General features: G+C 49.0%; 108 protein-coding genes, 7 tRNA genes and 1 rRNA gene (2 of these 116 cut by a window edge). 96 read left to right on the top strand and 20 right to left on the bottom strand.

Features of this window, described 5'->3' with window-relative positions:
* The 8 genes from BBD42_RS14000 to BBD42_RS14035 all read left to right on the top strand — a co-directional run.
* A 23S ribosomal RNA gene (locus tag BBD42_RS14000) occupies window positions 1-1244 on the top strand (it extends 1690 nt beyond the left edge of the window).
* Between the two features lie 84 nt (window positions 1245-1328).
* Window positions 1329-1403 (top strand) — tRNA-Glu (locus BBD42_RS14005).
* 10 nt (window positions 1404-1413) lie between these two features.
* A tRNA-Val gene (locus tag BBD42_RS14010) sits at window positions 1414-1489 on the top strand.
* 16 nt (window positions 1490-1505) lie between these two features.
* A tRNA-Asp gene (locus tag BBD42_RS14015) sits at window positions 1506-1582 on the top strand.
* 14 nt (window positions 1583-1596) lie between these two features.
* Window positions 1597-1672 (top strand) — tRNA-Thr (locus BBD42_RS14020).
* 19 nt (window positions 1673-1691) lie between these two features.
* A tRNA-Leu gene (locus BBD42_RS14025) sits at window positions 1692-1778 on the top strand.
* Window positions 1779-1787: 9 nt separating this feature from the next.
* Window positions 1788-1862, top strand: a tRNA-Gly gene (locus BBD42_RS14030).
* 9 nt (window positions 1863-1871) lie between these two features.
* Window positions 1872-1948, top strand: a tRNA-Pro gene (locus tag BBD42_RS14035).
* 183 nt (window positions 1949-2131) lie between these two features.
* On the opposite strand, the gene isdG is transcribed toward BBD42_RS14035, so the two are convergent.
* The 3 genes from isdG to BBD42_RS14050 are packed head-to-tail and all read right to left on the bottom strand — an operon-like array spanning window position 2132 to window position 5210.
* Window positions 2132-3250 (bottom strand): heme oxygenase, encoded by a 1119-nt coding sequence (gene isdG / locus BBD42_RS32665; protein WP_099518642.1) that lies wholly within the window; start codon window positions 3248-3250, stop codon window positions 2132-2134.
* Window positions 3247-4245 (bottom strand): FecCD family ABC transporter permease, encoded by a 999-nt coding sequence (locus BBD42_RS14045; RefSeq protein ID WP_099518643.1) that lies wholly within the window; start codon window positions 4243-4245, stop codon window positions 3247-3249. The genes isdG and BBD42_RS14045 overlap by 4 nt, the downstream gene beginning before the upstream one ends.
* Window positions 4242-5210, bottom strand: a complete 969-nt coding sequence (locus BBD42_RS14050) for an ABC transporter substrate-binding protein (RefSeq protein WP_099521608.1) — start codon at window positions 5208-5210, stop codon at window positions 4242-4244. Before BBD42_RS14050 ends, BBD42_RS14045 begins: the two co-directional genes overlap by 4 nt.
* A 537-nt stretch (window positions 5211-5747) precedes the next feature.
* Between BBD42_RS14050 and isdC the strand changes: the two genes are divergently transcribed.
* The 9 genes from isdC (at window position 5748) to BBD42_RS14095 (ending at window position 16894) form a co-directional block, all read left to right on the top strand.
* Window positions 5748-6752, top strand: a complete 1005-nt coding sequence (isdC, locus tag BBD42_RS14055) for a heme uptake protein IsdC (RefSeq protein ID WP_481855949.1) — start codon at window positions 5748-5750, stop codon at window positions 6750-6752.
* Window positions 6753-6773: 21 nt separating this feature from the next.
* Window positions 6774-7178: an NEAT domain-containing protein gene (locus BBD42_RS14060; protein WP_099518645.1), complete on the top strand. Its 405-nt coding sequence runs from the start codon at window positions 6774-6776 to the stop codon at window positions 7176-7178.
* A gap of 68 nt (window positions 7179-7246) precedes the next feature.
* Window positions 7247-7717 carry an NEAT domain-containing protein gene (locus BBD42_RS14065; protein ID WP_099518646.1) on the top strand — a complete coding sequence of 157 codons (471 nt, stop codon included), beginning with the start codon at window positions 7247-7249 and terminating at the stop codon, window positions 7715-7717.
* Window positions 7718-7852: 135 nt separating this feature from the next.
* Window positions 7853-11527, top strand: coding sequence for an NEAT domain-containing protein (locus tag BBD42_RS14070; protein ID WP_099518647.1), 3675 nt, complete (start codon window positions 7853-7855; stop codon window positions 11525-11527).
* Between the two features lie 143 nt (window positions 11528-11670).
* Window positions 11671-12627: a heme ABC transporter substrate-binding protein IsdE gene (gene isdE, locus BBD42_RS14075; RefSeq protein WP_481855950.1), complete on the top strand. Its 957-nt coding sequence runs from the start codon at window positions 11671-11673 to the stop codon at window positions 12625-12627.
* Between the two features lie 65 nt (window positions 12628-12692).
* Window positions 12693-13676: a FecCD family ABC transporter permease gene (locus BBD42_RS14080; RefSeq protein ID WP_099518648.1), complete on the top strand. Its 984-nt coding sequence runs from the start codon at window positions 12693-12695 to the stop codon at window positions 13674-13676.
* A complete protein-coding gene (locus BBD42_RS14085; protein ID WP_099518649.1) occupies window positions 13666-14436 on the top strand; it encodes an ABC transporter ATP-binding protein in 771 nt (256 codons plus the stop codon). Before BBD42_RS14080 ends, BBD42_RS14085 begins: the two co-directional genes overlap by 11 nt.
* A gap of 170 nt (window positions 14437-14606) precedes the next feature.
* Window positions 14607-15593: a Gfo/Idh/MocA family protein gene (locus tag BBD42_RS14090; protein ID WP_099518650.1), complete on the top strand. Its 987-nt coding sequence runs from the start codon at window positions 14607-14609 to the stop codon at window positions 15591-15593.
* Window positions 15594-15658: 65 nt separating this feature from the next.
* Window positions 15659-16894: an aminopeptidase gene (locus BBD42_RS14095; protein WP_099518651.1), complete on the top strand. Its 1236-nt coding sequence runs from the start codon at window positions 15659-15661 to the stop codon at window positions 16892-16894.
* A 120-nt stretch (window positions 16895-17014) separates the two neighbouring features.
* Here the strand turns inward: BBD42_RS14095 and BBD42_RS14100 are convergent, their stop codons facing one another.
* Window positions 17015-18394, bottom strand: a complete 1380-nt coding sequence (locus BBD42_RS14100; RefSeq protein ID WP_099518652.1) for a Glu/Leu/Phe/Val family dehydrogenase — start codon at window positions 18392-18394, stop codon at window positions 17015-17017.
* Window positions 18395-18659: 265 nt separating this feature from the next.
* Between BBD42_RS14100 and BBD42_RS14105 the strand changes: the two genes are divergently transcribed.
* Window positions 18660-18953, top strand: a complete 294-nt coding sequence (locus BBD42_RS14105; RefSeq protein WP_099518653.1) for a hypothetical protein — start codon at window positions 18660-18662, stop codon at window positions 18951-18953.
* Between the two features lie 149 nt (window positions 18954-19102).
* Entirely contained in the window at window positions 19103-19381 is a 279-nt protein-coding gene (locus BBD42_RS14110) for a YqkE family protein (RefSeq protein ID WP_099518654.1), read from the top strand.
* 22 nt (window positions 19382-19403) lie between these two features.
* Here BBD42_RS14110 and BBD42_RS14115 read toward each other — a convergent pair whose 3' ends face one another.
* Entirely contained in the window at window positions 19404-19613 is a 210-nt protein-coding gene (locus BBD42_RS14115) for a hypothetical protein (RefSeq protein ID WP_056037222.1), read from the bottom strand.
* A gap of 322 nt (window positions 19614-19935) precedes the next feature.
* Here BBD42_RS14115 and BBD42_RS14120 point away from each other — a divergent pair, with 322 nt between their 5' ends.
* The gene (locus BBD42_RS14120; RefSeq protein ID WP_099518655.1) at window positions 19936-20763 is read left to right on the top strand and encodes a sugar phosphate isomerase/epimerase family protein; all 828 of its coding nucleotides are present in this window, start codon (window positions 19936-19938) and stop codon (window positions 20761-20763) included.
* Window positions 20764-20908: 145 nt separating this feature from the next.
* Here the strand turns inward: BBD42_RS14120 and BBD42_RS14125 are convergent, their stop codons facing one another.
* Window positions 20909-22597, bottom strand: a complete 1689-nt coding sequence (locus BBD42_RS14125) for a methyl-accepting chemotaxis protein (protein ID WP_099518656.1) — start codon at window positions 22595-22597, stop codon at window positions 20909-20911.
* Window positions 22598-22616: 19 nt separating this feature from the next.
* Complete coding sequence (locus BBD42_RS14130) at window positions 22617-23930, bottom strand: ABC transporter substrate-binding protein (protein ID WP_099518657.1); 1314 nt, start codon at window positions 23928-23930, stop codon at window positions 22617-22619.
* Window positions 23931-24114: 184 nt separating this feature from the next.
* Between BBD42_RS14130 and BBD42_RS14135 the strand changes: the two genes are divergently transcribed.
* The 10 genes from BBD42_RS14135 (at window position 24115) to BBD42_RS14180 (ending at window position 35694) form a co-directional block, all read left to right on the top strand.
* Window positions 24115-24786 carry a ribonuclease H-like YkuK family protein gene (locus BBD42_RS14135; RefSeq protein ID WP_099518658.1) on the top strand — a complete coding sequence of 224 codons (672 nt, stop codon included), beginning with the start codon at window positions 24115-24117 and terminating at the stop codon, window positions 24784-24786.
* Between the two features lie 103 nt (window positions 24787-24889).
* On the top strand, window positions 24890-25774 hold the full coding sequence (locus BBD42_RS14140) for an ROK family protein (RefSeq protein WP_099518659.1): 885 nt from the start codon (window positions 24890-24892) through the stop codon (window positions 25772-25774).
* 24 nt (window positions 25775-25798) lie between these two features.
* Entirely contained in the window at window positions 25799-27277 is a 1479-nt protein-coding gene (locus BBD42_RS14145) for a serine hydrolase domain-containing protein (RefSeq protein WP_099518660.1), read from the top strand.
* 387 nt (window positions 27278-27664) lie between these two features.
* Complete coding sequence (locus BBD42_RS14150) at window positions 27665-28948, top strand: AAA family ATPase (protein WP_099518661.1); 1284 nt, start codon at window positions 27665-27667, stop codon at window positions 28946-28948.
* Between the two features lie 91 nt (window positions 28949-29039).
* Entirely contained in the window at window positions 29040-29846 is an 807-nt protein-coding gene (locus tag BBD42_RS14155) for an alpha/beta fold hydrolase (protein WP_099518662.1), read from the top strand.
* Window positions 29847-29927: 81 nt separating this feature from the next.
* Complete coding sequence (locus BBD42_RS14160) at window positions 29928-30983, top strand: LacI family DNA-binding transcriptional regulator (RefSeq protein ID WP_099518663.1); 1056 nt, start codon at window positions 29928-29930, stop codon at window positions 30981-30983.
* Between the two features lie 288 nt (window positions 30984-31271).
* Window positions 31272-32693 carry an ABC transporter substrate-binding protein gene (locus tag BBD42_RS14165; RefSeq protein ID WP_481855951.1) on the top strand — a complete coding sequence of 474 codons (1422 nt, stop codon included), beginning with the start codon at window positions 31272-31274 and terminating at the stop codon, window positions 32691-32693.
* Window positions 32694-32719: 26 nt separating this feature from the next.
* Window positions 32720-33802 carry a carbohydrate ABC transporter permease gene (locus tag BBD42_RS14170; RefSeq protein WP_099518665.1) on the top strand — a complete coding sequence of 361 codons (1083 nt, stop codon included), beginning with the start codon at window positions 32720-32722 and terminating at the stop codon, window positions 33800-33802.
* A complete protein-coding gene (locus tag BBD42_RS14175; protein WP_099518666.1) occupies window positions 33802-34896 on the top strand; it encodes a carbohydrate ABC transporter permease in 1095 nt (364 codons plus the stop codon). Before BBD42_RS14170 ends, BBD42_RS14175 begins: the two co-directional genes overlap by 1 nt.
* An 84-nt stretch (window positions 34897-34980) precedes the next feature.
* Window positions 34981-35694 carry a Crp/Fnr family transcriptional regulator gene (locus BBD42_RS14180; RefSeq protein WP_099518667.1) on the top strand — a complete coding sequence of 238 codons (714 nt, stop codon included), beginning with the start codon at window positions 34981-34983 and terminating at the stop codon, window positions 35692-35694.
* A 239-nt stretch (window positions 35695-35933) separates the two neighbouring features.
* Here the strand turns inward: BBD42_RS14180 and BBD42_RS14185 are convergent, their stop codons facing one another.
* The gene (locus BBD42_RS14185) at window positions 35934-36821 is read right to left on the bottom strand and encodes an AraC family transcriptional regulator (protein ID WP_172455497.1); all 888 of its coding nucleotides are present in this window, start codon (window positions 36819-36821) and stop codon (window positions 35934-35936) included.
* Window positions 36822-36939: 118 nt separating this feature from the next.
* Between BBD42_RS14185 and BBD42_RS32240 the strand changes: the two genes are divergently transcribed.
* On the top strand, window positions 36940-38445 hold the full coding sequence (locus BBD42_RS32240) for an L-fucose/L-arabinose isomerase family protein (protein WP_099518669.1): 1506 nt from the start codon (window positions 36940-36942) through the stop codon (window positions 38443-38445).
* A gap of 206 nt (window positions 38446-38651) precedes the next feature.
* Here the strand turns inward: BBD42_RS32240 and BBD42_RS14195 are convergent, their stop codons facing one another.
* Complete coding sequence (locus BBD42_RS14195; protein WP_150131549.1) at window positions 38652-39029, bottom strand: YtxH domain-containing protein; 378 nt, start codon at window positions 39027-39029, stop codon at window positions 38652-38654.
* A gap of 224 nt (window positions 39030-39253) precedes the next feature.
* On the opposite strand from BBD42_RS14195, the gene BBD42_RS14200 reads away from it, so the two are divergent.
* The 9 genes from BBD42_RS14200 to BBD42_RS14240 all read left to right on the top strand — a co-directional run bounded on the left by BBD42_RS14200 (window position 39254) and on the right by BBD42_RS14240 (window position 49297).
* On the top strand, window positions 39254-40396 hold the full coding sequence (locus BBD42_RS14200) for a PP2C family protein-serine/threonine phosphatase (RefSeq protein WP_099518671.1): 1143 nt from the start codon (window positions 39254-39256) through the stop codon (window positions 40394-40396).
* Between the two features lie 348 nt (window positions 40397-40744).
* Window positions 40745-41071, top strand: coding sequence for an STAS domain-containing protein (locus BBD42_RS14205; protein ID WP_056037176.1), 327 nt, complete (start codon window positions 40745-40747; stop codon window positions 41069-41071).
* A gap of 2 nt (window positions 41072-41073) precedes the next feature.
* Complete coding sequence (locus BBD42_RS14210) at window positions 41074-41544, top strand: ATP-binding protein (RefSeq protein ID WP_099518672.1); 471 nt, start codon at window positions 41074-41076, stop codon at window positions 41542-41544.
* 146 nt (window positions 41545-41690) lie between these two features.
* Entirely contained in the window at window positions 41691-42236 is a 546-nt protein-coding gene (locus BBD42_RS14215; RefSeq protein WP_172455498.1) for a DUF948 domain-containing protein, read from the top strand.
* Window positions 42237-42293: 57 nt separating this feature from the next.
* A complete protein-coding gene (gene rsbW / locus BBD42_RS14220; RefSeq protein ID WP_056037167.1) occupies window positions 42294-42746 on the top strand; it encodes an anti-sigma B factor RsbW in 453 nt (150 codons plus the stop codon).
* Between the two features lie 44 nt (window positions 42747-42790).
* Window positions 42791-43495: a sigma-70 family RNA polymerase sigma factor gene (locus BBD42_RS14225; protein WP_237163518.1), complete on the top strand. Its 705-nt coding sequence runs from the start codon at window positions 42791-42793 to the stop codon at window positions 43493-43495.
* A gap of 195 nt (window positions 43496-43690) precedes the next feature.
* On the top strand, window positions 43691-46387 hold the full coding sequence (locus BBD42_RS14230) for a CHASE3 domain-containing protein (protein ID WP_099518675.1): 2697 nt from the start codon (window positions 43691-43693) through the stop codon (window positions 46385-46387).
* The gene (locus BBD42_RS14235; protein ID WP_150131550.1) at window positions 46384-47226 is read left to right on the top strand and encodes a CheR family methyltransferase; all 843 of its coding nucleotides are present in this window, start codon (window positions 46384-46386) and stop codon (window positions 47224-47226) included. The genes BBD42_RS14230 and BBD42_RS14235 overlap by 4 nt, the downstream gene beginning before the upstream one ends.
* A 313-nt stretch (window positions 47227-47539) precedes the next feature.
* On the top strand, window positions 47540-49297 hold the full coding sequence (locus BBD42_RS14240) for a sensor histidine kinase (RefSeq protein WP_172455499.1): 1758 nt from the start codon (window positions 47540-47542) through the stop codon (window positions 49295-49297).
* Between the two features lie 52 nt (window positions 49298-49349).
* Here BBD42_RS14240 and BBD42_RS14245 read toward each other — a convergent pair whose 3' ends face one another.
* Both BBD42_RS14245 and BBD42_RS14250 read right to left on the bottom strand, forming a co-directional pair.
* Entirely contained in the window at window positions 49350-49589 is a 240-nt protein-coding gene (locus tag BBD42_RS14245; RefSeq protein WP_099518677.1) for an NHLP leader peptide family RiPP precursor, read from the bottom strand.
* Window positions 49590-49714: 125 nt separating this feature from the next.
* A complete protein-coding gene (locus BBD42_RS14250) occupies window positions 49715-50632 on the bottom strand; it encodes a hypothetical protein (protein ID WP_099518678.1) in 918 nt (305 codons plus the stop codon).
* Between the two features lie 184 nt (window positions 50633-50816).
* Here BBD42_RS14250 and BBD42_RS14255 point away from each other — a divergent pair, with 184 nt between their 5' ends.
* Complete coding sequence (locus tag BBD42_RS14255; protein ID WP_099518679.1) at window positions 50817-51200, top strand: glyoxalase superfamily protein; 384 nt, start codon at window positions 50817-50819, stop codon at window positions 51198-51200.
* Between the two features lie 141 nt (window positions 51201-51341).
* Here BBD42_RS14255 and BBD42_RS14260 read toward each other — a convergent pair whose 3' ends face one another.
* Window positions 51342-53465 carry a sensor domain-containing protein gene (locus BBD42_RS14260; RefSeq protein WP_172455500.1) on the bottom strand — a complete coding sequence of 708 codons (2124 nt, stop codon included), beginning with the start codon at window positions 53463-53465 and terminating at the stop codon, window positions 51342-51344.
* Window positions 53466-53686: 221 nt separating this feature from the next.
* On the opposite strand from BBD42_RS14260, the gene efeO reads away from it, so the two are divergent.
* From efeO to trhA, 8 genes are all read left to right on the top strand, one after another.
* Entirely contained in the window at window positions 53687-54595 is a 909-nt protein-coding gene (gene efeO, locus BBD42_RS14265; RefSeq protein WP_099518681.1) for an iron uptake system protein EfeO, read from the top strand.
* A gap of 4 nt (window positions 54596-54599) precedes the next feature.
* Complete coding sequence (gene efeB / locus BBD42_RS14270) at window positions 54600-55928, top strand: iron uptake transporter deferrochelatase/peroxidase subunit (protein ID WP_099518682.1); 1329 nt, start codon at window positions 54600-54602, stop codon at window positions 55926-55928.
* Window positions 55929-55950: 22 nt separating this feature from the next.
* Complete coding sequence (locus BBD42_RS14275) at window positions 55951-57735, top strand: FTR1 family iron permease (protein ID WP_099518683.1); 1785 nt, start codon at window positions 55951-55953, stop codon at window positions 57733-57735.
* A gap of 145 nt (window positions 57736-57880) precedes the next feature.
* On the top strand, window positions 57881-58219 hold the full coding sequence (locus BBD42_RS14280; protein ID WP_063892588.1) for a LapA family protein: 339 nt from the start codon (window positions 57881-57883) through the stop codon (window positions 58217-58219).
* A complete protein-coding gene (locus tag BBD42_RS14285) occupies window positions 58219-59145 on the top strand; it encodes a TRM11 family SAM-dependent methyltransferase (protein WP_099518684.1) in 927 nt (308 codons plus the stop codon). Before BBD42_RS14280 ends, BBD42_RS14285 begins: the two co-directional genes overlap by 1 nt.
* 17 nt (window positions 59146-59162) lie before the next feature.
* Entirely contained in the window at window positions 59163-59363 is a 201-nt protein-coding gene (locus BBD42_RS14290; RefSeq protein ID WP_046229059.1) for a hypothetical protein, read from the top strand.
* 281 nt (window positions 59364-59644) lie between these two features.
* Window positions 59645-60346, top strand: coding sequence for a hypothetical protein (locus BBD42_RS14295; protein ID WP_099518685.1), 702 nt, complete (start codon window positions 59645-59647; stop codon window positions 60344-60346).
* A gap of 63 nt (window positions 60347-60409) precedes the next feature.
* Window positions 60410-61054, top strand: coding sequence for a PAQR family membrane homeostasis protein TrhA (gene trhA, locus BBD42_RS14300; RefSeq protein ID WP_099518686.1), 645 nt, complete (start codon window positions 60410-60412; stop codon window positions 61052-61054).
* 71 nt (window positions 61055-61125) lie between these two features.
* Here trhA and BBD42_RS14305 read toward each other — a convergent pair whose 3' ends face one another.
* Window positions 61126-61941 carry a lipase family protein gene (locus tag BBD42_RS14305; protein WP_099518687.1) on the bottom strand — a complete coding sequence of 272 codons (816 nt, stop codon included), beginning with the start codon at window positions 61939-61941 and terminating at the stop codon, window positions 61126-61128.
* Window positions 61942-62159: 218 nt separating this feature from the next.
* Here BBD42_RS14305 and BBD42_RS14310 point away from each other — a divergent pair, with 218 nt between their 5' ends.
* Window positions 62160-63140, top strand: a complete 981-nt coding sequence (locus BBD42_RS14310) for a Gfo/Idh/MocA family protein (protein WP_099518688.1) — start codon at window positions 62160-62162, stop codon at window positions 63138-63140.
* 111 nt (window positions 63141-63251) lie between these two features.
* Here BBD42_RS14310 and BBD42_RS14315 read toward each other — a convergent pair whose 3' ends face one another.
* On the bottom strand, window positions 63252-64496 hold the full coding sequence (locus BBD42_RS14315; protein WP_172455501.1) for a magnesium transporter CorA family protein: 1245 nt from the start codon (window positions 64494-64496) through the stop codon (window positions 63252-63254).
* 204 nt (window positions 64497-64700) lie between these two features.
* Here BBD42_RS14315 and BBD42_RS14320 point away from each other — a divergent pair, with 204 nt between their 5' ends.
* Entirely contained in the window at window positions 64701-65240 is a 540-nt protein-coding gene (locus BBD42_RS14320) for a general stress protein (protein ID WP_099518690.1), read from the top strand.
* Between the two features lie 121 nt (window positions 65241-65361).
* On the opposite strand, the gene BBD42_RS14325 is transcribed toward BBD42_RS14320, so the two are convergent.
* The gene (locus BBD42_RS14325; RefSeq protein ID WP_099518691.1) at window positions 65362-66600 is read right to left on the bottom strand and encodes an NAD(P)/FAD-dependent oxidoreductase; all 1239 of its coding nucleotides are present in this window, start codon (window positions 66598-66600) and stop codon (window positions 65362-65364) included.
* A 131-nt stretch (window positions 66601-66731) separates the two neighbouring features.
* Window positions 66732-67598: an AraC family transcriptional regulator gene (locus BBD42_RS14330; protein ID WP_099518692.1), complete on the bottom strand. Its 867-nt coding sequence runs from the start codon at window positions 67596-67598 to the stop codon at window positions 66732-66734.
* Window positions 67599-67811: 213 nt separating this feature from the next.
* On the opposite strand from BBD42_RS14330, the gene BBD42_RS14335 reads away from it, so the two are divergent.
* The 4 genes from BBD42_RS14335 to BBD42_RS14350 all read left to right on the top strand — a co-directional run bounded on the left by BBD42_RS14335 (window position 67812) and on the right by BBD42_RS14350 (window position 72421).
* The gene (locus tag BBD42_RS14335) at window positions 67812-68984 is read left to right on the top strand and encodes a galactokinase (protein WP_099521611.1); all 1173 of its coding nucleotides are present in this window, start codon (window positions 67812-67814) and stop codon (window positions 68982-68984) included.
* A gap of 163 nt (window positions 68985-69147) precedes the next feature.
* The gene (galE, locus tag BBD42_RS14340) at window positions 69148-70146 is read left to right on the top strand and encodes a UDP-glucose 4-epimerase GalE (protein WP_099518693.1); all 999 of its coding nucleotides are present in this window, start codon (window positions 69148-69150) and stop codon (window positions 70144-70146) included.
* A gap of 26 nt (window positions 70147-70172) precedes the next feature.
* Window positions 70173-71762 (top strand): UDP-glucose--hexose-1-phosphate uridylyltransferase, encoded by a 1590-nt coding sequence (locus tag BBD42_RS14345; protein WP_099518694.1) that lies wholly within the window; start codon window positions 70173-70175, stop codon window positions 71760-71762.
* A 185-nt stretch (window positions 71763-71947) separates the two neighbouring features.
* A complete protein-coding gene (locus BBD42_RS14350; RefSeq protein WP_046229069.1) occupies window positions 71948-72421 on the top strand; it encodes a hypothetical protein in 474 nt (157 codons plus the stop codon).
* Window positions 72422-72521: 100 nt separating this feature from the next.
* Here the strand turns inward: BBD42_RS14350 and BBD42_RS14355 are convergent, their stop codons facing one another.
* Window positions 72522-72749, bottom strand: coding sequence for a DUF1128 domain-containing protein (locus BBD42_RS14355; RefSeq protein WP_046229070.1), 228 nt, complete (start codon window positions 72747-72749; stop codon window positions 72522-72524).
* 213 nt (window positions 72750-72962) lie between these two features.
* On the opposite strand from BBD42_RS14355, the gene yyaC reads away from it, so the two are divergent.
* The 12 genes from yyaC (at window position 72963) to tsaD (ending at window position 83287) form a co-directional block, all read left to right on the top strand.
* Entirely contained in the window at window positions 72963-73511 is a 549-nt protein-coding gene (gene yyaC, locus BBD42_RS14360) for a spore protease YyaC (protein ID WP_099518695.1), read from the top strand.
* Window positions 73504-74370 carry an alpha/beta fold hydrolase gene (locus tag BBD42_RS14365; RefSeq protein ID WP_237163476.1) on the top strand — a complete coding sequence of 289 codons (867 nt, stop codon included), beginning with the start codon at window positions 73504-73506 and terminating at the stop codon, window positions 74368-74370. The genes yyaC and BBD42_RS14365 overlap by 8 nt, the downstream gene beginning before the upstream one ends.
* A gap of 88 nt (window positions 74371-74458) precedes the next feature.
* Entirely contained in the window at window positions 74459-75106 is a 648-nt protein-coding gene (locus tag BBD42_RS14370) for a DUF6483 family protein (RefSeq protein ID WP_099518696.1), read from the top strand.
* A gap of 2 nt (window positions 75107-75108) precedes the next feature.
* Window positions 75109-76284: a class I SAM-dependent methyltransferase gene (locus BBD42_RS14375; protein WP_099518697.1), complete on the top strand. Its 1176-nt coding sequence runs from the start codon at window positions 75109-75111 to the stop codon at window positions 76282-76284.
* A 108-nt stretch (window positions 76285-76392) separates the two neighbouring features.
* Window positions 76393-77472 carry an HD-GYP domain-containing protein gene (locus BBD42_RS14380; protein WP_099518698.1) on the top strand — a complete coding sequence of 360 codons (1080 nt, stop codon included), beginning with the start codon at window positions 76393-76395 and terminating at the stop codon, window positions 77470-77472.
* Between the two features lie 161 nt (window positions 77473-77633).
* Window positions 77634-77990, top strand: coding sequence for a hypothetical protein (locus tag BBD42_RS14385; RefSeq protein WP_099518699.1), 357 nt, complete (start codon window positions 77634-77636; stop codon window positions 77988-77990).
* Between the two features lie 128 nt (window positions 77991-78118).
* Window positions 78119-78985 carry a YitT family protein gene (locus BBD42_RS14390; RefSeq protein ID WP_056043488.1) on the top strand — a complete coding sequence of 289 codons (867 nt, stop codon included), beginning with the start codon at window positions 78119-78121 and terminating at the stop codon, window positions 78983-78985.
* A gap of 16 nt (window positions 78986-79001) precedes the next feature.
* Window positions 79002-80210 (top strand): thiamine-phosphate kinase, encoded by a 1209-nt coding sequence (locus BBD42_RS14395; RefSeq protein ID WP_099518700.1) that lies wholly within the window; start codon window positions 79002-79004, stop codon window positions 80208-80210.
* Between the two features lie 15 nt (window positions 80211-80225).
* Window positions 80226-80723 carry a tRNA (adenosine(37)-N6)-threonylcarbamoyltransferase complex ATPase subunit type 1 TsaE gene (tsaE, locus tag BBD42_RS14400; RefSeq protein ID WP_099518701.1) on the top strand — a complete coding sequence of 166 codons (498 nt, stop codon included), beginning with the start codon at window positions 80226-80228 and terminating at the stop codon, window positions 80721-80723.
* Window positions 80716-81705 (top strand): tRNA (adenosine(37)-N6)-threonylcarbamoyltransferase complex dimerization subunit type 1 TsaB, encoded by a 990-nt coding sequence (gene tsaB, locus BBD42_RS14405; RefSeq protein ID WP_099518702.1) that lies wholly within the window; start codon window positions 80716-80718, stop codon window positions 81703-81705. Before tsaE ends, tsaB begins: the two co-directional genes overlap by 8 nt.
* Window positions 81702-82208 (top strand): ribosomal protein S18-alanine N-acetyltransferase, encoded by a 507-nt coding sequence (rimI, locus tag BBD42_RS14410; protein WP_099518703.1) that lies wholly within the window; start codon window positions 81702-81704, stop codon window positions 82206-82208. Before tsaB ends, rimI begins: the two co-directional genes overlap by 4 nt.
* Before the next feature lie 2 nt (window positions 82209-82210).
* Window positions 82211-83287 (top strand): tRNA (adenosine(37)-N6)-threonylcarbamoyltransferase complex transferase subunit TsaD, encoded by a 1077-nt coding sequence (gene tsaD / locus BBD42_RS14415; protein ID WP_099518704.1) that lies wholly within the window; start codon window positions 82211-82213, stop codon window positions 83285-83287.
* 510 nt (window positions 83288-83797) lie between these two features.
* Here tsaD and BBD42_RS31550 read toward each other — a convergent pair.
* Window positions 83798-84037: a hypothetical protein gene (locus BBD42_RS31550; protein ID WP_150131551.1), complete on the bottom strand. Its 240-nt coding sequence runs from the start codon at window positions 84035-84037 to the stop codon at window positions 83798-83800.
* 555 nt (window positions 84038-84592) lie between these two features.
* Between BBD42_RS31550 and BBD42_RS14420 the strand changes: the two genes are divergently transcribed.
* The 21 genes from BBD42_RS14420 to BBD42_RS14515 all read left to right on the top strand — a co-directional run bounded on the left by BBD42_RS14420 (window position 84593) and on the right by BBD42_RS14515 (window position 104803).
* Window positions 84593-86164: a 2-isopropylmalate synthase gene (locus BBD42_RS14420; RefSeq protein ID WP_237163477.1), complete on the top strand. Its 1572-nt coding sequence runs from the start codon at window positions 84593-84595 to the stop codon at window positions 86162-86164.
* A gap of 481 nt (window positions 86165-86645) precedes the next feature.
* A complete protein-coding gene (locus BBD42_RS14425; protein ID WP_150131552.1) occupies window positions 86646-87275 on the top strand; it encodes a hypothetical protein in 630 nt (209 codons plus the stop codon).
* A complete protein-coding gene (locus tag BBD42_RS14430; RefSeq protein WP_099518706.1) occupies window positions 87275-88702 on the top strand; it encodes a phage baseplate assembly protein V in 1428 nt (475 codons plus the stop codon). The genes BBD42_RS14425 and BBD42_RS14430 overlap by 1 nt, the downstream gene beginning before the upstream one ends.
* Window positions 88703-88832: 130 nt before the next feature.
* Window positions 88833-89981 (top strand): pentapeptide repeat-containing protein, encoded by a 1149-nt coding sequence (locus BBD42_RS14435; RefSeq protein ID WP_172455502.1) that lies wholly within the window; start codon window positions 88833-88835, stop codon window positions 89979-89981.
* Window positions 89978-90547: a hypothetical protein gene (locus BBD42_RS14440; RefSeq protein ID WP_099518708.1), complete on the top strand. Its 570-nt coding sequence runs from the start codon at window positions 89978-89980 to the stop codon at window positions 90545-90547. Before BBD42_RS14435 ends, BBD42_RS14440 begins: the two co-directional genes overlap by 4 nt.
* Complete coding sequence (locus BBD42_RS14445; protein ID WP_099518709.1) at window positions 90544-90951, top strand: DUF4280 domain-containing protein; 408 nt, start codon at window positions 90544-90546, stop codon at window positions 90949-90951. The genes BBD42_RS14440 and BBD42_RS14445 overlap by 4 nt, the downstream gene beginning before the upstream one ends.
* A gap of 33 nt (window positions 90952-90984) precedes the next feature.
* A complete protein-coding gene (locus BBD42_RS14450) occupies window positions 90985-97113 on the top strand; it encodes an RHS repeat-associated core domain-containing protein (protein ID WP_099518710.1) in 6129 nt (2042 codons plus the stop codon).
* A gap of 5 nt (window positions 97114-97118) precedes the next feature.
* Window positions 97119-97649: a hypothetical protein gene (locus BBD42_RS14455; RefSeq protein ID WP_099518711.1), complete on the top strand. Its 531-nt coding sequence runs from the start codon at window positions 97119-97121 to the stop codon at window positions 97647-97649.
* Between the two features lie 78 nt (window positions 97650-97727).
* A complete protein-coding gene (locus tag BBD42_RS32565) occupies window positions 97728-97859 on the top strand; it encodes a hypothetical protein (RefSeq protein WP_257790769.1) in 132 nt (43 codons plus the stop codon).
* A 17-nt stretch (window positions 97860-97876) separates the two neighbouring features.
* Window positions 97877-98698, top strand: coding sequence for an RHS repeat-associated core domain-containing protein (locus tag BBD42_RS14460; protein WP_237163478.1), 822 nt, complete (start codon window positions 97877-97879; stop codon window positions 98696-98698).
* 7 nt (window positions 98699-98705) lie between these two features.
* Window positions 98706-99356, top strand: a complete 651-nt coding sequence (locus BBD42_RS14465; RefSeq protein WP_099518712.1) for a hypothetical protein — start codon at window positions 98706-98708, stop codon at window positions 99354-99356.
* A 186-nt stretch (window positions 99357-99542) separates the two neighbouring features.
* Window positions 99543-99764 carry a hypothetical protein gene (locus BBD42_RS31785; protein WP_099518713.1) on the top strand — a complete coding sequence of 74 codons (222 nt, stop codon included), beginning with the start codon at window positions 99543-99545 and terminating at the stop codon, window positions 99762-99764.
* Between the two features lie 20 nt (window positions 99765-99784).
* Window positions 99785-100153: an RHS repeat domain-containing protein gene (locus BBD42_RS14475; RefSeq protein WP_099518714.1), complete on the top strand. Its 369-nt coding sequence runs from the start codon at window positions 99785-99787 to the stop codon at window positions 100151-100153.
* A complete protein-coding gene (locus BBD42_RS14480) occupies window positions 100107-100445 on the top strand; it encodes an RHS repeat domain-containing protein (protein WP_099518715.1) in 339 nt (112 codons plus the stop codon). Before BBD42_RS14475 ends, BBD42_RS14480 begins: the two co-directional genes overlap by 47 nt.
* 5 nt (window positions 100446-100450) lie before the next feature.
* The gene (locus BBD42_RS14485) at window positions 100451-100927 is read left to right on the top strand and encodes a hypothetical protein (RefSeq protein WP_099518716.1); all 477 of its coding nucleotides are present in this window, start codon (window positions 100451-100453) and stop codon (window positions 100925-100927) included.
* 208 nt (window positions 100928-101135) lie between these two features.
* A complete protein-coding gene (locus BBD42_RS14490) occupies window positions 101136-101348 on the top strand; it encodes a bacteriocin immunity protein (protein ID WP_099518717.1) in 213 nt (70 codons plus the stop codon).
* Window positions 101349-101614: 266 nt separating this feature from the next.
* A complete protein-coding gene (locus BBD42_RS14495) occupies window positions 101615-102280 on the top strand; it encodes an RHS repeat-associated core domain-containing protein (RefSeq protein ID WP_099518718.1) in 666 nt (221 codons plus the stop codon).
* 2 nt (window positions 102281-102282) lie between these two features.
* The gene (locus BBD42_RS14500) at window positions 102283-102750 is read left to right on the top strand and encodes a hypothetical protein (RefSeq protein WP_099518719.1); all 468 of its coding nucleotides are present in this window, start codon (window positions 102283-102285) and stop codon (window positions 102748-102750) included.
* Window positions 102751-102876: 126 nt separating this feature from the next.
* A complete protein-coding gene (locus tag BBD42_RS14505) occupies window positions 102877-103224 on the top strand; it encodes a hypothetical protein (protein WP_099518720.1) in 348 nt (115 codons plus the stop codon).
* Window positions 103225-103375: 151 nt separating this feature from the next.
* Window positions 103376-103795 (top strand): Imm1 family immunity protein, encoded by a 420-nt coding sequence (locus BBD42_RS14510; RefSeq protein ID WP_099518721.1) that lies wholly within the window; start codon window positions 103376-103378, stop codon window positions 103793-103795.
* Window positions 103796-103816: 21 nt separating this feature from the next.
* Window positions 103817-104803, top strand: coding sequence for a MerR family transcriptional regulator (locus BBD42_RS14515; RefSeq protein ID WP_099518722.1), 987 nt, complete (start codon window positions 103817-103819; stop codon window positions 104801-104803).
* A 27-nt stretch (window positions 104804-104830) separates the two neighbouring features.
* On the opposite strand, the gene BBD42_RS14520 is transcribed toward BBD42_RS14515, so the two are convergent.
* A complete protein-coding gene (locus BBD42_RS14520) occupies window positions 104831-106342 on the bottom strand; it encodes an alpha/beta hydrolase family protein (RefSeq protein ID WP_099518723.1) in 1512 nt (503 codons plus the stop codon).
* A gap of 542 nt (window positions 106343-106884) precedes the next feature.
* Here BBD42_RS14520 and BBD42_RS14525 point away from each other — a divergent pair.
* The 6 genes from BBD42_RS14525 to BBD42_RS14545 all read left to right on the top strand — a co-directional run bounded on the left by BBD42_RS14525 (window position 106885) and on the right by BBD42_RS14545 (window position 112163).
* Complete coding sequence (locus tag BBD42_RS14525; RefSeq protein ID WP_237163479.1) at window positions 106885-107613, top strand: ABC transporter ATP-binding protein; 729 nt, start codon at window positions 106885-106887, stop codon at window positions 107611-107613.
* A gap of 31 nt (window positions 107614-107644) precedes the next feature.
* Window positions 107645-107848, top strand: coding sequence for a hypothetical protein (locus tag BBD42_RS14530; RefSeq protein WP_046229097.1), 204 nt, complete (start codon window positions 107645-107647; stop codon window positions 107846-107848).
* A gap of 29 nt (window positions 107849-107877) precedes the next feature.
* A complete protein-coding gene (locus tag BBD42_RS14535; RefSeq protein ID WP_099518725.1) occupies window positions 107878-108801 on the top strand; it encodes a polyprenyl synthetase family protein in 924 nt (307 codons plus the stop codon).
* Window positions 108802-108925: 124 nt separating this feature from the next.
* Entirely contained in the window at window positions 108926-109099 is a 174-nt protein-coding gene (gene comX, locus BBD42_RS31790) for a competence pheromone ComX (RefSeq protein WP_155973652.1), read from the top strand.
* Between the two features lie 33 nt (window positions 109100-109132).
* Window positions 109133-111529 (top strand): sensor histidine kinase, encoded by a 2397-nt coding sequence (locus tag BBD42_RS14540; protein WP_099518726.1) that lies wholly within the window; start codon window positions 109133-109135, stop codon window positions 111527-111529.
* A complete protein-coding gene (locus BBD42_RS14545; RefSeq protein WP_046229099.1) occupies window positions 111507-112163 on the top strand; it encodes a response regulator transcription factor in 657 nt (218 codons plus the stop codon). Before BBD42_RS14540 ends, BBD42_RS14545 begins: the two co-directional genes overlap by 23 nt.
* A gap of 288 nt (window positions 112164-112451) precedes the next feature.
* On the opposite strand, the gene BBD42_RS14550 is transcribed toward BBD42_RS14545, so the two are convergent.
* On the bottom strand, window positions 112452-114386 hold the full coding sequence (locus tag BBD42_RS14550; protein WP_099521614.1) for an ABC-F family ATP-binding cassette domain-containing protein: 1935 nt from the start codon (window positions 114384-114386) through the stop codon (window positions 112452-112454).
* A gap of 155 nt (window positions 114387-114541) precedes the next feature.
* Between BBD42_RS14550 and BBD42_RS14555 the strand changes: the two genes are divergently transcribed.
* Complete coding sequence (locus BBD42_RS14555; RefSeq protein ID WP_099518727.1) at window positions 114542-115153, top strand: 5-formyltetrahydrofolate cyclo-ligase; 612 nt, start codon at window positions 114542-114544, stop codon at window positions 115151-115153.
* Between the two features lie 24 nt (window positions 115154-115177).
* Window positions 115178-115343 carry the 5' end (the start) of a cyclic pyranopterin monophosphate synthase MoaC gene (gene moaC / locus BBD42_RS14560; RefSeq protein WP_056043561.1) on the top strand. Its footprint extends 329 nt past the window's final position, so only the first 166 of its 495 coding nucleotides appear in the window; it begins with the start codon at window positions 115178-115180; its stop codon lies off the right edge, out of view.

A 115343-nucleotide genomic window follows, 5' to 3' on the forward strand; every position in this document is an offset into this window, starting at 1 on the left:
TGCTAAGGCGCGCGGAAGAACTCTCGTTAAGGAACTCGGCAAAATGACCCCGTAACTTCGGGAGAAGGGGTACCTCGGTAGGGTGAATAGCCCGAGGGGGTCGCAGTGAAAAGGCCCAAGCGACTGTTTAGCAAAAACACAGGTCTGTGCGAAGCCGTAAGGCGAAGTATACGGGCTGACGCCTGCCCGGTGCTGGAAGGTTAAGGGGAGCGGTTAGGGGTAACCCGAAGCTGTGAACCGAAGCCCCAGTAAACGGCGGCCGTAACTATAACGGTCCTAAGGTAGCGAAATTCCTTGTCAGGTAAATTCTGACCCGCACGAATGGCGTAACGACTTGGGCGCTGTCTCAACGAGAGATCCGGTGAAATTTTAATACCTGTGAAGATGCAGGTTACCCGCGACAAGACGGAAAGACCCCATGGAGCTTTACTGTAACTTGATATTGAACTTTGGTACGATCTGTACAGGATAGGTGGGAGCCATTGAAGCATGAGCGCCAGCTTGTGTGGAGGCGACGTTGGGATACCACCCTGATCGTATCGGAGTTCTAACCTAGGACCATGAAACTGGTTCGGGGACCGTGTCAGGTGGACAGTTTGACTGGGGCGGTCGCCTCCTAAAATGTAACGGAGGCGCCCAAAGGTTCCCTCAGAATGGTTGGAAATCATTCGGAGAGTGCAAAGGCATAAGGGAGCTTGACTGCGAGACCTACAAGTCGAGCAGGGACGAAAGTCGGGCTTAGTGATCCGGTGGTACCGAATGGAAGGGCCATCGCTCAACGGATAAAAGCTACCCTGGGGATAACAGGCTTATCTCCCCCAAGAGTCCACATCGACGGGGAGGTTTGGCACCTCGATGTCGGCTCATCGCATCCTGGGGCTGAAGTAGGTCCCAAGGGTTGGGCTGTTCGCCCATTAAAGCGGTACGCGAGCTGGGTTCAGAACGTCGTGAGACAGTTCGGTCCCTATCTGTCGCGGGCGCAGGAAATTTGAGAGGAGCTGTCCTTAGTACGAGAGGACCGGGATGGACGTACCGCTGGTGTACCAGTTGTTCCGCCAGGAGCACCGCTGGGTAGCCAAGTACGGACGGGATAAGCGCTGAAAGCATCTAAGCGCGAAGCCCCCCTCAAGATGAGATTTCCCAATTAGTAAGACCCCTTGAAGACGACGAGGTTGATAGGTTCGGGGTGGAAGCGCAGCAATGCGTGCAGCTGACGAATACTAATCGGTCGAGGGCTTATCCTAAACAACACGCTAACGTTTCAGACTTGTCTTTCGCATCCAGTTTTCAGTGTGCAACACACATTGATTGGTTTTAAACGTGATCATGGCCCGTTGGTCAAGTGGTTAAGACACCTCCCTTTCACGGAGGTAACAGGGGTTCGAGTCCCCTACGGGTCACCATACTTTTTTCGGAGGCTTAGCTCAGCTGGGAGAGCATCTGCCTTACAAGCAGAGGGTCGGGGGTTCGATCCCCTCAGCCTCCACCATTATGATTTTGAATACGGAGCTGTGGTGTAGAGGCCTAACATGCCTGCCTGTCACGCAGGAGACCGCGAGTTCGAATCTCGTCAGCTCCGCCATTCTTTCATTCTGTGCCGTTGTAGCTCAATTGGTAGAGCAACTGACTTGTAATCAGTAGGTTGGGGGTTCAAGTCCTCTCGACGGCACCATCTTTTTCAAAAAAAATATGCGGTCGTGGCGGAATTGGCAGACGCGCTAGATTCAGGTTCTAGTGGTGTAACAGCCGTGGAGGTTCGAGTCCTCTCGACCGCACCATATTTTTTTGCGGACGTGGCTCAGTGGTAGAGCATCGCCTTGCCAAGGCGAGGGTCGCGAGTTCGAATCTCGTCGTCCGCTCCATTTTTGTTTCGGGACGTAGCTCAGCTTGGTAGAGCACCTGGTTTGGGACCAGGGGGTCGCATGTTCAAATCGTGTCGTCCCGACCATTATATGTTTTACAGCATGTCTGAACTTGCTCGGTAATCGGAGCGCAAGAGCAGGCTTTTTTATTTGCCCGATAATAGATCAGCGTAACAGCTGATACATATGAAAGAAGCTTGCAATTCCACTCTTGAAGTGGAATTGCAAGCTTCTTTTTTCATTGGATTAAATGTGCTTGAAGCAGTAGGCTAGTTAGCCGCAGCAATCGGGTTTCTGATGACTTTAACTTCGTAGAAGGTAATTGTATTGGAAATAATATAGTCCGGTGTTCCACCACGACGAGAATGAGCTTCACGGAAAGCGTCGCTGCGAGTCCAAGCTTGGAAATCATCCTTCGTATTCCAGCGTGTTACAATGGATACTTCCTCATAATCTTTCGTTTTCTCTGTCAGCAAAACCTCAAGGCCAAGGAAACCCTCCGCTTTCTCTACATCGCCAACGCGGTCGAAGCGCTCAATCAGCTTATGGGCATTGCCTTTTGTAATATGGGATGCATTCGTTACAATAATCATTTTGGTGTCCTCCTGATTTTTTCTTGGATTCGGGATAATAAGGGGATAACCTTCATCAAATTTGATACGGGCATCCATATTATACACATCTTTTAAAAACTCTGAAGTTAGTACGGTTTGGGGTTCCCCTGTCATGGCAATTAATCCGCGTTTCATAGCAATCATATGGTCACAGTATGCAGCTGCTTGTTGGAGGTCATGTAAAACCATAACAATTGTAATCTGATGATTCCGATTAATCTGCTGCAGCATCTCCATTACATCGAATTGATGGGCAATATCGAGGTAAGTAGTAGGCTCGTCGAGCAGAAGAATATTCGTTTTTTGCGCCAAAGCCATTGCGATTCGGGCTTTTTGCTGTTCACCTCCAGATAAAGTGTAAAACATTTGGTGCTGGTAACGCTTAGTACCGGTAATCTTTAAGGCCCAATCGATGATGTCATTGTCTTCGTGTGTCATTTTGTTTTTGAACATAGGCTTATGAGGCGAGCGCCCAAAGGAGACGAGTTCACGTACCGTTAGGTCGGGAATCATTTCTTTGGATTGCGTAAGCATTGCGATATCTTTGGCAAAATCTTTGGTTTTGTAGCTTTTAAGCGGCTTTTGATTAATAAATACTTCGCCTTTGTCTGGCGTAAGCAGCTTGGTAATGACCTTCAGCATTGTCGATTTGCCTGATCCATTCGGACCAACAATGGCCGTGATTTTTCCAGAAGGGATAATCATATTGGCATCTTCCATTTCGAAAGCGCCGACGGATAAGCCTACATTATCAATATGAATAGCAGCATTCATCGTATTGCCCCCTTTTTACGTAATAGATAAAGAAAGAATGGTGCTCCCAGACAGGCAAGAAGGATGCCTACAGGAAGCTCAATCGGATCAAACCAGGTACGTGCGAATGTATCTGCTAAAACGACTAAAGATGCTCCACCGACTATAGAAAGCGGAAGGAGAAAGCGATAGTCGTCTCCGATAATTAAACGAACGGCATGTGGGACGACGAGTCCAACAAAACCAATGAGTCCAGCGACGCTGACGGCAGCTCCGGCTAACAGTGCAGCCAAAATAATGAGCAGGAAGCGCTGAATTTGAACTTTTTGGCCAAGCAGTTGGGCGGAGTCATCGCCTAGCAGCAGCACATTGGCTGGCTTAATCGCCAGAAAGCAAAGCAGCAAACCGACAATGGCATAAGGCGCCATAAAGGAGAGATGGCTCCAGCTTCTTCCGTTCAGCCCACCAGCAAGCCAAGGGAGAACCGATTGTACGCGGTCGCTATAGACGACCATAAGTCCATTTGTTACAGCGCCGAGCAGCGCATTAATGGCTACGCCTGCGAGTACGATTTTGATAGGCGATGTCCCTTTGTCCCATGCGCTCAAATAGATTAGCAGGCAAGTAATGCTTGCGCCTAAAAAGGCTGCTATTGGCAGCATATAGCCAAGCTGCGGAAGAACGACCATCGTAATGACAGCTGCAAGTCCGCCACCAGCGGAAACCCCAATAATGCCGGGATCCGCAAGAGGATTGCGCATTACGCCTTGCAGCAGAGCGCCTGATGCAGCTAGGCAAGCGCCTACGAGCAGGCCAATAATGACGCGCGGCATTCTTAAATTCATAATGATAGTTTCGTAACGGGGATCGGCATCGGAGGTGAGAACCTGGCCAATCTCTTTTAAAGTAATAGGAACGGAGCCGTAAACGAGACCGAAATAAGTAACAAGTAGCAAAATAATAGGCGCAATTATGATAGACCATTTGCGCCGGCGGCTTCGCTGAGTTTTATTCATGGCTGCGTCTTCGCTCCATCCAGCAATTCAATCATAAGGGTGAGCGCATCGGTGATACGCGTACCCGGGTTCGTGCCGAACAGATCAGCAGGAAGCACTTCGATGGCATTATTTTTTACAGCATCAAGTCCATTCCAGGCAGCATTGCTTTGCATTTCCTTTAGGAAGGCATCCTTTACCTGTTCCGGATTGCCATGCGTCATAATCATGACAACTTGCGGATTTGACTGAACGATTCTTTCTGAATTGAGCTGAGCATATTGTGGATAGCTTTGAAGCGCTTCATAATCCGAGGCAATATTTTCTCCGCCAGCCATCTCCAAAATGTTGCCGCTGAGAGAATTGGGCAGTGCAGCCATAAAGGTGCCCGGAGCGCCGTATACTAATAAAGCCCGCGTCTTGTTCGTGCTGGCATTTGCTGCAATTTGGCTAAGCTTGCCATCGATTTCGGCAATAAGCTCTTCAGCCCGCGACTGTTTTTGCAGAAGCTGGCCTAACAGCGTAATTTGCTTTTTAATATCGTCTATTGAATTGGCAGAGGAGAGCACCATCTTGGCCCCAATGCTTTCAATAGTGGGGATATCCTTCGTATTCATAGGATTGTTGCCGAGAACGACATCCGCTTTCAAAAAGGCGATTTTCTCCAGATCGACCTCGTGGGTAGAGCCGATTTGTTCCACGGCCTCCGCTTCTTCGTTGGCTAATGGAACGGAGGAGGTAGGCCGGCCGACGAGTGTTCCCCCTAGGGCATAAATAATATCGGCTTCACCATTGCTTAACGCTACAATATGCGAAGGGACAGCAGCAAATGTTAGTTGCCTTCCGGCGAAATCGGTTATGGCTACCGCATTTTGTTTCTCGGCTTGACTTGCAACCCCTTGTGAGGCGGCTGAATTAACATTTTGTGAGCAACCTGGTGCGGCTAAGAGAAGCAGGGCCAGCATCACAGGGTATACAATTTTCATATAATCCTCCCAATCCGATCTGATAATGATTATTATTATTAAAATAATGATATTGTAAATGATAATCAATGTCAATAAGAAATAAACAATATATAGAAAAAATAATTTATGGTTATACGCAAAATAAATAGCGGTATTCATTCTTTTTTAAACATAAATATAATATTATATCAATAAATTTATATGAAAATTGTGCATTTAAAAATGTTTGTTTAGTCTTTGAAATCAATTAAAGAAAAATAAACAAAAAAATATGTAAATAAACGATTGACAAAATTAATATAGTTACGTTAATATCAAGTTGTCGGGCAGCTGAGAAACAGCTTGCTAGGCATCCTGAGAGCTGTGAAGAGCATGATGCGCAGGCTTAGGAGTGGGGAAGGAAAGGTATATTTTTTTTGACACTCAATTGATAATGATAATCATTAACTTGATTGTTGTCTACCTTTTCTAAACTATTTTTTCTATACGACAGGAGAGGAGGAGAAAGACTTCATTCGTAAACTCCCAATATCAACCTTCTTAATTATTTGTTTTTTGGTTCTTCTTGCAGCGCCGTCGGCTTATGCAGAAAGCATGGCAGATGGTACATATACGATCGATTATGTCATCAAGAAAGCTGAAGATGAATCAGCATCTATGGCAAATGATTATTGGGAAAAGCCTGCCAAGGTTATCGTTGAAAATGGAAAAATAACGGTGCAGCTGCAAATTAATCATAGTGCTTGGGTAACAGAGTTCAAAGTTCCTGGCGGTGGGGGGTTCGTGAATACGAAGGTGATCAGCAGCAGCAAAGCTAATGATACCCGAGTTGTACAGTTCAATGTAGACGACTTGTCTAAAACGATGCTGTCAAAAATTCATGTTACGGTCCCCGATATTGATTATGATCACGACTACACTATACGATTCGATTTTGATACGAATAGCCTGAAGCTAGTAAGCAAGGTAGAAACTCCTGCGAAGACGGAGACTACTCCCAAACCTGCAGAGTCTGCAGAAACAAAGCCGGTTGTCACACCGACTCCTAAGGCGACTGCTTCCCCGAAAGCTACTAAGGTGCCTGCTAAGGATGGAAATTCCGAGGCAACAGCAACGCCGAAAGCTTCGGCTCAAGCAACGCCAACTGCTGCTAATGAAAAGGGTGCAGCTGGCAGCGTAACCGAAAGCGCTATCCCATCATCGGCAACGCCTCAGGAGACCGTTGCAAGCGCAGCTCCTGAAGCCGCAGTTAACCCGGAAGCATCCGCTGATGCAGCAACTTCTGCCGCTGAGGCAACTGCTTCTCCAGAGGAAGCTGAGAAGGCTGTTTTGGAAGCGGGAACAGACGAGACTGTTGACGCTTCAAGTGCAACCGAAACTGAAATGGCAGCCGAGGATGCGGGCAAGGTGGATGGTGCTGTTTCTGTAGAAGCCGCAGCAGAGGTAGAACCGCTTCAAGAGCGTTCCAATAATTGGACAACGCCATTGACGGTTGTAGGTATCGTTATTTTAGCAGGAGCTGCTATGTATTTTTATCGTAAGAACAAAACCAAAAACTAAAAACTAGGGAGTGTTTTGATTATGATGAAATCGTTCAAAAAAATGATGCCTTTGATGCTGTTGGTTATGGCTGTTGCACTTATTGTTCAAGTAGGTTCCGCTTTTGCCGCAACTTCTAAAAACTACAATGTTTTGAAACCGGATGGAACGATTTCCACTTGGGCGAATTCCTATGCAGTTAAGCCTGCTTCCGTAGCTAGCGATGGCGAAACGGTCACTCTTGCATTCAATGATACAGTTTACATTCAAAGCCTGACAATTGTTGACGGTTCTACTTCCACTACTTACTATGGCACGATCGTTGGCAGCACACGCGTATTCACGTTCACAGTTGATGATTTCAGCGTTAACACACAAGCTAAGCTTCATGTTGTCGTACCAGGTGTATACGACACTGTACACGACATTCAATTTAAATGGCTGTAAGCCCTATAGCTAATCTGAACGTTATCATTCGGTAACCATTTATCTTGAATTCGAAAAGGAGACTTACTATGCTGAAATCTTTATCTTTGAAAAAATCTTCAACTATGTTTTTGCTAATGGCTATGCTGCTCATGGCCTTTGCTGTAGCTCCGGCCTTTGCTAATCCGACACTTGCTGATGGCGAGTATAAGATCAATTTCAAAGTGCTGAAAGATGGCACAAGCAGCACTTCTACGATGGATGGTTATGCAGTTAAACCTGCTAAGCTGATTGTAGAAAACGGACAATTTTATGTAGAGACGACTTGGAACAACGCTTCGTGGATTCCTGATATCCAAGTAGATCTAGATGGAGATGGCGTATACACAGACGCTGATCTAGTTGGCACTTCAGGCAATACGAAAACAGTAGGCTTCGAAGTTGCAGATTTGTCTGCGAAAGTGGAAACGAAAACGCATGTCGTTATTCCATTCCTTTTCTATGACAGCTGGTACAACGTTCAAATTCAATTTGATGAGAGCAGTATTGCCCCTTACTAATCCTAGAGAAAATGCTATAAACCTGATGAGCGGTCTGCCTAAGAAGCAGGCCGCTTTGAATGGCGAAGAGCTGAAAAGGGAAAACAAGCATTCGCTTCCGATTTGAAAGCGATAATTAGAAGGAGAGTATATAAATTGAAGAAGCAATTTAAACAGGCAATAGCTATGCTGCTTTCAGCAGTATTATTATTTTCATTGGTCTACATCGGGCCTAAAACAGCAGCGGCAGCAGCTGAAGTGACTGTACCGGATGGTACTTATGATGTAGGTTTTAAGTATCTTTATGATGGCAAAGAATCAACATCGGTTATGAATGATTATGCAAAAGCAGGAACAGGCAAGCTGATTGTAGAAAACGGGAAATTTTACTTCGAAAATCAATGGAATAATTATACATGGTTTATGCATTTCTCTGCTCGCAATGCGGGCAGCCCAAAAGCTGAAATCAATAACAATGTGCCTTCTAATATGGAAGGTTATACTGATGTAACTACAAGGATTGTAGACAATAATCCCGATACCGTTATAGCTCGTATGGAGTTGCCTAATATTCTGGATAAGCAGGATGTGCTTATTCATATTATTGCTACAGGCTTGCCATTCGTATATGACAATTGGTATAACGTACAGTTGAAAATCGATACAACAAATGTTCCGATTGTTCCAGTAGGCGGCGGGAATGAGAATCCTGCTCCAGTTGTTAATATTACGCAGTTCAATGAATTGATAACTGTAGCACAATCGGTTTATGAAAGCACTTATGAAGGAGCGGGAGATGGGTTTTACACTCCTGGGTCGAAGCTCTCCCTTTATAATGCGATTCAGGCTGCCAAGCAAACAGCGGGAAGCAATCCCACTGAGGATCAAGTAACAGCAGGGTACGTCCTATTGGAAACCGCACTGAGAAACTTTGAAGCGTTTAAAATTGTCGTTTCTAAAACAGCATTAGTTCAAGCGGTTGAGGAGGCTTCGGCCTTTATTGCAGCAGTCAAAGAATTTGGGGCAACAAGTGGAAGTGCAGATGTACGATCGATAGGAGAATATCCGAGTGATTTGAAGGCGGCTGTGGCTGCTTCCGTAACAGCGGCAAATACAACGATTAGCAATGCAAATGCAACACAGGTAGAGGTTAATGCAGCAGCAGCAGATTTGGCTTCAAAAATCGCTGATCTGAAGGCGAATGAATTGACACAAAGCACGGTAACCATGTCTGTGTTAACGGATTTGACTTCTACAGCTCAGCAATCCGAGTGGGCAGACTATTTCGGAAAAACAGCAACTGTCCTGAAATCCGGCAGCAAATTGTATGCCAATATTACAATCAATAAAAGCTCTGAGATCGATTTAAATGCGCTTCTTTACCTCCGTCCAGCTGTAGATGGATCGGCTACTTTTACGGGGAGCACACATAATAGAACTTTGGGCCAAGTTAGCCGCAACATTGAAAAAGATACGTATGTAGGCCAACTGGAGTTCAATCGCAGCAATACAGCAACGACAAGCGGCATCGTATCTTTCAAATTCACTCCGGTCGCGACAGGCGTAAGCCAGATTGTGTATTTAAGCTTTAATACGGATGAGCTTAATGCATTGAACGTTGCAATTGGGAAGGCTAATGGCTTGCATAAAGTTATTTCCGAAAGTCCGTTGAGCGGGCAAAATACCGATAAACTGGCTAGTTTGCAAGCAGCTATTGATTTGGCAAGTCCAGTAGCGGCTAATAAAGCAGCGATTAAAAAAGATATCGCAGCAGCAGCGGCAGCGCTTCAAACCGCACTAGATTTGTTTAAAGAAGGAACATTCGACGCGCTTCCTTTCCAAGTGATGCATGCAACGCAAAACAGTTTGTCGACGATGAAGGACTATTTTGTAAGCCCAGCTGAAAAAGTGACAATTGACGGCTCAACCTATGTTATTTTCACAGTGAAGAGCAGCAGTTTGGTTACAGCTTTCAAAGTGAAGGAAGACGGCGTACTTGTGGATACGGAAATTGTTAGCAGTGATGCAGCTTCCGACACGCGGGTTGTCAAATTTAAAGTTAATGATTTAACGGCTTTGCTGGATGCACAGGTACACATTTTTATCCCTTATGTAATTGATCCGCGTACAGGCACTCCTTATAATGCAGATCATAATATTCGTCTGAACTTCGATGCTGGAGATGCTTCGGTATTGAATGCGGATGCGGCGGCAGCACAAGCCCTTCATGATGCTGCAGCAGCAGGAACAGCTGTAGGCGAATATCCGGCAGCGGCAAAAGAGAAGCTGCAAACAGCTATTAACACGGCTAAAACGTTTGCTGCTGTTGCAGTAGTTTCTAAAACGCAAGTGACAGCAGCGAAAGCTGCGCTAGAGCAAGCAGTCATCGCTTTTAAAGCTGCAAAAGTGTTGGCAGATGGCACTTACAATCTAGTTGTAAAGACGTTTGATGGTGATCTATCCAGCCATTTGAATGAAGCGGGAAGCTTGGTTGTGTCGGGAGCGAATCATCTTGTAACCTTTACGCCAAAAGCAGGCGTTGCGGTGAAAAAACTCATAAACAATGCAACAAATGAAGAAATTTTGCCTGCTACAGTGACAACGGGATCAAATGCGGGAGCTGCTCTAGTTCATTCGTTGGTCATGGCAGCAGTTGCCACAGGAACTCCTGTTAAATTTTCTGTTCCTAATCTATCCGATACGTACACGCTAGTTCTAGGTGTAAACGGATTGGCAGCTGATCTTGAATATGCGGTACAGTTCGCTGATATTGCAGCATCGACAGATACGGGAACAACACCTGGCACTACGCCAGGAACGGAGCTGCCTCCTGTTGTTACTCCAGGACAACTGGCAGACGGCAACTACTTCTTGCAGTTTGAAATTAAAAAATACGGAACAGATAATAAGTCCGTTATGCAGGATTATGTAATTTCCCCAGGACTGCTGAAAGTTTCGGGCGGCACAAAAACATTTTATATGACGCTTAAGCAGGACAAGGAAATTACAGGACTCAAATTTAACAATAACAGTGTTAGTGTTGAAAGCAGAGACACAGTAAATAACACGCGGGTTGTCTACTTCAATGTTCCAAATATCAATAATCGCATCGACGGCTGGGTCAAAATTGATTGGGCTGCTATGAATTATTTCCATGAGTATGATATTCAAATCGAGTTCTATCCTAACACTCTAGTAGCGACCGCTGGTTCTGTAGCACCTGGTGTAGGCGATGTGGAAGTCATTGAAGAGAAAGATCCGAATGCAGGCAAAGATGACTTGAACGAGCCTGTTGTAACGGATTTCAAGGATATTCAAGGACACTGGGCACAAGCATCCATTGAAAAAGCGCTTGAGCTTGGTATCGTTAAAGGTTATTCCGATGGCAAATTCCGTCCGAATGGCGTCATTACTCGCGCTGAGTTCGCCGTTCTGATCAGCCGGGCTCTGAAGCTCACGGACGGATCGACAAGTGCGACCTTCAATGACAGCAAGCAAATCCCTGCATGGGCGAAGCCGCACATTGACCGTGCTGCGAAAGCGGGCTTGATCTCTGGCTATGCGAACGGAACATTCCTTCCGAGCAGAGAAATTAACCGTTCGGAGCTGGCCTCCATTATCGTTCGAGCAGCTAAGCTCGACATTGATGAGACGAACGAGCTAAGCTTCGCAGATGCTGCCTCGATTCCGGACTGGGCGAAAAATGACATTGCCGCTGCTGCAAAAGCTGGCTATATACAAGGCAAAGGCGGCAATAAATTTGAACCGCTTGCTAACGCAACAAGAGCAGAAGCATTGACGCTGATCATGAAGCTGCTGGAAACGAAATAAGCAGGAAACATGAGCACGCAGGGAGATAAGAGTACTTCCTGTATGCGAATCCTAAGGTCCATACACAAATGAAGCAAAGCTGACAAGGATGCCGGGAGACCGGTATCCTTGTCATGTTCTCATGAAGGGAGTTAGATAAACGGATGAATAACGCTTTTGGCAAAATGCTTGGACTGCTCGGATTGATGGCGCTGCTTCTGCTAGCTGCCTGCTCGGCAACTGGCGTTGATCCTGCTGCCAAGGAGCAGCAGGGAGCGGGCCCGTCCGTACAGGCTGAGCAAGCCGAGCCGGCGAAAAATACGGCCGAGCCGGCTTCTTCTCCTGCGGCAGAGCAGCGGGTCGTATCAACAACCGTCGCGATTACGCAAATGCTGGATGCGCTTGAAGTGGAGCTTGTAGGCGTGCCGACCAGCTCCAAGACGCTGCCTGCCCGCTATGACCAAGTGACTAGGGTAGGCAACCCGATGAGCCCAGATATGGAGCTCGTCAAATCGCTCAAGCCGACGGAAATATTGTCGGTGACGACGCTGGAGTATGACCTGAAGCCGGTTTTTGAAGCGGCGGGGATGCAGGCTGATTTTCTCAACCTTACGAGTGTGGAAAGCATGAATAATGCGCTTAAAAAGCTGGGCGAGACGTACAATAAGCAAGCACAAGCGCAAGCTATCGTCGATAAGTTCGAACAGAAGGTAGCGGAGATTCATACGGCTACGGCTGAGAAGAAAAAGCCAAGCGTATTGATTTTGCTAGGGGTACCTGGCAGTTATCTTGTTGCGACTGAGCATTCGTACATTGGCGATCTGGTCCGGCTCGCTGGCGGTGTCAACATTGTACAGGGTGAAAGTGTAGAGTATTTAGCGTCCAACACGGAATATTTGCAGCAGTCGAATCCGGATGTGATTTTGCGTGCCGCCCATGGCATGCCGGAGGAAGTTGTGAAAATGTTCGATAAGGAGTTCCAGAAAAACGATATTTGGAAGCACTTCAGCGCCGTACAAAACGGCCGAGTATATGATTTGGAAGAAGCTTTATTCGGAACGACAGGTAATTTATACGCTGTAGATGCTATCGATACTTTGATGGGAATGCTCTACCCATAAGCGAATACGGCGTGATGTGGCACGGCAAGGTTCGGCTCGGGAACTTTTCATAAAGGACGTTGGTCATGATTAAGAAGATTGGCAGTTTTATTGTCGTTATCGCTCTGCTGGTAGCCGCTATCATTTATTCCGCTATGACCGGGAGTATTAAGGTAGGCATTTTGGATTTGGTGCAGGGTTTATTTTCAGGAACGAATGATCAGGTAGAGGTAATAAAAGATTTGCGCTTTCCGCGTATTATCGTCTCTCTGCTGACAGGTGCGGCGCTTGCCGTTTCCGGCGTGCTGCTTCAGGCTGTAATGAAAAATCCGCTCGCGGATGCAGGAGTGATTGGAATATCATCAGGCGCAGGGCTAGTATCGTTGACCGTTGTGACGATTTTTCCAGGGCTATTTTTCTGGATGCCGCTGTTTTCCTTTTTCGGCGGTGCGCTGGCCTGCTATCTCGTTTATGCGCTGTCGTGGAAGTCGGGACTTAGCCCGCTGCGGCTCATTCTCGTGGGAATTGCGATTAATGCGACATTTACGGGGCTCGGGCAGTCGTTTAATTATCGCGGCAGCTACGCGGTTACGAGCGTCAATCAGGCGATTTCATCGATTTTCACCATGAAGACGTGGACGGATGTGCAAATTATTGGGGTATATGGCCTCATTGGCCTGCTGCTCTCCTTGCTGCTCAGTTCATGGTGCAATATGCTTAGCTTACAGGACAAAACGGCGAAAAATCTCGGGCTGCGGGTAACGCGGGCGCGGCTGCTGATCTCGGTCGTCGCGGTGCTGCTCGCATCCGTAGCAACGGCCATTGGCGGCTTGATTGCTTTCGTCGGCCTGCTCGTGCCGCATATTGCGCGTACTTTGGTTGGCTCCGATCATAAGGTGCTTATTCCATTTTCTGCACTGGGCGGCGCCTTGCTGATTTTAGCGGCGGATACGCTCGGACGGACGGTGCTCGCGCCGACGGAAATTCCGGCTTCGATCATAATGACGATTATCGGCGGGCCATTCCTCATCTTTATGCTTAGAAGGAGTGAGCGCGTTTATGGAAATTAAACAGGTGACGTTCTCCTATGACAAAAAGACAGACCAGCTTAAAAACATCAGCGATACAATTGAAACGGGAAAAATAACGACGATTATCGGCCCAAATGGCTGCGGCAAGTCGACGCTGCTCGGCATTTTATCGCAAAACTATGCGCCCGCTCATGGGGAGGTGCTGCTCGATGGCAAGTCGCTGGCCCAAATCAAGCCAAAGGAGCTGGCTAAAAAGCTTGCGGTCGTGCATCAGCAAAATGAGGCGCCTTACGATTTAACGGTGGAGCGGCTCGTGAGCTATGGCCGGCTGCCGCATCGCAGCTTCCTCGGACAGCCGAATGAGGAGGACGAGCGGGCGATTGAAGAGGCACTCGACTCGACCAACCTGCAGCAGAAGCGCAGCCAGCGGCTCAATCAGCTTTCTGGCGGCGAGAAGCAGCGGGTATGGATTGCGATGGCGCTGGCGCAAAAAACGCCGATCTTGTTTCTGGATGAGCCGACAACCTTCCTCGATATGTATTACCAGATTGAAATATTGGAGCTGGTAAAGGCATTAAATCGGGAGCATGGCATGACTATCGTCATGGTACTCCATGACATTAATCAAGCAATCCGTTACAGCGACCGCATTGTCGTGATGAAGGCGGGCGAGATTGTGGCGAGCGGTACGCCTGAGGCTGTTATTACGAAGGAAATCGTAAAAGAAACGTATCAGGTTGATGTGCTGCTTAAGCAAGAAAGCGATACGGGGCTGTATGTCGTACCAGTCGGCATTTGAGCTCGTAATGGATTGCAGCTTATAGCTGAGGTGCAGGCGGGATGCCACACTCTAGAAAGTCGACAGTTCGAGCAGATGGATGCGCGGGCAGTCGGCTTTTATTTTTTTTCGCCGGCTGTAGTGGTAGAATAAGAGGAACAAATCAAGATGAGATAGTGAGGAATAAGCTTATGATACGTTTTGGCCTAATTGGCACCAATAAAATTACAGATTCTTTTATTGAAGCGGCACGCGGGCTGGAGGATTTTGCTTTAGCGGCCGTATATTCGCGAACGTCGGAGCGGGCGGCTGAATTTGCGAGCAAATATAATATCCCGCATACGTTCACAGATTTGGAGGAGATGGCAAAGAGCGATCAGGTGGACGCTGTATATATCGCAAGCCCTACCTCGCATCATGCTCAGCATGCCATCACCTGCATGAAGCATGGCAAGCATGTGCTTGTCGAGAAGCCCATTGCTTCAAATGCCCGGGAAATGCGGGAAATGATCGCAGCGGCCAAAGAAAATAAGGTGCTGCTTATGGAGGCGATGAAATCGACGTTCGTGCCGAACTTCGCAGTTATTCGCGAGAACCTGCCTAAGCTGGGAACCATTCGGGGTTACTTTGCAGCCTACTGTCAATATTCTTCGCGTTATGATGCGTACAAGGAAGGCAATGTCATGAACGCATTCAAACCGGAGTTTTCGAATGGCTCGCTGATGGACATTGGCATTTACAGCGTTTACCCGCTGGTCTCATTGTTCGGCAAGCCGAATAAAATAAAAGCAAGTGCCGTTATGCTGGAGTCCGGTGTGGACGGCAAGGGCAGCCTGCTGCTGCAATATGATGGAATGGATGCGGCTGTGCTGCACTCCAAAATTTCCAATTCCCAGCTTCCAGCGGAAATCCAAGGCGAAGCGGGCAATATGATCATTGAAAATATCAGCTACCCGAATCAGGTGCGCATCGAATACCGCGATGGCAAAGTGGAGGAGCTGACGGTGCCGCAGGCGGAAAATGTGATGGTGTATGAGGCTGAGGCATTTATTCGGCTCATTCAGAGCGGCCAGCATGAATCGGATATTAATTCGCCTGCGAACTCGCTTGCTGTACTTGAGGTGCTGGATGAGGCGCGCAGCCAGATCGGGCTTGTTTTCCCTGCAGATCGGCTATAATATGGATGTAAGGAAGTAACTGGAATGTGGATGGATCTATTTTATAGAGATAAAGGAGACTTGGAATGAGCGATGCATTTGTAGTTCAATTGGAGAAATATGCTGAGATTATTGTGAAAATAGGTGTAAATGTCCAGCAGGGACAGGCGGTATTCGTGACAGGAGCGATTGAGGCGGCGCCTCTAGTGCGTCTCGTCGCAGAGAAGGCATATGCAGCTGGAGCAAGCAATGTACATATTGATTGGACGGATGACCAGTTATCCCGATTAAAATATGAAAAAGCGGGCGCTGAAATTTTTGAGCATTTCCCGCAATGGGAAACAGCGAAGCGCCAGGAGTTTGTTGATAAAGGCGCTGCCTTTATTTCGATCGTTTCCTCCAGCCCGGATCTGCTGAAAGGGATCGACACGCAGCGTATTTCCAACTACCAGAAGGCAGCGGGAGCAGGGCTGAAGGAATTCCGCAGAGCGATTCAAGCGGACAAGGTGAGCTGGACAGTCGTTGCGGCAGCAGCCAAGGACTGGGCGAAGAAGGTATTCCCGCAGGCGGAGGGCGAGCAAGCTGTCGAGCTGCTGTGGGAAGCGATTTTCAAGGCGGTGCGTCTGCATGCGGAAGATCCGGTTGCGGCTTGGCAGGAGCATAACAGAGCGCTTGGAAGCAAGGGCGAGGCGCTGAACAACTACCATTTTAATAAGCTGCATTACACCGCTCCGGGCACGGATTTGACAATTGAGCTGCATGACAAGCATCTATGGGTTGCGGCGGGCAGCGAAAACGAGCAAGACGTTCCGTTTATGGCGAATATGCCGACGGAAGAAGTGTTTACCGTGCCGCTAAAAACCGGCGTTAATGGTTATGTGTCGAGCACAAAACCGCTCAGCTACGGCGGCAATATCATTGACCGCTTTAAGCTGACCTTCGAGAACGGCCGCATTGTGAAGGCCGAGGCGGAGGAAGGCGAAGCGATTTTGCAAAAGCTCATTGATACGGATGAGGGGGCGCGTTATTTGGGCGAGGTTGCACTGGTACCGCATCATTCCCCGATTTCGGAGTCGAACATTTTGTTCTACAATACGCTGTTTGATGAAAATGCTTCGAATCACTTGGCGATCGGCAGCGGCTATGCCTTCAATATCGAAGGCGGCAAAAAAATGTCGCCAGAAGAGCTGGAAGCAAACGGCGTTAATGCGAGCTTGACGCATAATGATTTCATGATTGGCTCTGCCGACATGGATATTGATGGCATTCAAGCCGACGGCACAGTCGTTCCTGTGTTCCGTAAAGGCAACTGGGCGTTTTAAGACGTGAAAATAAGCATGAAACAAAGACAGGCTCGGAGCTGCATGTTGCAGCTTCGGGCCTGTTTTTTCGTTTTGTTACCGGATCCGTGCATGATAGCGGTTAGATTACCTCAGCTAAGCCTAGTATAGCTTGCCTTGGCGGTACAGAACCGTCGACAGCTTCATCACCGAATGATTATAGCAATTTTGCCGCAGCGTGTAGTTGGCGCTAAAGAAGGAAGGCAAAATAGAGCCGAGTGTGCTTTGCATTTTCTCAAACAGCATGCGATGCACCTGTTCCTCCGTCAAATATTGCGTTTCACGGCCTTGGAGCCATTCGAAATAAGAGACGATAACGCCGCCAGCATTAGCAAGAATGTCGGGAATAATAATAACGCCATTGTCGGACAGCTTCTGGTCAGCTTCGCCCGTTATCGGCGCATTTGCCCCTTCGACGATGACCTTGGCTTTCACTTTATTTACATTATCCTCGCGCACCTGCTCCTCCAGCGCGGCCAGCACGAGCACATCGACATCCAGATACAGCACTTCCTCACGTTCCAAAATGTCTGCTTTGAGCTCAAGCTCAGCAAGCTCTTCTTTCGTCTTAGGCAAATCGCCTTGATGGTGATTAGCGAAGTCAATAAGTGCCGGAATCGATAGGCCATCGGCATTGTAAAGCGTTACATTGCGGTCGCTGACCGCCACGACCTTGTTGTTGAGATAGGTGCATTTATGCGCTTCCAGCGCGGCGATGGAGCCCACATTGCCGAAGCCTTGAACGGCGATGGAAAGCGATTTTTCCGCTTGGGCGAGTACATTGGCAGCAAACGGATTAGAGCTGTTGGTCAAATAGCCGCGGTGCACTTTAAGAAAATCATGCAGCATATAGCGGAACGTGAAATAAACGCCTTTGCCTGTCGCTTCCCGGCGTCCTAATGAGCCGCCGTTAATGACGCTTTTGCCGGTGAAGCTGCCGAGATACGGTTTGCCGGGATGGATATTTTTATATTCGGCCATCATCCAGTCCATCTCGCGTTCGCCGGTTCCCATGTCGGGCGCGGGAATATCCTTTTCCGGGCCGAGAATATCGGTAAAATATTGGACATATTTTTTGCATATAATGTATAGCTCTTTCGCTGAATAGTTGCGCGGATTAATGCCGACGCCGCCCTTGCCGCCGCCGAAAGGAACGTCGTGCAGCGCATTTTTGAGCGTCATCAAGGCCGCCAAATTGGTAACCTCTTCTTCATTTACGGACTCGTGAAAACGAATGCCGCCTTTGTATGGGCCAAGTGTATCGTTATGCTGGATGCGGTAGGCCGGTATGCGAACGACGTCGCCATCATCCATCGTAATGCGTAAAAAAGCTTTATTCACCTTGTTTGGCGTGGATAAAATAGCAGCTAAAGACAGGAAAGCCTGATCCCGGTGCTTTCCTTGTAAATCGGACAAAAAGGAGGAGTCTCCCGATAATGCATGCAACGATTGCTGAACGATTGTGCCAGTTTGGTTTGCCATGTTTATTCGACCTCCAGTGTGGGTAACGAAGATTGTAGTGCATGGAGCCGGTTGGGGCACCTACATCATTTTAACATAGCAAGGAGAGTAATCCAAAATGTAATATAGGTATTACGTAATGAATATTATATTTTTTAGTACTTAATGCCCGTTTTACAAATGGAAAATAATCCAAAAGTATGTTGAAATATGTCGCTTTCCTCGTTAACATGTACAGAGCAAGAGAAAATATCATTAGATAAATAGAGGGAGAAGTGAAAAGGTCATGGAACAACAATATCAAAATCAAAATGGGTATCAGCAGCAAAACCATTTGGCGGAGCCGGTAAGCTTTAAAGAGTGGATGATTACTATTCTGCTCTGCGCTATTCCGCTCGTGAACATTATTATGCTGTTCATCTGGGCTTTTGGAGGCAATACAAAAATTAGCAAGTCGAACTATGCCAAGGCTTCATTGTTGTGGGCTGCAATCGGTATCGTTTTATACATTTTCTTTTTCTTAGTATTCGGTGCTGCTCTAATTGCAGGCTTTTCCGAAATGGGCAACTACTCTTACTAATAATTAAAGCAGCCTGCTGCAAGCAGGTAAACAAAGGGCGCTCCAATCCGCTGCAATGCGGCGAGGGGCGTCTTTCATTTTGCCCAGATCATGCTATAATAAACGACAATGAATGGCTATGAGACTGCATGGAAATAGAGGTGTTAACGATGGCGAAAAAAAATCGGCAGGCAGCTCCGCATGCGGGCAAGCCGAAAGCGGACACGGCGGATGGCCAGCAGGCGACCTTGAAGGATTTGCTGAGTGCTGATGTCCTGAGCAAGCTCAAGGAGCAGTCGAATGCGCTGAAGGCAGCGGAAGAGCAGAAGAAGCAGGATGCCGCACAGAAGGCGGATGAAGCGCGGAAGCAGGAGCAGAAGCGGCTGGAAAATGATATGGAATATTTGCTGAACAACAGCAAGCCGGGCGACTGGAAAAAATACAAATAAAGCAGTATCGCGCTATTGCCTGTCAGGCGCAATAAATACAAAAGGAATCATCGCTTCTTCCTGCGTGATTCCTTTTGTGTTTCGTATGCAGTTTATTTACTCGCTCTTGCAGAGTAGGCGTTTTTCTTTCACCAGGCTTCACGCCATTCCAGCTTCCCCGCAGCTGTTCGGGATTCATTAACCCTCTTTGGGCCAGCTTTTGTCTTGCTTTCTTCGCTTTGCTCATTGCCATCTTCGTATTCCTCCTGTTTGCCTGTGTATGTGGTGCCCGAAACTTCAAAGCACATGCTTTTATTATATGCTGAAAATAGTGCTTAGGAAAGGACCGGCTGCTTCCAATTGACAGAGTTTGCGGGCTGCGTTACAGTCAATAGATGAGCTAAAAAAGTAAGCGTCATCATAAATGACGGGATAGACGTCAAAAATCAGGTGAAAATGTTCAATTAACCGTTATATTAGGCAGCTTGGCGCCTGCAAAACGGTTTATTTCGTTATACTGAATAGAGGCGTTATTACATTATTTTGTTGTTGCGAAAAAAGAAAGGGTGAAGGAAATGTCCGTAGGCGTATTGGCACATTTATTTGGAAGCTTGTCTTACCGGGAGCTGGCTGAGAAGGTGGGCGGTGCCGGCTTCAGCCATATCCAGCTGGCGATGTGGAAGGCGATTAATGATGTCGATTTTAATAAACCGGGCAAGCTGACTCCGGGGCTCGCAATGTCGATAGCGGAGGAGCTTCGCAAAAATGGCGTATCGATTTCCGTGCTTGGCTGTTATTTGCATTTCTTTGAGCGCGATGAGCAGAAGCTTCGCGAAAATACAGAGCGCTTTAAGGAGCTGATCCGCTACGCGCGTCTGCTCGGCGCGCCTATGGTTGCTTTTGAGACGGGAACCCATCCGGACGGCGTTTATACGGAGCAGGACTGGAAGACGCTTAAAGCGACGGTTCAAGAGCTTATAGAGGAAGCGGAAAAATGGGGCGTATTCATTGGCATCGAGGCAGCCAGCGGCCATTTGATTGGCACGGCGGCGGAGCTGCACGCTTTTCTGCAACAGATCCCTTCCTCGCATGTTGGCGTCGTGATCGATCCGGGCAATTTGCTGACGACGGAAAACTTCGCCCGTCAGGATGAAGTGATTGAAGAAGCATTCGCCCTGCTTGGCGACCGGATTATTGGCGCTCACGCCAAGGACCGCAAACCCGATGCGAATGGAGAGCTGCAGACGGTTCCGGCGGGCTATGGCGAAATGAATTACAGCCTGTATATGCGCCTGCTTAACAAGTACAGGCCGGGCGTTCATATTATTATGGAGACGGCGAGCGAGGAGCAAATGGCGTTTTCCAAAAGCTATATTGAGCGCATTCGTTCAGAGTACGCATAGCTTTCTGGCATCTTTTTCATTCTCAATGGAAAATAGGTCTAATAAATTTAAAAGGTTGAATTGGACAAATGCCCAATTCAACCTTTTTTCGCGCGCTTATGAATTGCAACACTGTTGCATCTTTAAACTTTTAACCTTTAGATTTCTAAAGCTTAACATCCTTGACGAATTGCAGCAGCTCTTCGGACATTTTAGCGAGCGCTTGGGACGAGGAGGTGATTTCCTCCATCGTAGCCAGCTGCTGCTCGGTTGCCGCCGATACGCTTATTGCGCCGGAGGACGTTTCTTCTGCAACCTCGGCTACGCCTTGCAGGGAAGCCGCCAGCTTATTCGTATCCTCGGACATTTGCTGCGAGGCTTCGGATACCGAGTGGATTTGCAAGGTCACGGAATTGACGGCTTGCTTGATGTTGTTAAAGGACTCGCCTGCCGCAGATACCGCTGCAATTCCTGCTTGTACGACTTCCTTGCCGTCATGAACGGATTGGACGGTACGCTCTGTATCCGACTGAATGGAACGGACGAGCACCGCAATTTGCTGGCTGGACTCAGTCGATTGCTCAGCCAGCTTGCGGACCTCTGCGGAGACGACAGCGAAGCCGCGTCCTGCTTCTCCCGCGCGTGCAGCTTCAATCGCGGCGTTAAGCGCCAGCAGGTTCGTTTGCTGGGCAATGCCCGCGATGACCTCGACGATTTTGCCGATTTCATCGGAGCGTGAGCCTAAAATGCTAACGTCCTCCGCAATATTTTGCACCGTAGTCTGAATATGGCCCATTTGCTCGACAGCGGATTGTACCGCCACTGTTCCATCTACGGCAGTCTGAGCAGCTGCCCGCGATTTCTCCGAAACCTGAAGGGCGCTCGCCGCAATGCCGCTCGCCTCCACTGACATATTGTTCACAAAAGCTACGCTTTCCTGAACAGCTTTAATTTGCTCCTCGGAGCCGCCTGCTACCTGCTCAATAATTTCAACGACCTGCTCGGTTGCTTTCGTCGTCTGTTCAGCTCCGGCAGTTAACTGTTCGGACGAAGCCGCGACTTGCAGCGCATTTTGAGACACTTGCTCAATCAAATGGCGTAAATTTTGCGACATCGAATTAAACGATACGGCTAAAACGCCTAGTTCATCGCGATTTTTCACCTTAACGGCTTCGCTTGTCAAATCCCCATTCGCAATTCGCTCTGCGACGGCAGTAATTCGAACAATAGGCACCGTAATCATCCGGCTGATGAAATAGGCAATGGCAAGGCCTACAACAATCGTGAGCAGCGAAATAATGAGAACCATCAGCTTCGTGCTTGCCACTTTGGACGAGGTATCCTCCGAGCTTAGGCGAAGCACCTCTTCTTGTTCCAGAACGAAACGATCTGCCGTTTCCATAAATTTGCTAATAATCGGTTCGTTTTTGGCTGCGAGACGCATATAATCCTCTACTTTATTCTGTTTCTTAAATTCAATCATTTCCTCGGCATTGCTCGTATAGCTTTGCTGAAGCAAATCGAGTCCTTGCAGCAGCAGCCAGTCATTTGCATCGGTTGTCATGCCCTGCAGCTGCTGGCTGACTTCATTATAACGACGAACGGAATCACGGTAAGCATCGATTTCCGCTTCGTCGCTCATCAGCAGATAGCCTGTAATGCTTAAGTTTTCATTTTTTATGGAGAGGCTTAAATCTTTGACCAGACTGACACTATGGGCACGTTCCTGAAGCAGCTTCTGATAGGTGCTGTTAATCGAGCCAATCTCCACATAGTTAAGAGTAGCGACCACAATGAGCAGCAGCAGAATCGAGAAAAATCCGCCGTAGAGCTTTTTACTAATCGTTAGTTTCATCGGTTATTGTCCTTTCCGCCTAAGAAGCGGCATCTGCGAAAATTTCATTCGCACCGTCCCGGAATTGTTTTGCGGCTTCAACCGGCGTAATTTGCCCAAGCAGCGTTTGATTTCTGATTTTGGTGAACAATGTGTTGATGCTGGTCGAAGTTAGGGGAACAGGCGGATCAAGCGGGCTTGAATTTTTCTCAACTTCACCCATGTACGTGTATTGCTCTTTATCGGTTTCCTTCATGGTGCTGAGCAGATGCTCGCGCACCTTGGCTGTAGCAGGAACACCGCGTTCGCCAAGCAAAATTTCATTCGCTTCAAAATTGTTGAAGAAAAAGTCAACGAATAAAGCTGCTTCATCCTGCAGCTTCGTATAGGCAGAGATCGAGAAATACATCGAAGGCTTGACATAATTTCCTTCAGAGCCGCCTTTAAAGGCGGGAAGCGGCAGCAGCTTCAATGCTTTGCCTGACAAGTTGGTAAAGGAGACGACGTTGTTGCTCGTCAGCCTATGGAAAGCAGCAAGCTGATTTGCAATAAGCGCATCTTTATCCGCTGAGCGGTCTTTAAGAAGGGCTGCGCTTGCCATGAGACCTTCATCAATAAGCATTTTCTCCATTGTGAAGAAGTCGGATAGATATTCATCCTTATCATAGCCGAGCGAGCTGCCGTCCTTGGAATAGTAGCTTGCTCCCCGTTGTCTAAGGTAATAAGCAAAGTCGAGCGAGTCCGTTCCGATTGGGACAAAGTCCGGCTCATTAATTTTTTCTTTAAGCTCACGGGCTGTTTGAATGAAATCTTCATACGTATAGCTTGCTTCCGGAACGGGAACGCCAGCCTTTTCGAATATTTCCGGGTTATACATCATGCTTAGCGCGTTTATGCCTGTAACGACGCCGTAAAGCTTGTCGTCTATTGTGCCTGTCGTGCGCGAGCTTGCATCCAGATCGGAAAGATCAAGCTTGCCGGAAGCAGCCAAATCATCCAGCGGCAAAATCAGCTTGCGCTTGGCAAACTCATCTATATATTTATAGTCCATTTGGATGACATCAGGAAAGTCTTGATCAGCTGCTTTCATTGCGAGCAGTGTCCAATAGTCGCCGTTTGTTGCATCTACCGGTTCAACTTTAATATTTGGATATTGTTTTTCAAATAAATCAATAACTTTAAGCGTTCTTTCACGTCTTCCATCATTGCCCCACCAATAAACTTTAAGCGTTTTTTGCCCATTTTCTGTTGCTTCAGACTGTGTGGTAACGCCTTCATTCGTGCAGCCAGTAGCGATTAAAGCAACAATGACGACAGTAAGGATGATGAATCGGATTTTATGAGCTGTCTTCACTTATTTCCCCCTTGCGGCTTTTTTTGCCATTTATATATTGTTTAATACTTACTATATCGGATTTACAATTTTTTTAATTAGAGCTGACATGTCCAACTTTATTGAACTGATGGCGAATACTATTTTGCTGCACTGTTCGCATAGGTATTAGAAGAGGACCCGGCATCGAGGCTGGGGGACGGCAATGAAGTGGAGCGCCTGCCGGCGGAAGGCTTTCGGCCGTTTCACCTTGTCACAAGGGGAGGAATTTTCGATCGTACCCATAGTAGGAAGCAATCAGCAGCTGATTATACCAGAGGGATTATCGTTCCAAAATGTGACCGAAAGCCGCTTAACCTTTCAGGATGTTAGTGAGCGGATTTGCAGCTTTATTTCTAGCGATGTGCGGGCATCGTATCATTTTGTAGTGGGGACAGACAGCCAAGTATTTCGCGGGTATACGAAGTTTGTTACGGGTGTTGTCATTCGCAGAATTGGAAAAGGGGCATGGGCCTGCTACCGCCAAACGGTTGTTCCCCGGGAAATGATGAAGCTTAGAGAGAAGCTGACGCTGGAGACGGTTTTGTCGCAGGAGGTTGGCTATTATTTCAAGGATGGCGTGCTGCAGCGAATGGAGGATTTGCTGCTGCCTTACGTGTATCAAGGGGCATCGCTAGCGCATTTCATTGATATCGATGCCGGAACGGTGCCTTCTATTAATGAAACCTCGCTGTATGTGCAGGAAATGGTAGAGCGGGTGCAGGGAATGGGAACCTATGCCCCGCGCGTCAAGCCGGACTCTTATGCAGCTTCTTCCTACGCCAACCGTTTTACGAAAAAAGCGGTGCCCCGCTATAAGCGCAGGAGTCTGCTCTGAAGCAGCTATATTTCAGGCAGGTTTTCTTGCATATACTGTGGCACTTAGCTGCCCAGCATGGTATATTTCTGTTAGATCATAGGAATAGAAAGCAGGGATTATCGTGCGTATTGGGGCAATTGAGGCAGGCGGTACAAAATTTGTATGTGGTGTAGGCAATGAGCATGGCGTTATTGAGGATCGGGTAAGCTTCCCGACAGAAAAACCAGAAATAACGATGGCGAATGTAATCGACTATTTCAAGGACAAGCAGGTTGAGGCGATTGGCGTCGGCACATTCGGTCCGATTAATATTGATAAATCCAGCCCGCAATACGGGTTTGTTACAACGACACCTAAACCGGGCTGGGGAAATTTTGATTTTCTTGGCGCGCTGAAAGAACATTACAACGTGCCTTATGGCTGGGATACAGATGTGAATGCGGCGGCTTACGGGGAAGCGGTGTGGGGTGCTGCTAAAGGTTTGGACAGCTGCATTTATTATACGATTGGCACTGGCGTAGGCGTAGGCGTTTATTCGGAGGGCAAGCTGGTCCATGGGCTTGTGCACCCGGAGGGCGGTCATATATTGACTCGCCGCCATCCTGAGGATACCTATGATGGTTTTTGCCCTTATCATGGCGACTGCCTGGAAGGCGTAGCGGCAGGTCCTGCTATTGAGAAGCGCTGGGGCGTCAAAGCAGTCGAGCTTCCGCCAGAGCATAAGGCGTGGGAGATGGAAGCTTTTTATATCGCACAGGCTGTAGCAGGCAGCATTTTGCTGCTGTCGCCTCGTAAAATTATTTTGGGCGGCGGCGTTATGCACCAATCGCAGCTGTTCCCGCTTATTCACGCCGAAGTGAAACGCGCCTTGAATGGTTATGTGCAGGCGGCGGAAATTTTGAACAACATTGAAAATTATATCGTATCGCCAGGACTAGGCGACAATGCCGGACTGTGCGGCTCGCTTGCGCTTGGGCTTGACGCTTTGAAGAATAGCGGGAAATAAGCAGGCCATTAAAAGGAGACGACCATGCAGAAACCATATGAATTACCTCGTGCAACACCGGAAAGTCAGGGAATAAGCTCGCAGGCTATTCGTTCTTTTTTGGCAGGCATTGCAGATAATAAGTTGGAGCTGCATGGCTTGATGCTTGTCCGGCATGGGCATGTCGTAGCCGAAGGGTGGTGGACGCCCTATCAAGCAGACAGGCAGCATATTGCTTACTCGCTCACTAAAAGCCTGAGTTCAATGGCGATTGGCTTCGCGGTGGAAGAAGGGCTGCTTTCCGTGGAGGATGCGGTGCTGGACTATTTTCCCGAGGAAGCGACCGAGGAGGTCAAAGCCAATATGGGCGGGCTTAAAATTCGCCATTTGCTTACGATGTCCACCGGACATACAAACGACACGGCACGCTTTGATATGTTCCAATCCTGGCTGTCGGATCACGTCACTCCCAAAGTAGGAGACCGGGCCGACCGCAATTGGATAAAAGGATTTTTCGAGCAGCCGATTGATCGTGAGCCGGGCTCTTTTTTCCTCTACAACAGCGGGGCCAGCCATATGCTGTCCGCGCTTGTACAGCGGGTGAGCGGCCTTGCGCTGCCGGACTATTTAATGCCGCGGCTGTTTGAGCCGCTAGGTATTGAGCGTCCAGCATGGGATGCGGCGCCTGATGGTGAAGCTACTGGGGGCTGGGGAGCCAGGCTGAAAACGGAGGATTGGGCGCGTTTTGGCCAAATGCTGCTGGATAAAGGCATGTTTAACGGCAAGCGGATTATTTCCGCCGAATGGATTGAACAGGCGACTGCCAAGCAGGTGGACAACATCAATCATGGGGACGTCGTAACAGGCTCCGGCACAGATTGGCAGCAGGGCTATGGCTATCAATTTTGGCAATGCAGACATGGCGCCTATAGAGGCGATGGGGCTTTCGGCCAATATTGCGTCGTCCTGCCGGAGCAGGATGCGGTAATTGCCATCAACAGCTTTGTGCAGGATATGCAGCTAGTGATGGACATGATGTGGGAGCATTTGCTGCCGGCCATGCTGCCGCATGCGCTGCCAGAAAATAAAGCTGAGCTGGCGGACTTGCGGGAGAAGCTGGGCAGCCTTGCTCTTGTGGAGCGCGCTGCGCAGCCACGTCCTCTATTTGCCGAAGGCACGATTCGTTATGAGGTTGAGCCAAACGAGGATGGGGTCACAGAGCTTAGCCTGACTTTTGGCGGAGAAGTGACAACTTTAATGTGGAGCGATGCAGCAGGTGTGCATCGTCTGGACTCTGGTCATCAAGAATGGTATTATGGCAATGAGCTGGCCTATGAGGCCACAGCATCCCGTGCGACATGGCTGAGCAGCGACATGCTGGTTTTCGATATTTGCCGCGTCTTTACGCCTTATCATGACGAGGTAATATGCACATTCAGCGGCAGCCGTATTACGATCGCCTACAAGCATTTTGATTTTATAACCCGGCATGGCGAGCTTGCTGGCGAGCGGCTTTCAATCTAGCATTTGACGACTAATCTATTAAACTTGAAGCTGCGGAGAAAGGAGGCCTTTGGTCATGAAGCGTTTGTGTCATAGCCGTATAATGTCCATGGGCCTCTACGGGCCGTTTTAAGCATAAGCATGAAGAGGAAGTGGCTTATTTATTATAGGCTTCTGCCGCAGGCAGCTTCTCTTCATATGCAGGAAGACCGTAGGCTGATGGCTTGCGGTCTTTTTTTGTCCAAATATAGGAAATGTATATAATTTCGCCAACCTTTCTCTATATTTCTCGGACTGAAATGCCGCACGCCGCCAGAAGACGGCGATAGCCGCTTCAACTTGTGCCTGACGGGAGGGGCGGACAAGCCCAATCGTAATTCCTATTTTAAAGGAGATAATGCCCCATTTATGATTACCAAAACGTATAAACCTTATATTTTCAAAGCAGAAGCAGGCCAGTCCACCGATGATTATTTCAATTATGCAACGGCCGTCCAAACGATTAAGAACATGCTGGAGGAAGCATTCGACTCCCCTATGCAGCTGTACATGCAGGATGATGGGGACGATGTGTGGGATTGGGTGTCGGATGATCTCGCGAGCGGATACGAAGGGGTAAAGCGGGAGGCTGCTATATACGACTTGGTGGAGGATCGCTCATTCCGCTTTGAGGATTCGAAGTCTGAAGCCAATTACCGGATTAATCCTTCGCTGCGCAATAATGTCATTACGTATCCCGAATTTGAGGTAGCTTTCGCGCGTATCCCGTTTTTGCGCCAGTATGGCCTGAATACGGAAGATATTATTTTTGCGAAAAATGATGAGACGATGCGTGCTTTTCTCGAAGCGATGCAGGCGCGGCAGCTTAGCGAGCGGCGCGTGACGATTTTCACCGATACGAAGGAAGGGTTTGAGCGCAGCAAGGAGCAAATCACGCGTATGGTAGAGCGCGACGAGGTGATGATGAGCGATTCCTTGAAGCAGCAAATTTATCGTTCCATTGACGAGTTTTTCTCCAGGGATCGCGAGTTTTTCCAAACCTATAATGTGCCGTACAAAAGAGGCATTTTACTGTATGGCAAGCCGGGGAACGGCAAGACGACGCTCGTAAAATCAATCGCGGGCAGCGTAGAGGCTCCGGTCGCCTACTGGCAAATTACCGAATATACGACGAGTGATTCGATTCAACAGGTGTTTTCCGCCGCGATGAAAATGGCGCCTATGATTCTCGTCATTGAGGATATTGATTCGATGCCAGATTCTGCACGCTCCTTCTTCCTGAATACGCTCGACGGGGCAACGTCCCGTGAAGGTCTATTCCTGATCGGCACGACGAATTATCCGGAAAAAATCGATCCGGCGCTCATGAACCGCGCGGGCCGTTTTGACCGGGCCTATGAGATGAAGCTACCGGATCAAGAGCTGCGGCTCGCCTATTTGCAGCGCAAAGGGTTCGGGAGGCTGGCAGAGGAAGCCGATGGACTTATGGAGGACGCAGCGAAATTTACCGAGGGCTTCTCGTTTGCCCAGCTCAATGAGCTGTATGTGTCCGCGGCGCTGCAGAAGCACTATGAGCAAAGTGTAGATTTGAAGCGGGTCATTGAAGAGCTGAAAACAGACTTTGACAAGGATCGCCGCGGAGTATGGATGGCTGACAAAGGACAGAAGCCGGTTGGCTTTCAACCGCTTTAAGGGCGGCTGGCAGCTAATAAACGTAATCGGATGGCGGCAAAGGATGCTGCCATCCGATTACGTCTGAAATGAAAGGAGAGTCGAAACGGAAATGGATTATGGTTCAAATGCAATCTCGGTATCCCGGCATTCGCGTGGACGCCGTCGTTCGCCTTGGAAGCGAGTGCTGTTGTGGGCAGCCATTGTCGTCATTGTTCTCATCCTGGGAGTTATTTTGTTTTTGCAGGCGAAGACGTATAGTCCGCTGGAAGAAGCGCTGGCCGCGCTGGATAGTGATGGCTCGGTTCAGGTAAGCGAGCTGAAGCATGGCTACCGTTTTGAGCCGGGGGAGGGCAAAGAACTGCTTTCGCCTAACATTATTTTTTATCCAGGAGGGCTCGTCAAGCCGGAAAGTTATGCACCGCTTGCAAGGCGCCTCGCAGAAGCAGGACATCGCGTTTATATTGCTTCCATGCCATTTAACTTGGCGCTCACTGCGCAGGACCGCGCAGATGAATACATAGCGGAGCATCCAGAAGAAAGCTACGTGATCGGCGGGCATTCACTTGGCGGAGCATTTGCTGCGAGATATGCAGCAGAGAATCCGGATAAGCTGGCCGGCATCTTTTTCATGGGCGCATATGCCGATGACGGTGCTGATCTAAGCGGCAGCAAGCTTGCAGCCTTGCAAATTACGGGAACGCTGGATGCTGTGCTGAACAAGGAAACGTGGGAGCAGTCCAAGAAAAATTTGCCTGCGGAGCAGACCGAATATGTATCGATTGAAGGCGGAAATCACGGCGGCTTCGGTACCTATGGCAAGCAGTCCGGCGACAACGATGCAACGATTACGGCATCCGAGCAGGCGGACGAGGTAGCAGCCGCAATCAATGCTTGGCTTTCGAAGCTGCAAAAATAAAACGGTTGCAAAAGGATATTTTAGCCATTATAATGACGTTGAAAAGGTTTTCAAAAAAAGAAAATAAAGGATGGTTTGGCGATGAAGCCTACGATCCGCGACGTTGCTAGAATGGCTAACGTATCCATCAGCACCGTTTCCCGTGTGATGAATGCGCCGGAATCGGTCACGAAGGCTAAGCGACAGCGTGTGCTGGAAGCGGTTGAAAGCTTGAATTATCACCCGAATGCGCTGGCCCGAGGTCTTATTTTCAAAAAGTCGCAAATGCTTGGTGTTCTCATTCCTGACATCCGCAATGCTTATTTTGGCGAAATTATTCGCGGCATGGAGGATGCGGCTAAGCAGCTCGGCTACAATTTGATGATTTGCAATACGGACCGAGTGCCGGAGCGAACTATTTCTTATCTGGATACGTTGAACAAGCAGCAGGCCGACGGTTTATTGTTCGTCAGCGATTATGTCCAGAAGCAGTATTACGAGACGATGCAAGCTTGCGGTTATCCTGTCGTGCTTGCGTCTACCGTGTCTTTCGAATACGAGCTTCCATCCGTCAAGGTTGACGAGGAGGCAGCCGCTTTTGAAGCGGTCAGTTATTTAATTGAACAAGGGCACCAGCATATTGGCCTCATCTGCTTCACGCTGCCCGACCCCATCTCAGGTCAGACCCGCCATGACGGCTTCGTCCGGGCTCTCGAACAAAACAACCTCCATCATTGTGCAGACTACGTAGAGTTTGCAACACACTGGTTTGAAGAAGCATATGCAGCCACCTCCCGCTTATTCGACCGACACCCACACTTAACTGCTGTATTTGCTTGCTCCGATGAATTTGCAATGGGCGTCATTTCCTGCTTGCATGACCGCGGAATGCGTGTTCCCGATCAAGTATCCGTCGTAGGCTTTGACAACCTGCGCATGTCCTGGATGACGATACCTAAGCTGACGACGATTGCCCAGCCCATGTATGCGATCGGTTGGAGAGCTGTAGAAAAAATGCATGAGCAGCTTGAAGGAAGAGAAGCTGCTGTCCTAAGAGAATGGCTTCCTCACGAGTTAATCGTCAGAGAGTCTACTTTGCCTATGTCCCATACATTGTCTCATGCCTCGCATGACAGCATTGAGAATAAAAAAGCATAGGCCGATGCCTATTCGCTGTTCTTGTCACCCGCGTTTCATTTGCTGAATATGTTTAATGTAAGAATGTAAGCGTATTCATTTCGGGCGGAGCATGGGGCTTCGTCTGCCCTCTCGTTTCGTTTTAATCGTGAAGGGAGTGATGCAACGTTACATTTTGATGATAGTCTCCATATGAAGACAGCTTCCATGAACGGCGTACAACTGGCATACGTACATCATGCAGCGAACGTTCATCAACGAGAATGACTTGCGATTCACTTGACTATGAACGATAAGGGGATGGTTCTTTTGAAAAAGCCATTTAAGTTTGGTTATACGCTCGTGCTGAGCATGGTATTAATTTTGGCGCTGCTTGTTTCTGCTTGCAGCAGTGGAAATGGCGGGAGCAATAGCGCTGCAAGCGAGGAGCCAGCAGCGACAGCTACGCCTGAGGCTAGTGTGGAAGCTACGCAGGAACCGGCAGGAAACGCAGATGGTTCGCCGCTGGAGCAGGCGCTTGCCGGCAACTACAAAGGTACCAAAGTTACGATGTTTGGCCCATTCGTAGATGTGGACCAGGCGAAATTCGAGGAGAGCATTAAGGCGTTTGAGGAGCAAACGGGTATCGATATTCAATATGAAGGCTCCAAGGAGTTTGAAGCAACGGTTGCTATTCGGATCGATGGCGGCAATGCCCCGGATATTTCCGATTTCCCGCAGCCGGGACTGCTGGCGAATTTCGTGAAATCGGGCAAGGTTGTCGATGTGTCGCAATTTTTGGACGCGGATAAGCTGAAGGGCAACTACAATCAGAGCTGGCTGGATATGGCGACGATGCAAGGGCCAGATGGCCCGGTAATGGCAGGGGTATGGAACCGCAGCAGCGTGAAAAGCCTCGTGTGGTATCCGAAGAAAGAGTTTGATGATGCGGGCTATACTGTGCCGAAAACATGGGATGAGCTGCTGGCTCTAACCGAGCAAATCGCGGCAGACGGCGATCCGGCATGGGCCATTGGCATCGAGAGCGGAGCAGCAACCGGCTGGCCTGCGACTGACTGGATCGAAGATATTATGCTGCGCACCACAACAGCTGAAAATTATGACAAATGGGTCAAAGGCGAACTGCCATTTACAGATCCTGCTGTGAAAAATGCTTTCGAGAAGCTGTCGCAAATTTGGCTGAACGACGATTACGTATACGGCGGACGCAAGTCGATTGTAACGACCTCATTCGGCGATTCGGTGACGCCAATGTTCGATCATCCGCCTAAAGCCTGGCTGCATCGCCAAGCGAGCTTTATTACAAGCTTCTTTCCTGAAGGCTTGAAATCCGGCGAGGATTATGACTGGTTCTATTTGCCGCCGATTGATGAGGCCTATGGCAATCCTGTACTTGTTGCCGGCGATTTGTATGCGATGCATAACGACCGTCCAGAAGTGCGCGCGGTTATGGAGTTCTTCACGACAGGCGAATCGATTAAGACTTGGGTTCAGTCCGGCGGAGTGGTCGCGCCAATGAATGATGCAAGCCTCGATTGGTATCCGACGGATGTGGAGCGCAGAATGGGCGAGCTGGTGAAAAATGCTTCGACGCTTCGCTTCGATGGCTCTGATCTTATGCCTGGCTCGGTAGGAGCAGGCACGTTCTGGAAAGGCATGACGGACTATATTAGTGGTACCGTTGATTTGGATGGCGCACTTAAAGAAATTCAGTCAGGCTTCAATAATTAAAATTTAATTGAAGGAGGGGCTGGGCCATGCTAGCTTCCACGCCAAAAACGAGCAAATCGCGAAACGTTGCCGTTACTCTGGCTGTCGTGCTCGTCAATGCGATTTTGCACTCAAGCATTTACCTGTTTTTGCGCGATACGAATTTGCCATCTGTATTATATGCTTTGCTTGCTATCATTTGGGGAGTGCTGGGCGTTTATTCGATTTATTGGTCGTTTAACTGGGCAGTGGAGCAATATCCAGACATCTGGAAGCGGCGCATCCAGCCCTTTATTTTCGTAGGACCGGCAGCATTGCTGCTCGGATGGCTGCTGCTCATTCCAACGCTGCGCACCTTCTATATGAGCCTTATGGATGCGGGCACGGAAAATTTCGTCGGCCTCTCCAATTATGCCGCAGTTTTTACGAATCGCTTGCTGTTAACGGCGCTGCGCAACAATTTGATGTGGGTCGTTTTTGGCGCTACCGCCTGTATCTGCTTAGGGCTGCTGATTGCCGTGCTGGCTGACCGCAGCAGCTTCGAGAAGCTGGCGAAGGGCATCATCTTTATGCCCATGGCGATTTCGTTCGTTGCTGCCGGCGTCATTTGGAAATTTATTTATTTTTACAAGCCAGGAGATGAGCAAATCGGTTTGCTCAATGCGATCGTGGTCGCCTTCGGAGGGGAAGCGCAGGCTTTCACCAGCATGCTTCAGCCATGGAACAACCTTTTCCTCGTCGCCATTCTGATTTGGATGCAGACGGGATTTGCGATGGTGCTGTTCTCGGCGGCGCTCAAGGGCGTGCCAGAGGATATGCTTGAGGCGGCGCGGATTGACGGCGCGGGGGAAATTCGTATTTTTCGCAGCATCATTATTCCGGCCATTTCAGGAACGATTTTGTCGGTATCGACGACGATTGTTGTATTTACGCTGAAAATTTTCGATGTCGTCATGGTCATGACTGGCGGGCAATACGATACGGAAGTAGTGGCGACGCAGTTTTACCGCCAGTTTTTCATGTATCGCAATGCCGGATACGGCTCAACGCTGGCGATTGTGCTGCTCATCGCGGTTATCCCCGTCATCATCATTAATTTGCGGCAGTTTCGGAAGCAGGGGGGATTCTGATGAAGCGGACAAGGAAAAAGACGATGTCGAAAACGATCGTCAACGTCATACTCGCTTTTATTTGCTTCATCTGGCTCATTCCAACGGCAGGCCTCTTGGTCTCCTCGTTCCGGCCTGCAGTTGATATTTTGCAAACCGGCTGGTGGACGGTATTCCCGCACCGCGATTATGTCACGCAATCGACGATTGCGCTGCCGAAGGAAACGGATTTGCGCCAGCCGATTGAGGTGAATGGCGAGGTGTTTAACGATGATCAGCTGCGCAGCGGCGTCACGGCGCAGGATGGCAGCAGGCTGATTTGGGAAAACCGCCGGGCGCGTACGATCCAGGTGCAGCAGCCGGACTGGAAGGTAAACACGAATTTTACGCTGGAAAACTACAATGGCGTGCTGACGGGCAAAAACTTTGAAATAATGCAGGCAGATGGCACGCTTAGATCGCAAAAGGGAGAAGGGCTTTCCAAAGCCTTCCTCAATACGATGGTTGTGACGATTCCATCGACGATTATTCCGATCCTGATCGCGACATTTGCCGCGTATGCTTTTGCATGGCTGCGGTTTCCGCTGCGGCGATCGATGTTTGTCGCCGTCATTATGATGCTCGTTGTGCCGCTGCAGGTTGCGCTCATCCCGATTTTGAAGGATTACACGGCACTCGGCCTCAATGGCAGCTACCTGGGCATATGGATTGCGCATACGGGCTTCGGCCTGCCGCTGACGATTTATTTTATGTATACGTTCATTAGCCAGCTGCCCAAGGATCTGTTCGAATCGGCGTTTATGGACGGAGCTTCGAACTTCACGATTTTTACACGGCTCATACTGCCATTGTCGGTTCCAGCGATTGCGTCCATTGGCATTTTCCAGTTTCTCTGGGTGTGGAACGATTATTTAGTATCCTTGGTGTTCATCGGCAGTCAGCCGGATGTGCAGGTCATGTCTATGCGAATTGCCGCAATGGTAGGGTCAAAAGGAAGCGATTGGCATCTGCTGACGGCAGCTGCATTCGTCTCGATGCTGATGCCGCTAACCGTATTTTTCGCCCTGCAAAAATATTTTGTCCGAGGCTTATTGGGCGGCTCGGTGAAAGGTTAGGCAGCGAGTGGCGCCTCTCCTTCAAGAAACCCGTGCGTATGCCTGAAAGATTGGGTACAATAGCTGGGTAGGAGGAGATTGAGGATGTCAGATATTACATTTTTGCGCAACTTCCCCTTTTTTGAACATTTGAATGATTTGGAGCTGGCGGCAATTGCTCCGCTGTTCGTGACGAGAACTTTTGCCAAAGGCGCCCAGCTGTTCTGGGAGCAGGATGAAGGCGATGAGCTGTATATGATTAAAGCCGGAGCGGTGCAAATTTACCGTCATGAGGAGGATCGCGAGGTTATACTCGCCATTTTCCATGAGGGGGACTATTTTGGCGAGATGGCGCTGATCGACAGCACGAAGCTGCGTTCTGCCTCGGCAAAGGTATTGGAGAAAAGCACGCTTTATGTGCTGAAGCGCGAACAGTTTTTTGGGCTGCTGAAGGAAAATCCGGCCATTGCGATTCATATTTTGAGCATTACGCTGGAGCGTCTGCGCAAAGCAAATGAGCTTATTACCGATTTGACGATTTCGAATGCGCGTACGCGCATTTCGCGGCTGCTGCTGCGGCTGTCGGATAAATACGGAACGACGATTGGGCTGAAGCTGACGCATCAGCAAATTGCCGATATGACGGGAACGGTGCGGGAGACAGTAACGAAGGTGCTGCTTGAAATGCAAAATGAAGGTTATATTCGCATTGTGAGCAAAAAAATCAGCATTTTGGACAAAGAGCAGCTGCAAGTCATCGGCGCCATCCAGCTGGATGGCCGGCTGAACGATGAGGGCCCTATCGCTCGGGAAGGATGAATGCAACTATTTTTCGAAAATGTAATTTGAATTACATTTTTTTGCGGGAGAAGTTGTTATGATCTAAAAGAAGAAGATAATAATAATGACGTGATGTCATCCTCTCGTTTATTCATTACCTATTCATAATGCGCTTCTGAGCGAAGCGCCCTCTCTATTAAGCAAGCATGATGCCTTGCTAGAGGCCGCCCTGAAAGTAGTGTTTCACTACTGGGGTGGCCTTCTTTTTTTATTCCTGCTTAACGGATAGATGCTGGCTGCCATTGCTTACGGTAGGCAAGCGGCGTTACACCCTCCCTCGCCTTAAACAGGTTGATAAAATGGCTGACGTTGTCGATCCCTACGAGCGGGGCAATATCGGCTACAGGCTGATCCGAATACTTCAATAGCTCCTTTGCTTGTGAAATACGAATGCCAATGACGTATTCGTGGGGAGAGAAGCCTGTATAGCGCTTGAATTGCTTGGCAAGATGGTATTTGCTCACCGCATGCTGGCGTGCGAGCTGATCGAGCGTCATTTTCTGGGCATAATGCTGTTCGAATTTTTCAATGATTGCCGCAATATAGGGCGGAAGCTCTGTGCTCAGCGGCTCGGGTTCATGCGCGGCAAGCAGTGTCTCGGTTAGAAGCTCAGCGAGCAATAGCGAGCTGGCCAGCTCTGTGCGCATGCTTTTTTGCCGATTCAGTTGCAGCAACTGCGTAAGGCAAGCCTGAATGCGGCACTCTGGCCGAAGCGTAACGACTGGAGAGCCGCTTGCAGCAAATGGCTCATAGTAGCCGCGTGCGGTGCTGCCGTTGAAGTGTACCCATAAAAGCTCCCAATTGCCGCCCGCAGCAGCATCTGCGGCATAATGCTGGTAGCTCATGCAATCGATGAAAAACAACTGGTGAGGCCGCAGCTCATAAGTAACGTCACGGTACGTCAAGCGGCCTGCACCCGCTAAAGTATAGACGAGCAGAAACGATTCAAGCTGCTCCCGCTCGGTATAGTAAGGGGCAAAGGCCTGAAAGTGCCCGATTTCCTGAATGTAAAAAAGAGCGGATTTCGCGAATGAGGATGGTGTAGCGGCTAAGCGGACGGATTCAGGCGTCCAGGCATGAATGGCTTTTTCACGATAAGCAGACATGGACGAAGGCCTCCCCAAGATTGTATTATTTTTGCACAACTTTGCTTGATGTTTATTATAATGTAAGCCTTTACAATAGTCATATAAAACATGATTGTAGCTGAGAGGATGATTCGTCATGTCACTGCTGACACCGATTAAGCCTGCCCGCAAACCGAGAATTGGCATGTATTCTGTTGGCCTGCGCGCGTATTGGGAACAGTTCCCCGGCCTGCGCGAGCGTCTTGAGCAATATGGGGCATTTATTGAGCAGAAAATCGCCCAGTGGGCCGATGTATTTCATTATGGTCTGGTGGATACGGAAAGCGAGGGGCGCAGCGCGGGAGAATGGCTCAATACGCAAAATGTAGATTTAGTGTTTTGCCATGCCGCTACGTATTCAACCAGCTCGACGGTATTGCCAATCCATCTAATCAATAAAGCGCCGGTCGTGTTTCTTAATTTGCAGCCGACCGAGCGAATGAATTATGAAGGTTCGACGACAGGAGAATGGCTGGCGCACTGCGGCGCTTGTCCGGTTCCGGAGTTTGCTAATGCGTTTAATCGTGCCGGTATACCATTTAAAGTTGTAAATGGCTTGCTGGGACTAGATTATACACCGGATATTTCGCTGACGAATGAGGGAACGAGCGGGCGTAAGGAAGCTGTACGCGCCTGGCGTGAGATTGAGGAATGGGTAAGGGCGGCGGGTGTTCCGCGCACGCTGCGACATAGCCGCTTCGGTTTTCTTGGCAATACGTACAGCGGCATGCTGGACATGTATAGCGATTTTACGATGATTCAGGCTCAGACCGGCCTTCATATAGAGGTGCTGGAAATGTGCGATTTGGATCGCATACTAAGGTCGGTTACGCCGCAGGAAACGAAGCGCAAGCGGGATGAAGTGCTGGCGATGTTCCAGCTCAGCGGCGATTCTCCTTCTGATCCAATTGCCAGAAAACCGACGGAGGAGCAGCTTGAATGGTCGTGCAAGGTGGCGGCAGCGCAGGAAAAGCTCGTACGCGAATATGGTCTGGATGCGCTAACCTATTATTATCATGGTGCGCCGGGCGGTGAATACGAGCAGCTGCAAGGCGGCTTTATTGTGGGGCATTCTTTGCTGACAGCCAGAGGCATTCCTTGCTCGGGAGAAGGGGATTTGAAGACGGCTGTCGCTATGAAAATATGCGATATTCTCGGCACAGGCGGCAGCTTCTCGGAAATCGTCGTTGTCGATTACGTTGATGAAACGATTTTGCTTGGGCATGATGGGCCGTTTCATATTGCGATATCTGAGGGGAGACCTGTATTGCGCGGCATGGGGCTCTTTCATGGCAAACAGGGAACAGGCGTATCCGTTGAAGCGAAGGTACGAACGGGACCGATTACGACGCTGAACTTGACCCAGACAGGAGATGGCAGGCTTAAACTGATCAGCAGCGAGGCGGAGTCTACGAACGGCCCGATTATGCGTATTGGCAATACGCAGACGCCAGTAAAATTCAAGCAGCATCCAGACGATTATATGACGGCATGGTTTGCCGAAGCGCCGACCCATCACTGCGCCATGTCGATCGGACATAATGCCTCGCTGTTCAGCAAGGTTGCGGAGCTCATGCAGATCAAGCATGTGGCGCTGGGTTAGACGTTAGCTAACAAATATTCAGCTGGTATGACAGTTGCGCTGTCTCTTAGCAACAGCAGCTTTGTTGCTTATCCTTGCTTTTAAAGGCATACAAAATAAAGGAGCCATCCCTGAGGAGGCTCCTTTATTTTGTACGCCTAATATTCGAACACCTAGTTATTATTTGACTATGAATGAAGGAGCGTTAAGGTTAAGCAGCGGTGCGATTAAACTTTCGGCGCGTCAAGCTGCGCCTTAATGCCTTCCTTCGCCTCTTCAGCCTTCTCTGATACTGAACCAATGATATGCTCGGCGCTTTGCTTTGCATGGTCGGCTACGTCGCAGGCCTCATCGCGAACCGTAGTGGCGATGCTTTGCGTTTTGTTGCCTATCGTAGAAACGAGATCGCTAGTTTTCTCGCTAATGTTGGAAGCCAGGCGACCTGTTTTTTGGGTTAAATCGGAGCAGGTATTGGAAAGAGATTTTCGCAGCTCGGAGCCTGATTTCGGAGCAAGCAGCAGGGCCGACAAAGCGCCGAGCGCACCTCCAATAAGAATTCCCGCGAGCAGTCCGTTTGATTTTGCTTCATTTACAGGGTTTGACATATTAATCCTCTCCTCTTATCTGGTTATCGTCTCTCATGTCACTAAGTAACCTGCCTGGCTGTTTTTGAAACAAGCTTTAAGATGTGAAGTGGCAACCAAACTAGGCGGAGGGATCATTTTATATAGGAATGGAATGGCATTATCGTTTATGATATAACTACTAGAGCGTTTCACTTTGAAAAAAAAGGTTGATTAAGTTGTAGCAACGAAAGGAGCGCGAACATATGCGAATTGCAATTGTGGACGACAACGCTACGAATTTGCTCATAATAGAGAAAATACTGCAAAAAGCCGGATACACGAAATTAGCAACAGCCTCCTCAGCGATGGAGCTGTTTGATATTTTGGAGCTGGATGAGCCGAATGCGACGGAACAGCCGGTTTCTCTCATTCTAATGGATTTAATGATGCCGGGCATCGATGGCATTGAAGCGTGCAGGCGCATTCAGGAAAGCGAGCGTTACCGCGATATTCCGGTTATTTTTGTTACGGCGCTCGGGGATTCCAACAAGCTGGCGGAAGCGCTGGACGCGGGAGCGATCGATTATGTGATGAAGCCGATTAATAAGGTCGAGCTTCTGGCTCGCATTCGCTCGGCGCTTCGTCTTAAATATGAAAAGGATTGGCATAAGGAGCGCGATCAGCGGATTTCCTTCGAGCTGAATTTGGCGAAGCAGGTGCAGCGCAGCATATTAAGCGATCCGATAGACAATGAACGGGTAAAAATCGATGCGATTTATCGGCCGTCCTCCGAGCTGGCAGGCGACTTTTATGCCTGGTATTGCTTAGGCGGCGGAAAATATGGCGTGATTTTGCTTGATATGATGGGCCATGGCATTTCTTCCTCGCTAGTGTGCATGTATATTTATTCGGCGCTGCAGGATACGATCAAAAGCATTTCCGATCCCGAGCTCGTCGTGCTTGAGCTGAACCGGAGAATGATGCAGCTGCAAGGCTCGAATCAACTGATGAACTATTATTTTACAGCTATCTATTATGTGCTGGATACGAAGGAGCAAACGATTGAGTACGTCAATGCGGGGCATCCCGCTGGCATCGCCTTTGTGGACCAAAAACCGCAGCTGCTGACGGAAGGCTGCTGCGCCTTAGGATTTTTTGATAACATTGAAGTGAAAAAAGGCAGCATTTCTTATCGCAACCAAGTGAAAATCGTGCTTTATACCGATGGTCTGCTGGATCAGCTTGCCAAAGGACAAGAGGATGACGTTCAGCAGCTGCAAGCAAGGCTGGGTGAAGACGGGGAACAGCTTGAGGATCATGTGCTGAATTTGTTCGAGGGTTTAGGACAGGTAAGCCAGCAGGACGATATATGCCTCGTGACGGTCGAGACAAAATTAAAGGCGTAATAGATAGCACGAGCGAGATGCAAATAAAAAAAATGATAGGCCCAAAGCTGGCAGCAAGCTTTTACGGAAAAATAATTTTGAAATCGTTGCTCGCCAGCTGTTTCAATCAATCCCAAACGGTTTAATAAAAGGATATCTGACTATTTCAGCAGATGCTGGTTTTGTTATGAACAGCATGATTGGCTGCATATCCCTTCATTGTAAACGTAGGCATGATAAACGTAATAGTCGCTTTCATCCCGCAAGCGGCAAGCAGGCAGCTGATCTTTCAGGCCCTCAGTTCTCCGCTTGTGCAGTGAAGGTGATATTGATATGATCTATTTAAAATTTGCCTTGGGAGTGTGTTCAATGACGTTAAACAAATTTCAGGCCGTTATTCATGAAACGGATAGCGCGATAATTGTACAAGTAGGCGGTGAGCTTGATTTGGCCGCAGCGCCTGAGCTGCGCTCCCTGCTTGAAACGGTTGTCAATCGTACGGAGAAAACGCTGGTTCTTGATACGGAGCGCCTTGCTTATATCGATAGTACAGGTATCGGCATCGTGGTGTCGGTCATTAAAGCGCGTGATGAGAAGAAAGCCGAATTTATCGTTAAAAATATTCCAAGAAGCATTAAGCGGCTATTTGATATTACAGGCATTTCAGGTTATATCAACGAAGGGACCGTAAGCTAAGCATGAAGCGTATTGTGATGCAAATACCGGCGGACGCACAATATTTGGATATCGTGAGGCTTGGCCTGTACGGTATTGCTTCTAAAATGGGTTTTTCGTACGAGGATATCGAAGATATGAAGGTTGCTGTGGGAGAAGCTTGCAATAACGCTGTTTTACACTATACGCCACATCAAGCGGGCGAGCGGGAGGCGGCCGAGGCTGTTGAGGCCGCTGAGGACGAGCTCCAAATTATAGTAGAATTTGAAGTGCTGCCAGATAGCTTGACGATTAAAATTACGAATAGCGGAGCAGGATTTGAAGCTGGCGCCTATATGGAAAAGGCAGGGCCGCTCGAAGGTGAAGATACGAGCGGTTTGGAAGTTGGCGGACTGGGCTTGTATTTAATGCAAGCGCTAATGGATGAGGTTAATATACATTCCGCCGAATGTACGCAGGTTGTCATGACCAAGCGCCTTCTGCCGCTGCAATAACACATAACCACGACTAAGGCATGGGACGCCCCGGCAAGTCGTGGTTTTCTTTTTTCTATCGCTAGCCGGCAGTTGTTTCATTCCTTGTGGAGCAGGGTAACTTAAACGTAACAAGAAGCACAAGGAAAGTAAGGGAGGTTATGCTTATGCTATGGGAAATAGGGGTTTTGATAGCGGCAATTGCTTTTGCAATACTCGTTTATTATGTGATAGAGGCGCTTAGATCGCTTAAGTATTCTCTTGATGAGATGAGGGTAACTTTAGTCGAAGTGAAGCATGAGATATCGGCAATCGGTACAGAGGTGAAAGGGGTCGTTCAAACGACAAACTCTGTTGCAGATGATGTAAATATGAAGCTCAAATCGCTTGATTCGCTGTTTGGCTCGCTGGATGATGTAGGCCATGTCGTTCAGGAAGCGACCTCGGCGGTTAAGGAATCGGCTGTCGCACTCATTTCCTCTGTGAAAACAGGGCAGAAGATGCGGAAAGAAAGAGCCGTCGTACAAGCCAAAGCGGAAGCAGCAAGGCCGAAAGTGGCAGTGAATAGCACGAAGACGGAATTAATTGCCCAAGGTGCAACGCTTGCGGCGAAGGTGCTGCAGATGCTTGTAGAGCGTAAAGCCAATACGGCAGCAGCAGACAACGTATCCAGGCCAACTGCTATGCCTAATACAGCTTCAAGCAGACAGTAAACAGATCTTTTTCAGCATGACGTACAGAACTTAACATTTTACTGTAGAAAGGAAAGAATGGCTGATATGAAAACATCGGTGCAGTTGACAATTCCAGCGGAGGCAGATTATCTTGATATCGTAAGATTGACCTTATATGGTCTTGCCGTTAAATTAGGTTTTGAATATGAGCAAATTGAAGATATGAAGGTAGCTGTGGGCGAGGCGTGCAATAACGCGATTATACATGGCTATGAGCATCGCGGCTCGGGCGAGCTTCATGTAAGTTTTGAACAGCAGCTTGACGGCTTGAAAATTTGCGTTCGTGACAATGGAACCAGCTTTAATTATGAACAGGCTGTCAATCGCACAGCGGGAGCGCTTCATGCGACGAGGCTTAGCGAGGCTCCAATTGGAGGACTTGGCCTATATATGATGCAAGCGCTCATGGATCATGTGGAAGTGAATACGACTAGCGGTACGGAGGTCATTCTTACCAAACTGCTTGGCAGAAAAGAGGAGATGGCATGAGTACAAAACCCTCCTCCAAAGCTCCAAGCGAAATAGCCGCATTCATGCAAACTTACCGTGATGAAGGTTGTAATGAAGCGGCTACGGCGCTGCTGGTGCATTATGAGGATATCGTTCGGATGGCTGCTGGCAAAATGTCTCGCAGCCGCCCGGATTTATATGAGGATTTATATCAGGTAGGCCAAATGTCGCTGCTGCGGCTCTTTAAACAATATGACCCTTCAATCGGTATTCCGTTTGAAGGTTATGCGATGAAAAGCGTTATTGGCAACTTGAAAAATTATTTGCGTGACCGCTCTTGGTATATTCAAGTGCCTAGACGTGTAAAGGAAAAGGGCAGCATGCTTCAGCATGCGATTGATGAGCTGACGGTAAAGCTGGAACGCTCGCCGAAAGTGGAGGAAATCGCCGCCCATTTGGAGCTTACGCAGGAAGAGACGATTGAAATTTTGGCAGGGCGTGATTATTATCATTACACATCGCTTGATACGCCGTTGACGAGCGAAGGGGATGGCGCTTCTATTGGCGATCTCATTGCGAATCCGTCCGATGAATTTAAAGCGCTTGATATGAAGCTGGATATAGGTGAAGCAATGAAAAGCCTTAAGGAAGAAGAACAGACCGTCATCCATTTAATCTATCAGGAAGGCCAGTCGCAGCGAATGATAGCCGATAAGCTTGGCGTTTCGCAAATGAGCGTTTCCCGTATCCAGAAGCGCGCGATTGAGAAGCTGCGGGCATGGCTGTAGGTTCCTCCAAGTGCCTCGTTTCCTTGCCATACTCTTAACAATGATGATAGAGTTATAGGTATGGTGGGAATGGAGGAATGACATATTTGGCGTTCGATACGCTTTACGATAAGAGCGAAAATTTTATTAGGCTACCTTAGCATTTTATTATGTTTAGCTGTTGCAATTGTCATTATTGTTACCCGGATAAACGCTTTGCAGAGCGAAATCAATTTCATTGCAGATCACGACATTGCCGTTCATGAAATGGTCGATCAGCTTGAAATCAATATGCTGGATATGCAAAATGGGCAGCGCGGCTACGTCATCAGTGGTGACGAGAAGTATTTGGTTCCCTATAACGATGCCAATTTAATATGGGGGAGCAATTACAATGCGCTCCATGAGCTATTGAATGATAATCCTGCCCAACAGGCAAATTTAGAGGAAATTAAAGCGAATATTGAGCAATGGGGCAAGTTTGCCGGACAGCCCGTTGTCCAACTGCGTAAAGAAAACAAGATGGATGCGATTCGTACTTATTACGCTAGCGATCTCGGCAAGGAGATTGTGGAAAAGGTGCGTACCCAGCTGGATCAGCTTCGTACTTCGGAGAAGGCGCTTACGAAGCAAAGGGTGGAGGCGCTCTCACAAAATAATCTCAATTTGCAATATATATTATTTATTGCATTTGCGTTAGTGACGATTAGCGCGATTGCTGCTGCTGTATTCGTCTCAGGCGCCATCGTTCGTACGATTAGGGATGTCAAACATACGATTCGCAGCATCATTGCTTCAGAAGGCGATATTAATGAGCGTATTCGGGTGAATACGAAGGATGAAATTCGCGAGCTAGCCGAGGCGACCAATGAATTGCTCGACAACGTCAATGAAGAAAGCTGGGTACAGAAGCGTACCGTGGAGGTAGCGGATATGTATCAGGGCTTTAAGCATATTACTGATCTGTCCGAAGCCTTTGTCTATCAAGTAACGCCGATGCTGGATGCTACTTATAGCGCCATTTATTTGCGCCATGTCCAAAATGGCGTAACTACCTATGTGAAGACGGCCTCCTTTGCAGGGCATGAGCATGCGATCGAAGCAGCTGTAAGCTTCAAGCCTGGAGAAGGAATTGCTGGCCAATGTGTCGTTGACAAACGGCTGTATCATCTGACTGATTTGCCAATGGGATATGTGAAAGTCCGTTCTTCCTTAGGGGAGGCTTCTCCACGAAGCTTGCTGGTAGCTCCGATTTTCTTCGAGGGCAAAGTGCTGGCGGTTGTGGAGTTTGCCTCCTTAGGAACGTTCGACGACAAGCATCTTACGCTTATTAAAGCGCTGCAGGAAAGCCTTGGCGTAGCTATAAACAGCGTCGTAGGCCGTATGGAAATCGAGCGTCTGCTCAATGAATCGCAAATGCTGACCGAGGAGCTGCAGGCGCAGTCCGAGGAATTGCAGGCACAGTCTGAGGAAATGCAAATGCAGCAGGAGCAGCTCCGCCTGACGAACGACTATTTGCAGGAGCAGCGGGACTTGGCTGAGCAGCGCAATACCCAGCTGGAGCAGACGAAGCACGAGCTTGAGGATTATTCGGAGAAGCTTGTGCAGAGCTCGCAATATAAGACGGATTTTCTGGCCAATATGTCGCATGAGCTGCGTACGCCGCTAAACAGCATTTTGATTTTGTCGCAGATGCTTTATGAGAATGAAAATAAGACGATGACGGAGGAAGAGCAGCATTATTCCCACGTCATCCATTCGGCGGGCAAAGATTTGCTTAGCCTGATCGACGATATTTTGGACTTATCGAAAATCGAAGCCGGCAAGCTGGAAGTGACGATCGATGATGTCAATATGACAGAAATTCCAATGCTGATGCGCCAGCTATTCGATCCCGTAGCGGAGAAAAAACAGCTTCCCTTCGTTACTGTCTTCGATGAGCAAGCACCGCCTATTATCTCGACGGACGGTCACCGCTTGCAGCATATTTTGAAAAATCTGCTGTCTAATGCCTTTAAGTTTACAGATAGCGGTTCCGTGCGCCTCCGTATTTCTTCTGTGGAACAAGCACGAATGCTGGAGCTGTATAATGGCGAGGCGCCATCCGATACGATGATTGCCATTTCGGTAAGCGACAGCGGCATTGGCATTTCGCCAGACAAGCAAGCGATTATTTTCGAAGCGTTCCAGCAAGCCGATGGGACGACGAATCGCCAATATGGCGGTACGGGCCTAGGCTTATCCATCTGCCGTGAATTTACCCGCCTGCTTGGAGGCAGGCTGCAGCTTGAGAGCGTGGAGGGCGAGGGAAGCACGTTTACATTGTATTTGCCAAGCTTGAATGAAGAGTTTGCAGCGTTCAGCCAGGAAATGCTGAATAGCCGTGACCAGTCGGCAGCTGGTGCCAATACCGTAATATGGCTTGCATCTGATGATGCTGGAAGCGACTCTAATCAACTGCATGATGAAGGACTTAGCGAGGAAGAAGCGGCGCAGCTAAAAGCTCATATGGAGGATACGCGGCTATTTGAGGGGAAACGGGTGCTGCTCGTCGATGACGACGACCGCAATGTGTTTGCTCTTAAGACGGCGCTTACCAGCAAAGGGGTTATCGTGGAGTCGGCCAGCAACGGCAAGCTCGGCTTGGAGCTTTTGAATAAACAACCTGATTTTGATATTATTCTTATGGATATTATGATGCCGGTTATGGATGGATTGGAAGCTATACGCAGCATCCGCAGCAATCCGATGCTGAAAGAGCTGCCGATTATTGCGCTCACAGCGAAAGCGATGAGAAATGATCGGGAGCGCTGCATGCAGGCGGGCGCCTCGGATTATATTAGCAAGCCGCTCCAAATGGAGCAGCTTTACTCGCTGCTGCGCGTATGGATGACGAAGCAGGAGGGCCGATGAATCAAGAAGTGGAGAACGTAGAGCTGGAATTATTTTTAGAAGGCATCTACCGTTATTATGGATTTGACTTTCGGCATTACATTCGTTCGTCTCTCTTGCGGCGGATTCAAAATCGGTTGCGAATAGAAGGCATTCCTACGATTACGAGATTGCTTGATCAGGTGCTTCGGGATAAAGAAATGCTGGACAAGGTGCTGCATGATTTCTCCATTAGAGTAACCGAAATGTTTCGGGACCCTGGGTTTTTCCGCGCTCTGCGCCAAGAGGTGATTCCTTATTTGCGGGGGCTTCCGGAAATAAGAATATGGCATGCTGGCTGTGCGACAGGCGAAGAGGTTTATTCTATGGCGATTTTGCTCAAGGAGGAAGGCCTCACGCAGCGCAGCAAAATTTATGCGACCGATATGAGCGAGAGCGCGATTGAGAAGTGCCAGCGCGGTGCATACCCGCTAAAGCAAATGCAAATTTATACGAAAAATTATATGGAAGCGGGCGGAATGATCGCCTTTTCCGAATATTACCAAACGGATCATCAATATGCTTATTTTTTGCCGGAGCTGCGGGATAATATTATGTTCGCCCAGCATAACTTGGTGACGGATGGCTCGTTCAATGAGTTTCATCTAATCATTTGCCGCAATGTGATGATTTATTTCGACACCACCTTGCAGCAGCAAGTCCATAAGCTATTTTATAGCAGCTTGGCGGCAGAGGGATTTCTTGGATTGGGAAATAAGGAGTCCATTGTCCAACTGGATAAGCATTTGCAATATGCCGAATTTAATCCGAATGAGCGGATCTATCGCAAAGCAGCATTAGGCGGAGAGGCCGCAAAATAGGCTTTATAATGAAAAGAGCGGCTTGTCTGCTCTTTTTTTGTGTTATATAATTTTTTTGCCAATAAGTAAAAAAGGCAGGGATGCTATCAAAGATTGTCGAATACTTTAGGAGAAATGGGCTAGTGATGAATTTTCGAAGCTTTGAGGTGCAGGAATGAGAGAAGTATTGGGATACGCAAGGTTCATCGTATTATTCTTCGTTTTATCCATCTGTTTAATGGTTCCTCGAGCTTTTGCGAGCTCTCCTCCTCCACCAATAACATATATTGATCAATGGTATATTCAATGGCTAGATGAGGCAAGTCAGGAGCCGGTGCTCGCAGATGTGATGGATCAGGAGCACAGTGATAGATGGATCTTGGCAGCAGGCAATGATCGGCTAACCGCTAAGCCGGAAGGCTTTAACTCCGCTTGGATCAAGATTGAGGTTCCTGAGTTGAATTGGGAAAACCCAGGTATTATGCTGGACGTGAACTTTGCGCAGCAAATTCGTATTTTTAATGACGGTTATCTTATTTATGAGGATGAGCGAAACTACGGTTATGAGACGAACAATATTTTGCTGAAGCTGTCTCCTCATTATTACAATAAGCCGATATACATCTATTTAAAAGGCAATGCAGATGCAAGCTCGCTCGGAATCGATGGGAGCGTGAAGCTTGGCGATTTCCAAAGCATGAATTCTAAATATTTGCAGAAAAATATTTTGGATATTATTTTAGGCGGCACGCTTGTATTTGTATCGATTTCATTGCTTATATGCATGCTGTTTGTGAATAAAATATATTGGCCAGGCTGGAATTCGTTATGTCTCCTCATGCTGTCGATTGGGGTAATGACATTGACGATTTCCCCGTATTTGTATGCGTTTTTCGGCAAATCCAGCCGGGTGTATTATTATTTGTTTGATATATCCTCGACGTTTATTATGACCTGGATCTTTTTATTTTTTGAGCAAATCATTAGTAAAGGCACAAGCCGGATCTTAAAATATTGCTTGCGTGTCCAACTAGTCATCTCTATTGGCAGCTTCGCATGGCTGCTGCTGAGCGTCCTGCTAGGCGGAAGGGTCTTGCATTATTATGAGAGCATCGTTCCGCTCATCTTTGCTTCGTCCGTCATGATTGGCAATATCATTTTGATCTCGGTGCTTGCTTTTTATTGTGTGAAGCGAAACCGGGAAAGCATTATTATTTCCGCAGGCTTTGCGCTGTTTGCGCTAACGGTAGTGTCCGAACTGGGTATTTATTTTACGCACAAAGATTATGAAATGTTTTATTGGAAATGGGGAACGCTGTTTTTCCTCTTTTCTTTAATTGTGGTGCTGATCCGGCGGATTATTAATAATTATGAGCAAATGCTGCTGTACTCCCGAAAGCTGGAAGTCTTCAATAATGAGCTGCAGCGTTCAGAAAAAATGGAAATTATTAGCCAGCTCGCTGCATCGGTTGCCCATGAAGTGCGCAATCCGCTGCAGGTGACACGCGGCTTTCTCCAGCTGATTGGCCACCGTTCCGCTGATCAGAAGGATAAAAACTATATGCTGCTTGCTATCGACGAATTGGATCGGGCCTCCAGCATCATTACGGACTTTTTGACCTTTGCCAAGCCTCAGGTTGAAATGACGACGATACTGAATATAGCCGAGGAATTGGGGCAAATTGAAGCGATTTTATCTCCGCTTGCTACGATCCAAGGTGGAGAATTGCGGGTAGAGTCGAATTTTGAACTGTATGTGCGGGGGAATTCCTCTAAATTCAAGCAAGCGATTATTAATATTGTGAAAAATAGCATCGAAGCGCTGCCGACAAAGGGAAGCATTGACATTATTGCCTATCAGGAAGATTCCACCGTCATTATTCGCATTAGCGATAATGGAGTCGGGATGGAAGAGAGCGAGCTGGAAAGATTGGGCGAGCCGTATTTCTCCAATAAGTCCAAAGGTACGGGGCTAGGGCTGATGGTGACCTTCCGCATTATCGAAGTGATGAACGGCCGGATCTATTTTAACAGCATAAAAGGTGTAGGCACGGAAGCGTTCGTAAGTTTGCCTATAGCAGAAATTCAATAAAAGCGCCTTGCCGTCCCGGCAGGGCGCTTGATTTATGACTGTACGTAGAGGTTTACTTCCAAGGTGGGGATGCGACAGCCGGTTGTGAGCTATCAGCAGGGCTGACAGGAATTACGAGATAGTAGCTGTTTGTTTGTTCTTCAACTGCTGTTACTTCAACGTCTTCTGGAATTTCAACTTGAAACGCCTCTTTAATAGCGGCACGTGGATCAGCAAGGAGCTGCTTCTTGAAAGCCTCATCTTCCCATGCTTTCTGAATAATTTGCTGTCGTAAATTGTTTTCGCTGCTCATACTTTTCCACCTTTCTAGTATTATGTATAAGTTCCATTTACATATTGTAACATGAAATTTCGACAAAAACTACTATATATTTTCAGAAAATACTGTTGATTATAATCGTATTTTGGCGAATTTCGTCATGCAAGTGTTTGGAAAAGTCCGCCTTCCATCTGTTTTTGTCGAGCTAGCTCTATATTTTGGGCATCCTTTGCGAGAGAAGCGGTGATGGACGCATGAAATGCCAGCAAATGACCAGCCTTAAGGCCTAATTGTTGATGGGCTTGCTCAAATTGGCAAGCGAGCTCCGCATAGTCCGTTAGTAGCCCCTGTACATATATTGCTTTCCTCACTTTACTGACCGTAATAGGCGACTGCTCCTGCCATTTATCCATGAAAAACGCTAGTAATCCGTTATAGCTTCCATCTGCCAAATCAGCTTCCCAATCCGTCCAATCATCGGCCATCTGGAGCGCGACGAGTACATAATCAACAGCTCGTTCCACTGCTGGTATGAAGGCATGCTGGCCCGAGAGGAGCAGGGCTCCGGTGCTGGCTATTTTCACGAGGGACGACTTTAAAGCGGTGCGAAGCGGATCGGTATTAAAATAATCTTCAGCGGACTCATGAGCTACGCCAATCGACCAATCGGCCATGTAGCGGTCGTAATACTCCCAAAACCTAGAGTCAGAGGTGTGAAGTCGGTGCAGAACACCGTACATCTGCGTATAAAATAAATGGCTCAATGCCAGCTTCTGTCTGCTTTCTACACTCCCCGTATCCATCACTTCATCCACAATGAAAAAATGCAGCAAGCCGAATACATTGGCAAGCGCAAGCTGCTCGCATTGCTCCTCGGTCACAGAGGCCATTTCCGTCATCCAATAGGGCAGCAAATAGCCGATATAGTTCTGGTGGCCGCTGCGATGCAGAGGATTAATATGCGTGATATATGCTTGTCCCGTTTGATTTAGCGGTTCGGGAAATTTTGCCGTTATTTGCTGCGCTTTGCTGAAAACAGCTTGCAGGCTGGATTCAAAAGGGGTGATAAATGACATGGGATCATAGTCCTCTTATCTTGATATAATAGGCTTAAAGGCTTATAAAACAATATGTTTTCCAGTATTATACTTTGTTTTGGCGGTTGAAGATAGAGGGGAAGTTAAGTAAAATGTAGAAACTTGGAACTTTTTTGTGGAAAAACGATAAAAAGAGCGCGGAGAATGCCGAAGGGAGGCGCCAATGGGACAAAACGGGCTTTTAATGAAACCAGTCGTTCCGATTTTGCGAATTTTTGATGAAGCACATGCTAAAGCGTTTTATATGGATTTTCTCGGCTTCCGGCTGGATTGGGAGCATCGTTACGAGGCAAATTTTCCATTGTATATGCAAGTATCAAATGGCTGCTGTGTGCTGCATTTATCCGAGCATCATGGCGACAGCTGCCCCGGCGCAGCTATTCGTATTGAAACGAGCCAAATTGAAGCCTATCATACCCGTCTGCTGGAAAAAGAGTACCGTTACGCCAAGCCTGGACTGGAACGGACGCCATGGCATACACTCGAATGCAGCGTGACGGACCCGTTCGGCAATCGGCTGCTTTTTTATGAAAACCAATTGAAATAAGCCATACAAGCGGACTTGAATCCTTCCGCCGTATGGCTTTTTCTATTTAGAATATTAGAATGTATAAGTTTTACCCTTATAAACGGCTTATATTCCACCCGCGAAACGGCAGCTTTGCCGCCAGAGGATGGCGACTGCCAGTCAGCGATAATGTTCATCCAGCTTTTGCCGCTGAAGCAGCACGCGCGCCTCTTCAGCTGGAATCGGGCGCGAGAACAAATAGCCCTGCAGCCGCTCGCATTTGAGCTCAGCCAGCATTTCCAGCTGGGAGACGACCTCGACCCCTTCGGCCAAAACATCAAGCTGGAGGCTGTGGGCAAGCCGGATGATGGAATGGACTATCGAAATATCAGGCGTGACGTTGATCATATCGCGGATAAAGGACTTGTCGATTTTCAGTGTATCAATCGGGAGCTTTTGCAAATAATGCAGCGAGCTGTAGCCTGTTCCAAAATCATCAATGGCGATGCTCACGCCGAGCGTCTTGAGCCGGTTCAGCTTGTTGATGACCTGATCGGCCCCTTGCAGGCCGATGCTCTCGGTAATTTCCAGCTCCAGCAAATGAGGAGGCAGCTTCGTTTCGAATAAAATATGCCGGATCGTCTCGAACAGGCTGTCATCCTCAAATTGCTTCATCGAAATATTAACCGCAATCGTTACCGGCATAAGTCCTTCATCTATCCAGCGCTTATGCTGCTCGCAGGCTCGGCGCAGCACCCACTCGCCGAGCTGGATAATCATGCCCGTTTCCTCAGCCAGCGGAATAAACTCCAACGGGGAAATGAGTCCCCGCTCCGGCATGTTCCAGCGGACAAGCGCCTCAAAGCCAGAGATTTTCCCCGTGCTCGCTTCAACCTGCGGCTGATAAAACAGCGTCAGCTGCTCCTGCTCCAAAGCGATCGCGAGCTGCTTCTCCATCGTTGTGCGGCGAACGATGGATTCATTCATCTCCGAGGTGAAGAAGAGATAGTTGTTTTTCCCCTGCTCCTTCACACGGTACATGGCGATATCAGCAAACTGAATCAGCTGCTCGGACGATGTGCCATGGTCGGGATAGAGGCTGATGCCGATACTTGCGGTGGATAGCAGCCGATTGTTGTCGTAGATAATGGGTACGGCGATTTCGTCAAGTATTTTTCCTGCCAGCTGCTCGGCCTCTTGCGCCCCTGCATGATTCAGCAAAATAATAAACTCGTCTCCGCTGAGCCGGGCAATCGTGCCGCTGTCTCCCACGCACTTGCCCATGCGCAGTGCGGTTTGCTCCAGCAAAAAATCGCCAGCGCGGTGGCCAAGCGTATCATTTATGAGCTTAAAGCGATCCAAATCGACGAAAAGCACGGCGAATTGCCTGTCGATGCATGTGCTGCATTGCGCCAAAGTTCCGGTCAGCGTCTCGAAAAAGGAATGGCGATTCGGCAAGCCCGTCAAGGAATCGAAATAAGCGATTCGGGAAATCGTCTCCATCGATTGTTTTTGCGCGGTCACATTTTGGGCCACGATGTAAAAGCCGGCGAGCTGCTCCTCGACAATTATGGGAATGACCGTTGCGTGCAAATAAACAAGCTCGCCCGATTTATTAGTAATCGACGTTTCCTGATGAATGGTCCGTCCTTCATGGACTTTCTCGAGCAGCTGCTGAAGCTGCCAAGCCTCCACATCGTTGATCAATTCGCCAACCGAATGGCCGATAAGCTCAGATGCGAAGTGGCCCGTCACCGTCTCAAACGCCGAATTGACGCTCAGCAGCGTCCCTTTCAAATCAAACCACAGAACCATATCCGGATTATGCTCAAAAAGAGATTTAAAGCGCTGCTCGCTTACTTCCAGCCGCTTCTCATGCCATTTGCTGAGCGTAATATCATGGACGACGAGCATAAAGCCGAGCGGCATCCCTCGAAAGGAGCGAAGCGCCTTGCCGACGATTCGCACGATGCTTCCGGCTTTTCCTTCGCCTGGCTTCAGCCACAGCTCTTGGACAATATCCTGCTCCCCTTGCAGCAAGCGGTTCAGGGGCTGTTGATCGGAAGGGAGCGGTATAGCCCCGTTTATTTTAAAATAAAGCGGGTAAATGCTGTCCTTAGCTGCCGCTGTAACGAGAAAACCGTATTTTTCCGCTACATGGTTGCTCATAACGAGTTGTCCATCTGTATGATAAATGGCGATGCCTTCATTCATATGATTAAATAGCAGCCTGCTTATCGGTCGTATAAGCTTGCCGATACCAGGCCGATAAATGGTTTTTGCAATATGTTGGGTGATAGACAAGGGCTGCTGACACTTCCTCATGAGGTTAATTTAAGTTTATGTTATGTTCGTTGAGAATAATTGTCAACGATTTCCCGCATGCTGGTCGCTTGCTAAGAAAAGCGGAAAAGCTAAGTGCCATCATTGCCATAAAAATATAATTGACAATGATTCTCAATAGGAATATACTTCGCAATAGAATAAATTCACACGACGTGGATCATTAAAAGGGGATATTTCGAATGAACTGGAAGTTAATCGCAATTTCATTATCTTGTGCAAGCCTGTTATTTCTTTCGGCTTGCGGCTCTAATACTGCTAACAATACAAAAACAGACAATGGGGCAGCAGCAGCAACGAATACAGCTGCAGAATCGCCGGCAGCGTCGGAATCTCCAGCTGCTACAGTAGCGCCTGCCACAGAAGAGGAATGGCAGCCTGTTCTTGATGAATATCGCGCCTTTACGATTAAAGAAGCGGATTCGCTCGTTATTGAAACTGAAAAATTCGTCAATGCCGTTAAAGCGGGCGATATTGAGACGGCGAAACAGCTGTATGCGCCATCGAGAATGTATTATGAAAGAATCGAGCCGATTGCTGAAGCTCTGGGCGATTTTGACCCGCATATTGATGCCCGTGAAAATGATGTCGATGAGAAGGAATGGAGAGGCTTCCACCGGATCGAGAAAATTTTATGGGAAGAAAATACGACAAAAGGCGCTGAAGGTTATGCCGACACGCTGCTTGAGGATATCAAGCTGCTTCGCGCTTTGATGGAGACGGTTGAAATCGAGCCAAGCTTGCTCGTTACGGGAGCTGTTGAGCTGCTGAACGAAGTATCCTCCTCTAAAGTAACCGGCGAGGAAGAGCGTTATTCGCACACTGACTTGTATGATTTTGTTGCGAACGTAGAAGGGGCAGAGAAAATTTATGAGCTGCTTCAGCCGCAGTTGAACAAGCATGACGCCGCGCTGGAAACGTTGATTGGCACAAGCTTCAAAAATCTTGATGATGCGCTTGCTGTTTATAAAGATGGCGATGGCTATAAATCGTATCTGGATTTGAAAGAAGAAGATACGAAGAAGCTGAGCCAACTGCTCGATGCTTTGGCAGAACCGCTTTCACAAATGGGCAAAATTTTGGGGGCTTAATGTCATGAGTTCTACTACTAACAACGACGACAAACAGAAGCATAATCAGAAGCAGGCTGGCGACAGCGTGCTGGAAAAACCGATGAGCCGCAGGGATTTACTGCGGCTCATGGGCGTTGGTGGGGCTGGTTTGCTGGTCGGCGCGACTGGCGTAGGCGGCATCATGAAGGCAGCAAGCAAAAGCCTGTCCGTCGCAACAGCGACAGGGGCCGAAGCGGGAGCAAATGGAGATGTGCTGCCGTTTTATGGCGCTCATCAGGCAGGCATTGCGACGCCGTCTCAGGATTTTATATTATTTGCCGCTTTTGATCTGACGGCAGCTTCAATAGATGAGGTGCGTACGTTGTTTCAAGCATGGACAGCGGCATCGGCTGCGATGACGCAAGGAACGATGATTGGCACGGACAATAACAATTTGAATTTGCCGCCATCTGATACGGGCGAAGCCGCAGGGCTGTCGCCTTCCAAAACAACGATTACGTTCGGTGTTGGGCCGAGCTTTTTTGACGGACGCTTCGGGTTGTCAGGCAAGAAGCCTTCGACACTTGAGGACCTTCCGGCATTTGGCGGCGATGAGCTGCAGCCTGAATGGTGCGGTGGCGATATAGGCGTGCAGGTGTGCGCGAACGATATGCAGGTCGCTTTCCACGCCATTCGCAATTTGACGCGTATCGCACGGGGCAAGGCGGTGCTGCGCTGGACGGCAGAAGGGTTTCAACGCACCTCTGGCGCCGATAAGCAGGGCGCGACACCACGGAATTTAATGGGCTTCAAGGATGGTACCGCGAACCCGGATACGAGCGATGAGGCACAGATGAAGCAAGTCGTCTGGGCTTCGGCTGATGACGGCGTGCCGTGGATGGCGGGCGGAAGCTATATGGTCGTCAGACGAATCCGCATGCGGGTAGAGGTGTGGGATCGCTCAACGCTTTCTGATCAAGAGGCGACCTTCGGAAGACACCGGGAGAGCGGTGCTCCAATTGGCAGCTTGAAGGAATTTGACACCGTTGATGTGAACAAAAAGGATGAGAGCGGCAAGCCGGTCATTCCAGCTAACTCGCATCTGGCGCTTGCTAGAGGAGACGGCTCTTTGAAAATATTGCGCCGCTCCTACTCCTATTCCAGCGGCCTGGATAATCGGACCGGGCAGCTGGATGCGGGGCTACTGTTCATTTGCTATAACCGCGATACGAGCAAGCAGTTTATCCCGATGCAGACGAAGCTCAGCCGCATGGACAAGCTGAATGAATATATCGTGCATACGGGCAGCGCCGTGTTTGCTTGTTTCCCTGGCGTTAGCGAGGGCGGCTATATTGGAGAGACGTTATTGTAGCGGGAGAGAGGGGAAGCGGCATATGGTTTTAGGTAGAAGCCGTTACAGCATAGGCTGGAAGTGGCTGGGCATTATCGTCATTTTAGCGGCGATAGCTCTAGGAGCGATTGGCGTGAGGCCAGCTTTTGCAGAAACGTCCAGCGATTTGGATAAGCTGCTTCCGCTCGTTGGAGGAGCGCTTGCGGCGGCAAGCCAGAGCGACTGGGAGCAGGCATCCGGTCATATTAAAGAAGCAAATGAACGTTGGAAGCAGCTAAATGTGAAAAAATCAGATTTATCCGCCGATGTCGATTCCGCGTTGGCTCATGCGATCGTGCTGTTGGATGAGGCAGACAACAAGCCGGATGAAGCCAAAGCTTCCTTATCGGAGCTGGCGAAAGCGATTAATAAATATGTGAAAAGCGTCCAGAAGGACGATCAAGCTAAGCTGACCGGCAAGGAAGCCGCGAAGCAGCTTCTGCCTATGGCAACGAAGCTGCTGATCGAAATTCAAGGGGAGCAATGGGTGAAGGCGAGCGCGAATTATAAGACGATTAACGATAATTGGCTGACGATTGAACCTGCGATTCGCTCGGAGAACTTCACCGTTTACGGCAAGCTGGAGACGGCCATGAGCATGATTCGCATTGCGCTGCAAGCCGAGCCGCCGCGCGCGGAGCAAGCCGAGACGGAAACGAATGCGATGATTCAACTGATTAATGACTACATCGCTGGCAAAATCGATGCAGCCTCTGCGCCTGCGGAAAAGCTGGGTATTGCTGACCTCATTGCGATCGTTGATAAAGCGGCAAAAGACATAGCCGCAGGCAATTTAAATGAGGCCGATGGCCAAATGCAAGCCTTCATTTCAAAATGGCCTTCGGTCGAGGGGCAGGTGCAAATTCGCTCTGCAGATGCTTATACGAAAATCGAAATTAAAATGACGGCGGTATCGGGCTATTTGCTCTCCAATCCGCCAGTACCTGATAAAGCCCAAGCGGTAATTGCCGAAATCAGAGAAATACTCGCTCCGATGGTGGAGGAAACGCGTTATACCGCTTGGGACGCTGGAATGATTTTGCTCCGCGAGGGGCTTGAGGCGATTCTCGTGCTTGCGGCCTTACTGGCTTATTTGAAAAAATCGGGCAATGAGTCGAAGCGCATCTGGGTATGGTCTGGCGTCTGGGTCGGCCTGCTGCTGAGCGCTGTTATGGCTGTGCTGCTTACCTATGCGATTGCCCAGGCGGCCGCTGGAAGCGCGCGTGAAGCGATTGAGGGCATTGCCGGTCTTGTTTCCGTCATCTTGATGATCACGGTCGGTAATTGGCTGCACAGCAAAGCGAATATGCGCAGCTGGAACAGCTATATTGACAACAAGATGGGCAGCGCCATTGCGCGCGGCAGTCTGTGGTCCCTGTTCGCTGTGTCGGCGCTTGCCATTATGCGGGAAGGGGCGGAGACGACGATTTTTTATGTCGGCATGGCGCCTTCCATTGATCCATTACAAATGATTTTAGGGATCGGCGTAACGTTTCTGCTGCTCGTGGCGATTGCTTTCGTCATTATTCGCTTCAGCACGAAGCTGCCCATTCGTCCCTTTTTCATTGTGGCATCGGTGCTCATTTATTATTTGGTGTTCCGTTTTATGGGAGAAAGCATCCACTCGCTGCAGGTTGCTGCCTGGCTGCCAACGCATGCGGTTAGCGAGCTGCCAACTATTGGTTCCCTTGGTTTTTATCCGACGCTGGAGACGGCGCTTACGCAGCTTGCGGTATTGCTGGTCATTATCGTTATGTTCGTGTGGCAGCAGGTGAGAAGAAAAGCTTAGTTAGCCATAATAACTATTCTGCGATAAACCTAAAGCGGATGCTTGCCTTTGTGGCAAGCATCCGCTTGCTGTTTGGCGTCATGACTATTGGTTTAATAGGGAATATGATAAACTAATAACAACCCAGATAAAGGTGGAGAAAACGATGAAGGCTCAAACGATGCTTATATCCGCACTGCTGTTTGCATTCGTCATTGCGTTGTTTGCCGTAATAAATGTCAATTCGGTGCAAGTTAATTTTATGTTTGCGCAGACTCAAATTCCGCTCATTCTCGTCATTCTCGCTTCGACGCTCCTTGGCGGATTAGTGATTGGATTATTTGGAATGGTGCGTGTATTCCGCTTGCAGCGCCAGGTTAAGCTGCTGAATAAACAGGTGAATGAATTAACAGCTGAGGTAGAAAAAAAGGCAAAGCCGGAGCTCAAGCCATTCAGCATCGATGAGATTGCTGCTCCTCAGGCGCGGACGTCCGTAGATCATTAATGGCTCGTTATTTATACAGCTACAGCTGTCATGAAGAGGAATCGGAGCTATGCCGTCTGGAGCTATGCCGCCTGCTGGATGCTCCGCTAAGCGACGGTTTTGTCGTGAGCGAGCATCGCGTTCATCCGAGCCGCAGTCCGTTTCTGAAGCGACGCGTAGAGCTTGCCCTTTCAGGAGCAAGTTTGCCGGAGCTTCAAGAGCAGCTGCCGCTTGTCGATTTGAATGGAGCGACATTCAAGGTGCTTTGCACAGTAGCGGATGCTCCATACAGCTATGAAGAGCAGCGCGGGCTAGAGCGTTCCGTCGGTGCATCTTTAATTGGCGTAGCGGACATGCGGCAGCCAGAGCGTCTGCTGGGCATTACCTTTTGGCAGCAGCGTTATTGGTTTGGCGACTGTGAGGAAGCGAGCGCAGTCTGGCTCGCCCATCGGCAGAAGCCGCAAAATTATTCAACAGCACTTGGCACAAGAGTAGCCCGGGCGGTCGTTAACATTGCGTCAGGGCCGAATGGCGAGGCGTTGAGCATGATCGATCCATGCTGCGGCATGGGCACCGTGCTGATTGAAGCGCTGTCGATGGGCATTGCGATTCGCGGCGTGGATCGCAATCCGCTTGCGGTGCGGGGGGCCCGGGTCAATCTTGCTCATTTTGGCTATAGCAAGGAGCTTGTTTCACTGGGCGATATGCGTGAGCTGGAGGGGCATTATGATGCGGCAATCGTCGATCTGCCATATAATTTATGTTCGGTCTTGCCGATTGGCGAGCAGCTTGATATGCTGGAAAGTGTAAGACGGCTTGCTGACCTTGCAGTCATTGTGACGACGGAGCCGATTGAAACGCAGCTTTCAGCCTCCGGCTTTAGCTTGGTAGATCGCTGCGAGCTGCATAAGGGCGCTTTTACAAGATTTATTACGTTGGTTAAATAATAAAGCGAGGTGATAATATGTCGGACGTGGAGAACAAGGAAGTACAGGAGCAGCCTAAGAAGCTGACTCAAGCGGAGAAAGCCAAGCAATTGCTGGCTCAGAAGAAGCAAGGCAAAGCGGATGGCTTCGCACAAGGCGGCTTTTCAACAAACACGCAGCAAATGAAGAGCCAGAACACGAAGAAGGTCAACAATCAACGCAAAAAGATGGGCGTGTAGTCAGCTTTCAGCTGGGTGATGCCTAATCGTTCGAATAGCCTTTTGCTATGCTGGGAATGTGCAGCGTAGCGGGAGGCTTATTTTTAAATATAGGAAAGTATATGATTTTCCCATCCTTTCTCTATATTTCTACGCAAAACAGCAGCTTTGCCGCCAGAGGGCGGCTTCAGCCGTTTACGCTTGAAATACATCCATTTTTAAGTGGCCCATGCAGGAATGAATCGCAGCTTCTTCCCGCATAATGTATCTATACCATATTTTTTTGCGATGGAGGGAGAAGCATGCTGGCAGCAGGTGGAGGAGCCGTTAACATATTTTTGCTGGCGGGTGTGGCTACGACAAAAAGCGCCTTTAACGCTTGTCGGGACAAGCTTGATCAATTATTTCGCGAATCCGGCGTTGAGCCGCGCATTCATATTTTGCATCCTTATGGCGACAATAGCCGCAGTCTGTTTCGTCAGGTGCTTGAGGTGGGCAGCGATTTGACCAGCTTTATTGCAGCTGGACGCATCGGTGGGCAAATTGCCTACCGTCAAGTGAAGGAGAAGCTGCTGAGCGCTGATGAGCCGTCCTTGTTCATCGGGCATAGCGGAGGTGGAGCAGCAGCCTATCAGGCGGCGAAGATGCTGATGGAGCGCAACCTCATGAGCAATTTCCGCGTCGTACAGGTCGGCTCGCCGCGCAATCATATTGCGCCGCAGCTGAAAGATAAAGTGTGTTATTTGTATGCCGTAAACGAGGCGGGCAAGCTTAATGATCCCGTAAGCCGCATCGGCAGTTGGGGCGGCTGGGAGCGAAGCGCTTCAGGAGTGCCGCAATGGCAGCGAATGAAGCATGCGCCTGGCAAGGTTGAGCCGATATATGTCATCGGCGGGCATGCTCATTATTTCCGCCACCAGGAGGCGTTCCGCGATCAAGATGCAATCTGCAACCTCGATAAAACAATCGACCGCTTGCGGCTATGGTTGAAAGACTGGCACTGATGTTCTACACTGTAAGTAGTAGAGCTTGCGATTTTCAGTGGTTGAAACGGAGGTGCCATAGCAATGGCAAACACGCATACTTATTCCAGACGCGAGGAAATAGCCAATGCCATCACACATGGCATTGGAGCTGCTCTTAGCGTTGCTGCACTCGTTATTTTAATCGTATTTGCAGCGGAGAAGGGGACAGCTTCTCATGTAGTCAGCTTTACGATTTATGGAACAGCGATGCTGCTGCTTTATGCCGCATCGACCTTGGTGCACAGCTTTCCAGAGGGCAAGGCGAAGCGGGTTTTTGAATCGTTGGACCATTCCTTTATTTATGTATTTATTGCCGGGACGTATACGCCCATTTTGCTGCATATTGTCCAAGGGACGCTAGGATGGGTACTATTTGGCATCGTGTGGGGCTTCGCCCTTGTTGGTGTCGTCTTTAAAGCTTTTTTCGCCTCAAAGTTTTTATTTACCTCGACGATTGTGTATTTGGCCATGGGCTGGCTGATCGTTTTCGCTTGGAAGCCGCTTACGAGCCATTTGGCGCCTGGCGGCCTGCAACTGCTCATTACAGGCGGGCTGCTCTACACGGTGGGAACCGTATTTTATATGTGGCGGGCGTTTCCTTATCATCATGCGGTATGGCATATGTTCGTGCTTGGCGGGTCTGTGCTGCATTTCTTCGCCATTTTGCTTTATATGCTGCCGTCCTAAACGTTCAAAGAAGCTTGGCAATAGACGGATGCGTTTGCATCTGCCTGCTGCCAAGCTTCTTTGTGTTTATTCTACTGCGTAAGCAGCGGGCACCAGCCAGGCGGCTCGGAACAGATGGCCAGTGCAAAAATAGGTTCCTCTACATACAGATCGTTAAAATAGCTCGGAAGCACATGATTGGCGGCAACCGAGCCTAGCCTGAACGAGCGCTTGACCTCGCCCTTTACATGCAAGTAATAATACGTTTTCTTCGTTTGCGGCGATTGATACACAAGGGTTGGGAGATGGGGAACGATATCGTATTCGTTTTGAAAACGCCAATGCGTGCCGACAAGATTGTTATAATTGCGCACAAATTTAGGATCGCCGACCCGCGGTGCCCCAAACGTATAAACGATCGGCGATTTTATTTCAGTATTCGCGGCTATATCGGCAGCTGCAAGCGTAGCCAAAGCGCCGCCTAAACTATGCCCCGTTATAAACAGGGGCTTATCAGCGGGCAGCTGCTCGATAAGCGCCAATATCTGATCGCGCGCAGACATATAAATATCGGTGAAGCCTTTATGCGTATACCCGCTATTTTTCACTGGACGATAGGGCGTTTGCTGGGCGATAAAATCCGATACCCAATCGACGGCGGAGCCTGAGCCGCGGAATGCGAGCACGGAGGACTGCTCCGACATCAGCAGGAAGCCGAACGCTTCCTCCGTCTGGTCGTAGGCCCGGGCATTGAACGTCCCGACCAGCGTATAATTGCGCGGCACGAGAAACAGCCCGCTTGGATTCGTAAATTGCAAATATGTTTGACCGCATACCGCAGCCAAAAATAAAGCCGTCCGAGTGTCTAGCTGCTGTGACTCCCGGTTGTTTTTTTTCAAAGTTGCCATTGCCCGACCTCCGCTCCATATTGCGCCTCAGCACAAGAAGTTTCTGCCTAAATGCCGCCTGCAAGTGGGCAGCTGATGTTGTAGCATATGAAAGGCTGGGCGACTCCGCAACCGCTTGGTCCAGGCTCTGGCAAATAAATTTGGCAAAGTAACAATGGACGTAGGCGAGCTTGCGCCGTTATAATAACAGGAAAAAGTTTTACGAGGGGAGCTTGCACATGACTTTGCAGATTGGTGTTATCGGTACAGGTTGGTTTGGAAAGATGCACGCTGAAAAACTGGCGCGTATGGAAGGGGTCAACGTAGCAGCATTAGTGGCTACAAGCAAGCAGAAGGCAGACGATGCGGCTAAGCCGTTTACAGATGCACGCGGTTATGAAAACGTTTCCGACATGCTCGATGACCGGAAGCTGGATGCCGTCTATATTTGTGTTCCGCCGTTTGCTCATGGCGAGATTGAAAACGAACTGGTAAAGCGCGAAATTCCGTTTCTTGTCGAAAAACCGCTTGGTGTGGATATCGAGACTCCGGCAGCTATCGGACAAGCTGTTCAGGCTAGCGGCCTGATTACATCAGTCGGCTATCATTTCCGCTATATGGATGGCACGGATAAAGCGAAAGAGCTGCTGGCGGACAGGCTGGCTGCTATGGCGATTGGAAACTGGATGGGCGGTATGCCAGGTGTCGGCTGGTGGAGAAAGATGGAAGGCTCTGGCGGGCAGTTTGTCGAGCAGACGACGCACATTGTCGATTTGCTGCGTTATTTGCTCGGGGATGTGACGGAGGTTTATGCCGCATATGGCGACCGGATTATGGCAGGCAAGGAAGAAGGCGTTGAGGTTCCCGATATTGGAACGGCCACCTTCAAGCTGGCAAGCGGCGCAGTAGCTTCCATCAGCAATACCTGTGCCCTTAGCGCTGGGGATCGTGCCGGTCTGCACATTTATACGGATAAAGGGGTATTGGAGCTAGGGCATCATGGTCTCATTGACATCGAAGCCAGCCGCAAAACGGAGTACGTTAACAAGCGCGATCCTTATCAGCTTGAAAATGAAGCTTTTCTGCACGCCGTTCTTACCGGCGACACTTCGCTCATTCGTTCGACCTATGCGGATGCGTTGCGGACGCAGGAAATTACAGTTGCGGCTAACCAATCGGCGAAATCGGGCCTTCCGGTTCGTTTGCCCTCGTATTTATAAACCGCTTAGCTGAAGGATTGAAGTTATGCTCTAAAATATAATAAAAGCCCCTCCATATTCGCTGAAATAGCGAGCAATGGAGGGGCTTGTTTCATAATAAATCATGTTCAGCTACAGTCGGCGTGATCGAGTCAATGGCTTCGCAGCTGACGGAGCCTGCTCCTGCGAGGCCGTCTCGGCAGACGACGGGCGCTCCGAAGAAAGGCGCCGACCGCTGTCTTCAGCCGCAAGCGTTTCCTTATACTTCTTTCGGCTGTGGCGGTCAGAACGAGTGGCAGCCAGCTTGCCAGAGCTGCCGCGGCCAATCAGCATATCGCCTGTCCAGCCTTTCTTCCACAGCCAGACGTAAATGAGTACGGTAATGCCGATGATGAAGGCGCAAAGAATCGTAAAGCCCCACCACGTTTTGTCCCAAGGCAGCGGCTGCAAATTCACACCCCAAAGGGCGGAAATGACCGTTGCTGGAGTGAAAATGACGGTGAAAATCGTCAGCGTCTTCATAATATCATTGCCACGGAAGTTGGAGATCGCATCGTCCATTGAAATGAGCGTATCAATCTCCAGCGAATAATGCTTGAGCAGCGTATCAATTCGCTCCAGCTTGTGAGTAATGCGCTTGTAGGCTTCGCTTTCCATAATTCCGTCGAGAAAAGCTTCCTTCACCGAGCCGTGAAGCTCGCGAACAGGCGTAAAGAGATGGCTCCAATGCAGCAAATCATACCGTCTTTCAATAATGACGTCCATCAGGCCGGTACGATTGGCGCTGCGCATATTATTTTCAAGATCGCCAAGCCGGTTCTCAAAGCCGTCCAGCCCTTCGTGGAAGGGGCCTAATATAACGCCGAGCATAACCAGCAAGGCTTCCGGTGCGGTGTCGCATGTTTCAAGCCTGCTCGTTACATCATCTGCCTGAAAGCGTATAGCTAGCCGCATATCCTCATGCATCGTCACAAGCCGCTTGCCTGATACCCAGAAGTGGAACGGCTGTATATCCGTATGCACATCCGAAATCTGGATCATCAGTGTGCCATGCACAAGCGGGCCGCGCTCTGTTGCTGGGGCAACCGTAATTTGATTCGTCGTCCGTCCGTCGCATTCCTCAAGCCAGGAGGCGCATTCAGGAAGCAGCAGCTTCGCCTCCAGCTTTTGCGAATCGGCAACGTTGCCCGCATGAACAGGGTATGGCCGCGCAGCAAGGAAGCTTTCATTATTTTTTCTGTTGTCCTTGCGTTTGGGCAGTTTCTGCCCGATCTCCGCATGCTGCCTTTCGAGCTGCAGCATTTGCCAATCCCACTGCGCGGGATAGCGAAGCACTCGATGAATCATCGCCTTGCCCCCTGCTTGTCCGATTTCCATTTCACTTCCCTCCATCATACCTTGAAAGTGTTTGTTGTACAACAACCGGGCGGCGAATCTGCAACATTGCGATTGATTCATTGCCGCTGAGGGTATAACTATTCTAAGAGCGCTCGGATGAAGCCAACTGAAAAATGGCGTACACATCATTTGCCCAAATCAGCAGGCTTTTGTAATCACAATCAGGTTTAGGAGGAGATTCTAATGGCTAAGAAGCTGGGGATTTTCAAGACGGAGCAAGAAGTGATTGATACGGTTGCCGCATTGGAGCAAGCCGGATTCGTGCCGGGGGAGCTTCAAATTATTGCCAAGGACGGTGAGCATTCCCGCCGAATTGAAGCGGAAACCGATATTCATGCCGATGAGGTCATGGAACTGGCTCGCACGAATGGAAGCCGAGGGATGACTGAGGGAACGACGATTGCTGCTGCCGCTGTAATGCCTACGACTGGCATGACAGGAGCTGGCGGCTGGAGTGCGGTGCCAATGACAACGGATGGCTTGCTGGCGACTAATTTCAATTCAGACGATGATGGCATTAATCACGCGCTCAGGGCACTCGGACTGGATAAAGCCGAGGATGATAGCCGGGAAGCGATTCGTGCCGGGCGCATTATCGTCATTGTGGAGACCGATGAGAGCCATACGATGATGGACAAAGAGGGCGGACCGAAGCTGGCGCGGCTTTCAATAGCGGAATCTGTATTTCGCAGCCAAGGCGCTGTGCATATTGCTGATATTTAATGGTTATATCAAATAAAGTTTGTTTCATAATAGAAAAGAAGGGCTCCGCTGATTGGCGGAGCCCTTCTTTTCTATATAGCGGTGTATATAAGCATTCTATGTGGCCGTGATGCAAGCCTGCTTAAACCTTTAATAAGGAAGGACGGTCAAGGCGCACAATGCTGGCGAGCGGATGCTCCTCGCCATTAATCATGTCCCGCAGCATATAGGCAGCCATCATGCTGTAGACGGTGCCATTGCCGCCGTAGCCTAGGCAATAATAGACGCCGGGCATTTTCGGATCAGCTCCGATAAAGGGCAAATTATCACGGGATTCGCCGAATGTGGCACTCCATTCGAATTCCAGCGGCTGATCCAGCATCGGAAACAATGCCGTTATTTTTTCCAGCAGCTTATCGGTTCGCTTGCGCCTTAGCTTCTCGCTCTCAATCGGCGCTTCGGTCATTTCGTCCAGCCCGCCAACGACGATACGGCCATCCACCGTCGTGCGCAAGTATAAATAGGGTCGCGCCGTTTCCCAAATGAGGCATTGGCCCGGCCAATTGGCCCGCAGCTTCGCGTCGTCCTGAACACTGGTAACAGCGGCAAAGGAACGGTTAATGTCGGCTTTAACGAGCTGGCCGCGCAGCTCCTCAGGCTCATAGCCAATAGCAAAAATCACATGCTCCGCCTCGATTTCCCAGCCGTCTGCAGTACGCAGCAGCTGTCTGCCTTCAGCAGATTGCTCATGCTTTACGATGTCGGTATGCTCATAAATTTGCAGCCCGGCTTCCACTGCAGCAGCAGAGACGCCCTGCACGAACTGGAAAGGATTAACCTCGGCATCCCCCTGCGCCACAATAGCGCCCGGTTTGCGGAAAGGAAACTGCCGGGAAATATCGTCCGCCTCCAGGAAGCTGACGTCAAAGCCATGCTTGAGCAGCATCTCATACTCCTTTCGCAGCATCGGCAAATCCTGCTCAGAAGTCGCATAGTATAGGCTGCTTCTTGGAATGAAGCCGACATCTACGGGGAGCTGCGCCGCAACTTCACCCAACTGCCGCACGGCATCCAGACAGGCGCGATAGAACCGAACGGCATCGTATTCGCCGATTTGGTCAGCGAGCTCCCACAGCATAATATCATTGGAAAACTGGAGCAAGCCCGTGTTGGCCGATGTACTGCCGCCAGCTACGCTTTCCCGTTCGAGCATCGCTGCTTCAATGCCGCTTTTCGCCAAAATATAGCCGCAAATGGTACCCGACATACCGCCTCCGACAATGGCAACCTTCACTTTTTTGTTCGAGGTAATACTCGGATATTCTGCCGGGGAATTTAAGGTGGTAGGCCAAAACAGACTGCCTGTATGCAGCTCCTTCATCTGAGGCACAGCTCCTGTTCATGTGAATTTAAAAGAGGTTTCTTAGAAACCATTACACATCTAATCAATTGTTGTACCACTAATATGTCCCATATCGGCCTATCCGTATTACATGCCATGCGGCTTGCTGGCTATTCCTTCTGGCTGCGCATCGCTTCGCGGTACGCGGTTGGGGATTGATTATAAAAACGCCGAAATTGCTTGGAAAAATAAAGCGCATCCTGCAGCCCGACAGAAGCGGAAATTTGCTCAATCGTCAGCTCTCCACGCTCCCGAAGCATCTGTCTAGCCTTGTCTATTCTCAGCTTGAGCAGGAAGGTGACGGGCGTCGTTCCCGTCTTGCGTTTGAAAAACCGCGATAAATAAGCGCGATTGTAGCCAAGAGCCTCCGCCATCTGCTCAATGGAAACGGGATGGGCATATTGCGTCGATAAATAATGGATCATTTTTTGGAGCAATTGCTCTCCCTCTTCATCGGCCATCAGTGCTTTGCCGCGAGCAGCATCGCTCATAACGGCGCTGTATTCAGCGAGCAGCAGCTGCAAATAGCCGCTTGCCTTCAAATGCGCAGCCGCCTCATTCGAGCGGAAAATATGGAAGATATGATGGAAAAGCACGGCGGGCCGCTTGCTGCTGCCTGTATCGACGACCGGCTGTGCAGCGGATAAGCCTGCTGTCTCCAGCAGCCCTCCGGCCAGTGTGCCTCTAAAAGCGACCCAGCGGTAGCGCCAAGGATTATGAACATCGGATTCATAGCTGACCAGCTGCTCCGGTTCAATGAGAAAGGTGTGCCCTGCACGCAGCTCGTAGCGGTTGTCGCCGCAAATGAAGATGCCGCTGCCTTCAAGCACGACATGCATCAAATAAAAATCATATACTTTCGGCCCGAGGCGATGGGCCGGCTTCGTCTGGCTTTCCCCTGCGAATAATACGTGCAGCAGATCATTTTCGATGATCATAGGGCTTGAGGCGACTTTATAGTTCTCTGGTCTGTTCATTCGTAACACCTGCCTGCAATTGGGAATAAAGACTGCTTGATTTGCGGATTTTAATAATCATAGCATGTCTTAAGATCGATATGAAAGTCACATATATCCATGTAAATAGCACTTTGCGCCATTTTAATTGCCGCTTGCCTTGCGCTATACTGAAGGGGAAGACATCGCCTTACATCAAATTACAAAAGACGATAAAAAGGGACGTGATTGCAAGTGGCAAATGTTCAAGACCTTACACAGAAATTTATCCAACAATATGGTGGAGAAGCCTCTTCCATTCAAGTATTTCATGCTCCAGGCCGGGTGAATCTGATCGGCGAGCATACCGATTATAACGGCGGTTACGTTTTTCCGGCTGCTTTAACGTTTGGCACTACGCTGCTCATTCGTGCGCGCGGAGACCGCAAGCTCGGGCTGGCAACGACGAATTTTCCAATGAGCCGGGAATTCGACCTTGAAAATATCGTTTATGACGAAGCGGATGACTGGATGAACTATCCGAAAGGGATTTTCCATGAATTGAAGCAGCGCGGCGTGAGCTACACATCCGGCTATGATCTGCTGTACCATGGCGAAATTCCGAACGGAGCGGGCCTGTCCTCCTCGGCTTCCATTGAAGTGGTTACGGCTTATGCCTTGCTGACGCTTGAAAAACAGCCGATCGACAAGGTGCAAATTGCCCTGCTCTCGCAAAAATCGGAAAATGAATTCAATGGCGTGCAATGCGGCATTATGGACCAATTTGCTGTGGCGAACGGCAAGAAGGACCACGCGATTTTGCTCATGTGCGACACGCTGGAATATGATCTTGTTCCGTTCCAATCGGGAAGCTACAAGCTCGTTATCGGCAACACGAACAAGCGCCGCGGATTGGTGGATTCCGCTTATAATGAGCGCCGGAGCCAATGCGAGCAAGCGGTTCAGGATTTGTTGCAGGCATTCCCTGAGCTGACGCTGCTTGGCCAAATTAACCTGGAGCAGTTCAATGCAAACAAGCATCTGATCAAAGAAGATATCGTCCGCAAACGCGCGCAGCATGTCGTCGAGGAAATCGACCGGGTATTGCAATCGATGGAGGCTCTTAAAAAAGACGATCTCGCATTGTTCGGCCAATTGATGAACGGCTCGCATGACTCGCTGCGCGATTTGTATGAAGTAACAGGTGCGGAGCTGGACGCTATGGTAGCTGCTGCTCGCAAAGTAGATGGCGTGTTTGGTTCGCGCATGACAGGGGCAGGCTTCGGCGGCTGCACCGTATCGCTCGTTCATGAAGACAGCATTGAGAGCTTCAAGCAGCAAGTGGGCGAGGAATACACGGCGGCAACCGGACTGGTAGCGGATTTCTACGTATGCAGCATCGGCAATGGCGTTGAGCAGTTGGTTTAAGCAGATGCAACTTGGTTAGGCAATCTTAGGGAATGAAACGGCTTAAATGGCTTAAACGGCTTAAACGGCTTACATTTATCATCGCGAAACGGTAGCTTTGCCGTCAGTGGATGGCGACAGCCGTTTACGCATACATGCAAGCAAATATGGGAGGGATATTACAATGGCAGTATTGGTAACAGGTGGAGCAGGATATATTGGTTCGCATGCTGTAGCGTCGCTTAAAGAGCGCGGCGAAGAAATCGTCGTCGTTGACAATTTGGAGCAGGGGCATCGCGAGGCAGTAACAGGCGGAAAGCTGTACGTTGGCGATTTGCGCGATAAGGATTTTCTGGAAACGGTATTTAAGGAAAACAGCATTGATGCCGTTATTCATTTTGCAGCTAATTCGCTCGTAGGGGAAAGCATGCAAAACCCAGGGAAATACTATCATAACAACGTTTATGGAACATTATGCTTGCTTGAAAAAATGATCGAGCACAATGTGCTTAAAATTGTGTTCTCATCCACAGCAGCTACCTATGGCGAGCCGGAAAACGTGCCAATCGACGAATATGACCGCACACTGCCGACTAATGCCTATGGAGAAACGAAGCTAGCGATGGAAAAAATGATGAAATGGTTCGATGTCGCGCATGGCTTGAAATTCGTATCCTTGCGTTATTTCAACGCAGCTGGCGCGCATGAGAGCGGCCTGATTGGCGAAGACCACAATCCGGAATCGCATCTTATTCCTATCGTGCTGCAGGCAGCGCTTGGACAACGCCCGCATATTTCGGTGTTTGGCGAAGATTATGAGACAGAGGATGGCACTTGCATCCGCGATTATATCCATGTCAGCGATCTGGCCGATGCGCACGTGCTTGCTGTTGAACGTTTGCGTACGGGGGCGGACAGCTCGATTTACAACCTAGGCAACGGACAAGGCTTCTCCGTTAAGCAAGTAATTGATATTGCGCGCTCCGTAACCGAACGCGAGATCAAGGCTGTCATGGAGCCGCGCCGGACTGGCGACCCTGCCGTACTGGTAGCGGCATCGGATCGTGCCCGCAATGAACTGGGCTGGAATCCGAAGCGCGACAAGCTGGAGGACATTATTCGCAGCGCCTGGAACTGGCATGTGGCGAATCCGCAAGGCTACAAAGGTAAAGCACAGGAGTAGGAGCAAGAGGAAGGAGCGTTTTTCGCATGACAGACAGCCAGACAGCCGCAGCAAATGCGGCGAAGGCGCTTGTAAATATTGAAAGACTGATTGGTTTTGCTTACCGCCAAGGCTTGCTTCACAAGCTGGATATTCATGCTGCCCGCAATGCGCTGCTTGATTTGTTCGGCTTTACGGAGCCGCATGAAGGGGAAGTAGCTGAGGAGCAGCTGGATAGCGCGGTTTCGATCTTGGAGGAGCTGCTCGATTATGGCTATAGCATCGGCTTGATTGAGGAAAATATTACGACTTATCGCGATTTGCTGGATGCGCGCATTATGGGCTTGCTCATGCCGCGCCCCTCGGAAACGGTAGCAACTTTCGATCGGACAGCAGAAGCAGAGGGCATTTCCAAGGCGACGGATGCCTTCTATAAGCTGAATATTGATTCCAACTACATTCGCATGGACCGCATTCGCAAAAATAAATATTGGCTATATGATACGGATTACGGGAATTTGGAAATTACGATCAATCTGTCCAAGCCGGAAAAGGATCCAAAGGAAATTGCGCTGCTTAAGACGCTGCCGCAAGCCAAATACCCATTGTGCCTGTTATGTGCTGAAAATGTAGGCTACGCCGGACGCGCCGATCATCCCGCGCGGCAAAATCTGCGCGTCCTGCCGCTGACCTTGCAGGCAGAGCAATGGTATTTTCAATATTCGCCTTATGTTTATTACAACGAGCACAGCATTGTATTCAAGGGCGCGCATGAGCCGATGGCGATTTCGCACTCCTCGTTTGCGAGACTGCTCGATTTCGTCGAGCTGTATCCGCATTATTTTATCGGCTCCAATGCCGATTTGCCGATTGTTGGCGGTTCGATTCTGAGCCACGACCATTTCCAGGCAGGACGCCATACGTTCCCGATGGAAGCGGCAGGGGTGGAAGCAAGTTTCGTTAATCCGGAGCTGCCAGGCGTCAAATACGGTATCGTAAGCTGGCCAATGTCCGTTGTGCGGATTAATGGCGCTTCGAAAGCCGATGTGCTGAAGGCGGCCTGCAGCCTGCTTGATGCTTGGCGCGGCTACAGCGATGCAGATGCCGACATTCTCGCATTTACCGAAGGTGCTTTGGATGCGGCACAGACGCCGCATAATACGATCACGCCGATTGCCAGGCTGCGCGACAACGGCGAGTACGAGGTTGATCTTGTGCTTCGCAACAATCGGACGAGCGACGAGCATCCCGACGGGATTTTTCATCCCCATCAGCACCTGCATCATGTCAAAAAAGAAAATATCGGCTTGATTGAAGTGATGGGCCTTGCTGTTCTGCCAGGCAGGCTGGCAACGGAGCTTGGTCAAATTGCCGCTTACTTGACGGGAGAGGCGACTATCGATGCTGCCCTTCAGGAAAGCGCTCATCCGCTTCACAAGCATGCAGAGTGGATTAGAGAGCTGGTAGCGTCTTATGGAACGTCCTGCTCAGAGAACGAAGCTCAGGCGCATGTGGAGACTCAGACGGGTGCAAAGTTCCTAGATGTGCTGAAGGACGCAGGGGTATACAAACGCAACGATGCTGGAAAAGCAAGTTTTCAAAAGTTCCTGTTTTCCCTAGGGTTGCAAAGTGAATAATGTAGGCTGAAACGTGAAGCTGGCTTTTAATCCTGAGGGGATTGAGAGCCAGCTTTTAATCTGTGAAATAATTAATTTGAAAAGTGTAAAAAATTATGGTATTTTTTATATGATTAAAAATAGTATTTACGTTACTAATGTTTTATTGTGATCGCCAACACTACAAGTTAGATGGAGGAGTTAATATGCCGGAAACTATTATGCCGTTAGATGATTTTTTGCAGTTGAATTCGGATGAGCAAGTGGAAAAGCTGAAAAGATGGAAAATGGATTATACGCTTAAAGATATTCGTGAAGCTTGGGATTTCAAACATTCCGCCCAGTATTACATGCTCCTTAAGAAACTCCGCATCTACGAGCGGGTTGTAAATAAGTCGGACAAGTTCTATCCGGTTCCAGATCATTTGTCTTCACAATCCGGTGGTGGATTTGAACGTGGATGGAGAGGACAGCCTTCTTACGCTCAGCAGGAGCTTAAGCTTCCAGCCGATCAGTTCAACTACAACTTGAACACAACGCTCAGCGGTGCTGAACTTGCTGAGAAACTTGAGCGCCTTGCTTTCTTCCTGAAGGGCGAGCAGAAACAAGTAGCCATTTCGCTGTCCCTTGAAGCAGCAGCAGCTGTAGCAGTCAAGGAATCCGAAACGACAGAAGAATAACACAAAGAAACCGGGGCAGCTCTTGCGAGTGCACCGGTTTTCTTGTGTTGTCGAAGGGTGTAATATAATGTATTTTAATGGTATTACTTGAAGGGCTGTATTACTTGTTCCTTAACTTGCCTAGCTCTGATACAAGGGCTTCAACTTCACTGATACTGAATTTTTCTTTGCCTGCAACGACCTCATACAGTTCCTTAATGTCTTCGTATTGCGTAATATTGAAATGGGAAGCCTGCATAGCGGCAGCCGAAGCCATCTTTAATTTTGTTTTGATGGTATCAATCATAAATTCAATATTTTGCGGCGTTTGCTGTTCAAGATCAAGCATGGGTAAATCCTCCTTCATCATTCAGGGCATGGATGCATGCGCCTGCTGTTTCATACTAATGCCGTCATTGTATCATAATTTAAGGACGGGCATCAGACAAATTGAATAGAACCGATAAATCCGATACAATTAATAGCAGGATGGGTAATTATAAAGTAGAGCATGAAGGAACGCAGATAAATTGAAATTAGCAGAGCTTAAAGGAGCAGGAAGATGGAGCAGTCAGATCGTTTCAAACTCGAAATTGCTGAATTTCTGGCTCCGATTGCCAGGCAGTACCCGAATAGAAGCGATATTTCCTTCGTATGTATTGGTACAGACCGTTCGACAGGAGATTGCTTTGGCCCTCTCGTCGGCACGCTGCTGCGGGAGCAGGGCTGGGAGGATGTAATCGGCACAATGGAGCAGCCGTGTGATGCCTATGCCGTGGAACAGGCTGTTCTCAAGGCTGAAAATCGTCCAGTCGTCATTGCGATTGATGCTTGCCTCGGCAAGCCGCAGTCGGTTGGTGCTTTTCTGGCGAAAGCGGGCCCGCTCCAGCCGGGAGCAGCAACGGGCCGAAGATTGCCGCCCGTCGGACATTACAGCATTGCAGGCGTTGTGAATGCGTTAAGCCACAAGCCTTATATAACGATCCAGACGACATCGCTGTATCATGTCATGCAAATGGCAGAGCAGTTGGCAGCAGCGATTGCAGGTGCATGGCCAGGCAGTAAGCGCCGAATAAAATGGACAGAAGAGGAGCGTGTTTATTTTGGCTAATGGGATATCCTTGGCGAATCAAAAGCTGATGCTTGAGGAAGGCACAGAGCTTAGCTTTTACGACTCAGAAGCGTTAAAATGGCAGGCTGGAGCAACAGACTCAGATCCAGAGGCAGGCCACCCTTCTCCTGTGCTTGTGCTGCTGCATGGCTACTGCGGCAGCTCAGCCTATTGGGAAGAGGTTGCGCCGATGCTTGCACGGCAGTCGCGCCTGATCATTCCTGATCTGCGCGGTCATGGCTTATCTTCGGCCTCCGCCGATCTTGAAGCTACAATGGAATTGTATGCAGATGATCTTTACGCTATTCTTGAGCATCTTCGCATAGATAAAGTGTGCCTTATCGGCCACTCGCTTGGCGGCTACATCGCATTGGCTTTTGCAGAGCGGCATGCGGACCGGTTGGCGGCATTCGGGCTTGTGCATTCTACAGCACTAGCCGACAGCGAGGCTGCGAAGGACAATCGGGACAATACGATAAATTTAATCAAGCAGGGCCAGCTGGAGCAGGTGATTGACGGCATGTCGCAAAAGCTGTTTGCTCCAGATAATTTGGACAAGCTGCCCAGCAAGGTGGCGCGTGTGAAAGCGATTGGCTATCAGACGGGCGGAACAGGAGCGATCGCTGCGGCATCCGCAATGAAGGCAAGGCCTGATCGGACGAGCCTATTGCGTGAAACCAAGCTGCCTGTGCTGCTGCTTGCCGGGGAAGGCGATCAAATCGTTCCACCGGAGCGGACACTGTTATTTGTGGGCCCATCCATCACGCAGGTGCTGCTTCCAGATGCCGGCCATATGAGCATGCTGGAGCAGCCGGATGCATGCGCAGAGGCGATCAGCAGCTTTATTGCCCGGATATAGGCCGGACGCACCTTTCTTGCAGTGGTGATCATCGTTCGAGCTAAATCATGGCAAGGCAGATAGAGGCTAGTGAAAGGGGCACGGAGCGATGTTTCAACGGGATTATTTTATGCGCATGATTGAGCAGATGACGGAAGCGGTCGGACAAGTAATGCAGCTGAGAAGAGAGCTGAAGCAAGAGGAGGCGCTTGTCGTCATTGACGAGCTGCTGGACCGCAGGTTTGGGCTAAGCGGGAAGCTGATTCGCACGTTGTCAGACGAGGATCTGCTCGCGGTTATGACGAAAAACGGCGTCGTAGAAACGGACAATATCCAGGCAATCGCGATCTTGTTCAAGCAGGAGGCAGAGCTGTATGAGGATTTGGGCAAAGAAGCGGAAAGCTTCGCGCACAGCTTAAAGGCTTTGCACTTGTTTATGCGGCTTTCACTCATTGACGCGCCGCCGACGCTTACAGACTCGAGCAAAGAAGCAGTGAACTTGCTTGGCAAGCTGTCGCCATACGAGCTGCCTACCCGAACGAAGCGTCTGGTTGCTGAATGGCATGAAGCAGAGGGCGCTTTTGCGCTCGCTGAAAATATTTGGTACGAGCTGCTGGATGACGGCGCAGCTGGCAAAGGTGAGGTTGCCGCGTTTTATATACGGCTGCTTCCTTTTGAGGAGGACAAGCTTGCGGCTGGCGGCTTGCCGATAGAGGAAATCAGAACAGGGCTGAACAGCCTGGAGATGGAGCAATAGCAATGACAGAACAGTGGCAGCAGGACATATGCCGCCTGACAGAAACGGGCGGGCTTTTGCAGGGAACGCTGAGCCAGCTTCGCCGCAAGGACGGAGACGCAGCGCCCAAAATCATCATTCGTCCCGTACAATTGAAAAATGGCCTTCATTATCAATTTGAAGCTCATTATGCGAATAAGGTTATACATAACAATTGGCTTCCGGAAGATGCGGGGCCGAAGCTGGTCGAGCTGCTCGATGAGCAATATCGCCAGGCGCTTCTCAAAACGCAGGAAGCAGATATACAGCTGCTTCTGAGCAAGAAAGGCAAGCCGACTCTGCTCAGAAAGCCGCCAACCGCTAGTGCGGCCAGCACCGAGCAGCAGCACAACCGCCAGAAGCAGCGCGTCATTGCGGAAGGACAGGCGGCGCCGTTTATGGTGGAGCTGGGCATTATGACGCCAGAAGGCAAGGTTCATGCGAAAAAGCAGGATAAATTCCGGCAGATTAATCGCTTTCTGGAAATGGTTTCCGATGTATTGCCGCAGCTTCCGCAGGACAAGCCGCTGACCATTATCGATTTTGGCTGCGGCAAGTCGTATTTGACGTTTGCCCTTTACCATCTGCTGGCGGTAGAGCAGAAACGGGATATTCGTATTATCGGCCTTGATTTGAAGGCGGATGTCATCACTTTTTGTTCAGAGCTTGCACATACGCTCGGTTATGATAAACTGTCATTTATGGTGGGCGATATTGCCGATTATGAAGGTGTAAGCGAAGCGGATATGGTTGTAACGCTTCATGCATGCGACACCGCTACCGATGCTGCGCTAGCTAAGGCTGTCGGCTGGGGAGCCGCGGTCATTATGTCCGTGCCTTGCTGCCAGCACGAGTTGTTTAAGCAGGTGGGCGGCGACGTTTTGGCCCCTATTTTATCGCAAGGCCTATTGAAGGAACGTTTTGCGGCTATTGCAACCGATGCGGCCCGTGGCACGCTGCTTGAGGTGCTGGGTTATAAAGTTCAAATGCTGGAATTTGTCGATCCCGAGCATACGCCCAAAAATCTGCTCATTCGAGCGGTTCGCGGCGAGTCGGGCATACAGACGAAAAAATGGGAGCAATATGAGCAGTTTCGCAATTTTCTGCAAGTAGCACCTAGTCTGGAGAAACTGCTTGCCGAACGTTTGCCCGCAAACTAGCAAGTATATAACTTATTGGAAATTACTTTAGGAATGCATGGATGATAGCGACCAAATGAAAGATGCCGATTACTAGCGTTATCATGGTTAAAGGCGGGAAACAAGGAAATGAGAAAAGTTCAGATTGGCATGGTGCAGCCGGGGGACAGGCTTGCCAAAACTATTTTTCAGGATAACGGCAGCGTGCTGCTCGGCGCAGGCGTGGAGATGAATGACCGTTTTATTAATAGGCTTGAAAATATGGGCTACGATTTTGTGTTTATTGAAGATAAGGACACGGAAGACATTATGCCCGAGGACAGCATTCGCGACGAGACGCGCAAAAAAGCGGCGGAAGCTGTTTCCGCGACGATGGATGCGTTCAAAGAGCCGGCTCTGAAGGGGCGGACGATTGCCCCTGACATTGGCCGGACCTTTCGTTCGGTATTCGGATCCATTATGCAGGATTTGGCGAGCAGGCCAAACATGGCGGTCAACTTGTCCAGCATTCATTCGGCGGATGCCTATTTGTTTCAGCATTCGGTCAATGTAGCGGTGCTCGCAGGCGTTATTGGCATTGCCAAAGGGTTTAACCGCAATCAACTGGAGGATTTGGGCATTGGCGCGCTGTTGTTTGATATCGGCATGACGAAGCTGCCTCAGCCTCTGCTGGCGACGAAGGGCCCGCTATCCGCAGCAGACCGCAAAATCATGCAGGGCCACGCAATGGAGGGCTTCGATATTTTGCGGAAATATCATGATATTTCCCTCGTTTCGGCCCATTGTGCGCTGCAGCATCATGAGCGCTATGACGGCTCGGGTTATCCGCGCGGGCTGAAGCATGATGATATCCATATGTTCGCTCAAATCGTCGGGCTTGCCGATGTATATGATGCACTGACTTCCCCGCGGCCCTATCGCAAAAGATATACGCCAACGGAAGCTATCGAATTTTTATTCGCGGCTGGCAATACATACTTTGATTTTGAGTTAATTAAGCTTTTTTGCCGCCATATATCCATTTACCCTGTGGCGACGACGCTGCTGCTCAGCTCTGGACAGACTGCTGTCGTTACAGCGAACAATGAGCTGGCCCTGCATCGTCCACGCGTACGCATTATTCGTGAAGCGGATGGTTCGCGTGCAGCAGCTCCTATTGAAATTGAGCTTAAGGACGACATGTATTTGACGATTGTCAAAGAGCTGTAGCCGCAAGGCCGAAGCTCTGTTGTGCATTAAGGCAGCTTTTTCCCGCAAAGCTGTTACCGAGCAAGGATTTAATTAGGTGGTAAGCTTGGGGGCTTGACTATACGAACATTCCATATGCTGCATAAGCTGTTAGGGTGACAAGCGCATAAAGGAGTGTTGTAATGTCTATGAAAATGACCCCCCCGTTTCTCGGCCCTAAGGGCACCGGAAAAGTGATCAGCAAGGTAAAGCGGACGAAGAGGCTTCAAAGCGGAGGCCCAACCTTTAACCGTCTGACGGTTGTATGGGTTACGAACAATGGAGTGCCTTTTAATACGACTGGTTTTTTCGCCCGTCTGTTTAGAGGCAATAATGTCGTTGCGATTTCCACATTTGACCGCTTCGGTGTTGTCAGGTTTAACCAGATTCAGACGCTGACCACGGTGTCTTACACGATTCGTTTGTACAACTCGAATGGCGTACTGTTCCGTACGGCGTTCATTCCGGCAGGCGTACAAACATTCGCGGTTATTGGCTAACTTCAAATCCTCTTGCTTTTTCTGCTCATAATTGGCGGAGAGGGCAGGAGGATTTTGCTTTCTCTTTGAATCTTCTCTATCTTCATGTAATATGGGGATAGATGTATAAAGGGGGAGCTTTGATACATATGGGTGTGCAGCATCATACTTTATCCAAGCTGGATATTATTCGCAGAATTCTATTTATTACAATTGGGGCTGCGCTGGTATCTGTAGCTTTAGAGATTTTTCTGGTGCCGAACCATATTATCGACGGCGGGATTGTGGGCATTTCTATTATCGTATCCCATTTTACGGGGCTGCCGCTCGGCTTGTTTTTGTTCTTATTAAATCTTCCTTTCCTGCTGCTAGGGTATAAGCAAATCGGCAAAACCTTTGCTTTATCGACGTTATATGGCGTAAGCGTCATGTCGCTGGGCACGTTTTTGCTGCATCCGGTGAAGGCAATTACGAGCGAATATGTGCTGGCCGCTATTTTTGGCGGTGTCATATTGGGCGCCGGGGTTGGACTTGTTATCCGTTTTGGCGGGTCGCTGGACGGGACGGAAATTGTTGCGATTTTGAGCAATAAGCGCCTGCCGTTTTCAGTAGGCGAGGTCGTGATGTTTTTTAATCTTTTTATATTGTGCAGCGCCGGTTTTGTATTCGGTTGGGATCGGGCGATGTACTCGCTATTTTCTTATTTCATAGCCTTCAAGATGATTGACATTACGATTGAAGGCTTCCAGGAATCGAAGGCCGTCTGGATTATCAGCGAAAGCTGGCAGGAGATTGGCGCAGCTATTATGAGCCGTCTCGGCCGCGGCGTCACTTATTTGCACGGCGAGGGCGGCTTTACCGGCGGGCAGAAACGGATTATTTTTTGCGTCATTACCCGGCTGGAGGAAGCCAAGATGAAATCGATTGTGCAGGAGCTTGATCCGGCTGCTTTTCTGGCCGTCGGCAACATTCATGATGTGAAGGGCGGCCGCTTCAAGAAGCGTGATATTCATTAGCAAAGGGGTTTAAGCTTTGGATGAGTTTGCAAGCATCAGCCATTGGACGGCGGGCAGACAGTCCGCTGAGTGGCAGCAGCAAAGAGGCGTGACGCTCGGCATTGGCGATGATACAGCCATCATTGCTCCTGCGGGGATGTCGGATGAGCTGGATGGTCCGCTGGAGCTGCTGATGGCCGTCGACACGATGGTGGAGACGGTGCACTTTAATGCGTATACGATGACCGATGAGGATGTCGGATATAAGGCGCTTGCCGCGAACGTGAGCGATATCGCGGCAATGGGCGGTGTGCCGCGGCATGCGCTCGTGTCCGTGAGCGTGCCGGCGGCATATGGGCCGGAGCGGATAGCCCGGCTCTATGATGGGCTTTATGCGTGCGCCGCGGATTACGGCGTCGCGATTGTTGGCGGCGATACGACGTCTTCGCCGCAGCACTTGGTTGTTGCGGTGACGGTGACGGGCGCCGTCGAAGCTGGGCGGGCTTTGCGCCGCTCCGGGGCAAAGCCCGGAGACGCGGTTGTGCTGACCGGTGCCATCGGACTGTCGGCGGCAGGTCTGCATTTGCTGCTCGCGCGCAAGCAGGAGCGGCAAGAGCAGACGGCGCACGGAGCAGCAGAAACGGGTGGAACGGGCAGAGCTAGTGATGCTAATGATGCTAATGATGCCAGTGGGACGCAGTCTGCTGTCGATTTGCAAGCGGCAAGCTCTGCGGGCGTTTCAAATCAACCGCAGCACGGAGAGGTGCGTGGAGCGGCAGCGCTCATAGGGGCGCATTGCCGTCCTGCACCTTCCGTGCGTGCGGGACGTTTGCTGCTTGAGCGTGGCAGCTGTAATTCCCTTAATGATGTAAGCGATGGGCTTGCCAGCGAAGCATGGGAGATTGCCGAAGCCTCACAATGCTGCCTTGTGCTCAAGGAAGATATGCTTCCACGCAGCGGCAGTATGGCTGCTTATGCGGCGGATGTTGGCATTGATCCGCTGGAGTGGATGCTTTATGGCGGCGAGGATTATGTGCTGATAGGCACAATGGAAGCCGCTGATGTGCAGGCAGCACGCGAAGCTTTCCATGCCGAAGGCTTGCCATTTTATATCGTTGGCGAGGTGAGGCAGGGGGCGCCTTCAGTGGTGCTGGAGCCGGCGTTGTCGGGCAAAGCGGACGGGGCTGCTGCCAAGGGCAAGTGTATGCCCCTTGCCAAGCGAGGCTATAATCATTTTAAGAAATGAAATTGGGTGAATAAGATGCAAACAGCGATTGGAGAAGCACAGTGGAAGGCGGGCAGCACGAAGGATACGGAAACACTTGCGATGCTTATTGCTTCATGGGCAAAGCCGGGCATGCTGCTGGCGCTTGACGGCGATCTTGGTGCGGGGAAAACGACGTTTTCGCAGTTTTTTGCGAAAGCCATTGGTGTGCAGGGCATAGTAAACAGTCCGACCTTTACGATTATCAAAGAATATGAAGGCGCTGAGATGCCCTTTTATCATATGGATGTTTATCGCGTATCCCTTGAGGAAGCGGACGAGCTGGGACTTGACGAATATTTTTACGGCAGCGGCGTGACGATTGTGGAATGGGCAAGCTTGATCGAAGAGCTTTTGCCCGAGGAGCGCTTAGAGCTGTATTTGGAGCATACGGGCGGCGAAGAGCGGGTAATTCGGCTGAAAGGCATCGGAGAAGCTTACGCGGGCTGGTGCCAGTCTTTGAATGACAGGGAAGTAGGGAAGCAACATGGTTGAGCAGGCGGAGCAGCCCATATTAGCATTTGATACCTCGACGGCGGCCCTCGCGGCGGCTGTTATTCAAGGTGATCGGATTATAGGTGAAATTCAATCTTTTGCGGAGCGCAATCACTCCGTTTATATTATTACACATTTAAAGCAGCTGCTTGAGGATTGCGGTGTAAGCAAGAAGGAGCTTGGCGGCATCGCTGTAGGCGGCGGCCCAGGCTCTTACACGGGCATGCGAATTGCGGTAACGGCCGCTAAGACGCTTGCTTGGACTTGGGATAAGCCGTTAGTAGCGCTGTCCAGCCTTGAAGCGATTGCTTACGGGGCGTGTGAGCGATTAAAACAAACCGATGCGATGATTTCAACCGTGCAGCAACCAATTCAGGCGGATCACCCTAATATGAACAAGATGGCTGTATGGTTCATTCCTATCATGGATGCAAGGCGGGGCCAGGTATATACGGCAAGCTTCTCTTATGCGTATGGTGATCAATGGAAACGCCGTGCGCCAGATGGAATCAGGCTGATGCGGGATTGGGTCGACCAGTTATTGGAGCAAGTTCAGGAGCGGGGACAAGAGCAGGAACAAAAGCAAGAGCGGGCTGAGCTTAAGCCAACTCAGGATCCAGCTGGATATGTTACTAAAATTTACATCACTGGCGATCTTAAGCTCCATGAGGCGGAGGCGCAGCGGCTCGTAGAAGGCTGTGCAGAAGCGGGTGTAGAGGTTAGTCTGTTTCCTCATGAGCTCGAAGGCAGAGCGATAGCTGAGCTGGGGCGGAAACGCTTGCTTGCGGGGGATATAGATGACCTCCATACGCTTGCGCCAAACTATACACAGCTGCATGAGGCGGAAGTTAAGCTGCAGGAGAAGGAAGCTTCTCTAAAGGCTGAACAGGAAGCTGAAAGGGCAGCCGCCCAAACGGCTTCTCTAAAGGCTGCAATTAATGCCGATGTGGATGCGGCTCGAGTAAAGGATGCGGAGCCATGATGAGAGAAATCAATCGGGATGAAATGATTTATCGGTCCATGACGTTGCAGGATATACCGTTTATTGTGGCGATCGAGCAGGAGGCCTTCACAGGTCCGTGGACAGCAGAGGCTTTTACCAATGAATTGACGAATAATATGTTTGCCAAATATATGGTGATGGAATACGAGAAGGAAGTTATCGGCTACGCGGGCATGTGGGTTATCGTGGACGAGGCGCATGTGACGAATGTAGCAGTACGTTCCGATCATCGCGGACAAGGGCTTGGCAAGCTGCTGCTGGGCGAGCTTCAGCGGACGGCAGTATTTTTCGGCGCGAACAAAATGACGCTGGAGGTCCGGGTATCCAACGAGGTGGCGCAGCGGCTTTACCGCAGCCTTGGTTTTGAATCGTCGGGCATTCGTCCCGGTTATTATTCGGATAATCAGGAGGATGCGCTCATTATGTGGGCGGAGCTTGATACGAGCAGCTTAGGCGTCCGGGAAGAGGGGCAGGAGTATTGAGCATGCAACAACAGGAAACGGTGAAAGCGGCAGCGGAAAATGAAGGCAAGTCAGGCCTTATTCTTGCCATTGAGACGAGCTGTGATGAAACATCCGTTGCCGTCATTCAGGACGGTAAACATATATTATCGAATGTCATTTCGAGCCAAATCGAGGTGCATCAGCGCTTTGGCGGCGTTGTGCCGGAAATTGCCTCGCGCAAGCATGTTGAGGTCATTACGCTGATGATTGAACAGGCTATTGCTGAAGCGGGCATGGAGCTGAAGGATTTGTCCGCGATTGCGGTGACGCAGGGGCCGGGACTGGTAGGCGCACTGCTTGTCGGAATCGTAGCGGCCAAAACACTGGCAATGGCGCTAGATTTGCCCTTGATCGGCACCCATCATATTGCGGGACATATTTATGCCAACCAGCTCGTGCATGAGCTGGAATATCCGTGCATGGCGCTCGTCGTTTCTGGCGGGCACACGGAGCTCGTGCTGCTCGAAAATGAAGGCTCCTTCCGCATGATCGGGCGTACGCGCGACGATGCGGTTGGGGAAGCATACGACAAAGTAGCTCGTTCGCTCAAGCTGCCTTATCCGGGCGGGCCGCATATCGACCGGCTGGCTTCAGAAGCAACGGAAGCGCTGGCGCTGCCAAGGGCCTGGCTGGAGGCGGACTCCTATGATTTCAGCTTCAGCGGCTTGAAGTCGGCGGTGCTGGCGGTTATTAACCAGACGCAGATGCGCGGGGACACGCTTAATGAAGCGGCGCTGGCACGGGGCTTTCAAGAGTCGGTCATTGAGGTGCTTGTTGAAAAAGCGCTTCGCGCCGTTCGCGCCTATGGCGCCAAGCAACTGCTGCTGTGCGGAGGCGTCGCGGCAAATCGCGGCCTGCGGGCAGCTCTGGCTTCCCGCTGCGAAGCGGAAGCCGTGCCGCTGCTCATTCCGCCGCTGACGCTATGCACGGATAACGCGGCGATGATCGGAGCTGCCGCATTCCTGAAATGGCAGCGCGGCGAATATTCATCGCTCGATCTTAAAGCCGAGCCAAGCTTCAGTCTGGAAGGCTGGATGGCACCGCAGGTGCAGAGCTAGACTAACGGCTGCTCGAAATTTTTTTGAGTGCTGTGATTGACATCTAATTTTTGTAGGCATATAATAGGCAACAATACTTTGAACTTCATATTCTGCAAACGCAAGGAACAGGAATAGTAGGGCCATTCCCGGAATGAACAGAGAGCTGCGGGCTAGTGCAACGCAGTCGACGGAAGCCTGAAGCTCGCCTGGGAGCGGAACAGTGGAACAGCTGGCTAACCATGGATAGCCAGAATTACTACACTGTCACGGCTAACCCCCGTAATCGGGTGCGCATCAATCAACATCCGGAGTTGATGATGTGCCTAAGGTGGGCATTCTAATTTGCTGCAATAGCAAAGCGGAAGGTCAACAAGGGTGGTACCGCGCAGGATTATAATAAGCCTGTCGTCTCTTGATTTATTCAAGAGACGACAGGCTTTTCTTGTTGTTTGGAAGTTCAAAGTTGGAAGCGAGCTATGAAATGAGCAAGCAGGCAAGTTATACATGAACCAGCACAATAAGCTGAAATCACATACAGAAAACGCATTGAACAGGAGTAGTAGAGCGGTAAAGCGGGACAACAGCGGGAACCTTGAGCGAGGCGCGGCAGGCGGATAACAAAGCTGCTGCATGGTCGACAAGGAGCGCTGCAGAGAGCTGCGGGATGGTGCGACGCAGTCGAAGCTTACGTTCGAACTCGCCTGGGAGCGGAATGATGGAACCATAGGTGCAGGCAGCTGCGGTTAGCTGCAAGCCTAATGCGTACATCGTTACGGAATCAGCCCCCGTCATCGGGCATCAAGCGGGTGTGGACCCGCGCGAATGTTGCAGGCATGGGATTATCCATCCAGCAGCAGCGTGAAAAGAGAAGCCAATCCGGTTTTTCTGCTCCAGCGCATACAGGGTCCGGCCAATTAGAGTGGTACCACGGTGGGTGAAAAGCCTGTCGTCTCTTTCAATTAGAGACGGCAGGCTTTTTTTAATATAAGCATTTATAAATTTTACCTTTATAAACAGCTTATATTTCTCGGAATAAAACGCGCCGCGCTGCCAAAGGACGGCGACAGCCGTTTCACCTTGAAATATAGGAAAGGATGTTCTAACGCAATCCTTTCTCTATATTTCTCGGAATGAAACGCGCCGCGCCGCCAAAGGATGGCGGCAGCCGTTTCACCTTGAAATATAGGAAAGGATGTTCTAACGCAATCCTTTCTCTATATTTCTCGGAATGAAACGCGCCGCGCCGCCAAAGGATGGCGACAGCCGTTTCACCTTGGTCGTAGCAACAGCTATATTTAACTAAAATTTCAGGAGGTCATAACGATGACAACGACAAATGAGATGAATAACGGAATGAGAAAAATTCAAATTTTTGATACGACGCTGCGTGATGGCGAGCAGTCTCCGGGCGCTTCCATCGATCCTGAGCGTAAAATTATTATCGCCCGCCAACTGGGCAAGCTGGGCATTGACGTCATCGAGCCGGGCTTTGCGATTTCCAGTCCCGGCGAATTTGCAGCGATCCAGCAAATTTCCCGCGAGCTGCAGCATGTTGAAATTGCCGGCTTTGCCCGCATGATGAAGGTTGATATTGATGCGGCGGTCAAGGCGACGCAGGATGCGGCAAGAAGAAGGCTGCATCTGTTTATTTCTTCGTCCGACATTCATCTGCAGCACCAACTGAACAAAACGCGCCAGGAAGTGGTGCAAATCGCCCGTGAGATGATAGCTTACGGCAAGCAGTTCGTAGATGAAATTGAATTTTCAGCGATGGATGCAACGCGCTCGAATCGCAATTTTGTTATAGAGCTGGTCGAAGCGGCCATAGCTGAAGGGGCGACAATCATCAATCTGCCAGATACGCTGGGCTATGCGATGCCGGACGAAATCGATGATATGTTCCGCTCTGTCCGTCGTCTGGCTAGAGGCGGAGAAACGGTTCGCTACAGCACTCATTGCCATAATGATCTGGGGATGGCAGCTGCGAACAGTCTGGCGGCCATTCGTGCAGGTGCGACGCAGGTAGAGGTTACCGTCAATGGCGTTGGAGAGCGCGCAGGCAACTGTTCGCTTGAGGAAATCGCGATGATTATTGAAACTCGCAAGTCGGTTCTGCAAATGGAGACGCGGATTGATCAAAGCGAAATTTATGAAACGTCGCGGATGGTCAGCCGGGCGATGCATTATCCAATTGCGTATAATAAGCCGATTGTGGGCCGCAATGCGTTCCAGCATGAGTCTGGCATTCATCAGGACGGCCTGCTGAAAAACCGCAATACGTATGAAATCATGGACCCGGAAGCGATGGGCATTCCACGCAGCATGATCGTGCTGGGCAGGCACTCCGGCCGCCACGCGATCAAGCATCGCCTGTCCGAATACGGAATTGCCGTAGAAGGCGAGGAGCTGGTTAATGTATACAACCGCTTCAAGCAAGTAGCCGATGAGAAAAAGCTGGTGACGGATAATGAACTGATTCGCATCGCTGGCGAAATGACGGCTACGCAGCCTGACCCTTACATGCTGACCGATCTGCAGGTGCTGTCGGGAAGTCATAAATCCCGTATTGCGACCGTGACGATTCGTGAAAATGATGCGGGCATCGAGCGTTCCTATACAGGATCTGGCGAAGGGCCTCTAGAAGCGGTGATTCACTGTATTCAGCAAGCTATCCCTGTTGCAGCAGAGTTTGAGGATCTGGAAATCCATTCGTTGTCCACAGGCGAGGATGCACATGGCGAGGCAGTCGTGACGATTGTCCACGCTGGCGAGCGCTATCGTGGAACTTCGATTCATAGCGACATTGTATATGCAGCCGCGCAGGCGTACGTGGGAGCCTGCAATCAAGCGATGCTGACCATTAATAAACGGGCGAATGAACAAAATGTAATTTAATAGCAAGCTCAAGAAAGGGACTTATTCACAGGGCATTAAGCTTTGTGGATAAGTCTTTTTTTATGCGTAAAATCAAGGGTTTGACTGGGGATGGGCTGTTCGTGGAAAGTGGATAGTTTTTTCACTTTATCGACACTGGAATTGTGGATAATGTGAATAATTTTTTGAGAAAATCGATGGCATTAAAAATTTATTACGTTAACGTTTACAAATCCTTTATTTCCGTCGGAAAATGTCGACAGAATTTACTAACAATTTGCGTCGGATTGTGGACAACTTTGTGGATAACCATTTTCGATGTAAAAAATGAAAATTTCCTATAGGTTTCCTTTTAATTTGCTTAATAACCTAAATTTATGCAGTTTTCCATCCGATATTAGAAAAATAGGATAAGAAATGGTTGGATTTTTATCCATACAAGGGCGCGCACGGTCGCAATTTCTGTGTACGGGAGCTCAGAAAATGAACGGGAGTGTGACATGTGATGAAGTACGCGGATGAGAAGATCATTGCGATGATTTTCGGAGGAGTCAAGGAGGAGCAAGAGAAGGACCGCAAGGAGGAGGACTCGCCATCGCCGCCGCTTGAAGGGATGACGCTGCACGTTCAGGGAGAGCGTCACCAGTTTGCACGCCGCTTCATCCCCGGAGGGGAAGCATCGATTGTGCTGTCGCAGGCGTTTACAGTGATGGATGAGGGGACGGCAAGGCTGAAATATCCGGCGGAGCGGCGGCCTAAGCTGATTTTCACAAATGAGCAAACTTCGATTAACGTCGCTTTTCAGCAGACGGGCTTTGAGATTGAAGCAGATGATGTGGAGGAATTCAGCGGAACGATGCTGGCCGTACTCAAGCGGTCGCAGCCTGCAGCGCGCTGGTTCCAAGAAGGCATGCGGGAGGTTGGCGGAAAGCAGGTTGCTTTTTTCGCTTATTTGACGCCTGCGCTGGATTGCAATCTATACAATTTGATGCTGATTGCCGAGCTGAACGGACGAGCCATCGCCTGCACCTTCAACTGCATGGAAGAGGAAATGGATGATTGGAAAAAGCTTGGGGAAGCGATGCTGGCCTCGATAAAATGGCATCTGCCCGAGAAGGAAGGTGACCGATAATGAGCACGAATATCATTGCCCCGCATAATGTGCAGATTGCCCCATTTGAGCTTGTCCACATGCTGTCTTTATCCGTCGAGAAAAAAATCAATGAGCATGCGAAGCTGGTGTTTACCGGCATTGTGTCGGAGGATCTGAAGGACAGCTACGTGGAAATGACCGACTCCGAGACGCAGGTTGAGGTGAGCCAGAAGGATGAAGAGGGCGGTTTGTCCCCGTTATTTTATGGCTTGGTGCAGCGCATTGAGGTTAAGGCGGTACGCGACGTTTATGTGCTGAAGGTGGAGGCGCTGTCCCATACTTGCCAGCTTGATCTGGAGAAGCATACCCGTTCCTATCAGGATACGGGCATGACGTACAAGGCTCTCATTGATCAAATGGCTGCGAGCTATCCCGGCATGGATGTGCTGGATACGGCAACACAAGGGGCGAGTCTTGGAAAGTTCACCTTGCAATATCAGGAGACGGATTGGGCATTTCTCAAACGAATGGCCTCCCGGTTTCAGGCGGGCTTAATGCCGTCGGCGATGTTTAATTCCCCTAAAGTATTTCTTGGAACGCCGGATGGCGATGCTGCCGGAAAGCTTGCAGATATGCCCTACAGCGTGCGCAAGGATGTGCTGCATTACCGGCGGATGTGCAAAATCGGCATGCAGGGCGTGACGGAGCAGGACTTTATTTTTTATGAAATTGAAACGACGCAGTGGCTGCTGGACTTAGGGCAATGCATCACCTTCAAAAAGCAGCAGCTTTATGTATGCGAAATGCACAGCCAGTGGAAGGAAGGCATGCTGTCGCATCGTTATTTGCTCTGTTCGGGCAAGGGGCTAAGCCAGCCTCCGCTCTATGCTGCGGCCCTCACCGGAGCGTCGCTGCAAGGCAAGGTGCTGGCTATAGCGAAGGACACGGTGCAAATTCATCTCGACATTGACGAGAAGCAGGACGCGGGAAAAGCTTATTGGTTCCCTTATTCCTCCGTGTATACGGCGGAAGGAGGGACGGGCTGGTACTGCATGCCGGAGAAGGGCGATCAGGTCAGGGTGTATTTTCCGAGCGGCAAGGAGGAGAACGGCATTGCATCAAGCTCCGTCCGGCAAAATGTCGAGGAGGGCGAGCATAACAAGCTGGGCAATCCCGATCATAAGTTTTTTCGCACGCCAGCAGGCAAAGAGCTGAAAATGACACCTGAGGAAATCATAATTACCGGCAAGGACGGCGAGGTGTTCATCCGGCTCAGCGATGAGGGCGGCATTGAAATTATAAGCAAAAAGAAAATTACAATCAAAGCCGAGGAAGATATCGCTATTGATTCGCAGCAGAAGGTGCTTATTTCCGCCAAGGATGAAATCAGTCTGACCTGCAAGGAAAGCCTGATCAAGATGGACGGCAATACGACGATTAAGGGCAAGGAGCTTAAGACGAATTAAAGGCGAATGAGAGCGGCGAATGCAAACCTGGCAGAAAACCAACCTACACAAGCAAGGGGAGAGCTATCGAGAAAAGTCATAAGGGACAGAGCATTTACAGGGCATTTAATAGATGAAAGGGGAGCGGTTCATGCAGGAAAATCGGCTCGAGCTATTTGAGGAGCAGGTGGCTGATGAGCTAAGCCAGCGGGCGCTGCTCGCGTTGGAGCGGTATTTTGCAGCACACAAGGAACAGCTTGCGGAGCTGTTCGTGCAATCGTTTGAGCAGCTATGCCTTTATTTCGGAGAAAGGCAGCAGGAGGGGCTGCAGGGAAAGCTGGGGCATATCACCTATTCGCTGCTGCGGACGGAGCTGCTTGCGGGCAGCCCGCTTTATATGGCAGAGGCAACGGATCGAACATGGTATATGGATGAAAACAGCTGCTATGGCAGCTATGATGCAAGCTGGGCTTTTCGTGATCTGGCCGGGCTGGAGAAGCAGCTTCTGGCCGAGGCCAGAGGCTATTTCTCCGATTCAGAGGCTGCGCTTCAGGCAGAGGCAGTTCGGCTGAGGACTGCGGTGCAGGCGCATCGCTACGTCATTAGCTTAATCCGCTATGCGATGCCGGAGGCGGCGAAGCTGAAAGCCTACAGGGAGCTGGAGAAGGAAGTGGAATGCGAGGTTCGCGTGGGCGAGTACATGGATCAGAGCGAGACGGTGTACAAGGAGGATTTTCACCAAAAAGAGGCTGCCGAGGTTCGTGCTTACTTGGAGCAAAAGCAGGAGCTGTCTTACACCTATGAGGTGTTTGCAGAGCTGGATTTGGCCCGGGGCAATTATGCGGGCATTCAAGCGCTGTATAGCGATTTTCGCGGCAGCGACCTTTCTCACAGCTCGTTTGAAGGTGCAGCGCTGGTCGGAGCTAAGCTTAGCTTAAGCAAGCTCACGCAGGCCAGCTTTCGCTACACGCTGCTGTGCGAAGCGGATTTTCGCGGCAGCGAGCTGCAGGGAGCGGATTTCAGCTATTGCAGCGGGCCTAGCGGAATGCGGGATCCTTTCGAATGGGAGCATCCGGGTTTTGTGCCGCTGCGATTTAATGGCGCGGATTTGAGCGGGGCTGATTTTACGCTCGCTAATGTGAAGGGAGCAAGCTTCATCGGGGCTAATTTGGATGGCGCCATATTCGAGCAAGCGAATATAGAGCAGGCACTGTTTAGTGCCAGTGCCCGCAGCCAGGCTGCATTCAGCGAGGAGCAGCTGGCACAGGCCATATGGATAGAGGAGGACGGCGGAGCATGAGGAAGGGCTTATTCATTATGGCGCAGGATCAACGAGTGGTTGATGCCATTCGTCCGATGGACAGCGAAGGGGTGCTGGCGGAGGTGCTGGCTGGCCCTAAGGGAGGAGCGTTGTTTTTCAAACCGGATGGCTCGCAAAGTATAGCCCCGTTGCGGCTGATGCAGCAGAAGCGGGTTGTTGCGGTCGATTTTATCCAAAAGCCTGCTCCGCTCGTCTCGGACCTCGTGAAGGAGGTGCTGGCAAAGTATGCGCCGCGCGCGTTGTTTCGTTCGGTCGTGCTTGTCGATCCGGGGAGCGGCATACAAGCCTCGTATTGGCTGCTGGAGCGTCCGCTCGTCCATTGCCTAGCCGGGCAAACCGAATTTTTTCCCGATGGGACCTGCAAAAGTCTGGTAGTTGATCCCGCCAAAGCAGGCAAGCATCCGTTTCTGAAAATTGGCGGCTTGCGTGAGGATGTGACGATCGTCCAGCTTGGTGTGGCAGAAAGTCTGCTGCGCAGGGAAGTGGCGGGCATTCGATTTACGAAGGTGCAGCTTCAAATATCCGAAGAGGAGCGATGGGGATGAGCGATGGTGGAAACGAGTCGGCAACGATTATAGCGGGCCAAGGGGCGTCAGAAAGCTACGTCGTAGCGGGCGCAATCATCTCCTGCAATTGGGGGACGAAGCGGATGCGTCTTAAAACGCCTCTCAGCCATGGCGTATATATCCAAAAGCAAGCGCAGCTCAATATTGGCGATTATATGCTGGGGACGAACATTATGCCTTTTGAACGGTGCATGAGCCAGTCGAATCCGGCTGTCGTCGCGGCTGGCGGCATTGCGCCGTGCACGCCGATCATCGCGCTGCCATGGACGAATGGCAAAACAGAAACAAAGGTTGGCGGGCTCCCGGCGCTGCTCAGCTGCTCCAAAAATTCATGCTTGTACTGCGGCACGATCTCAATAGAAGATGACGGGCAGGGCGTATAGGCATGCGGTTGTCAGAGGAAGGGGGGCTATGGAATGTCCACGGAAAAAAAGGCCATCGGCTACGAGCAGCTGCGCCTGCAATGGCCGTATGCCGTGCAGCAAATTCAAGGGCTGCGCATCGAGAAACGCGTCAATGAGCATGCCCTTTTATGGGTAAGCGGCATCCTGCCGGAGGAGCGGGAGGATCAGGATTTACAGCTCGTCAGCGAGCAGGACCAGGTCGAGCTGCATCAGGTGGATGAGCAGGGCGGCATGGTGCGGATATTGTTCAGCGGGACCGTCGCAAGCTTTATGGTGCGGGCGATCCGCAGCGTATATACGTTTGAGCTCACGGTGCTGTCGCATACGAGCAGCATGGATTTGGAGCGCAATACGCGGTCCTTCCAGCATGGGGAAATGTTGTATGACGAGCTGCTGAAGACGGTGCTGGCGGCATATCCGAGGGCCGATACGATAAATGAAGCGGCGCATAAGGAAAAGCTGGGCGAGCTGACGCTGCAGTATGAGGAGACGGACTGGACTTTCCTCAAGCGCATGGCCTCGCGCTTTGGCGCCGTTCTCGTGCCGGAGGCTGCCGCGGCATCGCCTAAATTCTGGTTCGGTTTAGGCGAAGGGCGGCTCGTGGAGCTTCCGCTGCATAGCTATACGATTGCCAAGACATTGTCGCCCTATCGGGAGGCGGCTGCTCTAGGGGAGGGAGAGTCGTTAAGGGAGCAGGACTTTCTCGGCTATGAAGTCGTCAGCGAGCAGGTGCTGCAAATCGGTGATCGCGTAGAGGTAAAAGGGCGCGAGCTGGCGGTTGCTGAGGTGGGGGCGGAGCTGCGGCAGGCGCTGCTCGTCTTTACCTATAAGCTGCTGCCCCCATCCGGCATTCGCCAGAGCGAGCTGTTTAATGAGCAGGTCGTAGGAGCAGCGCTCGAAGGACGAATTCTTGAGGTGAAAAACGCGGCCGTGCGCGTTCAGCTCGATGTGGATACGGAGCAAAAGCAGGAGGAAGCCAGCTGGCTTCCGTACGCATCGGTATACGCATCGGAGGATGGGACCGGCATGCACTGCATGCCGGAGCAGGGCGATGCGGTGCAGGTGTATTTTCCAAGCCGCCAGGAAGGGGAGGCGATGGCGCTCAGCTCGGTGCGCAAGAGCGGGCAGGATTCCCCGAAAATGGCGGATTCCAGCGTCAAGTCATGGACGACCCCGTATGGCAAGGAAATGAAGCTCGCCGGGCAGGAGCTGTCGCTTATTGCGCAGGAAGGCGTGCTGTTCATTCAGCTGCATGAGGAGAACGGCATTGAAATTCGCAGCGATACGGCAATTGCGATTAAATCGGAGCAGCCGATTGAGCTTTCCTCGGAGACGAAGCTGGCGATTACAGCGCAGGAAGGGCTGTATCTCGTCTGTGGCAATAGCAGCATTGTGATGGATGGCGATACGGATGTGCTTGCCGATGAGCTGCTGCTGGTCGGCACGTATTTTGCTCCCGTTGTCGTAGAGGATCTCGATGAGGAGGAAGTGCTGCCGGTGCCGCTGCCCGAGCCGCCGCCTCCAGAGCCGGAGGAGCCGAAGAAAAAAGGCGGCTGGCTCGGCACGCTGCTCGATGTCGTGCAGGTCGGGCTGGATATTGCCGGCTGTGTGCCAGGGCTTGGCGTAGTCGCGAACGTGGCGAATGCGGCGATTTCAGTTGGACGCGGCGACTATCTAGGCGCGGCGATGTCGATGGCGTCTTGTATTGTGCCGGGAGCAGGGCCAGCTCTCAAGGGAGCGAGAATGGCGAAAAATGCCGCCAAAGCCGGCAAAGCGATGATGAAAGCCGCTAATGCGGCCAAAGCTACCGGCAAGACGCTGAGTGCGGCGCAAAAGGCGTTTAAGTCAACCTCGGCTTTCACGAAGCAGATGGTGAGCGGCATTAAGGCGGTAGACGGCAAGGTGCTGACGGCAGCGCGCAAGGTAGGCAGCAATTTGGACAAGCTGGAGCAGGTGCAGAAGCTCAAAAAGGTAATGAAGCTGCCGGGTGTCGAGCAAGCGCTGGATTTTGCCGGAGATATGGCGATGGATTATGTTTTGGAGAAGACGGGCCTTGAAAATCTGGCGTATTTGTCCTATCTCGGCGGAGGCAAGAAAAGGAAAGGAAAACGCGGGAAAGGCAAAGGGAAAAGCTCAGGGAAGGCGAAGAGCCATAGCAAGGGCAAAGGGAAAGGCAGCAATAGCAGCCCGGGCAAGCCATCGAAGAAGCTCAATCAGGAGAAGCAGAAGAAGGCGAAAAAGGAATCTGCCAAGAAAGATCCGAGCAAGGCGGATAAGCGCAGCTGTAAAAATGACCCGATCCATGCGGGCTCAGGCGGGCAATTTATTATCCATCCCGCTCTCAAGCTCTATGGCGCGGACACTTGGATGTTCGAGATGCATTACCATTCGTTGCTGGAAACGGGCGGAGCGATGGGCGCGGTATGGACGCATAACTTTGAGCTGGCTCTTACGTTTGAGGAAGATGAAGCGGACTCTGCGGCAATGGCAGCCGATCATACGGCAGTTAATCGTGTGGAAGCCGATCATGCGGCAATTACTGAGGCGGAAGCGCCGTTTGGTAAGGTGCTGCTTGCGAAGCAGCCGATTGCCGAAGCTAATCCGCCAGGTGTTACGGTCTGGCGGACGAAAAGCCGCCGCAATCGTTTTGTAAGACAGGCAGACGGGGTTTATCGCAGTGCGGATAGCGATGTGCTTGGCGAGGAGCTGCGGCAGGAGCCGGAAGGCTATGTGCTGTGGCTGCGTGAAACGCAGGAGCAGATTTATTTTAACCCGGCAGGCCAGGCATTGAAATGGGTGAATGCTCATGGACAGGCACTGGAAATGCGTTATGATGCGCAGGGACGGCTCGCCAGCTTAACGGATGCGATTACGCGGCAAGCGCTGAAGCTGGCTTACGATACGCAGGGGCTGCTCAGCCGCGTGAGCGAGGGCAAGCGAACCATTCGGATGCAATATAATGCTTCCCATCAAATGACGCGGTATATCGATGCGAATGGCAATGAGACGGACATCGGCTACCACTGGAATGGCAAGCTTGCGCGGATGAGTGTAGGCGGAGCGGTTCAATACGAAAATACGTTTGACGAGTTTGGCCGAATTACGAGCCAGTCGGATGCATCCGGCGCTATCGCGTATTTGGACTACGATGTGGAAAGCCGCTTTGGCTACACAATTACGACTGCAACGGATCGGCTGGGCGCGGTTGAAGTGCTGGTGCATGATGATTTGCTTCAATTGGTAGAAATCGTCCAGAAGGACAGCAGTCTCGTGCAGCTGGCGTACAACGAACAGGGCAAGCTAATATCGGAAACGCAGGCGGATGGCAGCGCAGTTGCGATGGCCTATGACGACTATGGGCAGCTGGTCAGCATGACGGATGCGCTAGGCCATGAGACGAGCTACGTTTACGACGAGCAGGGGCTGCTCGTGAGTGAAACGGATGAGGAAGGGCGGACGACCGCTTATGCCTATGATGGCGGAGGAAGACTAGCTGAAATCCTCCGCGCGGATGGCGCAGTAGCCAAAATGACGTACAATGCGAACGGGCAGCGGGAAAGCTACGTCGATTTTAACGGTGTAACGACCTCGTATGCTTACGGCCCGGATGGACGCGTCCTGCAAATAAAAGACGGCGAAGAGCGTATGATGGTCGTGGAATATGACCTGTCGGGGAGAGTTGCGAGCCTGGGCTACCCAACAGGCGGAACCATTTTACGCGAGTATGATGCGAATGATAATTTGGTGAAAGTTATCGATCCGTTGAAACGGGTATATGCTTTTGGCTATGATGCGTTCGATCGAAAGACGCTGGTAACGCTGCCTTCGGGTGCGGCAACCGCGTATGTATACAATGCGAATGGCTTGCTGGAGCGTGAAAAGGATGCGCTCGGACAAGTAACCGCCTATCGTTATGATGCCGAGGAACGGCTGGTGGCGCGAACGGATGCGCGCGGCGGGCAGACGCAGTATGAGTGGGATGAAGCGGACAATTTGGTCGCCGTTACGGATGCGCTCGGAAGGACGGAGCGTTTTGGCTATGATGGGCTGGGCCGGGTCAACGCCATGTGGGATGCCAGTGGAGTGCAAATCGCGCAGCTCGATTATGACGCGGCAGGCAATCGGGTGGCAGAAATCAATGCGCTTGGCCAAGCGACGCGTTACCGTTTTAACAAAGCGGGACAGATTGCCGCGAAGGAAAACGCAAAAGGGCAGCAGACGACATTCGCGTATGATGCCGTGGCCCGAATTACGGAGGTCATGGAGCATGACGAAGCGACGTATCGCCAGAGCTATGACGGCGAAGGGCAAATTACGAGCTATACGGATGCGAATGGCAATGAAACGAAGCTGACGTATGACCGCAGCGGTCTGCTGGAGCAGGAAGAGAATGGAACAGGCGAGGTGCTGCGCTTCTCGTATGACAATCACGGCTGGCTGAAGAGAAGGGAGAATGCCCGAGGCCAACAGGCGGCGTATGGCTATGATGCCGCAGGCCAATTGAAATCCATAAAGGATGAAGCGGGGCAGATTGACCTCAGCTATAATATCGACGGGAATGTTATTCGGGTAGAAGAAGAAGGGCGCGTGAAGCGGCGCACATTCGACATTTTGGGGCGCCTTACCTCCTGCCAGGACAGCAATGGCCAGACGATTCGCTACGCCTATGATGAAGCCGGAAATTTGCGCGTCATGACTTATCCAGAAGGCAAGCAAGTAACGTATTCGTATGACCTTGCGGGCCAGATGACGCAGGTGAAGGACTGGCGTGGACGTGTGACCCGTTACAGCTATGATGTGAACGGCAGGCTGGTTCGCACCGAACGTCCGAATGGAAGTATAGAGCAGCGAGGCTATGATGTGCAGGGCCAGTTGGTGCGGCTGTGGGATATTAACCGTCAAGGCGTCATGTTGCAGCAGTATCGCATGACCTACAATGAGCTGGGCCAACTGGTGGAAGAGGAAGAAAAGCAGTATACCTATGATAATTTGCGCCGTCTTGTGAGCGGAGCGATGCCGGGACGCAAGCTGTGGTATAGCTACGACCTCGGAGGCAACCTGACAGAAGCGGGCGAAGCGCCGCTGGCTTTAACGGCGATGAGCTATGCGCAAGACAATCGTCTTGCCACAGTGAACGGCAAGGAAGTCGTATATGATGCGGACGGGAATTTACTCGTATTGCCCATGGTGCTGGAGAAGGATGTTCAGGCAGAGACAGCGACATATCGGTACGATGTGCGGAATCGTCTGACGCAGGCTGGACGAACCAGTTATACGTACGATGCCGAGCAAGTGCGCATGTCGTTGACATGGCGCGGACAGACGACACATTATGTGACGGATCAGGTGGAAGAGTTAAGCCGAGTGCTGTTAGAACAGGATGGACGGGGCGAGACGAAGGCTTATTTTGTGTATGGAGCGGAAGGGCTAATCGGTCGAGAAGACAGCATGGGCCGCTACCAGAGCTATCATTATGATTTGCGCGGCAGTACGACGTTGCTGACGGATGAGAAAGGGCGAGTGACGGACCGATACACCTACGGATTGTATGGAGAGCGGGAGAGTCACGAAGGGACAACGCGGCAGCCGTTTTGCTATAATGGACGAGACGGCGTCATGACCGATCCGAACGGTCTTTACTACATGCGGGCGCGGTATTACCATACCGGCATCAAGCGGTTTTTGAACCGGGATGTGCTGCGCGGAAGCATAGTAGAAGGGCAGACCTTTAACCGGTTTGGGTATGTGAATGGCGATCCGGTGAGCTTTATTGATCCGTTTGGGTTGGAAGCGTTGAGTGGATGTAAAGCATGGAAAGATAAAATTGTACTTCCTAGCAAGCCCCATAGCAATAAAACGGAAGGGCACTGGTTTGCAAGTAAGAGGAAAGCAGTTGAGGAAGCTAAAAAGGAAGATACTGTTAAGGTATACTTAAATAAAGGCCTCCAGAGAGAAGTTCCTGGTGCTAAACCAAGAAGACCTGATGTTATGGTAGTTAAGACAAATGGAAAAATTGATCAGTATGAAGTACCAAGTAAAACGGACGATGTGCTTTCTTTGAGAAAACGTATGATAGAAAATCAAAAATATTTAGGAGACAGAGCAGGCAAAACTGAAATTCTAAATATAAGGAAACGGTGATACGATTGAACAAAAAGTTAAAAACCTCCATAGTTCTGTATGGAACAATTAAGGCCCAGGAACAAAAATGCTGGGAATGGTATCAATACTCTTTAAGACTTAGTGAGATGATGGGGTACCCTTTTAATCATATAGGTATTATCGGAGATTCTTTTAAATCTGGTAAAGTGACCACTATTAGTCGCACTGAAAAGAAATTAAAGCAATCTTTGCAAAACAGTGAGGAAATAGAAGGGATTACATTGTATTCTTTACCTCAGGAATTTTCACAAGCCATTTTTGATTTTAATACTTTTATGTGTATGGACAAAGGGTTGGGTTCAGATAACCATATTATTATATTCACTGTGCCTAGTGAAAGTTATGAAAGAGTTAAGGTGGATCAATATATTCAAGATATGATGAATTACATGAATTGTATTAGCGGGGAAATATTTGAAATGTCTGTGCTAGAATCTCCATTCTTTTATGCTTCAAAGTTGAATAACCCTTCAGATTATAAAAGTTTAAGGATAATAAAAAAAATTGAATTTTAATAATTGGAAACCTTGATAGGCTTATGCTTATCAAGGTTTCTTTTTAGAAACTTCTACAATGATGCCGAGCAAGTACGCATGTCGTTGACATGGCGCGGACAGACGACACATTATGTGACGGATCAGGTGGAAGAGTTAAGCCGAGTGCTGTTAGAACAGGATGGACGGGGCGAGACGAAGGCTTATTTTGTGTATGGAGCGGAGGGCTAATCGGGCGGGAAGACAGCATGGGCCGCTACCAGAGCTATCATTATGATCTGCGTGGAAGCACGACGCTTCTGACCGATGAGAACGGATGCGTGACAGACCGTTATACGTACGGATTTTACGGAGAGCGGGAGCATCACGAAGGGACAACGCGGCAGCCGTTTTGCTATAATGGACGAGACGGCGTCATGACCGATCCGAACGGTCTTTACTACATGCGGGCGCGGTATTACCATACCGGCATCAAGCGGTTTTTGAACCGGGATGTGCTGCGCGGAAGCATAGTAGAAGGGCAGACCTTTAACCGGTTCGGGTATGTGAATGGCGATCCGGTGAGTTTTATTGATCCGTTTGGATTAGAGGCATTATCGCAATGTGAAATTAGAAAGCGTGTAGAAGCTAATATTGCTCAGAGTAAGGCAGCAAGGGAAGCTTCAAATTTTAAAAGCAGTGGACTTTCTAATGGAACGAGTGAAGTTAAGTGGAATAACGGGTATCGAACACCTGATGGGAAATTTGCTAAGCCTACTGGTTCGGGAAGAAGTGGAGCAGATGCTGAAGAGGATGTATGGAAGGCTATTGAGAGCAAGGATGGGTGGCAAGTAACACGAGGCAGGGTGCATGTACGCGATAGTTCTGGTCAATTAAGGGTGTATGATGGTGTTGCTAAATCACCTAGTGGCAGAACTATAGGTCTAGAAGTAAAATCAGGTTCTGCTACTAAAACACCTCAACAACGGGCGTTTGACACTAGGCTTAATAGTAGTCCAAATAATACAGCATTTGGTGTGGGTAATAATACAGGTATTACTGTTGATAGAAGTATCACAATTAGAAAGTAGTGATAGCATGGTAGATTCAAAGAAATGGGATGTTTTAATCAAAGAGTATCTCGAAAAAAATATGGATGAAGAAATGTTAAATATTGGTTACAAACGCAGGAAAACAAGTTTAAAATATGAAAGAAACCTAGACGGAACAGTACAGTTTATTGAAATTATAAGGTACTACAATCCAAGTTATAAGAAAGATTCCGATGTTCATATTTACCCAATGGTTCAGATTAAAAACTCAAATATTAGTTCAATCGCATTGGATATGGTGGAAAATGCTGAATTACTCTCAAACTCACCTGAGGTGATTTTAAGACAACCAATTGACTCGCTTGCTCCAAAAGAAAACAGAAACCAATGGTATGCCTGTGGGGAAGAACAGTTAATATCAATACTTAAGGAAATGAAAGCATTTGTCTTAGAATGGGTGACTGTTTTTTTGAAGCAATATTCTTCAGCAGAAGGTATTGTTAAAGGTTTTAAGGAGAATGACTCTCGACCAGCGAATACTGAACGTTGGTACATTTACGTTGCTGCTTCCTATTGTTATTTAGGTGACTTAAATGCCGCTTTAAATGTTTTAGAAGAGAAATTTAATTCGCTAGGAAAGAAAAAAAGATACTTTAAAGCATTCAATTATTTGGAGATCCGTTTGAAGACAACATAACTATGCATAGATAAAGTCATAGTTAACCCGATTTTATATTTATTAATTTTTGAAATTAAGATAATATTTTTGATTTCTATATTGAATCAATATGAGCAAAGCTTATTCCTACTGTAATTTTGGTGAGGAATGAGCTTTTTTTCCTGCGCCTAGACCTATAAAACCCAGTGGTTGCTAGCAGAAGCATTGGTAGGCCCGAAGGAAGGGGCATTATTTTTCAAACCGGATGGCTCCCAAAATATAGCGCCGCTGCAGCAGAAACGGCATGCTGCGGCCGATTTTATCCAAAAGCCTGAGTCGCTCATCTCGGACAGCGTGAAGGAAGTGCTGACAAAGTATGCGTCGCGCACTATTTCGTTCAATCGTGCTTGTCGATCCAGGGAGCAGCATAAAGGCAGTGGACGGTAGCACGCAAGGTGGGCAGCAATTTGGACAAGCTGGAGCAGGTCCAGAAGCTCAAAAAGGTGATGAAGCTGCCGTGCGTCAAGCAAGCGCTGGATGTTGCTGGAGATATGGCGATGAATTATGTGCCGGAGACAGGCGGGACGATACTGCGCGAGTATGATGCGAATGATAATTTGGTGAAGATCATCGATCCGTTGAAACGGGTATATGCTTTTGGCTATGATGCGTTCGACCGAAAGATGCTGGAGACGCTGCCTTCGGGTGCGGCAACTGCCTATGTATACAATGCGAATGGCTTGCTGGAGCGTGAAAAGGATGCGCTCGGACAGGTGATCGCCTATCGTTATGATGCCGAGGAGCGGCTGGTGGCACGGAGGGCAGACGCAGTATAAGTGGGATACAGCGGACAATCTGGTTGCGGTTACGGATGCGCTCGGAAGGACGGAGCGTTTTGGCTATGGTGGCCTGGACCGGGTTAACGCTGTATGGGATGCCAGCGGTGTTCAAGTCGCCCAGCCGGATCATGTTTGGGAATTACAATTAGGTGGGCCTGATACTGTTAAGAATTTAAAATTTTTAGATACATTTACGAACTGGCATATTGGTGTTAAGCAAATTAGACCGCAGATTCGAGACTTGCCTACAGGTACAAAAATTAAAATTAAATCTGATAGGGGAGGGTAAGAAAAATGGACGAAAAATTACTATCTATTATTAGAAAGTTGAGAGGAAATTTGCTGGATGAACCCGAAAGTATAATCTATGCTGAAATAAATGAAGGTAATACAAAAATTATTACAGATAACGATTATCTTAAAGAATATTATGATTTTTTAAGGGAAGCTGATGGTGCACGATGTGGAATGTTCGACTTGTGGTCATTTGGAGAGTTATCAAAGCATCAATTTCGTATATCTGATTTCTCTGGAGCAGAAGAAAAATGGATTGAAATTGGGCAGGTTTTATATGAACCGGTAGTAATTAATAAAGAATCTGGACAAGTATACCTCTTCAATCAAGAAGAACCTGATACTGAAGGGAGAGACCTAGGATCTGTAAGTAATTTTCTGGCCAATTATGTATTCGGCCCCCAATACGGTGAGTTAGTACCGAATGCTGATTCTGAAGAATGGTATCTATTCCTTAAGAAGAATTTACCGTTGTAGTTGTAAAGCGGATAATTATTTTTAACCAAAAATTTAATGACAATGATCGTGGACTGTCAAGCACTAACTTTTAGATTGAGACCGATTAAAGACTGTTTTGAGAAATTGAAATAATAATTTATAAGTCTATTCCGACTGGCAATTTGAGAAGGAATAGGCTTTTATCTTAAATCTTAAAGGGACTTTAATATTTGAAAGGGTAGATAAGATGGATAGTAAACTTTCTAAAAAAGAGTTGATTGAACTTGTTGGAAAAATTTGTAATCCGGAGCTTTCTGATGAAGAGATTAGTGAATATATTGATTTGTTGGAAAAAAACGTTCCACATCCGGCTCCTAGTAATTTGATATTCTGGAGCGAAGAAGATTTATCTCCAGAGCAAGTAATTGAGATTGCATTAGCATATAAAGAGGAGTTGTAACTTTTGAGTATATAGATGGTTTTTCAGTTGAAATGCTAGATATAGAAATATTATGATTATAAGATTTATTATGTGAGAAGAGGTTAGCCAACTGATAAGGGCTAACCTCTTTTTATTAAATACACAAACTTATCTTTAAGAGAATTTTCTTAGTCTAAGTCATGTAACTATTCGTTTTTCGGCCGGGAAGACAGCATGGGCCGCTACTAGAGCTGTCTCTATGATCTGAGCGGCAGCCGTTTTGCTATAATGGACGAGACGGCGTCATGACCGATCCGAACGGTCTTTACTACATGCGGGCGCGGTATTATCATACCGGCATCAAGCGGTTTTTGAACCGGGATGTGCTGCGCGGAAGCATAGTAGAAGGGCAGACCTTTAACCGGTTTGGGTATGTGAATGGCGATCCGGTGAGTTTTATTGATCCGTTTGGGTTGAATAAGATCAGTAGTTGTAAGGATGGTACAGATAAAGCCGTTAAGAAAACAGATGGATCAGGGGATTATTATGAAGTTGTTTTGAAATATGAGAAAAACGTAAAATATGGTGATAATTACTACGATATGAATTTAAGGGACTTTAATCGTAAAGCCCATTATTTACAACGATTAAGTGATTCTAATTCGCTTATTAAAACCAAGTCTGAAAGAGATCCTAGCATTACTAGAGAGTACAAAAAGGAAGTTATACAAAGAATTATCCGAATGCACTATAAGAATGATAAAGAAGGTGCAAGAAGGCTAATAGACAAAGTATCAAAGAGTATGGATCCAGATCACAGATGGGAGCTACAACTGAATGGAATGGATAATAAACGAAATCTTAAGTTGATGGATTGGTTTACAAATAGGAGAATGGGGACAAATCTTGCGAATCAAATGAAAAATGTTCCGTACGGATCAAGAATAAAAATAAAAGTTGAGAGGGAATGAATATGAGAAAAACAATTCAAGAAAAAATAGAATTGATGAAAAATGTTCTTGAGGAAGATCCCTTTAATCTAGTGATTGGAGAAATTCAAGAGAGAATAATTACTGACTCCGATTTTAATTTAAAAGAGGTTGCGTTACAAGATTATTATAATTTTTTTAGAGAATATGGATCTATAAGATGTGGAAGTATTATTATTTTCGGGCAAAATGAATTAGATGATTTTCAGTTTCCTGTTGCTGACATGCCAGGTGAGTTTGAAGAATGGATTTGTATTGGAAAGATTGATCCATACCCATTATATATAAATAAAAAAAATGGGATGGTTTGCTGTTTATTTGAAGATTCAAAGATTAAATCGTATGAAGGATGGAATGATTTTTTAGATAATTATGTTTTCGGGGAACGTTATATCGAAATTGTAGGTAAAGATGAGTGGTATGAACTATTAAGAGAACAACAAATTATATAACATAGATTTACTCGAACTTTTTCTTGAAAGCTTATTCCAACTGAAGTTTGGGGAGGAATGAGCTTTTTTCTTGCACCTAGACTTTAACACTACTCACATAATTAAATAATGATGGGGAATGGGGATATGAGCTTTATAACTGTAGTATTGCAATCTGAAGCAAGTAGTAGTTTATTAATTTTGCTTAAGAAACATACAGGTTTAGGATTTTCAGAAATAAAGTCATGTATTAATAATAAGCTGCCTTTGATGACAGCTAACTATGTGAATAATGATGAAATTCAAAAAATGAAAAATTTAGTAGAGGAGTTAATCGTCCATAACAAAGAGTTTGAAATTTTTGAGCAGAATGGAAGCTATACTGAGATGCTACCCTTAAAACACTTTATGAATAGTTTTGGAATGTCTAAACAAATTTCAGAAGATAGAGAACGAATGGATGATTTATTAATTCCTGAAGATGATGAGAGTTAATTATTAACGCAAATGAAATAGTTAGTTTAATTGACGCATTTGGTACCTTAGTAATAGTATAGAGCCTTTTGTAAAGCATGTGATTAGTAAGTTAAAGATAAATCCATTTGATAAAATAAATCCATTTAAATAAAAACATGGAGGCGCACAAATGTTTATTAAGGGACTTCATTTTGATAATTGGGTTAATGGCAGAGACAAAGGGGAATTTATACAGGATCAAAATCAAGATCAAGATCTGAATTGGGGAATGATAGAGAAAATATTAACGGAGCTTAATGGGGTTAATAAAACGCAGGTCGTGTTAAGCAAGGATGAAGATATTCATATGGGGATAGGTGGCGGCAATTCGGGTTTATACAATGTATATGCGACTTTCGACAATGTATCTTTTTTTAATCTATTAGATTTATCAAAATCCGAAGATAAAATCATTCAACTTGTAACAGGAGGACAGAAAGGAGATTTTTCTGCGAATAATTGCGTTGATTTGGAAACTATGCTTAAAGCTGCTAAACTATTTGCGCTAGAAGGGGAAATTAATGATCGTTTAAATTGGCAGCATGTATAATGATTACGAGGTGATCTAACTTTGCCATCCAAAGACACGTATTCTATTGGCGAAGCGGCTAAAATAGTCGGTTCCACCGTTAAAACGATTCGGTATTACGATGAAATCGGGCTGATCAAGCCATCCCTTCATACAGAAGGAGGCCATCGCCTTTATATAGCAAAGGACTTATGGAGGCTGGAGCTAATCTCTACGCTTCGTTTCCTGAATTTTGAAATACCCGACATCCGCAAGCTGATGAGTGGGGAAATGGGTATGGATCAGGCGCTCGGCTTGCAGATTGAGGCGTTGGAAACCCAGGTAAATACGCTGAATGCCATGCTTTCGATCTTGCATCAGGCGAAGCAGCACGAAACCGAAACCCAAGCTTCCGGTGATACTAGGCAATCCCTTGGTTACGTATCAAGCCTAGTTGAGTCGCTTACGGCAAATGCTGAAAGGCGGAAACAATTCGTTTCCGCCAAAATGGATGAATCCCGTCTGCTGGAAGGCATTCCGCAGGAGTGGAGAGACTCTTTTTTGCATTTTTTCAATAAATATATAATGAAGGATACAAAGCTGTCGGCCCAACAAACGCTGGCCTGGAACGAGCTTCAGAAAATGATAGGTGATCCTGAGTATTTAGCTGATCTGGCTCGCTGCGAGCACCCCTTTTTCACAATGGTCCACCATCCGCAGGTGCAGGCGGAAACCTGGGTTAAGAAAATGGAGCAAATCCACGTCCGGGCTTCCGAAGCTTTGAAAAAACAGTGGCCAGCAGACAGCCCGGCGGTGCAAGCGATCATGTGGGATTATGTCTTCATTTATGCGGGCACGGAGCAAATAGATGATAATGAAGCTTTTTTTCAAAAACAGGCCCGATATATGCTCGATTCTGTTACGGAGCGCATTGTTCGATTTAATAAGCTATGCGCCAGCGTTAATCCAGAATGGGGCCAGATCGTAGAAGGTGTCACCTTGTTGCAGAGGGCGATGATTTTGAGGCTGGAACAGCTTGACCAACTTTGAACTCATAGTGTAGCTGCGGCAATCCGATTATCCTTGCTCCAGCGAAAAGGCAGGCTGATCTCCCGCCTCCCTGTTCAAATGCTTAAGCGGCAAACCTTTAAGGTAATGATTGAAAAAGTCGAGCGTAAACTCGTTCACCAGTTTGAATGTTCCGCTGACATCCACGCCTTGAGACCATTCCAGCAGTGGCGATACCAAATACAAATCCGAGAAGCTCAAATGCTTCGTATGGCTAAGCTTCATCCAGTAATTTCCTCCAGCAGTTACGGGCGCATACCGCGAATAAACTTCTTCATAATATTTTTCAACCTCAGGGCGGGTTGTCCCCATGTCAGCTATATATTCATCACTCATGGCACTTGTGCCGGCGACCGTTTCGTCAGCGCTTATCATGAGGAACGGCTTGCCGACACCTTGCGAAGGAATGCGCTTCTCGCCAAACAGCACCCCATCCATATTGATGCCTGCCTTAATTCGCGGTTCATCCATTAACATCTGTACGGTCGTTGCTCCGCCAAAAGAATGCCCAAACATGCCGATTTGCTCGAGTTCGATATGGCCTGTAAAGCGGTTATCCGGATCATAGGCTGCCAGCTTCTCCACCTCATCGAGTACAAACTGGACATCTTTTACCCAAGTCTCATTAAGCTTGTCCAAATAACTGAATTGCATCTGCTCGAAGCCTTCCTTGCCCTCTGATACAAATTGCGCGACCCGTCCATCCGGGAATACCGACGCTAAACTGCTGTACGTATGATTAATGCCAACTACAATATAGCCTTGGCTAACCAGTTGTTCCACTTGAAAGGTATTCTGATTTTCATACCCATGCAGGCCATGTGAGAAAATGAGCAAGGGATATTTCGCCTCCGTTTCAGACAGTGAGGCACTTTCTATTGCATGCGTCTTTACATCTCCTAAGCTCGAAAATAGCAGCTTCGGCAGCTTAAGTACTTCATCAAACGCAGTTGCATAAACAGCAGAATCCGACATATAGGGAGCTGTCGTTCCTTTTTCGCTTTTACTCGCTGGATACCAGATTTTCACCATGAGCTCGCGTTTGTCTCCGTCCTCCTTGGTGAGCAGCTCCTCACGGCTGTTATCTATCCAGTGGTACGATACGGTGCCAATCCCATAAGGGCCAGCCGGTTTATCAAATGAAAATACGGGAAATAGCAGCGGCAGTGCTGCCGCTAATGCGGCATACACGAGTGTCAGGGCTGAAAGTGCAACGACGGCGATTTTGCTTCTATACCGCGTTGTGGACGTTAGTAAGGAGCTTTCTGCTGAAGCCCGGGCAGATGGTTGCTTTCGCGATTTGGCGAACATCTTAACCAGCCAGATCAATGGGATCAAAGTAAGCAAGTATCCGGGAATCAGCGGCCAGCGCAGCCCTTCAGTGAAGCCGTGCAATAGAAACAGGAAAGCAGAGCCTGCAAATCCACCCCAAAGCATCCCGCGAGACTTGCTGCGAGCGCTTAACATCCCCATAACCATAACTGCGTTGAAAATCACATAAATCCATTCTATTGTCCTCATCTTACTTGTGCCTCCTTAAGTGCTGCTTCTGTAATTGGCAATAGCCATGCAGCAGCTGCTTCATTCAGGATAAAACCTCCTGTAACAGGAGGTTCAAGTGCTATTTTTTGAACGGCTGTTATTCGTACGACTTTAAAAAAGGGAAAAGGCCTTTTTTGCCGAAATAAATCAAGAGAGCAGGGAGGCAAGGGGGCGAGAGTAGTTTTTCGTTAGCTAAAAAAGTAACTTCCTCTGTCATGCTTCGTTATATTTTGACTGGCTGTTTATATAGAAGAAAGGCATCAGCGATCGTACATTTTGAAAATGAATCGTCCAAACCTTACATGCCAAGTCACATTGTTGAGCTTTACTCCAATAAATCTGTCAAAATCCCAGCAAAAGTTGCGGAACCGCAATAAACTTGCGGTCGTAATTGCGTTTTTTTACGGTGAAATTACCGTTCATATGGGGTAAGGTTATAAGACAAGCAGTGGTTGCCGGCAGAAGATCAGAGAAACGGGGTTATGCCAAAACGTCTTATCAATCAGGGAGGCGACAATTAGGTGAGAAGGACAATGATTAAGGTAGACTCGGTATGTAAAGCTTATGGCTCAAATCAGGCAGTCGATAATATTTCCTTGCGGATAAAAGAAGGAGAGTTATTTGGCATTATCGGTACGAACGGCGCTGGAAAGACGACGCTGCTCGAAATGCTGATGGGACTGCGTCAGCCCGACAAGGGACAAATCGAGGTGCTTGGCATTAATCCGGCTGTAGAAGCATCTGAGCTTCAGGAGCATATTGGCCTTCATTTGCAAAGTATATCGCTGGTGGATAAGCTGAGTGTGAGGGAGGCGCTGGAAATGTTCCGTTCCTTCTATAAATGCTCAACCGAAATGAAAGAGATTATTGACCGCTTTGGCTTGGAAAGCTACTTGGACCGTCCAGTTAGGCGTCTATCTGGCGGCTGGCGGCAGCGTGTGGCACTGGCGATTTCTGTCGTCAACAACCCAAAGATTATTTTTCTGGACGAACCGACTACCGGGCTGGACATGCAGGCGAGAGAAGAATATTGGTCCATCATATTGGAGCTCAAGCGCCAAGGGAAAACGATTGTTTTATCCTGCCATGATATGGGGGAAATGCAGCATCATTGTGATCGCATTGCCGTGCTGCGCCAAGGAAATTTAGTAAAATGCGATACCCCTAAGCGATTAATTTCGCAAATTCCAGCCGGTGGTTTAACGATGGAAGCCGTATATGTCCATTTTGCTTACGCGGGAGCCGTGTAACAGCAGCAGTTGGAAGGAGGGCTTAACATTCATGAACCGGGATCGTGACACCACAGGCCCATTTGTCAATCGTGCCGACATGCTCAGGAAACGAATGGAAATGATCGCTGTGCTGGTGAACCGAATAAACGAGGAGGAGATGGAACAGGAGCGGCTGAATTCAAAGAGGAAGGCGGGTATTATTTCTAATATATTGAAAAATGTTGGTACGTTTTTACTCCATCGTGTAAAATAGAAAAATCTTGAAACGATGGGGGTCTAAAGTTGGAGGACTGTGTACCTAAAATCGAATTTGAAATGCGAGAGATGGTCAAACGCCATTTTACAGTTGATTCTTTAATTCAGTACGCCTATTTATTTCTAATGGACCGGCTGAATGAGCAGCTTCCTTTTGGACGTTTGACCGTACTTCACTACCGGATGTTCGGCGGTGAAGGGGCGGCAGTATATCGTGCGGCGGCAGCCGTTGAATTTCTTATTTTAGCGACCGATATATTCGATGATTTACAGGATCAGGATGCGCCAAAGCAGGCCTGGTCTGAAGCTCCTCTGCCTATAGCGCTGCATCTTGCAGCCGCTTTTTTGACCCTTTCGCAGCAAGCGATGATGGATTCTGAATTCGATAGCTCCCATGTGCAAACAACAATGAAAATGATGAACCTTCAACTCCTGCAAGCGGCCAATGGGCAAATGATGGATTTGATGAATGCTGTATCAGATGAACACTCATATTTTCAATCCATTAAGCAAAAGTCGGCAGCCTTGATCGTTCATGCGTGCATGACAGGCGTTATGCTGACCGGTCGAGGCTGGCATCCGATTGTTGCCGAGTATGCCGTTGAGGTAGGGATGGCGGCTCAAATTAAAAATGACATTCGTGATCTGCTTCGCTGGGATGAGAAAAATGACTTTTTGCAGCGGAAGAAGACGCTTCTTACTTTGTACATGCTTGAGGATGCTGTAGATCAGCATAATTGGATCAGGGATTATTTTGAAGGTCGTTTGAATGAGGCTGATGTAGCTGATAAGCGCGGGTTGTTTGAGGAAGCTTATGAAAAATCCGGCGCCATGCTGTACGGTTCCGTCGTGATGCGTACACACTATAACCGTTTTATAGAGCTCATGGAATCGGTTCCTGAAGTGGCCGTGCATAAGGAAATGCTGTTAAGCATATTGGCTAAAGAATAGCTTCCGCCATAACACCGCAATGGTAGTTGCGGTAAATACGAACTAGATTTGCGTTTGCTTACCTATCATTTCCTGCTATAGTTATCTACAGAAAGACCTTTACACATTCCAAGGAGGAGTTCCAGTGTTGAAAGAATATATTCGTTCTTTAGCCAAAGACTCGCAGTTGATGGATTTAGCAATAAGCGGGAACTTGCAAATGGCTGGAGTAACTCCAGCGGAGAAAAAAGCGATTTTTGAAACCCTGAGCATTCAAGCAGATAAGAAAGATAATTACCAAATGGTCTACTGGACATAAGGTAATGCGCTGCATGAATTTAGGGGGAGAAAGATGAAGCTGTTGCGCTCAAGGAATCTATTGCTTTTTCTCTTCCTGAGTGGATTATTCGCTTTACTTGGTTACCTTACAGTCGTTATCATTAGTGATCCGTTTATTGGTATAGTGACTGTGAAAAATTCGCAAGGTGAATACTTGGTAGAGTCGCTTGAGCCAGCAGGACAAGCTGTTTTGAAGGGTATTCAACTTGGGGATGTTATTGATGAAGTTAATGGAAAGCCAGCTGGACAGAATGTTAATATCATCAAGTTTTCTTCCGTAGAGAGAGTTGAGAGCATTGTCGTTAGTGAAAAAACTGGCGAACAAAGGCTAGTGACTTTCAATCGAGGTTGGAACGGTGATCATACCGGTTTGGAACTGCTCATTCAGCTTTATATTCCATGGGCTTCCCTGCTGTTGTTTCTGGGGCTATCCACCTTCCTGTATAGGAAAAGGAAAAATGATAGTGCTGCCATTATGCTCATATTGTTTTTCTTGGCGATTGGGCTGAGTTACTTTTCTTCAGCCGCAGCCTATCGAAATGATTTGGTAGGCGTTACCGTCATGTATGCAGTCATTCCATTTGTAGCTATTTTGTTCCTGCTATTTATGAATATGTACCTGCGAAGATATGGCATGATTTTTATTAGCCCTAAGCTAATATGGTATCTGTCGGTAGCTTTCAGTATCGTTTCCTTGTTTTGCCTCGTCTATATTTGGACGAATTTTATTCCGGAGAAAGTATTTCTAAACGCTAGAATGGTATATCATGCCACGCTGATAGTCGGAAATTTCATTTGTGTCTATCAATTGTTTAGGAAGTTCTTTTATTATCGGAGTAGCAGGTTCAACTCTTTATTCAAAATAACGCTAACCTCGCATTTGGTTGCTTTTACTCCATTTACGACGATGAATTTATTGCCGTTGTTGGGAGGAAACATTCAAATTTTGCCGGCGGCGTTCACAGCACCGTTTTTATTCGTGCTGCCGATTGTTTACTTTTATTTATTAACATCCAACCAATTGTTTGATGTTGATTTTATATTGACCCGCTTTAAGTATTATACATTGCTGTCCTTATTGCCAGCGCTTATCGTTACATTGGCGTATGCTGCGATTGTAAGTGGTGACGTTGTATTCTCCTGGGTCAGATGGCTTCAAATCTTTATCGTTAGTTACGTTGTTATGACCCTGTTTCTTTATTCCAAGGAGCAGATTGATCATAAATTTCGTCCCAAGCTTTTTAAAGCGATGTACAGCTACCAAGACAGCCTCGATCGTTTCTCACGCAAAATTGCACGAGTCATGAAACGGGATGATCTGGAGATGGTGCTGAAAGAAGAAATTGGGGCATTGCTTCCGGCTAGCCGAATTGATTTTCTCATTGTAGACCAGATTGAAGCCGTGGTTAACCCGGTAGGAGAGCAGGATGATGAGCAGAGTACAGCTATTTTTCTGCTGCAAGTGTCTGATTCGCTTCAAGTCGGGGAAGTCGTTGAACTGCCTCATGGTCTGGGACTAATTATTGGCTGTCAGAAGTCAAAGCAGTACATCGTATGGATTGGCTCCAAAACCAACCATACCCGTTTCAATTCAGATGAGCTTCGTTGGCTCAAGACGCTTGCAAATTATGCAAGTATTGTGTTTGAAAACTTATATCTGATTGAAAGCTTAATCGAGGATTTGGAATCTGAGGTTAAGAAAGAGCAGGCGACAACACCTTGGATTTTAAGATTGTTGTTTTGCCTCTCAGAAAATGAACGGCGGAAGCTTGCAGCAGATCTTCATGACTCTGCGCTTCAAGACCAGTTATTGTGGTACCGTAGGCTGGAAGCACTCATGCTGGACCACCCGATTACGGAAAAGCTTGAAGTCGAGCTTGACGAAATCAAGGAAGGGCTGCTTGATGTCATCCATCAAATTCGGGAAACCTGCAATGAGTTAAGACCGCCGCTGCTTAAGGAAATGGGCATTGTTGAAGCATTGGAGTCGATTATTGAGCATACGCAAATGAGAAACAATTTTGCGGTTGATTTTCGGGCCAAGCCTTTCGACAACCTGCTTAACGAAGAGCAGATTACAGCGATTTATCGCATTGTCCAAGAGTTGCTTCGCAATGCTGATAAGCATGCGCGTGCCAATCTGGTCACGCTAGAATTAGAGCAGCGAACAAACATGGTTTATTTTCACTATAAGGACGATGGGGTCGGCATGGATGTCGATTATATGGAGGCTTCTTTCGAGCATATGGGTTTATCCGGTATTAAAGAAAGAGTCGCTAGCCTTGAAGGTGAAATAACATTCCGGTCGAAACGTGGAAAAGGTCTTGAGGTCATTATTATATTGCCGCAAAATATGACGACTGGCCGATCGGAAAGGGGTTTGCTGCGTGATTCGTATCTTATTAGTTGATGATCATCCATCTGTTGGAGAAGGCACCAAAACGATGATTGAACAAGATCCTGAAATGAAGGTGACGGTTGTATTATCGGCCATGGAAGCGCTGGATGCGATTAGCAACGAAGGCTTTGACATTATTTTATGTGACTTGAACATGCCAGGCATTAGTGGTCTAGAGCTTGCAAAACGTTTGATTCAGCAGGATCCAGATCGCAAAGTGCTTATATATACTGGGTATGAAATTAGTACGCACTATAATTTATTGATTGAATGCGGCGTTTCCGGCTTTATCTCTAAGACGGTCTCGCGTGAACAGCTGCATAACGCCATTCGATGCGCTATGCGAGGGGAAGCGGTTATTCCGATTTCGCTACTCAAGCAGCTGCGACGCAACGAAGTCAAAATTACGCGTGCTGAGAAGGTAATTGAAGAAGTATCAATCAAAGAACGCGATCAGGATATTTTGCAGCAGGTCGCGTACGGCAATAGCAACAAAGATATTGCCATTAAGCTGCATATGAGTCAGCGTACTGTAGAGTACCATTTAACCCGGATTTTTGAAAAGCTTAACGTTAGGTCCCGATCGGAAGCGATCGCTGAGGCAAAACGGCTTGGAATTATCCGACTTGAGCAATTTGTCCCTTGAGTTTTACCGTCGATGCCTATATATTCGATAGGCAATGACATTTCTATATTGGGATAGCTGCGGCAATATTTGCAAGCTGCAGTCACTTGATCCCCCCAGTAATACCCTAACATTGGTTTCCCTCTCAATGCTTGCGCTTTTATAGCGCAAGCATCTTTTTATATTTTTTTAATGACCACGTTCACTAGCACTTTTTTTATATAAAAAAGAACATTAACCAATTCGTCTAGCTTGTGAATGGTTAATGCTCTGCAAAGTTATTCTAAAGAGGAAGTGATATAGCGGATATTATTCACTAAGCGTTTCCCATTGCTCATAGGCTTCGCTTAATGCGATGCGCTTCTGGTCGATTTGCGACTGGATTTCCTGGATCCGCATGTAATCGTTGAAAATAGCTGGATCTGTCAACTGCAGCTCCAAATCCGCAATGGCTTGCTCCAAGTCGGCAATATCAGCTTCTACCTGCTCCAGCTTGCGCTGACGGCTGCGTTCCTCACGCTTTGCCTGCTTGTCCAGCGCGTAATCGCTAACGTTGTCGGAAGATACAGCTGCTTTACTGCTTGATGCAGCCCGCTTAGCCGCTTCCTCCAGCCGCGCTTCTTCGAGTTCATGCTTTTTCTCTATCATTTCGTCATAATTTCCTAGGAAATGTTCGGTGCCCGCAGGTGTCAGTTCGACAATACGCTCCGCCATTTTATTAAGGAAATATCGGTCATGAGAAATAAAGAGCAGCGTGCCTTCATAATCGAGCAAAGCGGATTCCAGCACTTCCTTGCTGTATAAATCCAAATGGTTGGTAGGCTCGTCCAAAATGAGCACATTGGCTTGAGCCAGCATGAGCTTTGCAAGTGATACGCGAGCCTTCTCGCCGCCACTGAGCGCCGAAATGCGTTTGAGCACATCTTCGCCGCTGAATAGAAAGCTGCCAAGAACAGTCCGGATACGGGACTCCTCCATATGGGGGTAGAGACCCCAAACCTCTTCCAGTACGGTATTGGTCTGATTAAGTCCGGTATGCTCCTGATCGTAATATCCGAGCTTGACGTTCGAGCCCCAGGCGATGCTGCCGCTCGAGGGCTGGCGCTGGCCGACAATCGTCTTGAGCAAGGTCGATTTGCCGATACCGTTAGGTCCAATAAGAGCTACCGTCTCGCCACGCTGCAAGCGGAAGGAGACATGCTGGAACAAGGGCTTGTTTTTCTCGTCGAACAGTACCGATAAATCCGACACCTGCAGCACATCTTTGCCGGTTTGGCGCTCAATTTGGAACGTGAAATTAGCTTTCTTTAAATCGCCCAGCGGTTTGTCGAGCACGTCCATTTTGTCGAGCGCTTTACGGCGGCTCTGAGCGCGTTTCGTAGTAGAGGCACGGACAATGTTGCGCTGAATGAACTGCTCCATCTTGGCGATTTCGTCCTGCTGCTTCTCAAACTGCTTTAAATCGCTTTCGTATTCTGCAGCCTTCAGGTCAATATAGCGGCTGTAGTTGCCAGTATAGCGTTTAGCGGAATGCCGTTCGATTTCGACAATCGTCTGCACAAGCGCATCAAGGAAATAGCGGTCATGAGAAACGACAAGAATGGCGCCGGAATAACTGCGTAAGTAACCTTCGAGCCAAGTGAGTGTCGGAATATCCAAATAGTTGGTCGGCTCATCGAGCATGAGTAAATCAGGCGCCTGAAGCAAAATACGGGCGAGTGCCAGCCTGGTCTTCTGACCGCCGCTTAGCGTATGGATAGGTGTATCCGGCGGAAAGGTGCCGAAGCCCATGCCGTGAAGAACGCTGTTGATGCGCGTATTGATTTCAAAGCCGCCTTGCTCGCGGAACCAGTCGGAGCGGCGGGAATAGCGGTCGAGCACCTCTTCATAGCGCTTCGGCTGTTCATGCAGCGCAGGATCAGCAATTTGCTGCTCCAGATCGCGCAGCTCTTGCTCGGCCTCCAGCAAATGAGCGAACACGGCGCGCATTTCGGCTTCAATGGTGCGGTCGGATTGCAGCCCGCTGTTTTGAGCTAAATAGCCGAGCCGCGTTTCCTTGGCCTTGTGGATGGCGCCGGAGTCGAAAGATAGCTCGCCGGCAATGATTTTTAACAGTGTGGATTTGCCGGCGCCATTGACGCCAACGAGTCCGATGCGCTCGCGTTCAAGCACCTGCATCGTAATATTTGATAATATGGGATCTACACCGTAGCTTTTACTTATATTAGAAACTTGAAGCAGCATGAAAAATACCTCCAACGAATAATTGCTTAGCTTTCGCTTGCTTACTGTTTCATTATATATTACCACAAATGCAAGCCGCCATTGGCGAAAGTTGCATAACAATGGTAAACTGAACATAATCGAAATTGAGGAATTGGAAAGGCAGAATAGCGGTTATGGCGGACAATGAAAAATCGCAAATTAAAGCGGAAAAACAGCGTATTCGAGCGGATGCTGCTAAAGTCCGTGATCGCCTGTCGAAGCAGGATCGGGCATTATGGTCCGGGCTTGCTTGCGGCGCGTTAAGCAAGTGGCTGGAAGGGCACCCAGAGCAGCGCGAAATCATGTGTTATGTTCCGTTTCGCTCCGAGCTGGATTTGTGGCCGCTAATGGACTGGTTATGGTCAACAGGACGTGAAGTAATCGTGCCCCGATGCCATCCGCTTGACCGTTCGATGACACTGTACCGGCTGCAATCGCCAGCAGATTTAATGGAGGGCGCATACGGAATAAGTGAGCCTGACCCGGCAAAATGCGAGGAGCTTCCGCAGGGACATGTGCCAGACAGCATCATCGTCCCCGGCATTCGATTTGACCGCAAGGGCGGACGGATGGGGTATGGCGGAGGCTATTATGATCGCTTCGCCGAGCGGGCAAGTCAGGCAGGGAAGCGCGCGATATGGATTGGCGCAGCTTTTGAGGCGCAGGTTGCAGAGCAGGTTCCGATGCAGGAGCATGATTTGAAGATGAACGGAATCGTAACGGAATCAGGGATTCATTTCATATAAAAGCCGTGAGGGGGAGAGTGTGCTGTGGGGTTGACGCATTTTAACGAGCAGGGCAGAGCCAAAATGGTGGATGTAAGCGATAAGGACGTTACGTCTCGCAGCGCTACAGCACAGACGACCGTTACGATGCACAGCGAGACGCTAGAACGGATTAAAGCGGGAACGATAGGCAAAGGCGATGTGCTGGCTG

The organism is Paenibacillus sp. BIHB 4019 (assembly GCF_002741035.1).
Lineage (GTDB): Bacteria > Bacillota > Bacilli > Paenibacillales > Paenibacillaceae > Pristimantibacillus.

What these genes read in the sequence shown, in the direction of transcription:
- tsaD (WP_099518704.1), top strand. Translation starts at nt 82,211, where the DNA reads ATGCAACAACAGGAAACGGTGAAAGCGGCAGCGGAAAATGAAGGCAAG.
- BBD42_RS14185 (WP_172455497.1), bottom strand. Translation starts at nt 36,821, where the DNA reads ATGTCTGCTTATCGTGAAAAAGCCATTCATGCCTGGACGCCTGAATCC.
- tsaB (WP_099518702.1), top strand. Translation starts at nt 80,716, where the DNA reads ATGGTTGAGCAGGCGGAGCAGCCCATATTAGCATTTGATACCTCGACG.
- BBD42_RS14315 (WP_172455501.1), bottom strand. Translation starts at nt 64,496, where the DNA reads ATGGAAATCGGACAAGCAGGGGGCAAGGCGATGATTCATCGAGTGCTT.
- BBD42_RS14460 (WP_237163478.1), top strand. Translation starts at nt 97,877, where the DNA reads ATGGGCCGCTACCAGAGCTATCATTATGATCTGCGTGGAAGCACGACG.
- BBD42_RS14050 (WP_099521608.1), bottom strand. Translation starts at nt 5,210, where the DNA reads ATGAAAATTGTATACCCTGTGATGCTGGCCCTGCTTCTCTTAGCCGCA.
- BBD42_RS14235 (WP_150131550.1), top strand. Translation starts at nt 46,384, where the DNA reads ATGAATCAAGAAGTGGAGAACGTAGAGCTGGAATTATTTTTAGAAGGC.
- BBD42_RS14175 (WP_099518666.1), top strand. Translation starts at nt 33,802, where the DNA reads ATGAAGCGGACAAGGAAAAAGACGATGTCGAAAACGATCGTCAACGTC.
- BBD42_RS14540 (WP_099518726.1), top strand. Translation starts at nt 109,133, where the DNA reads ATGAAGCTGTTGCGCTCAAGGAATCTATTGCTTTTTCTCTTCCTGAGT.
- BBD42_RS14350 (WP_046229069.1), top strand. Translation starts at nt 71,948, where the DNA reads ATGCCGGAAACTATTATGCCGTTAGATGATTTTTTGCAGTTGAATTCG.
- BBD42_RS14345 (WP_099518694.1), top strand. Translation starts at nt 70,173, where the DNA reads ATGACAGACAGCCAGACAGCCGCAGCAAATGCGGCGAAGGCGCTTGTA.
- BBD42_RS14225 (WP_237163518.1), top strand. Translation starts at nt 42,791, where the DNA reads ATGCAAACTTACCGTGATGAAGGTTGTAATGAAGCGGCTACGGCGCTG.
- BBD42_RS14310 (WP_099518688.1), top strand. Translation starts at nt 62,160, where the DNA reads ATGACTTTGCAGATTGGTGTTATCGGTACAGGTTGGTTTGGAAAGATG.
- BBD42_RS14435 (WP_172455502.1), top strand. Translation starts at nt 88,833, where the DNA reads ATGCAGGAAAATCGGCTCGAGCTATTTGAGGAGCAGGTGGCTGATGAG.
- BBD42_RS14210 (WP_099518672.1), top strand. Translation starts at nt 41,074, where the DNA reads ATGAAGCGTATTGTGATGCAAATACCGGCGGACGCACAATATTTGGAT.
- rsbW (WP_056037167.1), top strand. Translation starts at nt 42,294, where the DNA reads ATGGCTGATATGAAAACATCGGTGCAGTTGACAATTCCAGCGGAGGCA.
- BBD42_RS14440 (WP_099518708.1), top strand. Translation starts at nt 89,978, where the DNA reads ATGAGGAAGGGCTTATTCATTATGGCGCAGGATCAACGAGTGGTTGAT.
- BBD42_RS14065 (WP_099518646.1), top strand. Translation starts at nt 7,247, where the DNA reads ATGCTGAAATCTTTATCTTTGAAAAAATCTTCAACTATGTTTTTGCTA.
- BBD42_RS14485 (WP_099518716.1), top strand. Translation starts at nt 100,451, where the DNA reads ATGGACGAAAAATTACTATCTATTATTAGAAAGTTGAGAGGAAATTTG.
- BBD42_RS14510 (WP_099518721.1), top strand. Translation starts at nt 103,376, where the DNA reads ATGTTTATTAAGGGACTTCATTTTGATAATTGGGTTAATGGCAGAGAC.
- BBD42_RS14445 (WP_099518709.1), top strand. Translation starts at nt 90,544, where the DNA reads ATGAGCGATGGTGGAAACGAGTCGGCAACGATTATAGCGGGCCAAGGG.
- BBD42_RS14450 (WP_099518710.1), top strand. Translation starts at nt 90,985, where the DNA reads ATGTCCACGGAAAAAAAGGCCATCGGCTACGAGCAGCTGCGCCTGCAA.
- BBD42_RS14120 (WP_099518655.1), top strand. Translation starts at nt 19,936, where the DNA reads ATGTCCGTAGGCGTATTGGCACATTTATTTGGAAGCTTGTCTTACCGG.
- BBD42_RS14155 (WP_099518662.1), top strand. Translation starts at nt 29,040, where the DNA reads ATGGATTATGGTTCAAATGCAATCTCGGTATCCCGGCATTCGCGTGGA.
- BBD42_RS14285 (WP_099518684.1), top strand. Translation starts at nt 58,219, where the DNA reads ATGGCTCGTTATTTATACAGCTACAGCTGTCATGAAGAGGAATCGGAG.
- BBD42_RS14090 (WP_099518650.1), top strand. Translation starts at nt 14,607, where the DNA reads ATGATACGTTTTGGCCTAATTGGCACCAATAAAATTACAGATTCTTTT.
- BBD42_RS14195 (WP_150131549.1), bottom strand. Translation starts at nt 39,029, where the DNA reads ATGTCAAACCCTGTAAATGAAGCAAAATCAAACGGACTGCTCGCGGGA.
- BBD42_RS14245 (WP_099518677.1), bottom strand. Translation starts at nt 49,589, where the DNA reads ATGAGCAGCGAAAACAATTTACGACAGCAAATTATTCAGAAAGCATGG.
- BBD42_RS14200 (WP_099518671.1), top strand. Translation starts at nt 39,254, where the DNA reads ATGCGAATTGCAATTGTGGACGACAACGCTACGAATTTGCTCATAATA.
- BBD42_RS14275 (WP_099518683.1), top strand. Translation starts at nt 55,951, where the DNA reads ATGGTTTTAGGTAGAAGCCGTTACAGCATAGGCTGGAAGTGGCTGGGC.
- BBD42_RS14355 (WP_046229070.1), bottom strand. Translation starts at nt 72,749, where the DNA reads ATGCTTGATCTTGAACAGCAAACGCCGCAAAATATTGAATTTATGATT.
- BBD42_RS14305 (WP_099518687.1), bottom strand. Translation starts at nt 61,941, where the DNA reads ATGGCAACTTTGAAAAAAAACAACCGGGAGTCACAGCAGCTAGACACT.
- BBD42_RS14500 (WP_099518719.1), top strand. Translation starts at nt 102,283, where the DNA reads ATGAGAAAAACAATTCAAGAAAAAATAGAATTGATGAAAAATGTTCTT.
- BBD42_RS14495 (WP_099518718.1), top strand. Translation starts at nt 101,615, where the DNA reads ATGACCGATCCGAACGGTCTTTACTACATGCGGGCGCGGTATTATCAT.
- BBD42_RS14045 (WP_099518643.1), bottom strand. Translation starts at nt 4,245, where the DNA reads ATGAATAAAACTCAGCGAAGCCGCCGGCGCAAATGGTCTATCATAATT.
- BBD42_RS14135 (WP_099518658.1), top strand. Translation starts at nt 24,115, where the DNA reads ATGAAGTGGAGCGCCTGCCGGCGGAAGGCTTTCGGCCGTTTCACCTTG.
- BBD42_RS14215 (WP_172455498.1), top strand. Translation starts at nt 41,691, where the DNA reads ATGCTATGGGAAATAGGGGTTTTGATAGCGGCAATTGCTTTTGCAATA.
- BBD42_RS14170 (WP_099518665.1), top strand. Translation starts at nt 32,720, where the DNA reads ATGCTAGCTTCCACGCCAAAAACGAGCAAATCGCGAAACGTTGCCGTT.
- BBD42_RS14110 (WP_099518654.1), top strand. Translation starts at nt 19,103, where the DNA reads ATGGCGAAAAAAAATCGGCAGGCAGCTCCGCATGCGGGCAAGCCGAAA.
- BBD42_RS14150 (WP_099518661.1), top strand. Translation starts at nt 27,665, where the DNA reads ATGATTACCAAAACGTATAAACCTTATATTTTCAAAGCAGAAGCAGGC.
- rimI (WP_099518703.1), top strand. Translation starts at nt 81,702, where the DNA reads ATGATGAGAGAAATCAATCGGGATGAAATGATTTATCGGTCCATGACG.
- BBD42_RS14320 (WP_099518690.1), top strand. Translation starts at nt 64,701, where the DNA reads ATGGCTAAGAAGCTGGGGATTTTCAAGACGGAGCAAGAAGTGATTGAT.
- BBD42_RS14100 (WP_099518652.1), bottom strand. Translation starts at nt 18,394, where the DNA reads ATGGCAAACCAAACTGGCACAATCGTTCAGCAATCGTTGCATGCATTA.
- BBD42_RS14530 (WP_046229097.1), top strand. Translation starts at nt 107,645, where the DNA reads ATGAACCGGGATCGTGACACCACAGGCCCATTTGTCAATCGTGCCGAC.
- BBD42_RS14375 (WP_099518697.1), top strand. Translation starts at nt 75,109, where the DNA reads ATGACAGAACAGTGGCAGCAGGACATATGCCGCCTGACAGAAACGGGC.
- BBD42_RS31550 (WP_150131551.1), bottom strand. Translation starts at nt 84,037, where the DNA reads ATGTACGCATTAGGCTTGCAGCTAACCGCAGCTGCCTGCACCTATGGT.
- tsaE (WP_099518701.1), top strand. Translation starts at nt 80,226, where the DNA reads ATGCAAACAGCGATTGGAGAAGCACAGTGGAAGGCGGGCAGCACGAAG.
- BBD42_RS14095 (WP_099518651.1), top strand. Translation starts at nt 15,659, where the DNA reads ATGAGCGATGCATTTGTAGTTCAATTGGAGAAATATGCTGAGATTATT.
- BBD42_RS14330 (WP_099518692.1), bottom strand. Translation starts at nt 67,598, where the DNA reads ATGAACAGACCAGAGAACTATAAAGTCGCCTCAAGCCCTATGATCATC.
- BBD42_RS14255 (WP_099518679.1), top strand. Translation starts at nt 50,817, where the DNA reads ATGGGACAAAACGGGCTTTTAATGAAACCAGTCGTTCCGATTTTGCGA.
- BBD42_RS14385 (WP_099518699.1), top strand. Translation starts at nt 77,634, where the DNA reads ATGTCTATGAAAATGACCCCCCCGTTTCTCGGCCCTAAGGGCACCGGA.
- BBD42_RS14520 (WP_099518723.1), bottom strand. Translation starts at nt 106,342, where the DNA reads ATGAGGACAATAGAATGGATTTATGTGATTTTCAACGCAGTTATGGTT.
- isdE (WP_481855950.1), top strand. Translation starts at nt 11,671, where the DNA reads ATGAATAACGCTTTTGGCAAAATGCTTGGACTGCTCGGATTGATGGCG.
- BBD42_RS32240 (WP_099518669.1), top strand. Translation starts at nt 36,940, where the DNA reads ATGTCACTGCTGACACCGATTAAGCCTGCCCGCAAACCGAGAATTGGC.
- BBD42_RS14430 (WP_099518706.1), top strand. Translation starts at nt 87,275, where the DNA reads ATGAGCACGAATATCATTGCCCCGCATAATGTGCAGATTGCCCCATTT.
- BBD42_RS14490 (WP_099518717.1), top strand. Translation starts at nt 101,136, where the DNA reads ATGGATAGTAAACTTTCTAAAAAAGAGTTGATTGAACTTGTTGGAAAA.
- BBD42_RS14250 (WP_099518678.1), bottom strand. Translation starts at nt 50,632, where the DNA reads ATGTCATTTATCACCCCTTTTGAATCCAGCCTGCAAGCTGTTTTCAGC.
- BBD42_RS14420 (WP_237163477.1), top strand. Translation starts at nt 84,593, where the DNA reads ATGACAACGACAAATGAGATGAATAACGGAATGAGAAAAATTCAAATT.
- BBD42_RS14160 (WP_099518663.1), top strand. Translation starts at nt 29,928, where the DNA reads ATGAAGCCTACGATCCGCGACGTTGCTAGAATGGCTAACGTATCCATC.
- BBD42_RS14125 (WP_099518656.1), bottom strand. Translation starts at nt 22,597, where the DNA reads ATGAAACTAACGATTAGTAAAAAGCTCTACGGCGGATTTTTCTCGATT.
- galE (WP_099518693.1), top strand. Translation starts at nt 69,148, where the DNA reads ATGGCAGTATTGGTAACAGGTGGAGCAGGATATATTGGTTCGCATGCT.
- BBD42_RS14145 (WP_099518660.1), top strand. Translation starts at nt 25,799, where the DNA reads ATGCAGAAACCATATGAATTACCTCGTGCAACACCGGAAAGTCAGGGA.
- trhA (WP_099518686.1), top strand. Translation starts at nt 60,410, where the DNA reads ATGGCAAACACGCATACTTATTCCAGACGCGAGGAAATAGCCAATGCC.
- BBD42_RS14380 (WP_099518698.1), top strand. Translation starts at nt 76,393, where the DNA reads ATGAGAAAAGTTCAGATTGGCATGGTGCAGCCGGGGGACAGGCTTGCC.
- BBD42_RS14080 (WP_099518648.1), top strand. Translation starts at nt 12,693, where the DNA reads ATGATTAAGAAGATTGGCAGTTTTATTGTCGTTATCGCTCTGCTGGTA.
- BBD42_RS14325 (WP_099518691.1), bottom strand. Translation starts at nt 66,600, where the DNA reads ATGAAGGAGCTGCATACAGGCAGTCTGTTTTGGCCTACCACCTTAAAT.
- BBD42_RS14205 (WP_056037176.1), top strand. Translation starts at nt 40,745, where the DNA reads ATGACGTTAAACAAATTTCAGGCCGTTATTCATGAAACGGATAGCGCG.
- BBD42_RS32565 (WP_257790769.1), top strand. Translation starts at nt 97,728, where the DNA reads ATGTCGTTGACATGGCGCGGACAGACGACACATTATGTGACGGATCAG.
- BBD42_RS14550 (WP_099521614.1), bottom strand. Translation starts at nt 114,386, where the DNA reads ATGCTGCTTCAAGTTTCTAATATAAGTAAAAGCTACGGTGTAGATCCC.
- BBD42_RS14085 (WP_099518649.1), top strand. Translation starts at nt 13,666, where the DNA reads ATGGAAATTAAACAGGTGACGTTCTCCTATGACAAAAAGACAGACCAG.
- BBD42_RS14295 (WP_099518685.1), top strand. Translation starts at nt 59,645, where the DNA reads ATGCTGGCAGCAGGTGGAGGAGCCGTTAACATATTTTTGCTGGCGGGT.
- isdG (WP_099518642.1), bottom strand. Translation starts at nt 3,250, where the DNA reads ATGAATGCTGCTATTCATATTGATAATGTAGGCTTATCCGTCGGCGCT.
- BBD42_RS14555 (WP_099518727.1), top strand. Translation starts at nt 114,542, where the DNA reads ATGGCGGACAATGAAAAATCGCAAATTAAAGCGGAAAAACAGCGTATT.
- BBD42_RS14480 (WP_099518715.1), top strand. Translation starts at nt 100,107, where the DNA reads ATGATGCCGAGGAGCGGCTGGTGGCACGGAGGGCAGACGCAGTATAAG.
- BBD42_RS14370 (WP_099518696.1), top strand. Translation starts at nt 74,459, where the DNA reads ATGTTTCAACGGGATTATTTTATGCGCATGATTGAGCAGATGACGGAA.
- yyaC (WP_099518695.1), top strand. Translation starts at nt 72,963, where the DNA reads ATGGAGCAGTCAGATCGTTTCAAACTCGAAATTGCTGAATTTCTGGCT.
- BBD42_RS14290 (WP_046229059.1), top strand. Translation starts at nt 59,163, where the DNA reads ATGTCGGACGTGGAGAACAAGGAAGTACAGGAGCAGCCTAAGAAGCTG.
- BBD42_RS14060 (WP_099518645.1), top strand. Translation starts at nt 6,774, where the DNA reads ATGATGAAATCGTTCAAAAAAATGATGCCTTTGATGCTGTTGGTTATG.
- efeO (WP_099518681.1), top strand. Translation starts at nt 53,687, where the DNA reads ATGAACTGGAAGTTAATCGCAATTTCATTATCTTGTGCAAGCCTGTTA.
- efeB (WP_099518682.1), top strand. Translation starts at nt 54,600, where the DNA reads ATGAGTTCTACTACTAACAACGACGACAAACAGAAGCATAATCAGAAG.
- BBD42_RS14180 (WP_099518667.1), top strand. Translation starts at nt 34,981, where the DNA reads ATGTCAGATATTACATTTTTGCGCAACTTCCCCTTTTTTGAACATTTG.
- BBD42_RS14505 (WP_099518720.1), top strand. Translation starts at nt 102,877, where the DNA reads ATGAGCTTTATAACTGTAGTATTGCAATCTGAAGCAAGTAGTAGTTTA.
- BBD42_RS14115 (WP_056037222.1), bottom strand. Translation starts at nt 19,613, where the DNA reads ATGGCAATGAGCAAAGCGAAGAAAGCAAGACAAAAGCTGGCCCAAAGA.
- BBD42_RS14105 (WP_099518653.1), top strand. Translation starts at nt 18,660, where the DNA reads ATGGAACAACAATATCAAAATCAAAATGGGTATCAGCAGCAAAACCAT.
- BBD42_RS14465 (WP_099518712.1), top strand. Translation starts at nt 98,706, where the DNA reads ATGGTAGATTCAAAGAAATGGGATGTTTTAATCAAAGAGTATCTCGAA.
- BBD42_RS14390 (WP_056043488.1), top strand. Translation starts at nt 78,119, where the DNA reads ATGGGTGTGCAGCATCATACTTTATCCAAGCTGGATATTATTCGCAGA.
- BBD42_RS14280 (WP_063892588.1), top strand. Translation starts at nt 57,881, where the DNA reads ATGAAGGCTCAAACGATGCTTATATCCGCACTGCTGTTTGCATTCGTC.